The sequence below is a fragment of the Brachybacterium sillae genome (genome assembly GCF_025028335.1).
Classification (GTDB): Bacteria; Actinomycetota; Actinomycetes; order Actinomycetales; family Dermabacteraceae; genus Brachybacterium; species Brachybacterium sillae.
This window is the reverse complement of sequence record NZ_JAFEUW010000001.1, coordinates 229,773-345,115: the sequence shown is the minus strand read 5'-3', so window position 1 is coordinate 345,115 and position 115,343 is coordinate 229,773. Positions and strand designations below refer to the sequence as shown.

The 115,343-nt window shown below is 70.7% G+C and carries 96 protein-coding genes, 4 tRNA genes, 1 other RNA gene and 6 pseudogenes (1 of these 107 only partly in view); 66 read left to right on the top strand and 41 right to left on the bottom strand.

The window, feature by feature from the left end:
* Positions 1-70: 70 nt before the first annotated feature.
* Positions 71-595, bottom strand: coding sequence for a PKD domain-containing protein (locus JSY14_RS01580; RefSeq protein WP_259557006.1), 525 nt, complete (start codon positions 593-595; stop codon positions 71-73).
* A 542-nt stretch (positions 596-1,137) separates the two neighbouring features.
* Positions 1,138-1,896, bottom strand: coding sequence for a DUF6318 family protein (locus JSY14_RS01575; protein ID WP_259557004.1), 759 nt, complete (start codon positions 1,894-1,896; stop codon positions 1,138-1,140).
* Positions 1,897-2,076: 180 nt separating this feature from the next.
* Between JSY14_RS01575 and JSY14_RS01570 the strand changes: the two genes are divergently transcribed.
* The 8 genes from JSY14_RS01570 (at position 2,077) to JSY14_RS01535 (ending at position 10,096) form a co-directional block, all read left to right on the top strand.
* Positions 2,077-2,433 carry a histidine triad nucleotide-binding protein gene (locus tag JSY14_RS01570; protein ID WP_259557003.1) on the top strand — a complete coding sequence of 119 codons (357 nt, stop codon included), beginning with the start codon at positions 2,077-2,079 and terminating at the stop codon, positions 2,431-2,433.
* An 11-nt stretch (positions 2,434-2,444) separates the two neighbouring features.
* Positions 2,445-3,515 carry a PhoH family protein gene (locus JSY14_RS01565; protein WP_259557002.1) on the top strand — a complete coding sequence of 357 codons (1,071 nt, stop codon included), beginning with the start codon at positions 2,445-2,447 and terminating at the stop codon, positions 3,513-3,515.
* The gene (gene ybeY / locus JSY14_RS01560; protein WP_259557001.1) at positions 3,512-3,976 is read left to right on the top strand and encodes an rRNA maturation RNase YbeY; all 465 of its coding nucleotides are present in this window, start codon (positions 3,512-3,514) and stop codon (positions 3,974-3,976) included. The genes JSY14_RS01565 and ybeY overlap by 4 nt, the downstream gene beginning before the upstream one ends.
* 18 nt (positions 3,977-3,994) lie before the next feature.
* Positions 3,995-5,473, top strand: a complete 1,479-nt coding sequence (locus JSY14_RS01555) for a hemolysin family protein (RefSeq protein WP_259557000.1) — start codon at positions 3,995-3,997, stop codon at positions 5,471-5,473.
* Entirely contained in the window at positions 5,470-6,408 is a 939-nt protein-coding gene (gene era / locus JSY14_RS01550) for a GTPase Era (RefSeq protein ID WP_259556999.1), read from the top strand. Before JSY14_RS01555 ends, era begins: the two co-directional genes overlap by 4 nt.
* A gap of 218 nt (positions 6,409-6,626) precedes the next feature.
* Positions 6,627-8,429, top strand: coding sequence for a 2-isopropylmalate synthase (gene leuA, locus JSY14_RS01545; protein ID WP_259556998.1), 1,803 nt, complete (start codon positions 6,627-6,629; stop codon positions 8,427-8,429).
* A 106-nt stretch (positions 8,430-8,535) separates the two neighbouring features.
* Complete coding sequence (recO, locus tag JSY14_RS01540; RefSeq protein WP_259556997.1) at positions 8,536-9,267, top strand: DNA repair protein RecO; 732 nt, start codon at positions 8,536-8,538, stop codon at positions 9,265-9,267.
* A 28-nt stretch (positions 9,268-9,295) separates the two neighbouring features.
* Positions 9,296-10,096, top strand: a complete 801-nt coding sequence (locus tag JSY14_RS01535; RefSeq protein WP_259556996.1) for an isoprenyl transferase — start codon at positions 9,296-9,298, stop codon at positions 10,094-10,096.
* Here JSY14_RS01535 and JSY14_RS01530 read toward each other — a convergent pair.
* From JSY14_RS01530 to JSY14_RS01510, 5 genes are all read right to left on the bottom strand, one after another.
* Positions 10,023-10,532 (bottom strand): DedA family protein, encoded by a 510-nt coding sequence (locus JSY14_RS01530; protein ID WP_259556995.1) that lies wholly within the window; start codon positions 10,530-10,532, stop codon positions 10,023-10,025. The genes JSY14_RS01535 and JSY14_RS01530 overlap by 74 nt on opposite strands.
* Before the next feature lie 10 nt (positions 10,533-10,542).
* Positions 10,543-10,929 carry a Fur family transcriptional regulator gene (locus JSY14_RS01525; protein WP_259556994.1) on the bottom strand — a complete coding sequence of 129 codons (387 nt, stop codon included), beginning with the start codon at positions 10,927-10,929 and terminating at the stop codon, positions 10,543-10,545.
* 125 nt (positions 10,930-11,054) lie between these two features.
* Positions 11,055-11,918: a metal ABC transporter permease gene (locus JSY14_RS01520; RefSeq protein WP_259556993.1), complete on the bottom strand. Its 864-nt coding sequence runs from the start codon at positions 11,916-11,918 to the stop codon at positions 11,055-11,057.
* Positions 11,915-12,730, bottom strand: a complete 816-nt coding sequence (locus JSY14_RS01515) for a metal ABC transporter ATP-binding protein (RefSeq protein WP_259556992.1) — start codon at positions 12,728-12,730, stop codon at positions 11,915-11,917. Before JSY14_RS01515 ends, JSY14_RS01520 begins: the two co-directional genes overlap by 4 nt.
* On the bottom strand, positions 12,727-13,911 hold the full coding sequence (locus JSY14_RS01510; RefSeq protein WP_259556991.1) for a metal ABC transporter substrate-binding protein: 1,185 nt from the start codon (positions 13,909-13,911) through the stop codon (positions 12,727-12,729). The genes JSY14_RS01515 and JSY14_RS01510 overlap by 4 nt, the downstream gene beginning before the upstream one ends.
* A gap of 178 nt (positions 13,912-14,089) precedes the next feature.
* Here JSY14_RS01510 and JSY14_RS01505 point away from each other — a divergent pair, with 178 nt between their 5' ends.
* Positions 14,090-15,481 (top strand): glycine--tRNA ligase, encoded by a 1,392-nt coding sequence (locus JSY14_RS01505; RefSeq protein WP_259556990.1) that lies wholly within the window; start codon positions 14,090-14,092, stop codon positions 15,479-15,481.
* A gap of 329 nt (positions 15,482-15,810) precedes the next feature.
* Here JSY14_RS01505 and JSY14_RS01500 read toward each other — a convergent pair whose 3' ends face one another.
* Positions 15,811-16,938: an LLM class flavin-dependent oxidoreductase gene (locus tag JSY14_RS01500; protein ID WP_259556989.1), complete on the bottom strand. Its 1,128-nt coding sequence runs from the start codon at positions 16,936-16,938 to the stop codon at positions 15,811-15,813.
* 190 nt (positions 16,939-17,128) lie between these two features.
* Between JSY14_RS01500 and dusB the strand changes: the two genes are divergently transcribed.
* The 4 genes from dusB to JSY14_RS01480 all read left to right on the top strand — a co-directional run bounded on the left by dusB (position 17,129) and on the right by JSY14_RS01480 (position 21,919).
* Positions 17,129-18,340 (top strand): tRNA dihydrouridine synthase DusB, encoded by a 1,212-nt coding sequence (gene dusB, locus JSY14_RS01495; RefSeq protein ID WP_259556988.1) that lies wholly within the window; start codon positions 17,129-17,131, stop codon positions 18,338-18,340.
* A 1-nt stretch (position 18,341) separates the two neighbouring features.
* Complete coding sequence (locus JSY14_RS01490; RefSeq protein WP_259556987.1) at positions 18,342-19,697, top strand: deoxyguanosinetriphosphate triphosphohydrolase; 1,356 nt, start codon at positions 18,342-18,344, stop codon at positions 19,695-19,697.
* The gene (gene dnaG, locus JSY14_RS01485) at positions 19,694-21,736 is read left to right on the top strand and encodes a DNA primase (RefSeq protein WP_259556986.1); all 2,043 of its coding nucleotides are present in this window, start codon (positions 19,694-19,696) and stop codon (positions 21,734-21,736) included. The genes JSY14_RS01490 and dnaG overlap by 4 nt, the downstream gene beginning before the upstream one ends.
* A gap of 109 nt (positions 21,737-21,845) precedes the next feature.
* A tRNA-Ile gene (locus tag JSY14_RS01480) sits at positions 21,846-21,919 on the top strand.
* A gap of 143 nt (positions 21,920-22,062) precedes the next feature.
* Here JSY14_RS01480 and JSY14_RS01475 read toward each other — a convergent pair.
* The 3 genes from JSY14_RS01475 to JSY14_RS01465 form a co-directional block, all read right to left on the bottom strand.
* Positions 22,063-24,261 (bottom strand): PTS fructose transporter subunit IIABC, encoded by a 2,199-nt coding sequence (locus tag JSY14_RS01475; protein ID WP_259556985.1) that lies wholly within the window; start codon positions 24,259-24,261, stop codon positions 22,063-22,065.
* A gap of 63 nt (positions 24,262-24,324) precedes the next feature.
* Entirely contained in the window at positions 24,325-25,296 is a 972-nt protein-coding gene (locus JSY14_RS01470) for a 1-phosphofructokinase family hexose kinase (protein ID WP_259556984.1), read from the bottom strand.
* Entirely contained in the window at positions 25,293-26,051 is a 759-nt protein-coding gene (locus tag JSY14_RS01465) for a DeoR/GlpR family DNA-binding transcription regulator (RefSeq protein ID WP_259556983.1), read from the bottom strand. The genes JSY14_RS01470 and JSY14_RS01465 overlap by 4 nt, the downstream gene beginning before the upstream one ends.
* Positions 26,052-26,461: 410 nt before the next feature.
* Here JSY14_RS01465 and JSY14_RS01460 point away from each other — a divergent pair.
* The 4 genes from JSY14_RS01460 to JSY14_RS01445 all read left to right on the top strand — a co-directional run bounded on the left by JSY14_RS01460 (position 26,462) and on the right by JSY14_RS01445 (position 28,238).
* A tRNA-Asn gene (locus tag JSY14_RS01460) sits at positions 26,462-26,534 on the top strand.
* Positions 26,535-26,658: 124 nt separating this feature from the next.
* Entirely contained in the window at positions 26,659-27,150 is a 492-nt protein-coding gene (locus JSY14_RS01455) for an OsmC family protein (protein WP_259556982.1), read from the top strand.
* Positions 27,150-27,638 (top strand): peptide deformylase, encoded by a 489-nt coding sequence (gene def / locus JSY14_RS01450; RefSeq protein WP_259556981.1) that lies wholly within the window; start codon positions 27,150-27,152, stop codon positions 27,636-27,638. Before JSY14_RS01455 ends, def begins: the two co-directional genes overlap by 1 nt.
* A 108-nt stretch (positions 27,639-27,746) precedes the next feature.
* A complete protein-coding gene (locus JSY14_RS01445; RefSeq protein ID WP_259556980.1) occupies positions 27,747-28,238 on the top strand; it encodes a DUF3145 domain-containing protein in 492 nt (163 codons plus the stop codon).
* 57 nt (positions 28,239-28,295) lie between these two features.
* On the opposite strand, the gene JSY14_RS01440 is transcribed toward JSY14_RS01445, so the two are convergent.
* The 6 genes from JSY14_RS01440 to aceE all read right to left on the bottom strand — a co-directional run bounded on the left by JSY14_RS01440 (position 28,296) and on the right by aceE (position 35,231).
* The gene (locus JSY14_RS01440; RefSeq protein WP_259556979.1) at positions 28,296-29,537 is read right to left on the bottom strand and encodes a beta-ketoacyl-[acyl-carrier-protein] synthase family protein; all 1,242 of its coding nucleotides are present in this window, start codon (positions 29,535-29,537) and stop codon (positions 28,296-28,298) included.
* 76 nt (positions 29,538-29,613) lie between these two features.
* Entirely contained in the window at positions 29,614-29,862 is a 249-nt protein-coding gene (locus JSY14_RS01435) for an acyl carrier protein (protein WP_259556978.1), read from the bottom strand.
* Between the two features lie 145 nt (positions 29,863-30,007).
* Entirely contained in the window at positions 30,008-31,009 is a 1,002-nt protein-coding gene (locus JSY14_RS01430) for a beta-ketoacyl-ACP synthase III (protein WP_259556977.1), read from the bottom strand.
* Between the two features lies 1 nt (position 31,010).
* Entirely contained in the window at positions 31,011-31,979 is a 969-nt protein-coding gene (locus JSY14_RS01425; protein WP_259556976.1) for an ACP S-malonyltransferase, read from the bottom strand.
* Positions 31,980-32,070: 91 nt separating this feature from the next.
* Positions 32,071-32,442, bottom strand: a complete 372-nt coding sequence (locus JSY14_RS01420) for a GntR family transcriptional regulator (RefSeq protein WP_259556974.1) — start codon at positions 32,440-32,442, stop codon at positions 32,071-32,073.
* Positions 32,443-32,477: 35 nt separating this feature from the next.
* Positions 32,478-35,231 (bottom strand): pyruvate dehydrogenase (acetyl-transferring), homodimeric type, encoded by a 2,754-nt coding sequence (gene aceE, locus JSY14_RS01415; RefSeq protein WP_259556972.1) that lies wholly within the window; start codon positions 35,229-35,231, stop codon positions 32,478-32,480.
* A 226-nt stretch (positions 35,232-35,457) separates the two neighbouring features.
* On the opposite strand from aceE, the gene JSY14_RS01410 reads away from it, so the two are divergent.
* Positions 35,458-35,874, top strand: coding sequence for a DUF3052 domain-containing protein (locus tag JSY14_RS01410; RefSeq protein ID WP_259556971.1), 417 nt, complete (start codon positions 35,458-35,460; stop codon positions 35,872-35,874).
* 71 nt (positions 35,875-35,945) lie between these two features.
* Positions 35,946-36,019 (top strand) — tRNA-Val (locus tag JSY14_RS01405).
* Positions 36,020-36,107: 88 nt separating this feature from the next.
* Here JSY14_RS01405 and JSY14_RS01400 read toward each other — a convergent pair.
* Positions 36,108-36,332 carry a hypothetical protein gene (locus JSY14_RS01400; protein WP_259556969.1) on the bottom strand — a complete coding sequence of 75 codons (225 nt, stop codon included), beginning with the start codon at positions 36,330-36,332 and terminating at the stop codon, positions 36,108-36,110.
* Between the two features lie 44 nt (positions 36,333-36,376).
* On the opposite strand from JSY14_RS01400, the gene JSY14_RS01395 reads away from it, so the two are divergent.
* A complete protein-coding gene (locus tag JSY14_RS01395; RefSeq protein ID WP_259556968.1) occupies positions 36,377-37,312 on the top strand; it encodes an EamA family transporter in 936 nt (311 codons plus the stop codon).
* Here JSY14_RS01395 and JSY14_RS01390 read toward each other — a convergent pair.
* Complete coding sequence (locus tag JSY14_RS01390; protein ID WP_259556966.1) at positions 37,221-38,387, bottom strand: MFS transporter; 1,167 nt, start codon at positions 38,385-38,387, stop codon at positions 37,221-37,223. The two genes, JSY14_RS01395 and JSY14_RS01390, sit on opposite strands and share 92 nt — an antisense overlap.
* 180 nt (positions 38,388-38,567) lie before the next feature.
* On the opposite strand from JSY14_RS01390, the gene JSY14_RS01385 reads away from it, so the two are divergent.
* The 3 genes from JSY14_RS01385 to JSY14_RS01375 are packed head-to-tail and all read left to right on the top strand — an operon-like array spanning position 38,568 to position 41,154.
* Positions 38,568-39,845, top strand: a complete 1,278-nt coding sequence (locus JSY14_RS01385; protein ID WP_259556965.1) for an aminotransferase class V-fold PLP-dependent enzyme — start codon at positions 38,568-38,570, stop codon at positions 39,843-39,845.
* Entirely contained in the window at positions 39,842-40,306 is a 465-nt protein-coding gene (sufU, locus tag JSY14_RS01380) for a Fe-S cluster assembly sulfur transfer protein SufU (RefSeq protein WP_259556964.1), read from the top strand. Before JSY14_RS01385 ends, sufU begins: the two co-directional genes overlap by 4 nt.
* Complete coding sequence (locus tag JSY14_RS01375; protein WP_259556963.1) at positions 40,303-41,154, top strand: Nif3-like dinuclear metal center hexameric protein; 852 nt, start codon at positions 40,303-40,305, stop codon at positions 41,152-41,154. Before sufU ends, JSY14_RS01375 begins: the two co-directional genes overlap by 4 nt.
* Positions 41,155-41,192: 38 nt before the next feature.
* Here JSY14_RS01375 and yaaA read toward each other — a convergent pair whose 3' ends face one another.
* A complete protein-coding gene (gene yaaA / locus JSY14_RS01370; protein ID WP_259556961.1) occupies positions 41,193-41,678 on the bottom strand; it encodes a peroxide stress protein YaaA in 486 nt (161 codons plus the stop codon).
* Between the two features lie 302 nt (positions 41,679-41,980).
* On the opposite strand from yaaA, the gene rnpB reads away from it, so the two are divergent.
* Positions 41,981-42,328, top strand: an RNA gene (gene rnpB / locus JSY14_RS01365) — RNase P RNA component class A.
* A 62-nt stretch (positions 42,329-42,390) separates the two neighbouring features.
* On the opposite strand, the gene ppgK is transcribed toward rnpB, so the two are convergent.
* Both ppgK and map read right to left on the bottom strand, forming a co-directional pair.
* Positions 42,391-43,326, bottom strand: a complete 936-nt coding sequence (ppgK, locus tag JSY14_RS01360) for a polyphosphate--glucose phosphotransferase (protein WP_349773575.1) — start codon at positions 43,324-43,326, stop codon at positions 42,391-42,393.
* 178 nt (positions 43,327-43,504) lie between these two features.
* Complete coding sequence (gene map / locus JSY14_RS01355) at positions 43,505-44,392, bottom strand: type I methionyl aminopeptidase (protein ID WP_259556960.1); 888 nt, start codon at positions 44,390-44,392, stop codon at positions 43,505-43,507.
* A gap of 38 nt (positions 44,393-44,430) precedes the next feature.
* On the opposite strand from map, the gene JSY14_RS01350 reads away from it, so the two are divergent.
* The gene (locus JSY14_RS01350; protein WP_259556959.1) at positions 44,431-44,616 is read left to right on the top strand and encodes an SPOR domain-containing protein; all 186 of its coding nucleotides are present in this window, start codon (positions 44,431-44,433) and stop codon (positions 44,614-44,616) included.
* Positions 44,617-44,701: 85 nt separating this feature from the next.
* On the opposite strand, the gene panB is transcribed toward JSY14_RS01350, so the two are convergent.
* Entirely contained in the window at positions 44,702-45,529 is an 828-nt protein-coding gene (gene panB / locus JSY14_RS01345) for a 3-methyl-2-oxobutanoate hydroxymethyltransferase (protein WP_259556957.1), read from the bottom strand.
* Positions 45,530-45,745: 216 nt separating this feature from the next.
* On the opposite strand from panB, the gene JSY14_RS01340 reads away from it, so the two are divergent.
* The 4 genes from JSY14_RS01340 to JSY14_RS01325 all read left to right on the top strand — a co-directional run bounded on the left by JSY14_RS01340 (position 45,746) and on the right by JSY14_RS01325 (position 51,967).
* Entirely contained in the window at positions 45,746-46,333 is a 588-nt protein-coding gene (locus JSY14_RS01340) for a hypothetical protein (protein ID WP_259556956.1), read from the top strand.
* A gap of 158 nt (positions 46,334-46,491) precedes the next feature.
* Positions 46,492-47,829, top strand: a complete 1,338-nt coding sequence (locus JSY14_RS01335; protein WP_259556954.1) for a glutamine synthetase family protein — start codon at positions 46,492-46,494, stop codon at positions 47,827-47,829.
* Positions 47,830-47,836: 7 nt separating this feature from the next.
* Positions 47,837-51,001: a bifunctional [glutamine synthetase] adenylyltransferase/[glutamine synthetase]-adenylyl-L-tyrosine phosphorylase gene (locus JSY14_RS01330; protein ID WP_259556952.1), complete on the top strand. Its 3,165-nt coding sequence runs from the start codon at positions 47,837-47,839 to the stop codon at positions 50,999-51,001.
* Between the two features lie 48 nt (positions 51,002-51,049).
* On the top strand, positions 51,050-51,967 hold the full coding sequence (locus JSY14_RS01325; RefSeq protein WP_259556951.1) for a PD-(D/E)XK nuclease family protein: 918 nt from the start codon (positions 51,050-51,052) through the stop codon (positions 51,965-51,967).
* A gap of 44 nt (positions 51,968-52,011) precedes the next feature.
* Here the strand turns inward: JSY14_RS01325 and JSY14_RS01320 are convergent, their stop codons facing one another.
* The 6 genes from JSY14_RS01320 to lipB form a co-directional block, all read right to left on the bottom strand.
* Complete coding sequence (locus tag JSY14_RS01320) at positions 52,012-52,704, bottom strand: response regulator (protein WP_349773574.1); 693 nt, start codon at positions 52,702-52,704, stop codon at positions 52,012-52,014.
* Positions 52,694-53,677: a sensor histidine kinase gene (locus JSY14_RS01315; RefSeq protein WP_259556949.1), complete on the bottom strand. Its 984-nt coding sequence runs from the start codon at positions 53,675-53,677 to the stop codon at positions 52,694-52,696. Before JSY14_RS01315 ends, JSY14_RS01320 begins: the two co-directional genes overlap by 11 nt.
* A gap of 91 nt (positions 53,678-53,768) precedes the next feature.
* Positions 53,769-55,199: a type I glutamate--ammonia ligase gene (glnA, locus tag JSY14_RS01310; RefSeq protein ID WP_259556948.1), complete on the bottom strand. Its 1,431-nt coding sequence runs from the start codon at positions 55,197-55,199 to the stop codon at positions 53,769-53,771.
* 317 nt (positions 55,200-55,516) lie between these two features.
* The gene (locus JSY14_RS01305; protein WP_259556947.1) at positions 55,517-56,365 is read right to left on the bottom strand and encodes a DUF4191 domain-containing protein; all 849 of its coding nucleotides are present in this window, start codon (positions 56,363-56,365) and stop codon (positions 55,517-55,519) included.
* A gap of 120 nt (positions 56,366-56,485) precedes the next feature.
* The gene (gene lipA / locus JSY14_RS01300) at positions 56,486-57,508 is read right to left on the bottom strand and encodes a lipoyl synthase (protein WP_259556945.1); all 1,023 of its coding nucleotides are present in this window, start codon (positions 57,506-57,508) and stop codon (positions 56,486-56,488) included.
* A 60-nt stretch (positions 57,509-57,568) separates the two neighbouring features.
* Complete coding sequence (gene lipB, locus JSY14_RS01295) at positions 57,569-58,303, bottom strand: lipoyl(octanoyl) transferase LipB (protein WP_259556944.1); 735 nt, start codon at positions 58,301-58,303, stop codon at positions 57,569-57,571.
* A 75-nt stretch (positions 58,304-58,378) separates the two neighbouring features.
* Here lipB and JSY14_RS01290 point away from each other — a divergent pair, with 75 nt between their 5' ends.
* A complete protein-coding gene (locus tag JSY14_RS01290; RefSeq protein WP_259556942.1) occupies positions 58,379-59,773 on the top strand; it encodes a hypothetical protein in 1,395 nt (464 codons plus the stop codon).
* Between the two features lie 160 nt (positions 59,774-59,933).
* Here JSY14_RS01290 and sucB read toward each other — a convergent pair whose 3' ends face one another.
* From sucB to JSY14_RS01275, 3 genes are all read right to left on the bottom strand, one after another.
* Positions 59,934-61,823, bottom strand: a complete 1,890-nt coding sequence (sucB, locus tag JSY14_RS01285; protein WP_259556940.1) for a 2-oxoglutarate dehydrogenase, E2 component, dihydrolipoamide succinyltransferase — start codon at positions 61,821-61,823, stop codon at positions 59,934-59,936.
* 26 nt (positions 61,824-61,849) lie between these two features.
* Positions 61,850-63,253 carry a dihydrolipoyl dehydrogenase gene (gene lpdA / locus JSY14_RS01280; protein ID WP_259556938.1) on the bottom strand — a complete coding sequence of 468 codons (1,404 nt, stop codon included), beginning with the start codon at positions 63,251-63,253 and terminating at the stop codon, positions 61,850-61,852.
* Between the two features lie 185 nt (positions 63,254-63,438).
* Positions 63,439-64,902: a leucyl aminopeptidase gene (locus JSY14_RS01275; protein ID WP_259556936.1), complete on the bottom strand. Its 1,464-nt coding sequence runs from the start codon at positions 64,900-64,902 to the stop codon at positions 63,439-63,441.
* Positions 64,903-65,004: 102 nt separating this feature from the next.
* Between JSY14_RS01275 and JSY14_RS01270 the strand changes: the two genes are divergently transcribed.
* From JSY14_RS01270 to JSY14_RS12370, 10 genes are all read left to right on the top strand, one after another.
* Positions 65,005-65,367, top strand: coding sequence for a hypothetical protein (locus JSY14_RS01270; protein ID WP_259556934.1), 363 nt, complete (start codon positions 65,005-65,007; stop codon positions 65,365-65,367).
* Positions 65,364-65,822 carry a hypothetical protein gene (locus tag JSY14_RS01265; RefSeq protein ID WP_259556932.1) on the top strand — a complete coding sequence of 153 codons (459 nt, stop codon included), beginning with the start codon at positions 65,364-65,366 and terminating at the stop codon, positions 65,820-65,822. The genes JSY14_RS01270 and JSY14_RS01265 overlap by 4 nt, the downstream gene beginning before the upstream one ends.
* A gap of 5 nt (positions 65,823-65,827) precedes the next feature.
* Positions 65,828-66,922, top strand: coding sequence for a quinone-dependent dihydroorotate dehydrogenase (locus JSY14_RS01260; RefSeq protein WP_259556930.1), 1,095 nt, complete (start codon positions 65,828-65,830; stop codon positions 66,920-66,922).
* A gap of 9 nt (positions 66,923-66,931) precedes the next feature.
* Positions 66,932-68,305 carry a replication-associated recombination protein A gene (locus JSY14_RS01255; protein WP_259556928.1) on the top strand — a complete coding sequence of 458 codons (1,374 nt, stop codon included), beginning with the start codon at positions 66,932-66,934 and terminating at the stop codon, positions 68,303-68,305.
* A gap of 191 nt (positions 68,306-68,496) precedes the next feature.
* Entirely contained in the window at positions 68,497-69,123 is a 627-nt protein-coding gene (rpsD, locus tag JSY14_RS01250; RefSeq protein ID WP_259556925.1) for a 30S ribosomal protein S4, read from the top strand.
* Between the two features lie 187 nt (positions 69,124-69,310).
* Entirely contained in the window at positions 69,311-71,998 is a 2,688-nt protein-coding gene (alaS, locus tag JSY14_RS01245; protein ID WP_259556923.1) for an alanine--tRNA ligase, read from the top strand.
* A complete protein-coding gene (ruvX, locus tag JSY14_RS01240) occupies positions 71,995-72,531 on the top strand; it encodes a Holliday junction resolvase RuvX (protein ID WP_259556922.1) in 537 nt (178 codons plus the stop codon). Before alaS ends, ruvX begins: the two co-directional genes overlap by 4 nt.
* Positions 72,528-73,715: an endolytic transglycosylase MltG gene (mltG, locus tag JSY14_RS01235; protein WP_259556921.1), complete on the top strand. Its 1,188-nt coding sequence runs from the start codon at positions 72,528-72,530 to the stop codon at positions 73,713-73,715. Before ruvX ends, mltG begins: the two co-directional genes overlap by 4 nt.
* Positions 73,712-74,590 (top strand): shikimate dehydrogenase, encoded by an 879-nt coding sequence (locus tag JSY14_RS01230; RefSeq protein ID WP_259556918.1) that lies wholly within the window; start codon positions 73,712-73,714, stop codon positions 74,588-74,590. The genes mltG and JSY14_RS01230 overlap by 4 nt, the downstream gene beginning before the upstream one ends.
* Positions 74,591-74,892: 302 nt before the next feature.
* Positions 74,893-77,388, top strand: coding sequence for a S8 family serine peptidase (locus JSY14_RS12370; RefSeq protein ID WP_285892238.1), 2,496 nt, complete (start codon positions 74,893-74,895; stop codon positions 77,386-77,388).
* A gap of 95 nt (positions 77,389-77,483) precedes the next feature.
* Here the strand turns inward: JSY14_RS12370 and JSY14_RS01215 are convergent, their stop codons facing one another.
* Positions 77,484-77,969 (bottom strand): tRNA (cytidine(34)-2'-O)-methyltransferase, encoded by a 486-nt coding sequence (locus JSY14_RS01215; protein ID WP_259556916.1) that lies wholly within the window; start codon positions 77,967-77,969, stop codon positions 77,484-77,486.
* Between the two features lie 301 nt (positions 77,970-78,270).
* On the opposite strand from JSY14_RS01215, the gene JSY14_RS01210 reads away from it, so the two are divergent.
* Together JSY14_RS01210 and JSY14_RS01205 are read left to right on the top strand one after the other, a co-directional pair.
* Complete coding sequence (locus JSY14_RS01210; protein WP_259556914.1) at positions 78,271-78,681, top strand: hypothetical protein; 411 nt, start codon at positions 78,271-78,273, stop codon at positions 78,679-78,681.
* 124 nt (positions 78,682-78,805) lie between these two features.
* Positions 78,806-78,894 (top strand) — tRNA-Leu (locus JSY14_RS01205).
* A gap of 41 nt (positions 78,895-78,935) precedes the next feature.
* Here JSY14_RS01205 and JSY14_RS01200 read toward each other — a convergent pair.
* Both JSY14_RS01200 and JSY14_RS01195 read right to left on the bottom strand, forming a co-directional pair.
* Positions 78,936-79,430 (bottom strand): HXXEE domain-containing protein, encoded by a 495-nt coding sequence (locus JSY14_RS01200; RefSeq protein WP_259556912.1) that lies wholly within the window; start codon positions 79,428-79,430, stop codon positions 78,936-78,938.
* A gap of 164 nt (positions 79,431-79,594) precedes the next feature.
* On the bottom strand, positions 79,595-80,881 hold the full coding sequence (locus JSY14_RS01195) for an ISL3 family transposase (protein ID WP_259556910.1): 1,287 nt from the start codon (positions 80,879-80,881) through the stop codon (positions 79,595-79,597).
* 459 nt (positions 80,882-81,340) lie between these two features.
* On the opposite strand from JSY14_RS01195, the gene JSY14_RS01190 reads away from it, so the two are divergent.
* On the top strand, positions 81,341-81,904 hold the full coding sequence (locus tag JSY14_RS01190) for a hypothetical protein (protein WP_259556908.1): 564 nt from the start codon (positions 81,341-81,343) through the stop codon (positions 81,902-81,904).
* 97 nt (positions 81,905-82,001) lie between these two features.
* Here JSY14_RS01190 and JSY14_RS01185 read toward each other — a convergent pair.
* Both JSY14_RS01185 and JSY14_RS01180 read right to left on the bottom strand, forming a co-directional pair.
* Positions 82,002-82,211: pseudogene (locus JSY14_RS01185) on the bottom strand (IS3 family transposase); the annotation flags it as partial.
* Between the two features lie 361 nt (positions 82,212-82,572).
* Positions 82,573-82,935, bottom strand: a complete 363-nt coding sequence (locus JSY14_RS01180; RefSeq protein WP_259556907.1) for a transposase — start codon at positions 82,933-82,935, stop codon at positions 82,573-82,575.
* Positions 82,936-83,057: 122 nt separating this feature from the next.
* Between JSY14_RS01180 and JSY14_RS01175 the strand changes: the two are divergent.
* The 6 genes and pseudogenes from JSY14_RS01175 to JSY14_RS01150 all read left to right on the top strand — a co-directional run.
* Positions 83,058-83,633 (top strand): annotated as a pseudogene (locus tag JSY14_RS01175) (IS3 family transposase); the annotation flags it as partial.
* Between the two features lie 284 nt (positions 83,634-83,917).
* Positions 83,918-85,003: pseudogene (locus JSY14_RS01170) on the top strand (ISL3 family transposase); the annotation flags it as partial.
* Positions 85,004-85,087: 84 nt separating this feature from the next.
* A pseudogene (locus tag JSY14_RS12490) lies at positions 85,088-85,234 on the top strand (transposase); the annotation flags it as partial.
* Positions 85,235-85,565: 331 nt separating this feature from the next.
* Positions 85,566-87,548 (top strand): type I restriction-modification system subunit M, encoded by a 1,983-nt coding sequence (locus tag JSY14_RS01160; RefSeq protein WP_259556906.1) that lies wholly within the window; start codon positions 85,566-85,568, stop codon positions 87,546-87,548.
* Positions 87,545-88,714: a restriction endonuclease subunit S gene (locus JSY14_RS01155; protein WP_259556905.1), complete on the top strand. Its 1,170-nt coding sequence runs from the start codon at positions 87,545-87,547 to the stop codon at positions 88,712-88,714. Before JSY14_RS01160 ends, JSY14_RS01155 begins: the two co-directional genes overlap by 4 nt.
* Positions 88,711-91,893: a type I restriction endonuclease subunit R gene (locus JSY14_RS01150; protein WP_259556904.1), complete on the top strand. Its 3,183-nt coding sequence runs from the start codon at positions 88,711-88,713 to the stop codon at positions 91,891-91,893. Before JSY14_RS01155 ends, JSY14_RS01150 begins: the two co-directional genes overlap by 4 nt.
* A gap of 15 nt (positions 91,894-91,908) precedes the next feature.
* Here the strand turns inward: JSY14_RS01150 and JSY14_RS01145 are convergent, their stop codons facing one another.
* Positions 91,909-92,052 (bottom strand): hypothetical protein, encoded by a 144-nt coding sequence (locus tag JSY14_RS01145; RefSeq protein ID WP_259556903.1) that lies wholly within the window; start codon positions 92,050-92,052, stop codon positions 91,909-91,911.
* Positions 92,053-92,122: 70 nt separating this feature from the next.
* Between JSY14_RS01145 and JSY14_RS01140 the strand changes: the two genes are divergently transcribed.
* The 3 genes and pseudogenes from JSY14_RS01140 (at position 92,123) to JSY14_RS01130 (ending at position 99,224) form a co-directional block, all read left to right on the top strand.
* The gene (locus JSY14_RS01140; protein ID WP_259556902.1) at positions 92,123-95,458 is read left to right on the top strand and encodes an AAA domain-containing protein; all 3,336 of its coding nucleotides are present in this window, start codon (positions 92,123-92,125) and stop codon (positions 95,456-95,458) included.
* A 126-nt stretch (positions 95,459-95,584) separates the two neighbouring features.
* A pseudogene (locus JSY14_RS12625) lies at positions 95,585-96,982 on the top strand (DUF262 domain-containing protein); the annotation flags it as partial.
* Positions 96,983-97,088: 106 nt separating this feature from the next.
* Positions 97,089-99,224 (top strand): DUF262 domain-containing protein, encoded by a 2,136-nt coding sequence (locus JSY14_RS01130; RefSeq protein ID WP_259556900.1) that lies wholly within the window; start codon positions 97,089-97,091, stop codon positions 99,222-99,224.
* Between the two features lie 120 nt (positions 99,225-99,344).
* Here the strand turns inward: JSY14_RS01130 and JSY14_RS01125 are convergent, their stop codons facing one another.
* Positions 99,345-99,842, bottom strand: coding sequence for a prepilin peptidase (locus JSY14_RS01125; RefSeq protein WP_259556899.1), 498 nt, complete (start codon positions 99,840-99,842; stop codon positions 99,345-99,347).
* Positions 99,843-99,933: 91 nt separating this feature from the next.
* Entirely contained in the window at positions 99,934-100,218 is a 285-nt protein-coding gene (locus JSY14_RS01120; RefSeq protein ID WP_259556898.1) for a DUF5703 family protein, read from the bottom strand.
* A gap of 134 nt (positions 100,219-100,352) precedes the next feature.
* Here JSY14_RS01120 and JSY14_RS01115 point away from each other — a divergent pair, with 134 nt between their 5' ends.
* From JSY14_RS01115 to mshC, 3 genes are all read left to right on the top strand, one after another.
* Entirely contained in the window at positions 100,353-100,676 is a 324-nt protein-coding gene (locus JSY14_RS01115) for a DNA primase (RefSeq protein ID WP_259556896.1), read from the top strand.
* 160 nt (positions 100,677-100,836) lie between these two features.
* The gene (locus JSY14_RS01110) at positions 100,837-101,709 is read left to right on the top strand and encodes an undecaprenyl-diphosphate phosphatase (RefSeq protein ID WP_259556894.1); all 873 of its coding nucleotides are present in this window, start codon (positions 100,837-100,839) and stop codon (positions 101,707-101,709) included.
* Between the two features lie 43 nt (positions 101,710-101,752).
* Entirely contained in the window at positions 101,753-103,021 is a 1,269-nt protein-coding gene (gene mshC / locus JSY14_RS01105) for a cysteine--1-D-myo-inosityl 2-amino-2-deoxy-alpha-D-glucopyranoside ligase (RefSeq protein WP_259556892.1), read from the top strand.
* A 53-nt stretch (positions 103,022-103,074) separates the two neighbouring features.
* Here mshC and JSY14_RS01100 read toward each other — a convergent pair whose 3' ends face one another.
* Positions 103,075-103,884, bottom strand: a complete 810-nt coding sequence (locus JSY14_RS01100) for a PAC2 family protein (protein WP_259556890.1) — start codon at positions 103,882-103,884, stop codon at positions 103,075-103,077.
* Between the two features lie 110 nt (positions 103,885-103,994).
* On the opposite strand from JSY14_RS01100, the gene JSY14_RS01095 reads away from it, so the two are divergent.
* From JSY14_RS01095 to fmt, 11 genes and pseudogenes are all read left to right on the top strand, one after another.
* A complete protein-coding gene (locus JSY14_RS01095) occupies positions 103,995-105,221 on the top strand; it encodes a site-2 protease family protein (protein WP_259556888.1) in 1,227 nt (408 codons plus the stop codon).
* A gap of 10 nt (positions 105,222-105,231) precedes the next feature.
* Positions 105,232-106,290: a tRNA (adenine-N1)-methyltransferase gene (locus JSY14_RS01090; protein WP_259556886.1), complete on the top strand. Its 1,059-nt coding sequence runs from the start codon at positions 105,232-105,234 to the stop codon at positions 106,288-106,290.
* A 20-nt stretch (positions 106,291-106,310) separates the two neighbouring features.
* Positions 106,311-108,095 (top strand): proteasome ATPase, encoded by a 1,785-nt coding sequence (arc, locus tag JSY14_RS01085; protein WP_432803644.1) that lies wholly within the window; start codon positions 106,311-106,313, stop codon positions 108,093-108,095.
* Positions 107,983-109,578: pseudogene (dop, locus tag JSY14_RS01080) on the top strand (depupylase/deamidase Dop); the annotation flags it as partial. The gene arc and the pseudogene dop, both read left to right, overlap by 113 nt.
* A gap of 70 nt (positions 109,579-109,648) precedes the next feature.
* Entirely contained in the window at positions 109,649-109,837 is a 189-nt protein-coding gene (locus tag JSY14_RS01075) for a ubiquitin-like protein Pup (RefSeq protein ID WP_259556884.1), read from the top strand.
* Between the two features lie 37 nt (positions 109,838-109,874).
* The gene (pafA, locus tag JSY14_RS01070) at positions 109,875-111,266 is read left to right on the top strand and encodes a Pup--protein ligase (RefSeq protein WP_259556883.1); all 1,392 of its coding nucleotides are present in this window, start codon (positions 109,875-109,877) and stop codon (positions 111,264-111,266) included.
* Positions 111,267-111,404: 138 nt separating this feature from the next.
* Entirely contained in the window at positions 111,405-112,361 is a 957-nt protein-coding gene (locus JSY14_RS01065; protein WP_259556882.1) for an FKBP-type peptidyl-prolyl cis-trans isomerase, read from the top strand.
* A 68-nt stretch (positions 112,362-112,429) separates the two neighbouring features.
* The gene (locus tag JSY14_RS01060; RefSeq protein WP_259556881.1) at positions 112,430-112,810 is read left to right on the top strand and encodes an FKBP-type peptidyl-prolyl cis-trans isomerase; all 381 of its coding nucleotides are present in this window, start codon (positions 112,430-112,432) and stop codon (positions 112,808-112,810) included.
* Between the two features lie 122 nt (positions 112,811-112,932).
* Complete coding sequence (locus JSY14_RS01055) at positions 112,933-113,568, top strand: primosomal protein N' family DNA-binding protein (RefSeq protein ID WP_259556880.1); 636 nt, start codon at positions 112,933-112,935, stop codon at positions 113,566-113,568.
* A complete protein-coding gene (locus JSY14_RS01050) occupies positions 113,469-114,953 on the top strand; it encodes a primosomal protein N' (RefSeq protein WP_259556879.1) in 1,485 nt (494 codons plus the stop codon). The genes JSY14_RS01055 and JSY14_RS01050 overlap by 100 nt, the downstream gene beginning before the upstream one ends.
* Before the next feature lie 39 nt (positions 114,954-114,992).
* Positions 114,993-115,343, top strand: partial view of a methionyl-tRNA formyltransferase gene (fmt, locus tag JSY14_RS01045; RefSeq protein ID WP_259556878.1) — the beginning only. 600 nt of this gene lie beyond the right edge of the window; only the first 351 of its 951 coding nucleotides appear in the window; it begins with the start codon at positions 114,993-114,995; its stop codon lies off the right edge, out of view.

Here is a 115,343-nt window from a genome sequence, read left to right as displayed (position 1 = left end):
CAGGGGGCGGGTCGGAGGTCTCGCGGCGTTGGTGGATGCCCCCCTAGGACTGTGGGTGGGGTCGGTGTGGTTATCGGGTTTCGTGTCCGGCTCGGGGGTTGGGGTGGCCTTCGGTGTCGGGGGTGCGGTCAGGAACGATGGGTTCGGGGGGCTCGGTGGAGTCGGGGTTCACGAGGCGGGATTCGAGGGAGTTGGAGTAGAGGGGGACGGGGGTGGAGTCGATGGTGATGGTGCCGTCGATGTCCTGCCAGGGGCCACCGTTGACGGAGAACTGTCCGGCGAACGTGGTGGTCAGGGTGATGTCATACCAGCCCTCGGTCTCGTAGTAGTAGGCGACCTCTTCAGACGGATACGGCTTGCCGCGTTTGGTGGTGGTGATCGTGCCGCCATCACCCATCGACCAGGTGTAGGAGACGGGGATCGCTCGGACCTGGACGGGGGTGCCCAGCAGCGTGGTGTCGAGAATCTGATCGGTGGGCTCGACATACAGGACGGTGGGGGAGTTGACCGGGATCCACCCGGCCTCCGGGCCCGCATGCGGCACCAACGGTTCGACGGGCAGGCGAGCGAAGTCCTCCCGCGTCACCGTGATCACCACCGGAGCCCCCGCCCCCGCCACACCGCCAGTGCTGCCGGGCTGCCCGGGGGTGACACACCGGAACCCCAGGTCACTGGTCGCACCAGTCGCGACCTCCGTCCGCGTCCCCCTTTGTGAATACGCACCAGCCTCAGCCCCCGAGGCACCAGGCTGCGGGATACCCACGACATCCGACCCGGTCAGCCGCCACCGGGCCTGACCCTGCGCCTCACAACTCCCCACCGCGAACCCACACTCACCCGCCTCCGAACACTCCGGAGTCACCGCCTCCTCACGCTCCCACCACGTCGTAAACGCCGGAGGACGACGCGCGGGAGTATTAGCGGAAGTGTGATCGGGTTGATTTGAGCTGTGGGGTATATTCCTTGTCGCTTTCGAGCTCCAACCCCCTTTTACCCATGCCTGGAACTCATTATTGTCGGCAACCCCACCGAGGTCATTGCCGTCAGCATATGCGAAGGTGGTCGGTGTGATCGTAAGTGCAAGCGCAAATACGCCTGCACGGACAAAATCCCTAGGCGTGAGTAGGCCGTGCGCGATCACCCCTCCTCCCTCCGGGTATCGGTGGCTCCGCCTTCCATTTTCCACTCCCCGTCTTTCCAAGCAATGTTGCTTCCAAGGACGTAGAAGACTACCGACGTCTCTTCGGCGGGGTTGTTCTCGTTGTCATGGAAGGCCACTCGTACCTGGCGTCGAGCGTCATACTCTGCTCCGTCGTACTCACTTGTCCGCGACTCGACTTCTCCGCGCTCAATCTTCGCATTCTGCCAGAGTCCGCCGTTCTGGCGGTAGTCTGCGATTTGAATCGCCAGGGATTGGCAATTCCGGCAATTTTCTGTGGCCATCGCCATGGCCGGTTCAGGGTCGCCGGTCTGGTACCCCCAGAGCACCAGGTCCCAGTAATACGCGAACGCCTGTTCTGCGCCTTCCTGGGTGTGTTGGTCCATGCCCGGGTAGTCCTTGGGGTCGGGCTTGGGGATGTTCGCGACGACGGTTCCGCCGCCGTCGGAGGCGCCACCGTCGGTAGTGCCGCCGGCGTCGCTCGGTGCGCCCGGGGTCGTCTCTCCGCCGCCGTCAGAGGTGGCGGGGAAGTCTGAGACCACCGTCGGGGGAAATGTGGCTGCGTCTCTCGAACTCTCCCCACCACAGGCCGCAACACCCAGCATCACGACCCCCGCCAGCGCAACAGCCCCCAGACGGCGCCCCCCACCGGGCCGACGCCAGTCGGCCCGCGTCGGGAGAGGCGTCTCCTGGGCAGAGACAGCGGCGGTGGTCGTTTCAACGCTCAGCGGGGGCATCACGGAGTCCTCGAGATCGGCGACGGGTCCGCCCAGCACCCTAACCAGACGTGACCCCCGGCACATCGGCCGAAGGTGCCGTGTGGATAACGGTGCCGGCGGGTGCCGACCGTGCTCGACTTCCGCTGCCCACCCGACCACGAGGGTCGTTCGTCGGCGGCCCGCCGTAGGATCGGACGCATGACCACCACCGCCCAGAACGCCGAGCCCGCCGTCGAGCCCGACTGCGTCTTCTGCCGGATCGTCGCCGAGGAGATTCCTGCGGATCGCGTCTACGAGGACGAGTCCGTGATCGCCTTCCGAGACCTCCATCCGCAGGCTCCCGTGCACGTGTTGGTGGTGCCTCGCGTCCACCGCCGTGACGTCACCGCCCTCGCTCTGCACCCCGATCTTCTCGCCCACGTCGTGGAGGTCGCCGGTCGCGTCGCCGAGCAGGAGGCCGACGGGCAGTTCCGCCTGGTGTTCAACACCGGTGAGGCAGCCGGTCAGACCGTCTTCCACGTCCACGCCCACGTCCTGGCGGGAAGCCGCCAGTGAGAAGGAGAGCTGTGACCTCAGCCGAGGCACCCGGCCCTGCCCCCCAGGTGATCGAACGCCGGCTGGCGATCCCCGACCACCTCAGTCCCTTCCAGATCCTCGGAGAGAGCGACCAGGCCCTCGCCGCTCTCGCGGACGTCGTCCCCGAGACCGACGTTCATGTGCGCGGCCACCAGGTGACCCTGCGCGGCCTCGAGCAGGCGGTCTCCCGGGCCGAGCACATCGTCCGGTCGCTGATCGAGATGGCGACCTCCGGGCAGCCGGTCACCGCGGAAGCCGTCGAGCGGGCCGCGGCCCTCTACGGCGATGACCGCCGCGCGGGGGAGCGGATCGATGAGGTCCTCGCCCGCACGGTGCTGTCCGCGCGCGGCCGCACCATCCGGCCGAAGACCCTCGGCCAGAAGCAGTACATCGACGCGATCGAGACCTCCACCATCACCTTCGGCATCGGCCCTGCCGGCACCGGAAAGACCTATCTGGCCGTGGCGATGGCGGTGCGGAAGCTGCTGAACAAGGAGATCAACCGGATCATCCTGACCCGCCCCGCAGTGGAGGCCGGCGAGCGTCTCGGATTCCTCCCCGGAAGTCTGAACGAGAAGATCGACCCGTACCTGCGGCCTCTGTACGACGCGCTGCACGACATGCTCGACCCCGATTCGATCCCGCGATTGATGGGTGCCGGCACCATCGAGGTCGCGCCGCTGGCGTACATGCGCGGGCGCACCCTCAACGACGCGTTCATCATCCTCGACGAGGCGCAGAACACCACCCCGGAACAGATGAAGATGTTCCTCACCCGCCTGGGGTTCAACTCCACGATGGTGGTCACCGGCGACATCACGCAGGTGGATCTGCCCGGTTCCCAGACCAGCGGCCTGCGTGTGGTGGAGAAGGTCCTCGCCGGGATCGACGACATCTCCTTCTGTCGCCTCACCCCGCGGGATGTGCTCCGCCACCGGCTCGTCAGCGACATCGTCGAGGCCTACGGCCGCTGGGAGGTCGGCTCCGGCAACCGCGCCGAGCGCCGCCACGGCGACCCCGCCCGACCCCATACGACCTCCTCGAAGGGAGCCTCCCGATGACCGTCGAGGTCAACAACGAGACCACCACGCGGATCGATGAACAGGAGTTCATCCACCTCGCGGAGTTCGTCATGTCCGCGATGCACCTGCACCCGGCCACCGAGCTGTCCCTGCTGTTCGTGGACGAGACGGCCATGACAGACCTGCACGTGCGGTGGATGGATGAGCCGGGGCCGACCGACGTGCTGAGCTTCCCGATGGACGAGCTGCGCCCCGGATCCGAGGATGACCCCGCGGAAGAGGGACTGCTGGGTGACATCGTCATCTGCCCCAGCGTCGCCGCCCGGCAGGCGAAGGAGTCCGGTCACTCGGCCGTGGAGGAGATGCTGCTTCTCACCACCCACGGCATCCTGCATCTGCTCGGGTTCGATCACGCCGAGGAGGAGGAGCGTCGGGTCATGTTCGACCTGCAGCGCCGTCTGCTGCTCACCTTCCTCGCCGGCCGCGGCCGCCAGAACTGAGCGGGAGTACTCCGACACATGACCCCTCTGATCCCCGTCCTGCTGCCGCTCGCGCTGCTCGGCCTGGTGCTCGGCGCGCTGCTGTCGGCCGCCGATGCCGCCCTGCTGGCCACCAACCGCGCGCGCCTGGACCGCGAGCTCGACGACCGTCCCGAGCGGATCCGCCGCCGCGCCCTGCGCCAGTACGACGATGCACCGCGCACCTTCGCCTCCATCACCCTGGGCCGGATCGCGTCGGAAGTGCTGCTCGTCGTCGGCATCACCGGCATGATCTTCGCGCTCATCGACCGTGATCTGGTCGCGACGCTCGTGGCGCTGCTCGTGTCGGTCACGGTCGCCTTCCTCGGTGTGTCCGTCTCGCCGCGCACCCTCGGCCGCCGCGAACCGGAGAAGGTCGCCGTGCGCCTGTCCGGTCTGATCTCGGTGACCCGGCAGCTGCTGGGCCTCCCGTCGGGTCTGCTGATCCACATCGGTTCCGCCTTCACCCCTGGTGGCAAGGTCCACGGCGGCCCGTACGCGACCGAAGCCGAGCTGCGGCACTTCGTGGACCGCGCCACCGAGAACGACGAGCTCGAGCACGATGAACGCGACATGATCCGCGGTGTGTTCGACCTGGGGGGCACCCACATCCGTGAGCTCATGGTGCCCCGCACCGACATGGTCACCATCAGCGCGGACGCGTCAGCCGAGAAGGCGATCCGCCTGTTCGTCCGCTCCGGTCACTCCCGCATTCCCGTCATCGGTGACAGCGTCGACGACCTGCTCGGCATGCTGTACGTCAAGGACGTCATGCGCGCGGTCCACTCCCCGTGGGATCCACGCCCCGCGATCCCGGTCACCGAGGTGATGCGCCCGGCGCAGTTCGTTCCCGAATTCGTCGGCGCCGACGATGTGCTGCGGATGATGCAGACCAGCCGCGTGCACGTCGCGATCATCGTCGACGAATACGGCGGCGTCAGCGGCATCGTGACCATCGAGGACGTGCTGGAGGAGATCGTCGGGGACATCGCCGACGAGCATGACCGCACCGAACCCGAGATCGAGGACCTGGGGGAGGGCGCGTTCCGGGTCCCCTCGAGGGAGACCGTCAGCACCGTCGGCGAGCTGTTCGGCCTGGAGATCGAGGACGACGACGTCGACACCGTCGGCGGGCTGCTCGCCAAAGCCCTGGGAAAGGTCCCGGTGGTCGGTGCCGAGGCCGACGCCCACGGTCTGCACATGGTCGCGGAGAAGACCTCCGGGCGCCGCAAGCGGGTCTCGACCCTGCTGGTCACCCGGACCCCGCGCACCGAGGAGACCGCGGAGGACGACAGCGGCCGCCACGAGGACCGTCGAGAAGAGCGCCGCGAGGACCGCCGCGAGGAGGTCTCCGGACCCGAGGACCACGAGGACCGTCACGAGTCCCACCGTGACGGGCACACCGAGAGCCGCATCGCACTGCGCGCCGAGGGCAGCCGCCGTGCAGACCGCACCCTGGGGGCGGAGGAGGACGCATGAGCACGCCGCACCGCGCAGGCTTCGTCGCGATCGTCGGACGGCCCAACGTCGGCAAATCCACCCTCACCAACGCGTTGGTGGGGGAGAAGGTCGCCATCACCAGCTCCAAACCCCAGACCACCCGCCGGGCCATCCGTGGCATCCTCACCCGGCCCGACGCCCAGATCGTTCTGGTCGACACCCCCGGGGTGCACCGTCCTCGCACGTTGCTCGGCCAGCGTCTGAACGACCTGGTGCGGGAGACCCTCACCGAGGTCGACGTGGTGGCGTTCTGCCTTCCGGCGGACCAGAAGATCGGCCCCGGGGACCGTTACATCGCCCAGGACCTCGCCGAGATGCGACAGGGCCGCCGCGGCCCCCGCCTGGTGGCCGTGGTGACGAAGACTGATCTGGTGGGCCCCGAACGGGTGGCCGAGCACCTGCTGGCCGTCCACGAGCTGCTGGACCCCGACGAGATCGTGCCGATCAGCGCAGCCACCGGACGCCAGGTCGATGTCCTGGTCGACGTCATCGCCGGACAGCTGCCGGAGGGGCCACAGCTGTACCCCGACGAGGTCCTCACCGAGGAGAGCGACGCCGATCGCATCGCCGAACTGATCCGGGAGGCCGCCCTCGAGGGGGTGCGCGATGAGCTGCCGCACTCGATCGCCGTGGTCGTCGAGGAGATCGTCGAGGAGAGCCCGGACGGTGACGCCTTCGCCGAGGTCGAACCCGGCTCCGGCCGGCTCGTCGTGCGGGCGAGCGTGTTCGTCGAACGCGACAGCCAGAAGGGCATCATCATCGGTCGCGGCGGGTCGCGCCTGAAGGAGGTCGGGTCCCGCGCCCGCGCTGAGATCAACCAGCTGCTGGGCCGCCGCGTGCACCTGGATCTGCGGGTCAAGGTCGCCAAGGACTGGCAGCGCGATCCCAAACAGCTGGGTCGTCTCGGGTTCTGACCACCGGGCGCGGCCCCGGACGCCCGGAGAACCCCCGTCCGTCCATCATGTGACACACGACGCCTCACGGTCCGGACACTGTTAGCGTTCCTGCCATGAGCACGCGACGACGCCGACGACTGCTTCGCCGCCGCGTCGGGGCCTGACCCGCCGGGACCCCGCCGCGGCAGACCTCTCACGCCCGGCGACCCGTGACGTCCCGAAGGAGAGCTCACCCCATGATCCCCAGCGCCGCCCCCGTGGCCGCCACCGCTGACCCCACGCTGCCCGTCGTCGGCTCCGACGGCACCTCCCCGCAGCAGCCGTCCGGCATGCCCACCCACAAATATGTGCCGTTCAGCCAGCAGATCCGCGTGGATCTGCCCGACCGTCAATGGCCCACCCGCGAGATCACCCGGGCACCGCGCTGGTGCGCCGTCGATCTGCGAGACGGCAACCAGGCCCTCATCGACCCCATGAACACCGAGCGCAAGCTGCGGATGTTCGAGCTGCTGGTGAGGATGGGCTACAAAGAGATCGAGGTCGGCTTCCCCTCCGCCAGCCAGACCGACTACGACTTCGTGCGCACCCTCATCGAGGAGGAGCGCATCCCCGAGGACGTCACCATCCAGGTGCTGACCCAGGCTCGCGAACACCTCATCGAGCGCACCTACCAGGCCATCTCCGGCGCCCGGCAGGCGGTGGTGCACCTGTACAACTCCACGAGCATCGTCCAGCGCGACGTCGTCTTCCGCTCTGACGAGGCCGGCATCCTGGACATCGCCGTGCAGGGTGCCCTGTTGTGCCGCAAGTACGAGGAGACGGTTCCCGACACCACCATCACCTACGAGTACTCCCCGGAGTCGTTCACCGGCACCGAGCTGGAGTACGCGGTGCGGGTGTGCAACGCCGTGATCGACGTCTTCCAGCCGACCCCGGAACGGAAGATGATCGTGAACCTCCCCGCGACGGTGGAGATGGCCACCCCCAACGTGTACGCCGACTCCGTGGAGTGGATGCACAGGCACCTGGACCGCCGCGACAGCCTCGTGCTGTCGCTGCACCCGCACAACGATCGCGGCACCGGGGTCGCGGCCGCGGAGCTGGGGTACCTGGCGGGGGCCGACCGCATCGAGGGCTGCCTCTTCGGCAACGGGGAGCGCACCGGCAACGTCGACCTGGTCACCCTCGGGCTGAATCTGTTCAGCCAGGGCATCGACCCGCAGATCGACTTCTCGGACCTCGACGAGATCCGCCGCACCGTCGAGCACTGCAACCAGATGCGCGTGCCCGAGCGGTCCCCGTACGGTGGCGACCTGGTGTTCACCGCCTTCTCCGGCTCCCACCAGGACGCCATCAAGAAGGGCTTCGAGCGGATGGAGTCCGACGCGGCCGCAGCCGGGAAGCAGATCGACGATCTGGTGTGGCGGGTGCCGTACCTGCCGATCGACCCGAAGGACATCGGACGCTCCTACGAGGCCGTGATCCGCGTGAACTCGCAGTCCGGCAAGGGCGGCATGGCCTATCTGCTGCGCACCGAGCACGGGCTGGATCTGCCGCGTCGCCTCCAGATCGAGTTCAGCGGCATCGTGCAGCGCATAACCGACAGCCAGGGCGGGGAGATCTCCCCAGAGGCGCTGTGGGAGGCCTTCACCGACGAATACCTGCCCTCGCCCGATCCGGCTCGGGCCTGGGGCCGCTTCGGATTCGGCGGCGTCAGCATCGAATCGGGGCCTGAGGGGGCCGACGCGATCACGGTGCAGCTGCGTGTCGACGGCGAGGAGCGGACCGTGCAGGGCCTCGGCAACGGGCCGCTGGACGCCTTCGTGAAGGCCCTGGCCTCCCGGGGCGTGCACCTGAGGATCCTGGACTATGCCGAGCATGCGCTCACCGAGGGGGATGATTCGCTGGCGGCGGCCTACGTGGAATGCGAGATCGAGGACGCGATCTTCTGGGGCGTGGGCATCGACGGTTCCATCACCCGCGCCTCCATGCAGGCGATCATCTCGGCCCTGAACCGGGCGCAGCGCGTCGAGCGCTGACCGGCGCCGGCGCGCGGAGCACAGACCCACCACAGTGCTCCGCGTGCGGCCGGGCCGATCACGTCGTCCCTCCGGTGTCGGTGCCAGCGTCTAGAGTGCGGGCATCATGCAGAAGCTGTACCGCGACCACGCCCTGGTGCTGCGAACCCACCCTCTCGGAGAGGCGGACCGCATCATCACGCTGCTCACGCGGCGTCACGGGAAGGTGCGCGCCGTGGCCAAAGGGGTGCGGCGCACCGGGAGCCGGTTCGGCGCGCGACTGGAGCCGTTCACCCTGGTGGATCTGCAGCTGCATGCGGGGCGGTCCCTGCACACGGTGACGCAGGTGGAGACGATCGAGACCTTCGCCCAGCCGATCTGCACCGATTACCCGCGCTTCACCGCCGGCTCAGCGATCCTGGAGACCGCGGACCGACTGACCGACGACGTGGTCGACCCCTCCGCGCGGCAGTTCCTGCTGCTCGTCGGGGCCCTGCGCTCTTTGGCCTCGGGGGCGCACGAATCCTCGCGGGTGCTCGATGCGTTCCTGTTGCGCACCCTGGCGCTGTCCGGGTGGGCGCCGGAGCTGCGGGTGTGCGCCTCCTGCGGGACGCAGGGGCCGCACCATGCCCTCGACGTCTCCGCCGGGGGACTGGTGTGCACGGCCTGCCGTCGGCCCGGGGCGGTGGCGGTGCGGCAGGCCGCGATCGATCACATGATCTTCCTGCTCGCCGGGGACTGGCAGCAGGTCGACGCCGCGGATGCGACCGTCGCCCTCGAGGCGAGCCGTGTCATCGCCGACATCGTCACCTGGCACCTGGAGCGTGGGGTGCGTGCCCTCGCGTACGTCGAGCGGTGAGCTCTCCCGACCTGCGAGAATCGGAGCCATGAGCCGTCCCCCCGCCGTCGTCGAGCCCTTCGAACATCCCAGCGGCGCCCAGCCTCCCCAGCTGCCGTCGGCGGTGATCCCCCGGCATGTGGCGATCGTGATGGACGGCAACGGCCGGTGGGCGAACCAGCGTGGACTGCCCCGCACGGCGGGGCACGAGGCGGGGGAGGCCGCCCTGCTGGATGTGGTGGCGGGCGCGCTGCAGATCGGAGTCACGCACCTGTCGGCGTACGCGTTCTCGACGGAGAACTGGAAACGGTCACCCGATGAGGTCCGTTTCCTCATGGGCTTCTCCCGCCAGGTGCTGCGACGTCAGCGCGACACACTGAACTCGTGGGGGGTGCGGATCGTGTGGATCGGCCGCGAGCAGCGGCTGTGGTCCTCGGTGATCCGCGAGCTGAAGGAGGCCGAGGAACTCACCCGCCACAACACCCGCATGACCCTGTACATGTGCGTGAACCATGGGGGCCGGGCGGAGATCGTCGACGCGGTGCGGGAGATCGCCGAGCAGGCCCGCGCCGGTCGGATCCGTGGCCGCGGCATCACCGAGGCGTCCTTCGCCAGACATCTGGGGGACCCCGACATGCCCGACGTCGACTTGTTCCTGCGCACCAGCGGGGAGCAGCGCACCTCGAACTTCCTGCTCTGGCACGCCGCCTACGCCGAGCTGGTGTTCGTCCCCGAGCTGTGGCCCGATGTGGACCGGACCGTGCTGTGGCGTGCGATCACCGATTACGCGCGGCGGGATCGTCGTTTCGGAGGGGCGATCGATCGCCCTCACGCCGAGGCCGAAGGATGAGCGCGATCAGCAGCGCCACCACTGCCACCAGCACGGCCACTGCGGCCCACGGTGAGCGCAGGAACAGCTCCAGCCACAGCGCCACCGCGCTGATCCCCACCAGCGCGTAGATCAACGCCCACGCGAGGCCGCCGACGGCCAGGGCGGGCAGGTAGTGGCGCAACGGCATGCGGGTGATCCCTGCGGCGGCGTTCGCGGCGGTCTGGAACCCGACGGTGAGGAAACTGAGCGCCACCACCGGCGCTCCGCGCCGGGCGACCAGCTCCATCGCTGCTTCGACCCGGGGGGAGTCGAGCACCTGCGCCATCCGGCCGCGTCGTGCCAGGCGGTGGGCCATGCGCCCCAGGGCGTAGGTCGCGCCGGCGCGGCCCAGGACCACCACGTAGAGAAACGCGACCGCCTCGACGATCGGCAGGGACCGCAGCCAGTCGATCATGACGACCCGGTCACCGGGCGGAGTGCTCCGGGCACAGGCCGAAGACCTCCATCGTGTGGTCGATATCGGTGAACCCGTGCTCGGCGGCGATCTGTTCGGCCCACTGCTCCATCTGCGGGGCCTGGAACTCGACGGTGCGGCCGCACTCGCGGCACACCAGGTGATGATGGTGCGCAGCCTGCTCGCACTGCCGATAGATCGCTTCGCCGTCGTCGGTGGTCAGCACGTCGACGTCCCCGGCGGACGCCAGGGCCTGCAGGTTGCGGTACACCGTGGCGAGCGCGACGGGATCCCCGGCCGCGCGCAGATCCTCATGGATCTGCTGAGCGGTCCGGAAGTCCTCCTGACGGCCGAGGGCGGCCAGGATGGCGGTGCGCTGCTTTGTGGTGCGCTGCACGGCGGGAGCCTCCGGGATCGGGATCGGGTGATGCTCAGGACTGTACGGGATGCGGCACCCTGGGGTGGAGCGGACGTTCCCCGCGTCACCGCCCAGCGGGTCGTCTCAGTGCGCGGCCCGCCGGGTCACTGCGCGGTGCGTCGGCTCGCGGCTCGCGGCAGCGCGGTCCCCGCGATCAGCCCCACGACATAGACCGCGATCGCGAGCAGTACGATCACGCCACCGGGCGGCAGGTCGACGTACGCGGTGATCACCAGGCCCACGATGGCGCACAGCACGCCGATGACGGAGGCCGTGAGCATCGTCCGGGCGAAACCGCTGACGACGGTGCGGGCTGCTGCCACCGGCACGATCATCAGGGCGCTGACCATCAGGGCGCCGACCACCCGCATGGCCAAGGTGACCGTGAGGGCGGCGATCACCGCCAGCAGAATGTTCAGGGCGCGCACCGGAAGCCCGGCGGCGCGCGCGAACTCCTCGTCACTGGTGACCGCGAACAGCATGCGCCGCAACCCCACCCCGACGCCGATCACCACCACCGCGAGCACCAGCGCGGTCCACAGGTCGGCGGAACTGACCGTGGCGATCGATCCGAACAGGTAGGCCATGAGGTTCTGCGAGGTGCCTCCCGCGGCCTGGATCAGCACCACACCGCCGGCGATGCCGCCGTAGAACAGGATGGCGAGGGCGACGTCCCGGCTGGTGTGCCCGACCTCCCGCACCAGTTCGATCGCGATCGCCCCGAGCACGGCGGCGATGAGTGCCCCCGGGATGGCCAGGGTCTGCGGCAGTGCGGCGCCGGTCCAGGCGGCGACCAGCCAGCCCACGGCGATACCGGTGAGGGCCACGTGCCCGAGGCCGTCGCCCAGCAGGGACAGACGCTTCTGCACCAGGTAGGTGCCGACGATCGGGGCGGTGAGGCCGATGAGGATCGCGATGATCAGCGGGAACCGCATGATGTCGCTGGTCAGCAGGTCAAGGGGGCTCACGGGTGCAGCAGCTCCTGTCCCAGACACTGGGCGGCATCGACCGGGTGCTCGTGCCCGGGGTCGAGAAGGGGACGGTCAGCGGGGGCGCCGTCATGCACCACCCGGCCGGCGTCGAGGACGACGACACGACTGAGATCGTCGGCGAGGGGACCGAGGTCATGCAGCACCACCAGGACGGTGGTGCCGCCGGCGACAAGCTCGCGCAGAATGCCGGCGAGGAGCTCCTGCCCCGGGATGTCCACCCCGGTGAAGGGCTCGTCGAGCACCAGCAGGTCGGGGCGCTTGACCAGCGCCCGGGCGAGCATCACCCTCTGACGCTGACCACCGGACATCTCGCTGATCGGCCGCCGCGCCAAGGCGGACAGGCCGACGAGGTCCAGGGCCGCCCGGACCCTCGGATCACGGCTGCGGGCGAACCACGCCGACGGCCCGAGCAGACCCGTGGCGACGGTCTCCGCGGCCGTGGCGGGGATGTTCCCGGCGTCGGCGGTGTGCTGCGGAACATAGCCGAGCACGCGATGCGCGCGTCCGTCCCGCACCGGCGTCCCGATGATCTCCGCCTGCCCGCTGTCGAGAGCCTGCGCACCCACCAGGGCGCGCAACAGAGTCGACTTCCCCGACCCGTTGGCCCCGAGCAGACCCACCATCTCCCCGCGCCGCACCGCGACGGACACACCGTCGAGCACCGTCCGGGGACCGTAGGCCAGATGCGCATCGCGCACCTCGAGGACCACCTCCGCACGGGGCGGCAGGGGCGACGGGGAGGGGACCACGGCCGACACGGCCGGATCCGGGGCGGGCGACGGGGTCATGCCCAGCTCTGGGTGAGGGCGGCGGCGTTCGAGCGCATGACGGCAGGGTAGTCGGCCTCCGGTGACTGCTGGGTCTCCAGGTTGTCGAGCTGCGCAGTGGTGACGCCGACGCGCTCGGCGAGGGTGGTGGCGACCTTCGGACTGGCGGTGGCCTCGAAGAACACGGTGGTCACGTTCTCCTCGGTGATCGTCCGCTCCAGTTCCAGCAGACGCTGCGGGCTGGGTTCGGTCTCCGGGTCGATGCCGCTGATCCCGATCTGGTCAAGACCGTAACGCTCGGCCAGATAGGTGAAGGCGGCGTGGCTGGTGACGAAGGGCTTGGGACCCGCCACCTCGCTGAACGTGCCGGTGAGCTCCTCATCCAGAGCGGTGAGATCGGCGACGACGCGGTCGGTGCGCTCACGGATCGCTGCGGCGGCCTGAGGGGCGACGGATGCGAGCTGCTCCCCGAGGGCACCGGCCAGGGTCGCCATGCGCTGCGGATCATGCCAGAAGTGCGGATCCGTGGAGCCGTGATCGTGGCCGTCGCCCTCGGTGTGGGCCTCTCCCGCGTGCTCGTCCGCGGTCTTCTCCGTGTGGTCCTCAGCCTCCTCATGGTCGTGGTCGGCGTGGTCGTCATCGGAGGGATCGCCCCCTGCATCGGAGGCGGCGCTCTCCTCCCCGTGCGCGTGGTCGCCGTGGTCGTGCTCCTCCGCAGCGGAGGCCGGCAGCAGCTCCACCACCTGGCTCACGTCGAGCACCGGCCCCTCGGTGCGGCGCGTGAGGGCGTCGTCGAGAGCGGGCTGGTACCCCGGGATCACGGTGACCAGGGCAGCCTCCGTGACCTGCGCGACCTTCGCCATCGACAGTTCGAGCCCGTGGGGATCTCCGCCCCCGGCGGCGAGGTCGATCACCTCCACGGCGTCCCCACCGATGGCCTGCACCAGGTAGGTGAGGGCGTAGGTGCCGGTGATGACCTGCGGACGCCCGCCGGCCCCGGCGCCCGCGCCCGTGCTCCCGCAGGCGCTGAGCGCCAGTGCGCCACCGCCGATCAGGCCGGTCGAGACGAGGGCGCGACGGGAGATCCCGCGGGGCGGGATCGCCTCGGCGGCGGGCCGAGCGAGACGGGGGGAGCGGTCGGGGCCCACGGATGCGCCGCGGGTGGGGGAGGGACGGACGTCGGTGAGGCGGGAGAAGTGCATGAGAGTCATTCTCATTGAAGGGCGGGTCAGGGGCAAGTCGGTGCGGGGTCCGGGTGGTCGTGCTCACGTCCTGCCGGGGCGCGTCGATATGCTGGCCTCGCGCGCGGGGACCAGGACAGTCGCCGTGGCGACGGCCCGCAGCGCACCGTCCATCCGCCCCCGTCCGCAGGAGATCTCCGTGGCCAAGCCGCCCGCCAGCACGTTGGACAACGTCATCGCCCTCGCCAAGAAGCGGGGCTTCGTGTTCCCGGCCGGTGAGATCTACGGAGGAACCCGGTCCGCGTGGGACTACGGACCCCTCGGTGTCGAGCTGAAGGAGAACGTCAAGCGGGAGTGGTGGAACACCTTCGTCCGCGGCCGGGAGGACATGGTCGGCCTCGACTCCTCGATCATCCTGCCCTCCAAGGTGTGGGAGGCCTCCGGGCACGTCGCGACGTTCACCGATCCGCTGGTGGAGTGCAAGCAGTGCCACCAGCGTTTCCGTGAGGACCACCTCATCGAGGAGTTCACCGAGCGCAAGGGGCGCGCCCCCGAGGGCGGCCTCGCCGAGGTGCCGTGCCCGAACTGCGGTGCCCGCGGTGAGTTCACCGAGCCGCAGCAGTTCAGCGGTCTGATGAAGACCTACCTCGGCCCGGTGCAGTCCGAGGCCGGGTTGCACTACCTGCGCCCCGAGACCGCGCAGGGCATCTTCGTCAACTTCCTCAACGTCGTGAACGCTTCCCGCATGAAGCCGCCGTTCGGCATCGGTCAGGTGGGCAAGGCGTTCCGCAACGAGATCACCCCGGGCAACTTCATCTTCCGCACCCGCGAGTTCGAACAGATGGAGATCGAGTACTTCACCCGCCCGGAGGACGCCGAGGAGCACTTCCGCGCCTGGGTCGAGGACTGCTGGAACTGGTTCGTCGACCTCGGCATCGACCCCGACAACATGCGCCGATTCGAGGTTCCGGAGGAGGAGCGCGCGCACTACAGCGCAGGCACCATCGACCTCGAGTACCGCTTCGGCTTCCAGGGCTCGGAATGGGGCGAGCTGATGGGCGTGGCGAACCGCACCGACTTCGACCTCTCCAGCCACACCGAGGCCTCCGGCACGAAGATGCAGTACTTCGACCAGGCCGCGAACGAGCGCTACACCCCGTATGTCATCGAGCCGAGCTTCGGTCTCACCCGGTCGATGATGGCCTTCCTCATCGACGCCTACGCCGAGGACGAGGCGCCCAACACCAAGGGCGGGGTGGACGTGCGCACCGTGCTGAAGCTGGACCCGCGCCTGGCGCCGGTGAAGGCCGCGGTGCTGCCGCTGTCCAAGAGCGAGGACCTGGTGCCCCGCGCCCAGGAACTCGCCCGTGAGCTGCGCCGCGAATGGAACGTGGAGGTCGACTCCACCCAGGCGATCGGCCGCCGGTACCGGCGCCAGGACGAGATCGGCACCCCGTTCTGCCTCACCGTCGACTTCGACACCGCGCAGGACCAGGCCGTCACGATCCGCGACCGCGACACCATGCAGCAGGAGCGGGTGGCGCTCACGCAGGTCGCCTCCTACCTGCGGGAGCGGCTGCACGGCGCCTGATCGACGACGGCGCAGCCGCGCCACCGCTGGGCGAGAGCGCCGATCCGCCCCATGACGACGACCCCTTCCCGGGACCAAGCGCCCGAGAAGGGGTCGTGTCAGCACGGGAGACTGGGTGTGCGGCGCACCGCACCGCAGTCATCGTGAGCCACCGGGTAAGGGCTCCCGATCGCGCACCGGTCGGGAAGGACGTGGCCGGGTGCCGTGCCGGTCGGTGTGACAGTCGCCAGCCGGGGCCCGGCCGCTCCGACACGACGGCCCTGCTCGGGTGGAGCAGGGCCGTCGTGCTGCGCGGGCACGGTCGGCCGGCCCCCGGAGCGGGCCGCCGGTCAGCGGGAGCCGGTGGCCTCCCGCAGGATCGGCGCGACGCGCTCGGCGAGCACCCGCACGATGCCGCGTTGCGCGTCCTGGGGGATGCCCGCCGGCAGATGCACGACGAGTTCATCGGCCGCGAGGACTGCCGGGTCCTGCAGCAGGGCCTCCGCCACGGTCTCGGCCACCTCCAGGTGGACGGTGCCGAACACGGCCGCGCGCCCGCCGATCTCCGTGCCGGTGTGCGCCGCCGCGGTCCCGCCCAGCGATGCCGCGCGCTCCCGCGGCGGCAAGGAGGGGAACAGTTCGAGTGTGGCCTCATCGGCCACCGGGATCACCTGGCGACCCACCGAGACGAAGCCGTCCGAGTCGTCGTGTGCCCGGCGGGCCTCCCGGTAGGCGGCGATCACCTCCACCTGCATCTCCTCGAGGGAACGGCCGGAGCCGTCGTCGGGATGCAGAGTCGCCAACTGCAGGCCCAGACCGCGCCGAGCGGCATCCTCCGCCCGCTCGATGCTCGCCGCCCCGTAGGCGAGACGGGAGCGCAGCGTCGGCGACTGCGGTCGGATCCGCAGCGGTGTGCCCGGCTCGACGCCCTCGATGTGCTCATCGGCCATCGCCACCACCTCACCGTCGAGGAAGTTGAGCAGGTCGGTGAGAAGTCGGTCGACGTGGGTGCGCTGATCCTCGGCGAGACTGCCGAAGGCGCGGGCATAGACACCGTCATGGGAGGAATACCCCGGGGCCACACCGATCCGCAGCCGCCCACCGGTGAGGAGATCGGTGGTGGCGAGGTCCTCCGCGAGGCGCGCGGCGTTCTCGAACCGCAGCGGGATGACCTGTGTGCCGAGGTCGATGCGCAGCGCGCGCTGCGCCGCGGCCGCGAGGAAGGGCAGCGGGGCGGACAGCCATTCCTGCAGGTGACGGGTGCGCACGTAGGCGGCGTCGAGGCCGAGTTCGTCAGCGAGATCGATGAGGGTGAGGGCGTCCTCGATGCCCTGGGAGCGGACGGTGCCGCCGCGCTCGGACACCCCGTCGTGACCGGCGGTGGCGAGGATGCCGATCCGCAGCGGCGTGCGCGACGGATCCGGCGTCGCGGCGGGGTGGGGGAGGGCGTCGGGGGTCCGATCATCGCTGCTGGTCATGGCTCCTCCTCGCGGGCTGACAGGGTCGGTGTCGGCCGGAGGCTCCCGGGCGCGCGGCCGTCACGTCCCACTCTGCCAGGACCGGGCCGGGACTGCGAGGTGGTCCGCAGCCGCCGCCGACCCGCAGAACCTGCGAGGTGGTCCACACCCGGTGCCGCCGGGCCGCGGAACCTGGGACAATCGGCGGACGATGACCGCGCTGCCCGCCCCCGCCCCCCGGACCGACGCCGACCGACCGGCCCCTGCCCGGCGGTCGCTCACCATCGGACCGCACACCGTCGACACCCCCGTGGTGCTGGCACCGATGGCGGGCATCACCAACACGGCGTTCCGACTGCTCTGCCGGGAGTTCGGCGCGCTCCACAGCGACGATGATGGCGGGTTCTTCGTCTCCGAGATGGTCACCACCCGCGCCCTGGTCGAGGGCCACCGCGAATCGTGGCGGCTGCTGCGGATGGCGCCACGGGAGACCCCGCGATCGGTCCAGCTGTACGGGGTGGATCCGACGACCGTCCGCCGCGCCGTGGAGATGATCCTCGAACGCGACATGGCCGACCACATCGACCTGAACTTCGGCTGCCCCGTTCCGAAGGTCACCCGGCGCGGTGGCGGGGGCGTGCTGCCATGGAAGACCGAGCTGTTCACGCGGATCGTCCGCGCCGCGGTCGAGGCCGCCGGAGACGTGCCCGTCACGGTGAAGACCCGCATGGGCATCGACGAGGACCACCTCACCTACCGCGACGCCGGGCTGATCGCCCAGGAGGTCGGGGCCGCGGCCATCGCCCTGCACGGCCGCACCGTGGTGCAGCACTACAGCGGGGACGCCCAGTGGGAGGCCATCGCCGACCTGAAACAGCTGATCACCGGCATCCCCGTGCTGGGCAACGGAGACATCTGGTCTGCCGAGGACGCCCTGCGGATGGTCGAGCAGACCGGATGTGACGGAGTCGTCGTCGGCCGCGGATGCCAGGGCCGCCCGTGGCTGTTCGCCGACCTCGCGGCCGGGTTCGCCGGCCGTCCCGATCGTGTGCAGCCGAGCCTCGGCGAGGTGGCGGCCGTCGTGCGGCGCCACGCCGAACTGCTGGTCGACTTCTTCGAGGACGAGGGCCGAGGCGTGCGGGACCTGCGCAAACATGTCGCCTGGTACTTCAAGGGCTACCCGGTCGGCGGTCGCATGCGGCACCGCCTGGCCACCATGGAATCCCTCGCCGATCTGGACACGAAGCTCGCGGAGCTCGACCTCGACTCGCCCTACCCGGGGGAGGCGGTGGAGGGGCCGCGCGGACGTGCCGGGACCCCGAAACGGGCCGTGGTGCCGGAGGGCTGGATGGAGTCCCGGGAGCTCAGTGCGGAGCATCAGCAGCGTCTGCACGAAGCCGAGCTGGACACCTCGGGAGGCTGAGATGCGCACCCCCACCACCGGTCCTGCACCGTCCACCACAGGTGCCATCGCCCTGTCGGCGGCGTACACCGAAGCGGATATCGAACGCTACGCGCCGGAACCGCCGAAGTCCGCGGCCCGCACCCCGTTCCAACGGGATCGAGCCCGGATCCTGCACTCCAGTGCGCTGCGGCGCCTCGGCGCGAAGACCCAGGTGCTCGGCGCCGGCTCCAACGACTTCGTCCGCACCCGCCTGACCCATTCCCTCGAGGTGGCGCAGGTGGGGCGGGACATTGGAGCGGAACTGGGCTGCGACCCGGATGTGGTCGACGCCGCCTGCCTCTCCCACGACCTCGGTCACCCGCCCTTCGGACACAACGGGGAGCGGGTGCTGAACGACCTCGCCACCGGGTTCGGGGGCTTCGAGGGCAATGCCCAGACACTGCGACTGCTCACCCGGCTGGAACCGAAGATCGTCGGTGTCGACCGCCCCTACGGGCTGAACCTCACCCGTGCGGTGCTCGACGCCTGCATCAAATACCCGTGGGCGCGCGGGGAGGGGCCGAACCCCGCCAGTCCGAAGTTCGGCGCCTACGCCGACGATCGACCGATCTTCGACTGGGCCCGGCAGGGTGCACCGGAGCTGCGCAAGTGCCTCGAGGCGCAGGTCATGGACCTCGCCGACGACATCGCCTACTCCGTGCACGACGTGGAGGACGCCGTCACCGGCGGCACCCTGGACCTCGGCCGGCTGTCCGATCCGCTGGAGCGGCATGCCGCCCTGTACGTGGTGCAGGACTGGTACACGCCCGACGACGACCTGGCCGCACTCGACGAGGCGTTGTCGCGGCTCGAGGCCCAGCCATGGTGGGTGCTGTCCTTCACCGGGGATCTTCGCTCCTCCGCCGCGTTGAAGGACATGACCAGCCAGCTCATCGGCCGGTTCACCCACGCCGCGGTCGATGCCACCCGGGAGGCCCACGGGGAGCGCCCCGGCGCCGTCGAAGGCGGCCGACATCGCGCCGAGGTGTTACTGCCCGAGACCACCCGTCTCGAGATCGCGGTGCTGAAGGGCCTCGCCGCCGCCTACGTGATGAGCGCCGAGGCGCAGCAGCCGGTCTACGCCGAACAGGAGCAGATCATCCGCGACCTGTACGCGGCGCTGTGGCGCACCGGTCCCTCGCATCTGACACCGCTGTTCCGCGAGCTGTGGGAGCAGGCCGCCGACGATGACGCCCGACGCCGGGTGGTCATCGACCAGATCGCGTCCTTCACCGATGTCAGCGCCCGCCGTCTGCACGAGGAACTGTATGAGGCCGGGGACAGCCACATGACCGCGGCCGACCGGCCGCTGCCGGGACTGGGGGTGGACCTGTGAACCAGGGCCGCATCCGCCGGGAGGACGTCGACCTGGTGCGCGAACGCGCCCGGCTCGACGAGATCGTCGGCGAGCACGTGACCCTGCGCAGCGCCGGCATCGGCTCCATGAAGGGCCTGTGCCCCTTCCACGACGAGAAGACTCCGTCGTTCCACATCCGCCCGCAGCTGGGGCACTGGCACTGCTTCGGCTGCGGTGAGGGCGGGGATGTCATCTCCTTCGTGCAGAAGATCGACCACCTCAGCTTCGTCGAGGCGGTGGAGATGCTCGCCGGCCGGTACGGCGTGCAGCTGCACTACGAGGAGACTCCCGGAGGCCAGCGGGGGGAGCGCACCGACTTCGGCACCCGGCAGCGGCTGCTCGACGCCCACGCCGTGGCGGAGGAGTTCTTCCGCGAGCAGCTGATGACCGAGGGGGCCGGGGTGGGGCGCCGGTTCCTCGCCGAGCGCGGATTCAGCCGAGCGGACGCGGAGATGTTCGGCGTCGGCTGGGCGCCCGAAGGCTGGGACGGCCTGCTGAAACACCTGCGCGGGCGCGGCTTCACCGAACCCGAGCTGCAGGCCAGTGGGCTCGTCTCGCAGGGGCAGCGCGGCGTCTACGACCGGTTCCGTGGCCGCCTGGTCTGGCCGATCCGCGACATCACCGGCAAGACCATCGGCTTCGGGGCGCGGCGTCTGTTGGAGTCCGACCAGGGCCCGAAGTACCTCAACACCCCGGAGACCCCGATCTATCGCAAGTCGCAGGTGCTGTACGGGCTGGACCTGGCGCGCAAACAGATCGCCGCCGCCCACCGGGTGGTCGTCGTCGAGGGTTACACCGACGTGATGGCTGCGCACCTGGCCGGGGTGCCGCAGGCCGTGGCGACCTGCGGCACCGCCTTCGGCAGCGAGCACGTGCAGATCGTGCGGCGGGTGATGGGGGACACCAACGCCACCGCGGCCCTGCGGCTCGGCTCGGAGAGCAAGGGCCTGTCCGGCGAGGTCATCTTCACCTTCGACGGGGACGCCGCCGGCCAGAAGGCCGCTCTGCGGGCCTTCGCGGAGGACCAGAAGTTCGTGGCGCAGACCTTCGTCGCGGTGGAACCGCACGGCATGGACCCGTGCGAGCTGCGCATCGTCCGCGGAGACGAGGCCGTGCGGGAACTGGTCGAGACCCGACGCCCGCTGTTCGAGTTCGCGATCCGCTCGGTGCTCGACCAGGTGGACCTCGAGACCGTGGAGGGGCAGGTGACGGGTCTGCGGATGGCGGCCCCTGTGGTGGCGGGGATCCGTGACCGCGCCATGCGCCCGGAGTATGCGCGGCGTCTGGCGGGGTGGCTCGGTATGGACGAGCTGACGGTGCGCCGGGCTGTGCAGGACGCCGCCCGCAGCACCACCCAGGTGGGGCGCCATGCGCACCGTCCGGAGGAGGGTGCGCCAGGCGGACCCGGAGATCACGGTGGCCAGGGGACGGCGGCGACCGGCGAAGAGGCTGTCCGCGGGCGTGGCGCGGGCGGCGAGAGGCCCGGCGAGGAGCAGCCCCTGGCTCGCGGACCGCGGCTCCTGGACGTGGTGAGCCCCCGCGACCCCGTCGGGCAGGTGGAGGTCCAGTCCCTGGCGGTGATGCTGCAGGCGCCGCAGATGCTCGACGCGGAGGTGGTTGGGGCCCTGCCCGATGATTCCTTCCACGTGCCCGCTCTGCAGGGGGTGTGGGACGTGATGCTCGCTGCCGGCACGCTGCTGGATGCCGTCGAGGGAACCCTCGCGCCCGCCCGCTACCTCGAGGAGGTGCTGGAGATCGCGGGGGAGACGGTGCGACCGCTGGTGGTGGAGATCGCGACCATGCCGCTGCCGGCGCGGGATGAGGCGGCGCTGGCGCGCCTCGGGGCCTCGCTCATGACCCGTCTCACCGAACTCGCGGTGACCCGCGAGTACTCCGTGCTGAAGCAGCGTCTGCAGCGCACCGACGCCCGTACCGACCCCGAGGCGTACCAGCGTCTGATGGGTCAGCTCGCGGAGCTGCAGGTGCGGCGGCGGGCACTGCGCCGCGACGAGACCTGAGACGGCCGGCCGGGTGGGGCGCGGCGGTGGAGCTCGTGGTCGGCGGCCCGATGCGACCTGAGGCGGGGTGGTGGGTGCTAGTCTCGCCCGGTCGGCGTCTGGCCGACGTGGCCCAGTAGCTCAGCCGGTTAGAGCACCGGACTCATAATCCGTTGGTCGCGGGTTCAAGCCCCGCCTGGGCTACTGGTCGATCCTGGTTCACGGAGCGCGGCGGATCGATTGTTCCGCCCCGGTGGCGACCGATGAGATCGCGGCGCGGACCCGGGGATCGGGTCCGCGCCGCGCCGACAGGATCGGGCGAACGTGTCAGGTGCTCGGGCCGAGCATCAGGCCGTCGCGCCACCCGCGCTGCTGTGGGCGGCCTGGCCCGCCGCCCCATCACCCGCGGTCGCCAGCTGCGCCTGCTGGCGATGTAACCGCAGCTCCTTGAGCACCGTCACCAGCGTCGCCGCGACGAGGGTGCCCACCACGATCGCCACCACGTACCCGAGGATCGGCGAGATCGCGAAAGCCACGAAGATGCCGCCGTGCGGGGCCTGGGAACCGACACCCATCGCCATGCTCAGCGCACCGGTGACGGCGCCACCGGCCATCATCGAGGGGATCACGCGCAGCGGGTCCGCCGCGGCGAAGGGGATCGCACCCTCGGAGATGAACGCGGCGCCGAGCAGCCATGCGGTGGCGCCGTTCTCCCGCTCCACCGGGGTGTACAGGTGCTTGCGCACCACCGTCGAGAGGGCCATCGCCAGCGGCGGCACCATACCCGCCGCCATCACCGCGGCCATGATCTGGAATGACGCCTCCGTGCCCTGGGACAGGCCGGCGGTGGCGAACAGGTACGCCGCCTTGTTCACCGGGCCGCCCAGGTCGAAGCACATCATGAGGCCCAGGATCACGCCCAGCAGGATCGCGCTGGATCCGCTCATGCCCTGCAGACTCTCCTGCAGCCCGGTCATCAGCGCCGCCAGGGGCCGACCCAGCACCATCAGCATCGCCGCGCCCACCACCAGCGTGGTGACCAGCGGGATGATCACCACCGGCATGAGGCCCGCGAGCCACCGCGGCGGCTTCAGCCCCGCGAGAGCCGCGGCGATCAGACCGGCGAGGATACCAGTGACCAGGCCACCGATGAACCCGGCGCCGACCATCACGGAGATGGCGCCGCCGATGAAGCCGGGGGCGATGCCCGGCCGTCCGGCGAGACCGAAGGCGATGTACCCAGAAAGGGCGGCGACCAGGAAGCCCATGCCGGCGCCGCCGAGGGCGACCAGCACCGCCCCCAGGTACAGCGGCAGACCGGACTTCTCCGTCAGCGTCTCCACCCCGTTCGCGTCATAGGCGACCTGCCCCGGCAGCTGCCACAGCGAGTTCTCCAGCGCCACCTGGTTCGCGACGAACGCCACGTCGTAGCCGCCGAGCAGGAATCCGAGGGCGATCAGCAGACCACCAGCCGCGACGAACGGGATCATGTAGCTCACCCCGGTCATCACGGCCGCCTGGATGCGCCGGGGCCACGACGGGCGGGTCTCGGATGCCGACGTCGCCGCGGCCGCATCCGCCGTCCCCGACACCCGGGTGGCCCGCGGATCGTCGATCGCGGCGAGGGCCTCGTCGATCAGCGTGGGGCCGTCGGATATCGGCCGCTTCACGGACGACTCGACGACCGGCAGGCCGGCGAACCGCTCCCGCCCGGTGATGTTCACGTCGGCGGCGATGATCAGGGCATCGGCCTCACGAATCTGCTCCGGCGTGAACGGGGTGAAACCACCCGAGCCCTGCGGCTCCACCAGGACGGTGACACCCTTGGCGCGGCCCGCGTTCTCGAGGGCCTCCGCGGCCATGTAGGTATGGGCGATGCCCGTGGGGCAGGAGGTGATCGCCAGAATGGTGCGGCTGCTGTCCGCGGTCGGCACGGTGGTGTCGGTGCGGTCGGGGGCGGGTGTCGCCTCGGTCGCTCGGGGTGCGGATCCCGTCGGCGCGGGGGCGGTGATCGCTGCCCGGTCGGCCTCCGCTGCAGGAGCTGCGGCCGCAGGGGCGGCGTCGGAGGACGCGGCGACGGAGCCGGAGGCACCGCCCTCCGGCTCGACAGCCTCCATCACCAGCCGCGCGACCTCCTCCCGGGACGCGGCGCCGCGCAGAGCCGCCAGGAACTCCGGGCGCACCAGGGACCGCGCGAGCCGTGCGAGCAGGTCCAGATGGGTGGAGGCGGCGCCGTCGGGTGCACAGATCCCGATGATGATGTCGGCGGGACCGTCCGGGCCGCCGAAATCCACGGGCTCGGCCAGCCGCAGGAAGCCGAGCGACGGCTCCCGCACCGCGTCCGCCTTGCAGTGGGGGATCGCGAAACCCCCGGGCATGCCGGTCGGCATCTGTGCCTCGCGGTCGAGCATCGCGCGCTCCAGCCCGGCGGCATCGGCACGCCCGCTGGCGCCGATCAGCGCGGCCATGGCAGCGATCACCGCCGACGTGTCGCTGCCGGGGGAGACGTCCAGCTCCACGAGCTGGGGGGTGAGAAGGTCCGACATAGGTGTCCTCATTTCTGACGGGGCCGGAGCCCGGTGGGCGGGGTGCTGAACGGGGGTGCCGGCTCAGAACGCCGACGACGGGAGCGGCTGCACCTGCGCGGGATGCGCGGCGGCCTGGTCGGGATCGGGGATGGTCGTGCCCTGCAGGGTCACGGCCGCAGCCCCGTACGAGGTCGCGAGGGCCAGGCGCTCGGAGGGGTCGGACCCCCGGGAGCGCGCCAGCAGATACCCGGCGGTGGCGGAGTCCCCGGCACCGACGGTCGAACGGACGGGGACGTCGGCGGTGCGCGCCCACCAGGCACCCTCAGCGGTCACCAGCACGGCACCGGCGGATCCGAGGGTGACCAGCACCTCCCGCACGCCGAGTGCATGGAGGCGGGTGGCGGCGCGCTGCACGGGTCCGAGATCCCCGGCGGCAGCGCTGCGTTCCAGAGCATCACCGTCAACGCCCAGGATCTGGCCGAGCTCATGGGCATTGGGCTTGAGCATGTCCGGGGCGGTGGTGCCGAGCTGCTCCACCACCCGGGCCAGAGCGGCGTCGGAGGTGTCGATACCGACCCACGCGCCGACGCTCCGAGCCCGGTGCACCAGCCGCGCATACAGGTCCTGCGGCAGACCCGGGGCGAGGGAACCCGACAGCATGAGCAGATCCCCCGCGGACAGCGCACCGGAGACGAGGTCCTCCAGCGCGGCGCCCTCCTCACCACCCAGCTGCGGGCCCGGTTCGTTGATCTTCGTGGTCACCCCGTCGGACCCGACGACGGTGAGGTTGGTGCGCACCCGGCCCGTGAGCGGTGACAGCCGGAACGGCAGCTCGGCCTCGGTGAGCAGGCCCACGAGGGGATCCTCGGGGGAGGCAGGCAGCAGGGCGGTCACCTCCGCGCCCCCGCGATGCACGCCCAGGGCGACGTTCACCCCCTTGCCTCCGGGCTGGGTGACGTCCTGGCTGATGCGGTGCACCTGCCCGGGGACGAGGGCCGACCCGAGCGTGACGGTGCGGTCGAGGGAGGGATTGGCGGTCAGGGTGAGGATCACGGCAGCAGGACCTCCAGGCCGGAGCGGTCGGCGACCTCGGCGAGGTCGCCCGGGAGCGGGTTGTCGGTGACCAGCACGTCCACGGCCGTCCAGCCCGCGAAGGTCACGAGGGAGCGGCGGTGCATCTTCGAGGCGTCGACCAGGACGGCCCCCAGAGCGGCCCGCGCCAGCAGGGCCCGTTTCACCGCGGCCTCCTCCGGATCGGGGGTGCTGAACCCCTCACCGTCCACACCGTTCCCCCCGACCAGGGCGAGGTCGACCCTCAGCGATCCGAGGGCGGCGAGGGTGGCGGAGCCGACGGCCGCGCGGGTGGTGGGACGCAGACGCCCGGGCAGCACGTGGACCTCCTGGGCGCCGGCGGCCGCGAGGTCCTGGGCGATCTCCGGGGAGTGCGTGAACAGCACGAGCCCGCGCTCCGCGAGGGCCGGGACGAGAGCTGCGGTGGTGGTCCCGGCATCGACCAGGACACTGCCCCCGGGGGCGGGCAGCAGGTCGTGGGCGGCTCGGGCGATGGCCTGCTTCGCACTGACGTGTTCCGTCCGGCGGGTGGGCAGGTCCGTCTCGACCGGTCCGGAGTCGACGGCGAGGGCGCCACCGTGCACGCGGGTCAGGGCGCCGTCGGCGGCGAGGGCGTCGAGATCCCGGCGGATCGTCTCCCCGGCCACGGCGAAGCGGGCGGCGAGGTCGGTCACGCTCACGCGGCGCGTCTGCGTGAGCTCGTCGAGGATCACGCGTCGTCGCTCGTCCTGGAACATCACCGTCCACCTCTCGCTCCGGCCCCCCTCACGGGAGACTCGACCCCGGCGGCGGGGATCCCGCCGCGCTCTCCCTCCCGGGTGCCGGGAGCGGGGGCCGCCACTCCACATGTGGGAGTGTGTGGGTATATGTGGGAGCGTAGACCGAGTCGCGCCGCACGTCAAGGGGGCGCATCGCGGCTGTCCGGGCCCGAGGGCACGCTCACGACGGCGCGTGTGGAACTGTGTGGGATTGCGTGAGAGGGGAGGAGTTGATCCGGCCGCCTCCGCCCGGGCGGTGGCCGCGAGCCCGGGTGCGCCGGCCGAATGCGTCGGTGGGGCGTCGCGGCGTGGCATCCGTCATATCTCGCGCGTGGGGCGCCCTGGCGGCCCGAGGTGGGCCGCAGAGCTGGTAACGTATCCGAGGTCGATCCCGCGTAGCTCAATCGGCAGAGCATTCGACTGTTAATCGAACGGTTACTGGTTCAAGTCCAGTCGCGGGAGCCCATACAGCAGATCAGCCCCGGTGCCCACCGGGGCTGATCTGGTTTCCACCCCGATCTGATGTGTCCCTCGGGGGTGCCGCCGCTCCGTGCCGCGCCCCAGGGCTGGCGATGGAGGAGTCCCGATGGCCACGCTTCCCGATGACTCGTTCCCCCTGCCGGACGGCTTCGATGCCGGCTCCGTGTGGGCCGATCGGGTCGGCGAACGGCAATTCGTGGGGCGCAACCAGCGTGGCGTGGAGATCCCCATCGGCAAGGGGGAGGGGCAGATCTCCCCGGGGGAACTGTTGAAGCTCGCCCTGATCGGCTGCGCCGGCATGAGTGCTGATCTGTCGATCGGTCGACGTCTCGGGGAGGACTTCCGCATGCGCCTGTTCGTGCACGGTGAATCCGACCCCGCGACCAACCGCTACCTCGCCCTCGACGAGGAGATGCTGCTGGACCTCGACGGTCTCAGCGCGGAGGACCTCGCACAGCTGCAGACCGTCGTGAACAAGGCCATCGAGCGCGGCTGCACCGTCGAGCGCACCGTCGCCCCGGGCACCCCCGTCAGCCACACCATCGTCGGCATCGGCCGGCTCGGTGGCGGCGCCGCCGACAGCGAGGCGGCCCGCTGATGACCATGCGCGAGATCCGCATCGTCGGCGACCCGGTCCTGCGCACGGTGTGCGACGAGATCACCACGATCACCGACGGGGTGCGCACCCTCGTCCGCGACCTCATGGACACGGTGGACGCCGAGGGCCGCGCCGGTGTCGCGGCCAACCAGATCGGCGTGACGCTGCGGGCGTTCTCCTGGAATCTCGAGGACCACGGCATCGGCTGCATCCTCAACCCCCGCATCGTGGAGCTGTCGGAGGAGACGCAGGACGGCGAGGAGGGTTGCCTCTCCGTGCCCGACCTGTGGTACCCGCGCACCCGCGCCGCCTACGCGCGCTGCGAGGGCATCGACGTCGAGGGCCGGCCGATCGTGTTGGAGGGTGAGGGCCTCACCGCACGCCTCATCCAGCACGAGTGCGCGCACCTCGATGCCGAGCTCTACATCGACGGTCTCGAGCGTAGCGTCCGCAAGCAGGCGTTGCGGGACATCCGACGCACGCTCTAGGCTGACCGCTAGTCCGGCGTCATGCGCCGATGACCCTCGGGGCCCTGCCGCCCCGCACCTGCACCGATCCGTGGGGAAGACGTATCGGACAGGAAGGGACGTCGTTCCATGACGCAGGGAGTGCTGTACATCCACTCCGCCCCGCGAGCCCTCGCACCGCATATCGATTGGGCCGCGAGCGGAGTCCTCGGCGTGCCCTCACACCTGCGCTGGGAGGTCCAGCCGTTGGAGAAGGGCCTGCTGCGCAGTGAGATGACCTGGCGCGGCCGGGAGGACACCGGCGCCCGCCTGGTGAGCGCGCTGCGCGGCATGCCCGAGGTGCGGTTCGAGGTCACCCAGGAGGCCACCGCCCACGCGGACGGCGCCCGCTGGTCGTGCACCCCTGATCTCGGCATCCATCACGCGGTCACCGACCATGCCGGGAACATCGTGCTCACCGAGGACCATCTGCGGGGCTGCATGGAGCGTGCGGGGTCCGACGCCCGCGCCCTGCAGCGGGAGATCGGTATCGCCCTCGGCGAGCCGTGGGATGAGGAACTCGAGCTGTACCGGCACGCCGCCGAGGGAGTGCCGATGCGCTGGCTCCAGCGCGTCGTCTGACGACACGGCCGACGGGGCCGCGGCCCCGTCGGCGCGTCCAGCCGGTGGTGGACCGGGTCAGGCGTTGGTGGCGACCACCGCGACGTCGTGGCCGCCGAACCCGAAGGCGTTGTTCAGCACGGCGATGTCCCCGGCGGGCAGGTCCCGCGGAGCGTTCACAGCGATGTCCAGAGGGACCTCGGGGTCGAGGTTCTCGATGTTGATCGACGGCGGCGCCACCCGGTGGTGGGCCGCGAGGACCGCGAAGACCGACTCCAGGGCCCCGGCGCCACCGAGCAGGTGGCCCGTCATCGATTTGGTGGAGGAGACCACGAGCTGGTCGGTCTGACCGTCCAGGGCCTGCGCGACGGCCTTCAGCTCACCGATGTCCCCGAGCGGAGTGGAGGTGCCGTGGGCGTTGACGTGCACCACGTCGGTGGCGCTCAGACCGGCATCGGTCACGGCCTCGCGGATCGCCCGAGCCTGCCCGTCCTGGGAGGGGGCGGAGATGTGGTGGGCGTCGGACGCCATGCCCCGACCGGAGACATATCCGTAGATACGCGCGCCACGGGCCTTCGCATGCTCCTCGGACTCCAGCACCAGGATGGCCGCACCCTCACCGAGCACGAAACCGTCACGGTCCCGGTCGTACGGGCGCGAGGCGGTCGCGGGATCGTCCACGCGCGTCGACAGCGCGCGGATGTTCGCGAACCCGGCCAGCGGCAGCGGATGCACGCAGGCCTCGGAGCCCCCGGCCACGACCACGTCGGCACGACCCAGGCGGATCATGTCGAAGGCCTGGGCGACGGCCTCGGCGCCGGAGGCGCAGGCGGAGACGGGGGTGTGGGCGCCGGCCTGGGCGCCCAGTTCGAGTTCGATGTGGGCGCTGGAGGAGTTCGCCATCAGCATCGGCACCGTGAAGGGGTTGACGCGCCGGGCGCCCTTCTCCTTGACCAGGTCCCACTGGTCGAGGATCGTCCACACGCCGCCGATGCCGGTGCCGACCACCACGCCGAGGCGGACAGGGTCGACCACGGGGGTACCGGCGTCCTTCCACGCCTCCCGGGCGGCGATCAGCGAGTACTGCCCGACGGGGTCGAGCTTCTTCGCCTCCGGGCGGGAGAGCACCTCATAGGGGTCGATCGGAACGGTGCAGGCGAAGTCGACCGACAGGCCGTACCGCTCCTTCCAGTCATTCTCCAGGGTCCGGGCCGTCGAGGTGCCCTTCAGGGCCGCCTCCCAGGTGCTGGCGACGTCCGCACCGAGCGGGTTCACCGTGCCGAGACCGGTGACGGCGACGCGGGTGGGGTTCAACTTCATGACCGGACCTCCGGGTGGGAACTGGGGGATGAACGAGGAAGCGCCCGGGGACGATGCCCCGGGCGCTCCGACGGACTCAGGCCTGGGCGCCGGAGATGAAGGAGACGGCGTCGCCGACGGTGGTCAGGTTCTTGACCTCCTCGTCGGGGATGCGCACGCCGAACTTCTCCTCGGCGTTCACGACGATGGTCATCATCGAGATGGAGTCGATGTCGAGGTCGTCGGTGAAGGACTTCTCGGGCTGGACGTCCTCGACCGCGACGCCGGTCTCCTCGTTCACGATCTCAGCGAGGCCGGCGAGGATCTCATTGTCGGTGTAGGCCACGGGGGCTCTCCTTCATGTCTCGAAAACGCTGGGCGGGGCAAGCCTACCCGCACCAGCCGGTCACGCCGTGCGGGAGGGCGCGTGTCCATGGATGACCGGTCAGTAGCCGATCAGGGCCGAGGGCTGGGGATCAGGGGTCGGACGCTCAGGGCAGGATGACGATCTGCCCCGCGTAGGCGAGTCCGCCGCCGAAGCCGAACAGCACCGCGACGTCCCCGGACGACGCCTGCCCCTCGGCGACCAGGCGGTGCAGAGCCAGCGGCACCGAGGCGGCGGAGGTGTTGCCGGTCTCCGCGATGTCCCGGGCCACGACGACGTCCTCGGGCAGCTTCAGCTGATTCACCAGCTCGTCGACGATCCGCATGTTCGCCTGGTGCGGCACGAACACGTCGACGTCCTCCGGTGTGAGACCCGACTGCTCGAGCATCTCGCGGATCTTCTCGGCGCTGTGCCACACGGCCCAACGGAACACGGTGCGGCCGTCCTGCTCCAGGGTCGGCCACGGGATACGGCCCTCGCGGAAGTCGATGCTGGATCCGGTCATCCGCACGGCATCCCAGTGGGAGCCGTCACTGCCCCAGACGGTCGGGCCGATGCGCGGCTCGTCGGAGGCGGAGACCACCGCGGCACCGGCGCCGTCTCCGAGCAGGAAGGAGATGGAGCGGTCGGTGGGGGAGACGAAGTCGGAGAGTTTCTCCGCGCCGATGACCAGCACGTTGCGGGCGGAGCCGGAGCGGATCAGTCCGTCGGCCTGTCCGATGCCGTAGCAGAACCCGGCGCAGGCGGCGGAGATGTCGTAGGCGATGACGTCGCCGAGGCCCAGGCGGCCGGCGAGGTGGGCCGCCATCGACGGCTGCTGGTACGGGAAGGTGATGGTGGCGCACAGGATCGCGTCGATGTCCCCGGGCTGGAGTCCGGCGCCGCTGATCGCCTCGTCGGCGGCCTGCTGGGCCATGTCCGCGACGCCGACCTCGGCGCTGGCGCGGCGACGGGTGATGATGCCGGTGCGCTGACGGATCCACTCGTCGGAGGAGTTGATCGGCTCGACCAGGTCGTCGTTGGGCACGGTCAGGTCGCCGCGGGCGGCGCCCAGCGACACGATGCGGGATCCGGCCACCGTCGGCCGGGGCGTGAGCGAGATGGCCATCTCAGATCTCCTGTCCGGACTCGGAGCGCGTCGCCCCGGCGTGCTCCTGCACGAAGGCGCGAGCGGCGTCGAGGTCCTCGGGCGTGTTGAGGTTCATCAGCGCCACACCCTTCAGCTCCCTCTTCGCCAGACCGGTGAGGGTGCCGGCAGGGGCCAGCTCCAGGATGCCGGTGACCTCCTTCTCGGCGAAGACGCGCATGCAGGCCTCCCAGTCGACCGGGGACGCCACCTGGCTCACGATGAGCTCGAGGTACCGGGCGCCGTCGGTGACGATCTCCCCACCGGCGTTGGAGATCAGTGGACGATCCGACGGGGGATCCGAGGGCGTCAGCGAGGGGGCGAACTCGGACAGCGCCGTGCGGGCGGAGGCCATGAAGTCGGTGTGGAAGGCCCCGGCCACCTGCAGCGGCATCACGCGGGCGCGGGTGGGGGGCTCGGCGACGAGGGCCGCGATGCGCTCCGTCGGACCGGCGGCGACGACCTGCCCGGAGGAGTTGATGTTCGCCGGCTGCAGGTCGTTCCGGCGGATCGCCTCCATCACCTCGTCGCGCTGACCACCGACGACGGCCGCCATGCCGGTCGGCGTCGCGGCCGCGGCCTCCGCCATCGCCCGGGATCGCACACCCACCAGCCGCATGGCGTCCTCGGCACTGAGCACTCCGGCCAGGGCCGCCGTGGTGACCTCACCGACGCTGTGCCCGGCCAGCAGATCGGCCCGGCCGTCGCGCGCGAAACCCTCACCGCCGGCGAGGGCGTCGGCCGTGAGGATGCCCGCGGCCACGAGCAGAGGCTGCGCGACGGCGGTGTCCTTGATCGTCTCCGCATCGGAGGCGGTGCCGTGACGGATGAGGTCGACCTCGGCCGCGTCCGAGAGGCGCTGCAGAGACTCCCGCACCCCGGGCAGGTCCAGCCAGGGCGCGAGGAAACCGGGCTTCTGGGCCCCCTGACCGGGGCTGACGATCGCGAGCATGGGACCTCCGGGGGTGAGTGTGGACGGTGGAAGGGTGCTGAGGGGGCGGCTGCTTGCGCCGCCGGGAACCTGGGGCCGGGCTCTCGCCGGCTCAGGCGCGGGAGGCGGTGAGTGCGGCCCGCAGGGCGGCGACCACCGACTCGTCATCGGCCCCGAGGTCCCGGGCGAGGGCCGCGTACCCCCGCGCGGCCTCCTCCAGGCGGGAGGAGACCCGGTCCTGCGGGGCGATGACGGTCCCCGCACGGCCGCGGGTGAGGACGATGTCGGCCTCCCGCAGGGTGCGGTACGCCTTCGCGGCGGTGATCACGGCGATGCCGAGCTCATCGGCCAGTGCACGGACGGTGGGCAGGCGGGTGCCCGGCGGCAGGGTGCCGTCCTGCGCGGCCCGGGCGATCGCCTCGTGGATCTGCCGCACGGGCGGCAGTTCCGCATGCCGGTTGATGGTGACGATGCCCGTGAGCACGGAGCGCGGCGCCTCGGGCGCCGCGGGCTCCGCGCTCAGGACTCACCGCCGAAGGAACCCGACTGGCCGGCGTTGACGTTCAGCAGGTCGTAGCGGCGGATGGCCTTGGCCGGAGCACCGGCGTCGACCTTCCCCTCGCGGGCGAGCAGCTGCAGCGCCTTGACGACCATCGAATGGGCGTCGATCTTCAGGAAGCGGCGGGCGGCCGGGCGGGTGTCGGAGAAACCCCAGCCGTCGGCACCGAGCACCCCGTACTGGCCGGGGATCCACGGGCGGATCATCTCCGGAACCAGGTGGTCGTAGTCGCTTGAGGCGACGAACGGACCGCTGGTGCCGGCCAGGCGCTCGGAGATCCACGGGGTGCGCTGCTCGTCGGGGTGGAGCATGTTGTGGTCCTCCACCGCGACGGCCTCCTTGCGCAGCTCGTTCCAGGAGGTCACGGACCACACGGTGGCGCGCACCCCCCAGTCCTCCTGCAGGATCTCCCGGGCGTGGCGCGCCCACGGCACGCCCACACCGGAGGCCATCAGCTGCACCTCGGGACCCTCACCCTCCGGGGCCTCATCCACCACGTACATGCCCTTGAGCAGACCGTCGACGTCCAGACCCTCCGGTTCGGCGGGCTGCACGATCGGCTCGTTGTAGACGGTGAGGTAGTAGAAGACGTTCTGGTCGCGGCTCTCGTTCTGGCCGTACATCCGCTGCAGACCATCGCGCATGATGTGCCCGATCTCGTACCCGTAGGCCGGGTCGTAGATCACGGCGGCCGGGTTGGTGGCGGCCAGGACGGGGGAGTGCCCGTCCATGTGCTGCAGGCCCTCACCGGCGAGCGTGGTCTTGCCGGCGGTCGCACCGATCACGAAACCGCGGGCGAGCTGGTCACCGGCGGCCCAGAAGAAGTCACCGGTGCGCTGGAACCCGAACATCGAGTAGAAGATGTACAGCGGGATCATCGGCAGGCCGTGGGTGGCGTACGAGGTGCCCGCCGCGGTGAACGCGGAGGTCGAGCTGATCTCGTTGATGCCCATGTGCTTGATCTGCCCCTGCTGCGACTCCTTGTACGCCAGCAGCAGGTCGCGGTCCACCGACAGATAGTTCTGCCCGTCGGGGTTGTAGATCTTCAGCGTCGGGAACAGGGAGTCCATGCCGAAGGTGCGGGCCTCGTCGGGGATGATCGGCACCCAGTGCTTGCCGATGTTCTTGTCCCGCATGAGGTCCTTCAGCAGCCGCACGAGCGCCATGGTGGTGGCGATCTCCTGCTTGCCGGAGCCCTTCTTCGCGATCGCGTAGGCCTTCTCGTCGGGCAGCTCGAGGGCCTGCGCCCGATCCGGGTGGCGGCTGGGCACCGGGCCGCCGAGCTCCTCGCGGCGGGCCCGGAAGTACTTCATCGCCTCGGAGTTCTCATCCGGCACGTACAGCGGCGCGTCGTAGACGCTGTCCAGGCTGTCGAGCTGCTCGTCGGAGATCGGGATCTGCAGCGTGTCGCGCAGGGCCTTGATGTCGTCGAGGGTGAACTTCTTCATCTGGTGGGTCGCGTTGCGACCGGCGAAGTTCTTCCCCAGGCGGTAGCCCTTGATGGTCTGCACCAGGATCACGGTGGGGCGGCCCTTGTGCTCCATCGCCGCCTTGTAGGCCGCGTAGATCTTCCGGGTGTCGTGGCCACCGCGGTTGAGCTTCCACCAGATGTCGTCGTCGGACATGTCTTCGACCATCGCCTTGGTCCGCGGATCACGGCCGAAGAAGTTGTCCCGGATGAAGCCGCCGTCCTCGGCGCGGTAGGTCTGGAAGTCGCCGTCGGGGGTGGCGTTCATGAGGTCGACCAGGGCACCCTCGTCGTCCTTCGCGAACAGCGGATCCCAGCCCCCGCCCCAGATCACCTTGATGACGTTCCAGCCGGCGCCGCGGAACTGCGCCTCCAGCTCCTGGATGATCTTGCCGTTGCCGCGCACCGGGCCGTCCAGACGCTGCAGGTTGCAGTTCACGACGAAGGTGAGGTTGTCCAGGTGCTCCTTCGCGGCGATGTGCAGTGCGCCGCGGGACTCGACCTCGTCCATCTCACCGTCGCCGAGGAACGCCCAGGTGTGCTGCTGGGAGGTGTCCTTCAGGCCACGGTTGAGCAGGTAGCGGTCGAAGCTGGCCTGCTCGATCGCGTTGACCGGGCCGATGCCCATGGACACCGTCGGGAACTCCCAGAAGTCCGGCATGGAGCGCGGATGCGGGTAGGACGGCATGCCGTTCTCGCTGGAGACCTCCTGACGGAAGCCGTCGAGGTCCTCCTGGGTCAGACGCCCCAGCAGGAAGGCGCGGGCGTAGATGCCGGGGGAGGCGTGGCCCTGGAAGAAGACGTGGTCACCGCCGCCGGCGTGGTCGCGGCCGCGGAAGAAGTGGTTGAAGCCGACCTCGTACATCGAGGCGATCGAGGCATAACTGGAGAGGTGCCCGCCGACGCCGACACCGGGACGCTGCGCGCGGTGCACCAGCATCGCGGCGTTCCAGCGGATCGCGTTGCGGATCTCCTTCTCCAGGGCGAGGTCGCCCGGGTACTCGGGCTGGTCCTCCACCGGGATGGTGTTGACGTAATCGGTGGTCAGCGAGTCCGGAAGCTCGAGATGACGGCGGCGGGCCTGCTGCAGCACGCTCTGGACGATCTCGGTCGCGCGTTCCTCACCGCGGTTCTCCAGGAGGGCATCGAACGAATCGAGCCACTCGCGGGTCTCCTCGGGATCGGGATCCTGCGCATAGCTGGGCAGGTTGATGCCGATCGGACGCGGGGTGTCGGAGGCGGTCACGTTGTCCTTCTCTCAGGTGGGAGCTGTCGGACGCCGCGGCACCGCGTGCGCGGGTCGACGAGGCGGCCCGACGGCAGATGCGTGTGCGCGTGGCGCGGCTCAGCCTACCGCCGCCATCCGACACACGAGAGGGGGGTCTCCGGGGTCGTCCCTGTGCGTGTGACACGCCCGACACGGGTGGATAAACTGCCGTCGGACCCACCCCCCACGGAGAAGGAGTGCACGCGTGGCGTCGACCACGGAATCGGTCTCGCAGGGCCCTGCGGATGCGCTGGGCTTCCGAACCGGTCAGACGGTGCTGGAGATCGGCTACGACGACGACGTCGATCTGGACCTGCGGGACGCCATCGAGGATGCGCTCGACGCTGACCTCGAGGACGAGGACTTTCAGGGGATCGTCGACGCCGTGCTGCTGTGGTGGCGCGAGGGTGATGGTGATCTGACCGACGCCCTCGTCGACTCCCTCACCACACTGGTGGAGGGCGGCCAGGTGTGGTTGCTCACCCCGAAGGCCGGCCGTGACGGCCACGTGGATCCTGCGGAGATCCAGGAGGCGGCGAGCCTCGCGGGCATGCGCACCACCACGACGGTGAGCCTGCCGGGCACCTGGTCGGGCACGCGCCTGGCCGCCCGCAACGGCTGAGCGGCATCACGCCCAGTCACCGCACCACCTGCCGCACCGTCCGCCGATCGGACCGTGCCGCGGTGGGCCACGGGTCGTTAGCTCAGTTGGTCAGAGCGCCTGGTTTACACCCAGGAGGTCGGGGGTTCGAGCCCCTCACGACCCACCCTTCGCAGAGGATGTGACCTGCGGCGATGTGCCGTCTGTGCGGATCTCCGGCAGCCGCATCCACGATGCGGGCATGGGCTCCTGGTTCACAGGAACAGCAGACCCAGCCCCAGCACCACGGTCACCAGGATCACTCCGGCGAGCGCCCAGTTCATGGCCATGCGACGGTTGTGGTCGGGCGGCAGCGTCGTACCGTCGGGCGCCAGGCCGTCCTCGCCCCGGTTCCATCCGCCGCGGACCATCATCAGGATCACCATCGCCACCGAGCCGACCAGGGACACGGCGAACAGGGTCATCAGCAGGGTGTTCACGGACGGACTCCTCGCATGGGGGACGGTCCCCCTAGGGTAAGGCCGTGCCCCCGAACGCCTCCTCCGAACTCACCGCGCGCCAGAGTGCTCTCGGGATCTCGCTGGTGACGATCGGAGCGGCGACAGCCCAGCTCGGTGCCTCCTTCGCGGCGCTCGCCCTGCCGGCCCTCGGGATCGCCGCCGTGGTCCTCGTGCGGCAACTGGTCATGGCCGTGATCCATGTTCCGTTGGCTCATCGGTCGCTGCGTGCCGCGGGCACGCGCGACCCGCTGTGGGGTGTGGCCCTCGCGGTGCCGCTGATGGCAATGAACGCCGCGATCTATGCGGCGATCCGGGAGATGGGCGTCGGCCTCGCTGTCACCGTGGAGTTCCTGGGGCCGCTGGCTCTGTCGGTGCTCGCCACCCGCTCCCGGCTCGGCCTCGTATGTGCCCTGATGGGTCTGGTCGGCATGCTGTGCGTCACCGGCCCCTCCGGTTCGGCCACCTGGCTGGGCACCGGCTTCGCGCTGCTCGCCGCGAGCAGCTGGGCCGCCTACCTGGCGCTCTCCCGCGCCGCCGGACGGCGCCTCACCGGGCTGGCCCCGTCGGCGGTGGCGGCCCTGACCTCGGTGCTGGTGCTCACGCCGATCGTGCTGCTCACCCTGGATGCCACCCGCGTGACGGCATCTGCTGTGGGTTTCGCCGTCGCGGCGGGCCTGTTGACCTCCGCCGTGCCGTACGCCCTGGATGTGATCGTGCTGCGCATCCTGCCGCTGGGGCTGGTGTCGCTGCTGATGAGTGTGCACCCGGCGTGCGCGGCTCTGGCGGGAGCGCTGGTGCTGGGGGAGCGGCTCTCGCCGGTGGACGTCGCCGGGCTGCTGCTGATCTCCGGGGCGAACGTGATGGCGGTCAGGGCGTCACTGCGGCGTCCGGCTCCCGGTGCCGCCCCAGCTCCCGCCGACGTAGAAGCAGCAGCAGAGGCACCGCGAGCAGAACACTGAGGGCCATCGCGGCGAAGGTGAGCGCCGGGGAGAGGTCGAACAGTGCTCCCGCCACCGCCGTCATCACTGCGGTCCCGGCGCCGGTGCCGAGCGCCATGTACAGGCCCTGAGCGGGTGCCACCAGCGCCGCCGGCACGTGGCGGTTCAGGGTCTGGATGAACGTCACCTGCATCAGACCGAAGGTGAGGGCGTGCAGCACCTGGGTGCCCAGGAGCACCGCGACCCCCGGGTCGAGCGCCCACACGCCCCAGCGCAGCAGCGCCCCGGCGGTGGAGATCCCCAGCATCGCCGCGAGGCTCGCCCGCTGCGCGATGGGACCGGTGACACGGAACAGCAGCATCTCCGCCAGCGGCGCGATCACCAGGAACGTCGCCACCACCCAGGCCGCCGCCCCCAGGCGCACCAGGTGCAGTGACCCGAAGGCGTAGTACGCCGCGTGGGAGCTCTGCAGCACCACCGTGATCGCCAGTGCCGGCACGAACACCGGTGACCGCAGCAGCGGAGCCCACCCGCCGAAACCGTCGGAGCGCTGCGCCTCGACATGCTCCTCCCCGAGGGGACGGCTCGCCGTCACCGCCAGCGCCAGCAGACCGAGCAGAAACACCCACCACAGCGGCGCATTGCCCACCAGTTGGGCGACCACCCCGTTCACCGCGGCGCCCGCCACGAACCCGATGGAACCCCAGCCGCGAGCGCGCCCGTAGTCGAGCACCTGCCGCTGCACACCGAGAGCCGCGGTCGTCTCGAGCACGGGCATCAGCGTCGGATACAGCAGCCCGAAGATCCCCGAGAGCACCACCAGCCCGGTCACGCCCGTCGACGGCAGGAACAGCAGCGCCACCGCCAGGCTCGCCCACGGCAGGACACGCACCACCCGGCCCAGCGGCCACACCCGGTTCAGCATTGGGAACAGCACCGCGATCGCCACCGCGCGTGTCACCAGCGACACCGTGATCGACAGACCGATCTCGGAGGCCGCGAACCCGCGCTCGTCGAAGATCACACCCCAGTACGCCAGGAACGTGGTCCAGGTGAAGAAGAAGAGGAAGAACTGGATGCTCATCCAGCGGTGCACACGGACCTCCTGCAGGGCACGGCACCGGAGCCGCGCGCCGTGACGCACCCCGGTTCCGGCGGGGGGATCGACCCGACCCTATCCGCAGGTCGCTCCCTATACTCGATGGGTGCCGCGTGCCTCCGGGCTCCGCGCGACCCAACGCACATCCCGGTTCCGTCGTACTCCAGGGAGACCCCCGTGACCACCGCCCCGCGCGCCCTCGACCCGTACGCCGTGCGCGCCGACTTTCCCCTGCTGCAGCGCACCGACGTGGACGGGCGCCCGATGGTGTACCTCGACAGTGGTGCCACCAGTCAGCGGCCGCTGCCGGTGCTCACTGCGGAGCAGGACTTCCTCACCCGCCACAACGCCGCTGTCAAGCGCGGATCGAACACCCTGGCGGAGGAGGCCACCGACGCCTATGAAGGTGCCCGGGAACGCGTGGCGGCGTTCCTCGGCGCCACCGACCCGCGTGAGGTGGTGTTCACGAAGAACGCCACCGAGTCGCTGAACCTCGTCGCCTACGCCCTCGGGCAGGGTGGCACGGAGGTCCCCGACGCCCTGCGGGTGCGCGAGGGGGACGAGGTGCTGGTCACCGAGATGGAGCATCACGCGAACCTGGTGCCGTGGCAGGAACTGTGCCGCCGCACCGGCGCCACCCTCCGGTGGATCCCCCTGGCCGACGACTACACCCTCGATCTCACCGACCTTGACTCCCTGCTCACCGAGCGCACGAAGGTCCTCGCCCTCACCCACCAGTCGAACGTGCTCGGCACCGTCAACGACATCGCCCGGTTGAGCGCCGCCGCCCGCGCCGTCGGAGCCCTGGTGGTGCTGGATGCCTGCCAATCGGTGCCGCATCTGCCGGTGCGGCTGGCCGACCTCGACGTCGACATGCTCGCCTTCTCGGGCCACAAGATGCTCGGCCCCACAGGTATCGGGGTGCTGTGGGGGCGGTACGACCTGCTGACGCAGCTGCCGCCGTTCCTCACCGGTGGGTCGATGATCGAGCTGGTGACGATGGAGATGTCCACGTACGCCGAGCCGCCCGCCCGGTTCGAGGCCGGCACCCCGCCGGTCTCGCAGGCGGTGGGCCTCGCGGCCGCCTGCGACTACCTCGACGGGCTCGGCCGGGAGGCGATCCATGCCCACGAATCCGCTCTCACGGTGCGGGCACTGGAGGGTCTGCAGGGCATCGACGGGGTGCGGATCCTCGGTCCGGGCCCCCAGCCGCAGCGCGCCGGGGCGGTGGCGTTCACCCTCGACGGCATCCACGCCCATGACGTCGGGCAGGTGCTGGACTCCCGCGAAGTGATGGTCCGCACCGGGCATCACTGCGCCTGGCCACTGCACCGCCGGTACGGGCTGGCGGCGAGCACTCGCGCGAGCGTCGGTCCCTACACCACCGCGGAGGACATCGACGCCCTGGTGGAGGGCGTCGCCGCGACCGTCGACTTCTTCGGGAGGTTCGCATGAGCGACCTGTCCAGCCTCTACACCGGGCTGATCATCGAGCATGACCGCCGGCCCCATCGTGCGGGCCTGCGGGAGCCGTACGCCGCACAGGTCCACCACGTGAACCCCACCTGTGGTGATGAGATCACGCTGCGGCTCGATGTCGACCGCCCCGACGACGACGGCACCGTCCGCGACGTCTCCTACGACGCGATCGGCTGCGCCATGTCCCGCGCCTCCGCCTCCATGCTCGCCGACCAGCTGACGGGCCTGAGCGTCGCGCAGGCCGTCGACGTGGTCGACTCCTTCGAGATGTCCATGGCCTCCCGCGGCAAGGACCCCGGCAATGAGGAGCTCCTCGGTGACGCCGTCGCGCTGCTGGGGGCCTCGAAATTCCCCGCCCGCGTGAAATGTGTGCTGCTGCCGTGGAAGGCGTTCCGCGCCGCCCTGCTGGAGGCCCAGGCGAGTGGAGGCCGCGCATGAGCACCACGCCGACGCTCGCGCAGGTACGCACGCTGCTGGAGGAGACCTATCCGCTGCACTGGGCGGAGGACTGGGACCGCGTGGGCCTGATCGTAGGGGAGGCCGACGCGCCCGTGAGGCGCATCGCCCTGGCGGTCGACCCGACGCTCGCGGTGGCCCGCGCCGCCGCCGACGACGACCTGCTCATCACGCACCATCCGCTGCTGCTGCGCGGCGTCCACGCTCTGCCGACCGACACCGGCAAGGGTGCGGTGGTCACCTCGCTGATCCGCTCCGGCACCGCCCTGTGGTGCGGGCACACCAACGCTGACCGGGCGCTCACCGGCACCGGTGTCGCCCTCGCCGACGCCCTCGGCCTGACCGGCCGGGAACCGCTGGAGCCGCCGCGCCAGACCGAGGACGGGTTGTTCGGCGCCGGGGTGATCGGCGTCCTCGAGGCCCCGCTGAGCGTGCGCGAGCTCGCCCGCCGTCTGGCCGCCGCGGTGCCCGCCACCGTGCAGGGGGTGCGGTTCACCGGTGATCCCGACCGCCAGGTGCAGCGCGTGGTCGCGTGCCCGGGCGCCGGGGATTCCTTCCTGGAGGCCGCCACCCGCGCCGGTGCCGACGTGATCGTCACCTCCGACCTGCGGCACCATCCGGCCCTGGAACACATCGAGGCCGCCGCGGATCCGGCCGCCGTGCCCGCGCTGCTGGATCTGCCGCACTACGCCTCGGAGAGCCTGTGGCTCGTCCCGCTGCGCGAGCTGCTCTTGGCGCAGGCGGCGCTGCGCGACTGGGACCTGCAGGTGCGGATCGACGAGCATCGCACCGACGTGTGGACCGGCGCCGAGGGCACCCACCCCGCCTGACCCGGCGCCGGGACGGCCCTGACCGCAGGCCGTCGTGCTCAGTCCCGGCGGTCCACCAGCACCAGGACCTGGCCGTCGAGCTCCGCCTCCAACCCCGGCCCCAGCAGATCCGCCGCGAGCTGCCGCAGCTGTGTGGGCGTGGTCGGTGCCGTCTCCGCGGTGAGCAGGGCGCGCCCCAGCAGCCCCCGGTAGCGCTTGGCGTCGTGGGAGACGACCTGCCGCCGGCCGCCGCGTTCCACCACCGCATCCACCCGGATCGCCCCCGCCACCGGCATCATCGAGCGATAGGCCCCCGAGCGGGCATCGACCACCAGACGTCCCGAGGCGGAGATCTGCGCCCCGAGCGGCGCCAGATGCGGCCGCCACCACGGCCCGACCTGCCCCAGCCGGTGGAGATCCGACCCCGCGGACAGCCGGTAGGCGGGGATGCGGTCGCCGGCCGCGACGACACCCAGCAGCGCCGAGGTGATGAGCACCTGCCGGTCATCGGTGGCGGTCGCCTCACCGAGCGCGTCGAACAGCACCCCGAGTACACCTGCAGAGCAGGCGCCGCGGGTTCGGCCGTGAGCTGACGCATCCGCTCCACGAGGTCCGGGGCGGAGGCGGGCGCCTTGAGCCGCTCGGCGGCGTCCCGTCCGCAGGCGGTGCGCTCCGCCGCCCGCAGCACGGTGCGGCGGGCTGTGGTGAGCTCCGGATGGGTGAGGGTGTCGAGGTCGAGCGGATCGCCTTCGGTTGGCCGGGTCTTCGTCTCGGACGGGGGCAGCAGCAGGAACACGAGTCACCTCGACAGGGGCAGGTGGGACGGGGAGGACGTAGGATACGGGGGCCAGTCGGCCGGGCAGTCGCGTCTTCGCTCAGCGAAGCCGAGGAAAGTCCGGGCTCCATCCGGCACGGTGGTGGGTAACGCCCACCCGGAGTGATCCGCGGGACAGTGCCACAGAGAGCAGACCGCCGGCGTCTCGACGCCGGTAAGGGTGAAAGGGTGGTGTAAGAGACCACCGCGGCCCCGGTGACGGGGTCGGCACGGTAAACCCCACCGGGAGCAAGGTCAGACAGGGGACGTTCGAGGGCGCCGGTCCGAGTCCCCGGGTGGACCGCTGGAGGTCGTCGGCAACGGCGACCCGAGAGGGATGACTGCCGATCACAGAACCCGGCTTACAGGCCGACTGGCCCTCACGCCGGGGCGGGCCGCCATCACGGCGAGCCCGCCCCGGCGCATGACCCGGGTCTGGCGGGTCACTTGCGCTTCGCGGACCCCTTGGACGTCTTCCCGCCCTTCGTGGCACCGCGTGTGCCGCTGTCCTTGCCCGTGCCGGAGCCCTTCGAGGAGGTCTTCACGCCGGAGGTGCGCGCCTCGTCCTCCGCGGACCGGGCCGCCTTCTCCGCGGCCGTCGACTCCTTGCGGGAGGCCGACGCCGCCTGCTCGCCGTTGCGGTGGGCGAGGGCGGCCGCGCCGATGATGCCGGCCTCGTTGCGCAGCTGCGCCGGCACGATCGGGGTGCGCAGGTCGAGCTTCGGCAGGAACTTCTCGTGCTTCTTCGAGACGCCGCCGCCGACGATGAACAGGTCGGGGGAGAGCAGGAACTCCAGCAGGGAGTAGTACTCCTGCAGGCGCTCGGCCCACTCTCCCCAGCCGAGGTCGTCGCGCTCCCGCGCGGAATCGGCCATGTACTTCTCGGCCGCCGCACCGTGCAGCGGGATGTGGCCGAGCTCGGTGTTCGGCACCAGGTGTCCGTCCTGGAACAGGGCGGTCCCGACGCCGGTGCCGAGGGTGGTCACCAGCACCATGCCGGGCACGCCCTTGCCGGCGCCGTAGGTGATCTCCGCGATGCCCGCGGCGTCGGCATCGTTGACCACGAACACGTCATGGCCGGTGCGCTCGGTGAGCAGGGCGTCCACGTCGGTGTCGATCCACGCCTTGTCGACGTTCGAGGCGGTCTTCGCCACCCCGTGCTGGATCACGGCGGGGAAGGTGACGCCGACGGGCAGGCCCTCGGCCACCTGGAAGGCGTCGAGCAGCTCGGCGACGGTGTCCGCGACGGCGTCGGGAATGGACGGCTGCGGGGTGGGGATGCGCAGGCGGTCGTGGGCGAGCTCGCCGCGGTCCAGGTCGACCGGCGCGCCCTTGATGCCGCTGCCGCCGATGTCGATGCCGAAGGCCTCGATGGTCACAGGTTCCTCCTCGGGGGTGGGGCGCTCCGGGGGAGCGCGGGGTCGATGCCGACCTGGGCCGCGGGCGGGTGAGCGCCGGACGCGGCCGGGGCCGTGCTGCCCGTCAGTCTCCCAGAGGTGTCTGACAGGCGGGGAATCACGGGGACGGCGGGCGGCGGGTCCGGGCGTCCCTGAGCTCTCAGAGCTCGGTGAGCAGCTCGAAGCCCTCGTCGGTGACCAGCAGCGTGTGCTCGAACTGAGCGGAGATCGAGCGGTCGCGGGTGACGACCGTCCACCCGTCGTCCCACATCTCCCACGCCTGCGACCCGAGGGTGATCATCGGCTCCACCGTGAAGGTCATGCCGGGCTCGATCACGTCGTCGTACAGCGGCGCCGCGTCGTAGTGGGGGACGATCAGGCCGTTGTGGAAGCCCTCGGCGATGCCGTGGCCGGTGAAGTCCCGCACCGATTCGTAGCCGAAGCGCCCGACGTACTTCTCGATCACCCGGCCGATGACATTGACCTCGCGGCCGGGACGGCCGGCGCGGATCCCGCGCATCATCGCCTCGTGCGTGCGGTCGATCAGCTCCGTGAGACGGGGGTCGACCTCCCCCACGGTGAACGTGGCGTTGGTGTCACCGTGCACCCCGTCCAGGTAGGCGGTGACGTCGATGTTCACGATGTCACCCTCCTGCATCACCGTGGAATCGGGGATGCCGTGGCAGACGACCTCATTGAGGCTGGTGCAGCAGGACTTCGGGAACCCCAGGTACCCGAGGGTCGAGGGGTACGCGCCGTGATCGACGATCACCTCGTGGACGATCGCATCGAGGGCGTCGGTGGTCACGCCGGGCCGCACGGCCTCACCGGCGGCCTGCAGGGCGAGGGCGGCCACGCGAGAGGCCTCCCGCATCCGCTCGATCACGTCGGGGGTCTGCACCAGCGGACCCGAATCCGACACCGCCTCATCGAGGTCCACGTACTCCGGTCGGGCGATGCGCGCCGGAACAGCGCGGCGGGGGGAGAGCTCACCGGGGACGAGAGGGGCGCGGCCGTCGGGACGGATCCACCGCTGGTCTAGAGTCATGCCCGCCAGTGTTCCACCTTTCGTGAAGGAGCCCGACCGTGACCGAGTTCTTCTACAACCTCCGCACCGGCCAGGTGGAGGAGGGGCGTCAGTCCCAGGGCCCCGACCTCATGGGGCCGTATGCCACCCGCGAGGAGGCGCAGCAGGCGCTGGCCACGGCCGAGAAGCGCAATGAGTCCTGGGATGCCGAGGACGCCGCCTGGGAGGGCGATTCCCAGGCCTGAGCCGCGGGCCGCTGCGCGCGGAGCCGACGACCCGCCGCGGGTGGCTGCACACCCCGTGGCGGGTCGAGCGCCACGCGGCGGCCGGTCACTCGAAGGAGTGCTCGGAGGTCGGGTAGACCCGCCCCTCCACCGCTGCACGGTACTCACCCGCGGCCCGCTCCAGCTCGTCACGCAGCTGGGCGAAACGTCGCACGAAGGCGCCCTGGAAGTCCGACAGACCGGCCATGTCCTGCCATACAAGCACCTGACCGTCGCAGTCGGGCCCGGCACCGATGCCGATGGTCGGCACCTGCAGCACCTCGGTGATCCGCGCCGCCACCGACGCCGGCACCAGTTCCAGCACCACGGCGAACACGCCGGCCTCCTGCAGGGCGATGGCATCCTCGGCGAGCCGGTCGGCCGCTGCGTGGTCCCGACCCTGCACCCGGTGGCCCGAGAGCGCATTGACCGACTGCGGGGTGAAGCCGAGGTGCCCCATCACCGGGATGCCGGCCTCGACGATCGCCCGCACCTGCGGGATCATCGCGTGCCCGCCCTCGAGCTTCACAGCTTCCGCGCCCGCCCGCACGAGCTCCGCGGCATGGCGCACCGCGTCCGCGGGCGAGGTCTGATACGTGCCGAAAGCGAGGTCCGCGACGATCAGCGGCCGGGTCACCGAGCGGGCGACCGCCGCGGTGAACGTCAGCATGTCCTGGTGGGTGGTGGACGTCGTGGACGCGTGACCCAGCACAGTGGTGCCCACCGAATCCCCGACCAGCAGCAGGTCGATGCCGGCGGCCTCGAAGGCCTTCGCGGTGAACTGGTCGTACGAGGTGAGCATGGCCAGGCGCCGACCGGACTGCTTGGCCTCCAGCACGTGGCGCAGGCGCACCTTCGAGGGGCGGGCGGAGTCGGCGGGGGAGGAGGTCGGCACGGGGCGGCTCCTTGCAGATCGGGGCGGGAGAGGCTCGATGGCGGGATATCGCGGCGAGGTGGGACCGAGGCGGGATCACCGACAGGGAATCGGTCAGGCCGCGCCGGTCACGGGCGCTCGACGTCCGCCCAGACTACTGGCCCGCTCCGCGTCGGCGGGAGCGGGGTGACATAGTGGCAGCGACCCCGACGATCTGAAGCCCTTGGAGGAAGTCCCATGGTGTTGCCCCTGACCCGCCTGCGCCGCACCGGAGCCGCCGCCCTCGGAACCGTCTCGATCGCCCTTCTGGCCGCCTGCGGCGGGGGTGGAGCTGCCCCTGAGGTGACCCCGATCGGGTCCGCGCAGCCGCAGGAGTCCTCCAGCACCGCCGCCGCCCCCAGCGAGAGCGAGTCCTCGCCTGCTCCCGCCGAGAGCGACTCCTCCTCGACCCCCGCCGAGAGCGACAGCTCCTCCGCCCAGGCCGAGCCCCTCAGCGACCAGGACCTCGAGGCGGCGAAGACCCGCCTGCTGGAGTTCCTGCAGACCGCCGACGACGGGGAGTGGGAGCAGGCCTGCCAGATGATGATGACTCCGGAAGGCAGGACGCTGAGCGACGCAGAACTGGCGGGGTGCGCCGCCGGGGCGAAGGCGGAGGTCGGCTCCGATCTCCAGCCGGGCACCTTCGACTCCCTCGACACCTCGATGATGGACGCCGAGGACAACGGTGACGGCACCGCCACCGTGTCCGTCGGCGGCCAGGAGTTCCCCGTGAAGCTGCGCAAGGGCCCCGACGGGCAGATGTACCTCGACAGCGGCTCCATGTGACCCCGCCCCCTGACGGCGGATCGCTGACGCGAGGGCGGTGAGCCGACCTCCCCGCCGGACTCGTCTGTCGCTCAGGGCACGACACTGAGGCTCGACCCCCCGGCACCTCCCCGAGGTGCCGGGGGTCGTTCGTCGGGGATCTCCGGCACACTGATGCCATGGAACGTCCCCAAGATGCCGTCCTGCGCACCGTCGAGGAGCGCGACATCCGCTTCGTCCGCCTGTGGTTCTCCGACATCCTCGGCACGCTGAAGTCGGTGGCCATCTCCCCGGCGGACCTCGAGATCGCCTTCTCCGAGGGCATCGGGATCGACGGCTCCGCGATCGAGGGCCTCACCCGCGCGTACGAATCCGACATGCTTCTGCGGCCGGACCCTGCGACCTTCCAGATCATGCCGTGGCGTGGCGAAGCCGACGGCACCGCCCGCATGATGTGCGACATCCTCACCCCCGACGGCGAACCCGCCGCCTCCGATCCGCGCCGCGTGCTCAAAGACGCCCTCGCCCGGGCGGAGGCCCAGGGGCTGGAGTTCTTCACCCACCCCGAGATCGAGTTCTACCTGATGCAGCAGCCGCCCGCTCCGGGGGAACCGCTGCGGCCCGTCGACCAGGCCGGGTACTTCGATCATGTGCATCGCGCCGCCGGTCAGGACTTCCGCCGCACCGTGATCCAGCACCTGGAGTCGATGAACATCCTGGTGGAGTACTCCCACCACGAGAACGGGCCGGGGCAGAACGAGATCGATCTGCGGTACGCCGACGCCCTCACCACGGCCGACAACATCCTCACCTTCCGTACGGTGGTGAAGGAGGTGGCGCTGTCGATGGGCCAGGTCGCCACGTTCATGCCGAAGCCGATGATCGAGCACCCCGGCAGCGGCATGCACACCCATCTGTCGCTGTTCCAGGGCGGCCGCAATGCGTTCCACGAACCCGGTGCGGAGTACGGGCTCTCCCGTATGGGCCGACAGTTCATCGCCGGGCTGTTGCGCCACGCGCCGGAGTACTGCGCTGTGACGAACCAGTTCGTGAACTCCTACAAGCGGTTGTGGGGGGCACAGGAGGCCCCGAGCTACGTCACCTGGGGTCACAACAACCGCTCCGCCCTCGTGCGGGTCCCGTACCACAAGCCCACCAAGGGCACGAGTTCCCGCATCGAGTTCCGCGGCGCGGATTCCGCCGCCAACCCCTACCTCGCGTTCGCGGCGCTGCTGGCCGCGGGCCTGGCCGGCGTGGAGGGCGAATACGACCTGCCCGAGGGGGCTGAGGACACCGTGTGGGAGCTGACGGAGCGGGAGCGCCAGGCCCTCGGTTACGAGCCGCTGCCCAGTGACCTGTTCCGGGCGCTGGAGCGCTTCGAGGAGTCGGAGCTGATGGCCGCGACCCTCGGGGAGCAGGTGTTCGAGTTCTTCCTGCGGGACAAGCGCGCCGAATGGCACCGTTATCGCGAGCAGGTCACCGAGGTGGAGATCGCCTCGACGTTCTCGCGGATCTGAGGCCGTCGTGAACACCGCACCCAGCCCCTCCGATCTGGCGCGAGCCGGCTTCGCCCGCACCGAGCGTGCGGCCGGGTTCCTCGCCGATGCCGCCCTGAAGGGTCTGCCCGCCGAGGCTCCCACCGCACTCGGCCGCACCGCCGATCCCGATGAGGCCCTGCTGGCGCTGCTGCGTCTGGCGGAGGCAGCGCGGGCCGCGGGCCAGGGCCGCGTACTCGACCGCCTGCTCGCAGAGGTCACCGTGCCCGGCAGCACCGGGCACCGGTTGATCCGGTTGCTCGGTGTGTCGGTGGCACTGGGGGATGTGCTCACCCGGCACCCCGAGTTGCTGGCGGATCTGCCGTCCGGGCCGGATGCCCTGGAGGTGCCCGCCGACCAGGTGCGGCAGCGGCTGCTGCGGTCCGTCGGGGCCGACCCCGAGGCCGAGGTGCCGGTGGCGACGCTGGACGGGCGCACCGCCCGCGATGGTCTGCGCATCGCCTACCACGAGCGTCTGGTGCACATCGCCCTCGCGGACGTCGCGGCCGATCATCCGGAGGAGCTGCAGCCGCGGGTGTCGCTGGCGCTGTCGGACCTCGCCGGTGCCGCCCTGGACGCCGCCCTCGCCGTCGCGCGGGCAGCGGTGGACGGCCACGAGCATGTGCGGCTCGCGGTGATCGCCATGGGCAAGACCGGGGCCCAGGAGCTCAACTACATCTCGGATGTCGACGTCGTCTATGTGGTCGAGCCCGCTGAGGGCGGCGTGGCCGTGACGCAGGAGGAGGCGCAGGACGACGGCGCCGGGGGCACCGGCGGTTCGGGACGGGAGGGCGAGCGTCGCGCGGACGACGATCCTCCGGAGCTCATCGGCATCGGCTCGGCGCTGTGCCGGGAACTGGCGCGCGTGTGCTCCGACCGCACCTCGGAGGGCTCCCTGTGGCAGGTCGACCCGAACCTCCGCCCCGAGGGCAAGGATGGCCCCCTGGTGCGGTCCCTCGCATCGTTCCGCCGCTACTACACCACCTGGGCGCACTCCTGGGAGTTCCAGGCGCTGCTGAAGGCCCGCGCCGTCGCCGGTGATCGCGCCCTCGGCGAGGATTTCGAACGCCTGGTCAAGCCGTGGATCTGGCAGGCCTCCACGCGGGACGGATTCGTGGAGGACACCCAGTCGATGCGTCGCCGCGTCGTCGCCCACATCCCCCGGGGTGAGGCCGAGCGCAACCTCAAACTCGGCCCCGGCGGGCTGCGCGACGTCGAGTTCACCGTGCAGCTGCTGCAGATGGTCCACGGCCGCACCGACGACACCCTGCACGTGCGCGGCACCCTGCCCGCACTGGAGCGGCTCAGCGCCGGCGGATACATCTCCCGCGACCATCTCGCCGAGCTCGACGCCGCCTATCGTCTGCTGCGCACTGTCGAGCACCGCCTGCAGCTGCACCGTATGCGCCGCACCCAGGTGATGCCGACCGCGGAGAAGGACCTGCGCCGCCTCGCCCGCAGCGTCGGCCAGGACCCGGAGACCTTCCCCCGCACCATCGAGCGCACACGCCGCCGTGTGCGTCAGCTGCACGAGGAGATCTTCTACCGGCCGTTGTTGGTGACCGCCTCCCGGCTCAGCGACGGCGAGGTGCGGCTGTCACCCGAGGCCGCCCAGTCGCGGCTGGCCGCGATTGGTTACCGCGACCCCCGCCGTGCGCTCGCGCACATCGAGGCCCTCACCGACGGCGTCTCCCGCAGCGCCGCGATCCAGCGTCAGTTGCTGCCCGCCCTGTTGGAGTGGTTCGCGCAGGGCATCGACCCCGACCTCGCCCTGCTGTCGTTCCGTCGCCTGTCGGAGACCGCCGGTCGCTTCCACTGGTACCTGGCGATGCTGCGGGACAGCGGCGTCGCCGCGCAGCGCCTGGCCCGGGTCCTCTCCAGCTCCCGCTTCGTCGGCGAACAGTTGGAGCAGATCCCCGAGGCGGTGCGCTGGCTCAGCGATGACCGGGCGCTGCAGCCGCTGGGCCGGGACGCCCTGCACGATGAGTTCGCGGCGGTGATCCGCCGCGTGTGGACCGTCGACGAGGCCCAGCAGGTGCTGCGCCGCACCCGCCGTCGTGAACTGCTGCGGATCGCCCTGGCGCACCTCACCGGAGTGGTGGATGCCCCCACCGTCGCGCGCGGCCTCACAGAACTCGCCGAGGCCGTCGTCGAGGGGGGTCTGCTCGTCGCCTATCACCAGGTGGCGCGGGACCGGGAGGTCGTCGCCGAGGACGCCGTCACCGTGGAGGAGGTCAGCCGCGAGCAGATGCGCCGTGAGCGCACCGATCCGGCCCGCGCCCTCGGCGTGGAGATGGCGGTGCTGGCCCTCGGCAGCTTCGGGGCGGGGGAGATGGGGTACTCCTCCGACGCCGACGTCCAGTTCGTGGTGGCCGACCGCGGCGCCGGGGAGGCCACCGGGGAGATCGGCGTGGCCCTCGCGACCGTCCTGCAGAAGATCCTCAACGCCCCCTCGGCCGGTGCCGACATGCGTCTGAACTCCGACCTGCGCCCCGAGGGACGGCAGGGTCTGCTCGCCCGCAGCCTCGACGGTTGGCGTGACTACTACCGCCGCGACGCCCAGCTGTGGGAGAAACAGGCCCTCACCCGCGCCCGTGTCGTCTCCGCCTCCCCCGAGCTCGCCGAGGAGATCACCGCCGAGCTCGACCGCCACCGCTACCCGAGCGGCGGACTCGCCCCCGCCCAGCGGCGGGAGATCGCCCGGATGAAGGCCCGCGTCGAGTCGGAGCGTCTGCCGCGCGGCGCCGACCCCACCCGCCACCTGAAACTGGGCCGCGGCGGCATGACCGACGTCGAATGGGTGGCGCAGCTGCTCACCCTGGACCACGCTCACGACCACCCGGCGCTGCAGCGCACCACCACTCTGGCGGTGTTGGAGGCCGCCTCCGAGGAGCAGCTGCTCGGCGCCTCCGCCGCCCGGGAGCTCGCCGAGGCGTGGCGCCTGGCCTGGGCGCTGCGCCGCGCCCTGTTCCTGTGGAAGGGGAAGGAGGGGGCGGTGCTGCCCTCGGACCGAGGAGAACTGCGGGCCGTGGCGCGGTTGCTCGACGGTGACGACGGCACCGCGGCCGAGCTGGAGGAGCGGTGGCTGCGCCTGAGCCGCCGTGCCCGCTCTCACGCCGAGGAGATCCTCTTCCCGGCCCGCCCCGGCGCGTAGGGTGGGTCCGGCCCATCGGGCCGCCACCCCTGCAGACCCCGAGGAACGATGACCACACCGCGTCTGAGCGCCGACACCCCGCGTGGGCGGATGTACCGCCTGGAACCCGACGGGCCGTTGGTGTACCCGTCGATCACCACCGTCGCGGGCATGCGTGCGAAGGACCACCTGCAGGGCTGGTACGCGACCATGGCGTCCAAGCGGGCCCTGGAGATGTACGACTGGCTCGACCGCAACCCGCAGCGCGCCCCCGCGGAGATCTCCCGCGTCACCCGCAACCGCTGGCAGACGCAGAAGCGCATCGCCGCCGCCGCCGAGGAGCACACCCGCGCCGCCGCCGACCTCGGAACCCTGGTGCATGCCCTGTGCGAGCAGTGGGCGCGCAGCGGCAGCCGGCCCACCGCCGCCGACGCGGAGGAGACGATGCAGGCGCAGCGCGAGCGCGACGGGTCGTTCGCGGCGGACCGCGACCCCGCCGCCCTGCTGCGACGCGTCGGGCTGCGGCTCGATGGCTATGGTGCGTTCCTCGACGACTTCCAGCCGGAGTTCCTGGAGGTCGAACAGACCGTGGTGAACCACGAGGTGGGGTATGCCGGCACCACGGATGCGATCGTGCGGGTCGGCGGGACGATCCTCTCGGCCGACATCAAGACCAGCAAGAAGGTGCGCGGGGACTACGCCCTGCAGGGTGTGGCGGTGGTCCGGGCGGAGGAACTGCTCGACGACGACGGCACCACCCGGCCCGCCCCCGAGATGACCGGCGCGTTCATCGTGCATCTGCCGGAGGACGGCGGGTATGCGGCGGTGCCGCTGCGCACGGGCGACGCCGAGTTCGCCACCTTCCGGGCGCTGAAGCAGGCCTGGATGTTCCAGCCCGAGGACTGCGCGCTCGACCCCGCCGGCACCCCGAAGGACCTGCTGCTCACGGTGCTGCGCGCCAAGGGCGGCCTCGACGCGCTGCGCTGAGACCAGCCACCGGGGATGACGAGCAGCGGCGCCGCGCGCCCGGTTCAGGAGTCCGGCCGCAGGATCCCCAGTTCCCGCGCCCGCGCCACCGCACTCGTGCGCGAGGTGACCCCGAGCTTCCCGAAGATGTGAACCAGGTGGGTCTTCACGGTGGCCTGGGAGAGGAACAGCTCGGCGGCGATCTGCGCATTGGTGCGCCCGGCCGCCACCTGGGCGAGCACCTCCCGTTCCCGCTCCGACAGGGCGATGGCGGCCTGGCTGCGCTCCAGCCGTCGCGCCACCCTCTGATCGACGCTCCGGCCGCCACCGGCGAGGCGACGCACCGCCGCGGCGATCTGCCCCGGCGGGGTGTCCTTCAGCAGGTACCCCTGGGCACCGGCCTCGATCGCCTGGGTGACGTCCTGATCGTTGTCGTAGGTGGTGAGCACGAGCACCGCGGGGGAGCCGGGCGCCTCCCGCAGCTGCGCCACCACGTCGGTGCCGCGCAGGGTGCTGGTGGTGTACTGCAGATCCAGGAGCACCACGTCGACATCGCCGGAGCGGGTCCGCAGCACAGCATCCTCCGGCCGGGCGACCTCACCGACCACCTCGAGCCCCGGTTCGGCGGCGAGCACCGCCGCGAGCCCGCGCCGGACGATCTCGTGGTCGTCGCTGAGCAGGACCCGCACCGGCGGCGACACCGGGACGGCACCATCGTCAGACGAGATGACCCGGGGATCCTCGACCTCATCGACCAACGGGGGTCTCCTCTCGTTCCGTCTCATCCTGGGCAGGCAGAGGCAGCTCGACGTGGATGGCGGTGCCGCTGCCGGGCGTGCTCTCCACTTCGAGTCGGCCGCCCTGCGCCAGGGCGCGGGCCCGGGCGGCACGCAGACCGAACCCCTCCGCGGTGCCGGGGCTGAACCCGACACCGTCATCGACCACATCGAGGATCAGCTCCTCCTCGGCGGCCTCCACGGAGACGACGATGCGGGAGGCGTCCGCGTGTTGCACCGCGTTCGCGAGCAGCGACTGCGCCAGACGCAGCACGGTGCGGGCCACCCGCTCGGGCACCCGCGCCGCCGCGGGGTCATCGCGCTCGAGGGCGCTGGCGGAGGCCTCCAGCAGCATCTGGATCGACAGCGCCGACTGAGCCACCGTGTCGTGCAGTTCCCGGGCGATGCGCTCGCGTTCCTGCGCCGCTGCGGCCTCGCGCTCCTGGGCTCGGATCCGGGCCTGCGCGGCCAGCAGCTCCCGCGCCAGGCGGGTGCGTTCGGCGACCTCCCGCTGCAGCGCCCGCACGGCCTGCACCACCGCCAGAGCCACGAGAGCGCCGATCACCGGGCCCAGCACCTCCGCGACTCCGGCCTGGGGTGTGCCACCGGCATACCCGACGATCGCGATCACCGTCACCATGGCCAGGGCCACCACCCCGCCGGGCAGCGGCAGCGCCTGGAGCACCGCGAAATCCAGACCGAAGGCCACCCACACGGCGTCCGGCCCGAGCAGGAACGTTCCGGCCCACAGCGCCACGGTGACCGCCAGGTGGGGCAGAGCCGACCAGGTGCCGTCCGGGCCCTGACGGCGGGCGGTGCGGCGGGCACCCACCGAGTACACGCTCACCGCGACGGCGAGCAGTCCGATCACCGACCCCGCGCGCAGCGGCGGACCCGCCAGGAGCGTGCGCACGGCGGTCAGCGCGACCAGGGCGTACAGCAGCCCGTGCACCATCCACCGCAGGGACGCCTCCAGCCGCGCCGGATCATCCGGCGCGGCTGGATCGGCGAAACCGCTGGTCAGAGCCGCGTGTGAACGCTGAATCTCAGATGTCGTAGTACAGCTCGAACTCGTGCGGGTGGGGGCGGAAGCGGAACGGATCGATCTCGTGCTTGCGCTTGTAGTCGATCCAGGTCTGGATCAGGTCCTCGGGGAACACGTCACCCTCGGTGAGGTAGTCGTGATCGGCCTCGAGGGCGTCCAGGGCGGCGCCGAGGGACTCCGGTAGCTGCTTGATGAGCGCGTGCTCCTCCGGCGGCAGCTCGTAGAGGTCCTTGTCGATCGGCTCGGGCGGCTCGATGCGGTTGCGGATACCGTCGATGCCGGCCATCAGCTGGGCGGCGAAGGCCAGGTACGGGTTCGCCGACGGGTCCGGCGCACGGAACTCGATGCGCTTGGCCTTGGGGGAGGTGCCCGTCACCGGGATGCGGATGCAGGCGGAGCGGTTGCGGGCCGAGTACACCATGTTCACCGGGGCCTCGAAGCCCGGCACCAGGCGCTTGTAGGAGTTCACCGTCGGGTTGGTGAACGCCACCAGCGAGGCGGAGTGCTCGATGATGCCGCCGATGTACCAGCGGGCGATGTCCGACAGGCCGCCGTAGCCGCGCTCGTCGTAGAACAGCGGTTCGCCGTCCTTCCACAGCGACTGGTGGGTGTGCATGCCCGAACCGTTGTCACCGAACAGCGGCTTCGGCATGAAGGTGACGGTCTTGCCGGCCTGCCACACCGCGTTCTTGACGACGTACTTGAACTTCATGACGTCGTCGCTGGCCTGCAGCAGCGTGGAGAAGCGGTAGTTGATCTCCTGCTGACCGGCGGTGCCGACCTCGTGGTGGGCGCGCTCGACCTCGAGGCCCACCTGGTCGAGGTAGGCGCAGATGTCGTCGCGCAGATCGGCCATCTGGTCGTTGGGGGAGACGGGGAAGTAACCGCCCTTGAGGCGGGTCTTGTAGCCCTGGTTGCCGCCGTACTCGCTCTCGTCGCGGTCGCTGTTCCACACGGCCTCGTCGGAATCGATCCGGTAGAAGCTGGAGTTGACGTCCGTCTTGAAGCGGATGTCGTCGAAGATGTAGAACTCGGCCTCCGCGGCGAAGAACGCGGTGTCGGCGATGCCGGTGGACTTCAGGTATTCCTCGGCCTTCGCGGCGACGGTGCGCGGATCGCGGGAGTAGGGCTCGTCGGTGAACGGGTCGACGATGGAGAAGTTGATGACCAGCGTCTTGCGCTCGCGGAACGGATCCAGGTAGGCGGTGTGCAGGTCCGGCACCAGCTTCATATCGGACTCGTGGATCGCCTGGAAGCCGCGGATCGAGGACCCGTCGAAGAGCTGCCCCTCGGCGATCGCCTCCTCCGTGAAGGTTCTCGCCGGGATGTTGAAGTGCTGCATCACGCCGGGAAGATCGCAGAAGCGGATGTCGACGAACTCGACGTCCTCCTCCTCGATGTACTTCACGACCTCACTGGGGCTGCTGAACACGAGTCCTCCTCCGAGCGCTGGTGCGCGTCGTGGTCGGTGGGTGGCTGGGGGTGCGACCCGTCCAGCTCATGGGCCGCGGCACCAGTCTAGAAAGCCGCTGCCGGGCCCGGGCTGAGGGCTCGCCCGGGGTGTCCGTCCGAGAGAGGAGGGCGGGGCTGACCTGCACACCCCTCGAAGGTCACGAAAAGGTCACGATGGTCACGGAATGATCACGGCCGGGATGGGGGACCATGACACGGGCCGCCCTCCCGGGGGAGGACGGCCCGTGGGGTGTGCCGTGGGGGTGGCGCGATGGATCAGCCGCGGGCGGTGGCTGATCAGCGGCCGCGCAGGGCCCGGCGGCTCGGACGGGCCCGCTGCGGGTCGATGCCCTTGGGGATCGCCTGACGGATCGGGTTGGGCATGGCCTGCAGACGCCGCGCCACCTCCCCGGCCTCATGCTTGGTCAGGGTCGGCTTCATACGTGTCATGTAGCCGGCCAGCTTGTGCACGGGGATCTCATCGGGGCCGTCGCCCACCAGGATCTGGTGGATCGGCACGTTCGGCAGCAGCCGTGCGACGCGGGAGCGCTCCTTGTCGAGCAGCTTGAGAGTGCGGGCGGAACTGCCCTCACCGACCAGGGCCACACCCGCCCGGCCGGAGGCACGGAAGATCATGTCCTGGCTGCGCGGATCGATCTGTGCGGGCTCTTGCTCCACGTTCCAGCCACGGCGGATGGACTGCATGGCCGCGAGGGCGGCGCCCTTCTGGCCGGCGATCCGGGAGTACGCCGCGCGTTCCGCGCGCCGGGCCAGCGCCGTGAGGGCCGCGAGCAGACCGATCATGATGCCGACCAGCAACCCGTACCAGAGGCTGTCGAAGATCAGCAGTGTCAGCAGGGTCAGGACGATCACCGGGATCAGGAACGCGCCGACCATCCACGGCAGGGTGGACGGTTCGGTGGCCTGGGTGAACTTGTACACCTCGATCATCTTACGGATGCGGCCCTTGGGGGCGACGGTCGGCGCGGCGGTGCTGCCGGCGCGGGAGCGACCCGTCCGATCGGTGGGGCGGGCGGCGCGGCCGGTCCGATCGGTGGGGCGGGCGGCGCGGCCGGTCCGATCGGTGGGGCGGGCGGCGCGGCCGGTCCGATCGGTGGGGCGGGCAGAGGAGTCCTTGCGGGCCATGTCTCTTCTTCGTTGCGGGGGAGGGTGGTCGGGTGGTGCGCGAACGGTCGGGCCCGGCGAGGGGCCCGACCGGGACGCGGATCGGGGTGGGCCGTGACGCCGCAGGGCGCCGCGGCCGGGTCAGGAGGCTGCGGCGGCGGCGCGGCGTGCCACGACGCTGGCGGCCTCCTGGTGGGCGGGCTGATCCTGATCGAGATGGCGCAGGTTCTCGGGGATCTCCCGCCCCAGCTTCTTCATCGCCTGCGCCCACAGGCGCCCGGCACGGTACGAGGAGCGCACCATCGGGCCGGCCATGACCCCGAGGAAGCCGATCTCCTCGGCGGCGTGGGAGAACTCGAGGAACTGCTCGGGCTTGACCCAGCGGTCGATCGGATGGTGCAGCTTCGAGGGCCGCAGGTACTGGGTGATGGTGATGATGTCGCAGCCGGCATCGTGCAGGGCTTGCAGCGACTCCAGCACCTCGTCGTCGCGCTCGCCCATGCCCAGGATCAGGTTCGACTTGGTGATCATGCCGGCGTCCTTGGCCATGCGGATCACGTCGAGAGACCGCTCGTACCGGAAGGCCGGGCGGATCTGCTTGAAGATCCGCGGCACGGTCTCGAGGTTGTGGGCGAACACCTCGGGCTGGGCCTCGAACACCTGCTGCAGGGCGTTGGCGTTGCCCTTGATGTCATCGATCAGCAGCTCCACCCCGGTGCCGGGGTTCACCGCGTGGATCTGGCGGCAGGTCTCCGCGAACAACCAGGCGGCGCCGTCGGGAAGGTCGTCACGGGCCACACCGGTCACGGTGGAGTAGCGCAGACCCATCTCCTGCACGTTCTTGGCGACCTTCATCGGCTCCAGCGGGTCCAGCGGCATGGGCTTGCCGGTGGCGATGTCGCAGAAGTCGCAGCGCCGGGTGCAGGTGTTACCGCCGATGAGGAAGGTGGCCTCGCGGTCCTCCCAACACTCGTAGATGTTGGGACAGCCCGCCTCCTCGCACACGGTGTGCAGGCCCTGGGAGTGCACGCGCTTCTTCATCGCGGTGTACTCACTGCCCATGACGGCGCGCGTGCGGATCCAGTCCGGCTTGCGCTCGATCGGGGTCTCGGCGTTGCGCGCCTCCACGCGCAGCATCCGGCGTCCCTCCGGGGCGATCGTCACGCCTCCAGCCTCCTTGCGTCGGGGTCGGGGGTCAGTCTATCGACGGACCCGTCGGATCGGTCAGGCGGCGTGACCGGCGCCGCGTGCTGCGGCATCCTGCTCATCACGCCCGGCAGTGCGGTCGGCCACCAGCCGGCGCAGCGGCTCGTCGATCACCTCGAGCACATCGGCCACGCGGATGTCGCGGCCGGTCTCAGAACTGAGGCTCGTCACACCGGCGTCGTCGATGCCGCAGGGGATCACGTTCTGCGCCCACGAGAGGTCGTTGGCGCAGTTCAGAGCGAAACCGTGCATCGTCGTGCGCTTGGAGACCCGCATGCCGATCGCGGCGATCTTGCGGTCCTCCTCACCGGGTCGTCGCACCCACACCCCGCTGCGGCCCTCCACCGGCTCGCTCGGCACACCGAACCGGGCGCACACCTCGATCAGGGTCCGCTCGAGAGCGCGCACGAACCCGACCACGTTCACCGGCGCGGGCAGCCGCACGATGGGGTAGCCGACCAGCTGCTGCGGGCCGTGCCAGGTGATCTTCCCGCCACGGTCGACGTCCACCACCGGGGCGTGGTCCCGGGGTCGCTCGTGGTCCTTCGTCATCTTCCCCGCCGTGTACACCGCCTGATGTTCCAGCAGCAGGAAGGTGTCGGGCCGGCGACCGGCGAGGACGTCCGCATGGATCTCACGCTGGAGATCCCAGCCGCGGCGGTACTCGACAGGGCCCGGAGGCAGCCCGAACTCCTCATGCCGATCGCCGCCGGGAACGGGCTCCGAGAAGCCGAGTCGGATGATGTCGAGCATGCCGTCAGTGTAGGCCGACCTGCGGATTGTGGATGGGCGGAGGGTGGCGCCGCGCACACGGTGTTCAGTGGTGTCATGACCCCAGATACGACCGCTCCCACCGGCCACCGTCCCTCGTGGGACGCGCCGGAGCGGACGGTGCTGCCGGACGGCACCCCGGTGGTGACACTGCGGGCGCACTCCGCGACCGACGTGGAACGTTTGGCAGCGCTGGGCGCGCTGGTGCAGCGGCTGCGGGGACGCGGCTGCGCGGTGGCGCCGCAGGTGCTCGCGGAGGGTGACGGCTGGCTGCGGGTGGAGGCCGGGCGTCCGACACCGCCGTCACGGCCCGGAGCCGGGCGGCGCCGTGCCGAGCCCGCGGATGGAGGGATGGCAGATCCCGCGACGGCCGAGCGCCTGGCGATCCGCGATCTGCGCGAGGAACTCACCACACTGATCGATGCCCTGCACGCCGAGGGCTGGGTGCTCGGCCAGCCCTCGGGCAGCGGATTGGCGGCGCGGCCCGACGGCACGGCGATCCTGGCGGATCTGGCGGGGCTGCGCCGCACGGACGACCCCTCCGCTCAGGCCGCCGATCACCGCTGGATCGATCAGACCTGCGGGGACCCCGGGCACACCCTGCGCCGACGAATGCTGCAGCCGCTCGACGAGGCACCGTCGAGTGGGGGGACCGACCCGCTCGACGAACTCTTCCAGGAGACGGCGACCCGCAGGCGCGACCTCGCAGGTTCGGAGGGGTTCTCTCGTGCGGGTGCGGGTGCGGGTGCTGGCGTGCCCCTTGTCGGTGGGTCCGCCTCCCCGCTGTGGCCCCCGGTGGAGACGACCGCAGCGGTGCAGCCCGCGGGGGAGCGCGCGGCAGCGTCGGAGGAGCTGCAGGACGCGCTGCCGCGCGCGGCGCGGCCAGGCGAGGATCCGCGTCGACGTGCGGTGGCCCGGGCGCGTCGGGCCGGGGCGGCCCTCGCCGCACTGGGGGCGGTGGTGATGGCCGCCGCCGTGGTGGTGCCGGGACTGCGGGAAGCTCCGGTGGAGGCCATGACCGCCGCACCCTCCGCGACCGCCTCCCCCGCGGCCCAGGAGTCACAGGCCACGACCGGCCCGCAGCTCACCCAGGAGGAGGCACCCGCTGTCGTCAGCGGGTTGGTGGCGGACCGGAAGCGGTACCTCCTCGGGGAGTCGGAGACCGGTGCCGCCCTGCCGGGCAGTGAGGCCGAGGCGGAGGACCGCACCCTCCGGGAGGTGTATCGCGACGCTCAGGTCGAGGGGTGGCGCACGGACGTGGAGTCGGTGCGGGTCCTCACAGCACAGCCGGGCCGGGCGGAGGTTGCGGCAGTGCTCACGGAGACCGCTCACACGGTGACAATCGGGGAGCGTCGGGAGCGGCGCGAGGCGGTTCCCGCGCACGAGGTGCGCCTGCTGCTGGTGCATGACGGGGCGCAGTGGCGAGTGAGCCAGGTGCGCCCCGGGGACTGAGCACCCGCCCGACGGGTCGGGCGTCCCTCACGCCGCCGGTGCCGTCCCGCAGACGCGGCCGGGGCCGTCCCGCCAGTGGCGGGACGGCCCCGGTGCGTGACCTCTGAGGCCCGGGGCCTCAGAGGCGCTGGACCTCAGAGACGATGGACCTCAGGGGTCATCAGAGCCCGAGCTCGCTCTCGAAGGCCGCCTCCTCGAGCCGCTTCTTCATGAAGGTGAGGAAGCGAGCCGCGTCGGCGCCGTCGACCAGGCGATGGTCGTAGGAGAGGAACAGGTTCATGATCGAGCGGATCGCGATGACCTCGTCACCCTGCTCGGTCGTGATCACGGCGGGGCGCTTCACGATCGTGCCGGTGCCGAGGATGGCGACCTGCGGGTTCGGGACGATGGGGGTGTCCCACAGGGCCCCGCCCGAGCCGGTGTTGGTGATCGTGAAGGTGGCGCCCTGCAGGTCGTCCGGACCCAGCTTGTTCGCCTTGGCGCGCTGCCCCAGGTCGCCGATCTGCCGGGCCAGGCCCGCCAGGTTCAGGTCGCCGGCGTTCTTGATCACCGGCACGACCAGACCACGCTCGGTGTCGGCAGCCATACCGATGTTCTCCACGCCGTGGTACTTGACCACGTCACCGTCGATCTCGGCGTTGATGACCGGGTAGGTCTTCAGGCCCTCGACGGCCGCCTGCATGATGAACGGCAGGAAGGTCAGCTTCGCGCCCTCGCGCTGGGCGAAGGAGTCCTTGGCGGCGGCGCGGAGCTTGGCGATGCGGGTCATGTCGACCTCGACCGCGGTGGTGAGCTGGGCCTGCGTCTGCAGGGACTCCACCATCCGCTGGGCGACGATCTTGCGCAGACGCGACATCTTCTGCTCGGTGCCGCGCAGCGGGGAGACCTCGACCTTCGCCGGGGACGTCGCCGCGGCCGGGGTGGACGCCGACGGGGCAGCGGCCGGCTGGGCCGACTGCTGCGCCTGGGCGGCCTTCGCCTCCTCGGCGGCCTTCTCCACGTCCTGCTTGCGGATGCGCCCGCCCAGGCCGGAGCCGGTGACGGTCGACAGATCCACCTCGAGCTCCGCGGCGAGACGACGGATGATCGGCGTGACGTAACCGCTGCCGCCCTGCGAACCGGAGACCGACTGCGAGGCCGACGGGGCCGGAGCCGACGCGGGCTTCGCGTCCGCCTTCGTCTCCGTCGTCTCGGCTGGCTTCGACTCGGCCTTCTCCTCAGCCTTCTCGTCCGAGGCCTCAGCGGGCTTCTCGGCCGGCGTCGCAGCGGGCTCGTCCTGGGACGTCTCCTCAGCCTTCTCGGCCGAACCCTCGGAGTCGCCACCGGCGGACCCGGCCGCCGCGGCGTCGCCGACGATCGCCAGGACGGAGCCGACTGCGGCCTCCTCGTCCTCCTGCACCCGGATCTCGAGCAGGGTACCCGCGACCGGGGAGGGGATCTCGGTGTCCACCTTGTCGGTGGAGACCTCCAGCAGCGGCTCGTCGACCTCGACGGTGTCCCCGACGGACTTCAGCCAGCGGGTGACGGTGCCCTCGGTGACGGACTCCCCGAGCTCGGGCAGCGTCACCTCCTGGCCGGAAGCGGAGCCGCCCGACGAACCCTCGGACGAGGACGCCTCGGAGATCGACTCCTTCTCGGAACCGCCGTCGGCCGGCTGCTCCTGCGGCTCCTTCTCGGTGGACGGGGCGGTGGTGGGATCGTCGGCAAGGTTCTCGCCCTCACCGGGGGCGGGGGCCGGATCCTCGGAGGCACCGGACGAGTCGGCGGCGGACTGCTCACCCGCGCCCTCGTCGGAACCGCCCTCGGCGCCGGAGCCGTCGCCGATCACGGCGAGGTCAGCACCCACCTCGGCATCCTCGTCCTCCTGCACCAGGATCTTCTCCAGGGTGCCGGCGACGGGGGAGGGGATCTCGGTGTCGACCTTGTCGGTGGAGACCTCCAGCAGCGGCTCGTCGACCTCGACGGTGTCCCCCACGGACTTCAGCCAGCGGGTGACGGTGCCTTCGGTGACGGACTCACCGAGGGCCGGCATCTTCACAGTCTCGGACATGTTCTCTTCTCCTCCAGCGGGGGATGTCAGGCGTGCGAGTGCAGCGGCTTGCCGGCCAGAGCGAGGTGCGCCTCGCCCATGGCCTCGTTCTGGGTCGGGTGCGCGTGGATCAGCGCGGCGACGTCCTCCGGGTGGGCCTCCCAGTTGACGATCAGCTGGGCCTCACCGATCTGCTCGGACATGCGCGAGCCGATCATGTGGATGCCGACGACCGGGCCGTCCTTCTCGCGGATCAGCTTCACGAAGCCGCTGGTGCCCAGCACCTGGGACTTGCCGTTGCCCCCGAGGTTGTACTCGTAGGTGGAGTAGCCGTCCTCACCGAACTGCTCGGCGGCCTGCTTCTCGGTCAGGCCCACGGAGCCGATGTTCGGCTCGCAGTAGGTGACGCGCGGGATCCCGGACTCGACGATCGGACGCGGGTTGAGGCCGGCGATCTGCTCGGCGACGAAGATGCCCTGCTGGAACCCGCGGTGGGCCAGCTGCAGACCGGGGACGATGTCACCGGCGGCGTAGACGCCCTTGACGTTGGTCTCCAGGGTCTCCTTGTTGACGATCACGAAACCGCGATCCATCTCGATGCCCTGCTCCTCGTACCCGAGGCCCTGGGTGTTCGGGCCACGGCCGACGGCCACGAGCAGGTAGTCACCCTCGAACTCCTTGCCGTCAGCCAGGGTGACCTTGACACCGGAGTCGGTCTGCTCGGCCTTCTCGAAGAAGGTGCCGAGGGAGAAGGCGATCTTGCGCTTCTTGAAGGCGCGCTCGAGGGCCTTGGAGAGGGACTCGTCCTCGTTGGCGACCAGGTGGGGCAGGCCCTCGATGATGGTGACGGACTCGGCGCCGAAGGACTTCCACAGCGAGGCGAACTCGACGCCGATGACGCCGCCGCCGAGGATGATCGGGTTCTTCGGGATCTCCGGGAGCTGCAGGGCGGCCTCGGAATCCAGGATCCGGCCGCCGAGCTCCAGGCCCGGAAGGGTCTTGGAGTAGGAGCCGGAGGCCAGCAGCACGTTCTTGCCGGTGACCTCGCGGGAGCCCTCGGAGGTCTCCACGGTGACGGTGTGGGTGCCGGTGAGCTTGCCGTAGCCCTCGATGTAGTCGATGGCGGAGGCCTTCACCAGGCCCTGCAGGCCCTTGTAGAGACGGCCGATGATCTTCTCCTTGAAGGAGGCGACCTTCTCCGTGTCGATGGAGTTGAGGCTGAGGTCCACGCCGAAGCTGGAGGCCTCATGCGGGGCATCGGCCATCTCGGCCACGTGCAGCAGCGTCTTGGTGGGGACGCATCCGCGGTGGAGGCAGGTGCCGCCGAGCTTATCCTTCTCGATGAGGGCGACCTTCATGTCCAGCTGCGCGGCGCGGAGAGCGGCGGCGTACCCACCGCTGCCACCGCCCAGGATCACGAGGTCGTAGGACTGGTCAGACGTATCGGACACCGCGGTTCTCCTTCGGAAGGTGTGTGGTCTGGGGAGGCGCGGCCGGGCGGTGCCCGACCGCGCCGCATGTGCGTCCAGCTTAGGTCACGGGGCTGGGCCGGGGCTCAGCGCCCGGCCCAGGATCCGCGCCGGTGCGACACCGCCGCGACGGCGCCGGGGCGGGCGGCCGGTGCGGCAGGGGCGTCTCAGGCGGCGCGCTTCTCGATGATCTCCAGCAGCGTGCGCACGCTCATCCCGGTGCCACCGGCGGGCAGGTAGCCGTGGGCGGAGGTGGAGAACGCGGGGCCGGCGATGTCGAGGTGCGCCCAGGGGGTGTCACCGACGAACTCGCGCAGGAACAGGCCCGCGGTGAGCGCGCCACCCCAGCGTTCGCCCACGTTCTTCAGGTCCGCGATGCGACCCTTGATCTCCTTCTCGAGGTCCTGCGGGAGCGGCATCGGCCAGAACGGCTCACCGGTGGCCTCGGCGGCGGCGACGACCTCGGCGCGGGGCTCGTCGTGTCCCATCACGGCGGCCACCCGCTTGCCGAGCGCCACGGTGGCCGCGCCGGTGAGAGTGGCGACGTCGAGCAGCAGATCGGGCTCGAGCGCCGCGGCGTCCACCAGGGCATCGGCCATCACCAGGCGCCCCTCGGCGTCGGTGTTGAGCACCTCCACGGTGCGGCCGTTGCGCATGGTGACCACGTCCCCGGGTCGCTGCGCACCCCCGCCGGGCATGTTCTCGGCCAGCGCCAGGAGGGCCGTCACGCGGATCGGCAGTTTCATGCGGGCGGCACCGATGACTGCGGCGAGCACCGTCGCGGCGCCGGTCATGTCGGAGGTCATCTCGTCCATCCCGGCCGGCGGCTTGAGGGAGATGCCGCCGGTGTCGAAGGTGATGCCCTTGCCGACCAGCGCCACGTGGCCGCGGGCCTTCTTCGGGGTGTAGTCGACGGTCACCAGACGCGGCGGGCGCGCGGAGCCCTGCCCCACGCCGACGATGCCTCCGTACCCGCCGGCCTGCAGCTGCTTCTCGTCCAGCACCGTGACGGAGAGCGCACGGCCGGTGGCGAGTTCCTGGGCGCGGCGGGCGAACTCCGCCGGGTACAGCAGGTTCGGCGGGGTGTTCACCAGGTCGCGGGTGATGTTCACGGTGTCTGCGAGGATGCGGGCCCGCTCGATGGAGGCGGCCGCGGCCTTCTTGTCCTGACCCTTGGAGAGCACGAGCTGGATGCGCTCGACGGCCGGCTTCGCACCGGTGGTGCGGTGGGCGGTGACGGCGTACGCACCGAGGGCGGCCCCCTCGGCCGCAGCGGCGAGCTGCAGGGCGGTGCCACCGGGCAGGACCACGGCGACATCCGGACGGCCGGCGGCGGTCCGCGCGGCACCACCGACGGCGTGGCGGATGTCCTCCAGCTCGACGGAGGCGAGGTCCGAGGCGCCCAGGCCCACCAATGCGATCGCCCGGGCGCGGACCTCCGACCCACCGGGGATCAGCTGCTGCTCACCGCGGGCACCGGTCACACCGACGGCCGCGGCAGCGGCGGAGAGCGACTCGACGCCGAGCACCACCGGGTCGGCGCCCTCGGCGGCACCGGTGAGGACGGGCAGGATGAGCAGGTCGACGTCGACCTCGGACACAGCGGACGTGGTGAGGGTCATATCAGGCATGCCCCGTATCGTAGGCGAGTCGTCCGACGACCGGACGGCCGGAGGTCGTCGGCGCAGGTCCGACGCCTCACCGAGGGGCGTGGAGTCGAGGAGGCGGCGACAGTGGGAGCGCTGGTGATCGCGGTGTATGCGGTCAGCACCATGGTCGCCGTGCTCGGCCTGTACGCCGTGATCCGCAACCTCTCCGCCGACCTCGTCCTCCTCGGAGGCTGCGCCCTCCTCGGCGTGGTGTGGACCCTCGAGGGCCTGGTGCTCCTCGGCCGTGATCTCGGTGGCGGTGTCGACCCCGATCCCGTCACCCTCTACGGCTACCTCCTCACCGGCGTGATGCTCGCCGTGGCCGGGGTCTGGGTGGGCCTGTGGGAGCGCAGCCGCTTCGGCAGCGCGGCGGTGCTGATCGTCGCGGTGACGATGGCGGTGCTGCAGATGCGTCTGCCGCAGATCTGGGCCGGAGGCTTCGCATGAACACACCCCGCGCCACCCGGTCCCGCGGGTTCGTCACCGTGCTGGTGGTGGTCTACGGGATCTTCGCCCTGTCGGCGACCGCCCGCTCCCTGGTGCAGATCCTGCGGGACTTCTCCGCTGCCCCCGTCGCGTACCTGCTGTCACTGGTCGCGGCACTCACCTACATCGCGGCAGCGGTCCTTTTGGCCCGCCGCGGCGGGGAGGATTCCCCGGCGGCGCTGGTGCTGTGCAGCGTCGAACTCGCCGGAGTGGTGGGCGTCGGTCTGCTCACGGTGCTGGATCCGGCGCTGTTCCCCGATGACACCGTCTGGTCGCGCTTCGGCAGTGGGTACGGGTACGTGCCGCTGGTGCTGCCGATGGTGGCGATCGCGTATCTGCTGCACCGGCGCCGTCGTCGCACGCAGGGATCGCGCCCCGAGGTGGACCGTGCGACCGCACCCCATGACGTAGCGTGAGGCCCGTGCTGTACCGGCTCCTGTTCTCCACCGTGCTGCGCCACCTCGACCCCGAGAAGGCGCATGTACTGGCCCTCGACGGCCTCGCTCTCGCGCACCGACTTCCCGGCGTCCCCACCCTGCTGCGCCGCCTGACCGGCACGCCGGCGCCTGTCACCACCGAGCCCGCGAACCGCGGTCCGCTGGGGCTCACGCCCGCCTCCCCGGTGGGCCTCGCCGCGGGGATGGACAAGCACGCTCACCTGCCTCTCGCGCTACTGGACCTCGGCTTCGGACATGTGGAGGTCGGTACCCTCACCGCCCGCGGCCAGCAGGGCAACCCCCGGCCCCGCGCCTTCCGTCTGGTGGCGGACCGCGCCCTCATCAACCGCATGGGTTTCAACAACCGTGGAGCCGAGGCCGCCGCCCGCGAGCTCGCCCGCGTGCGCGCCACCGACCGTGGCCGGTACGCCAACATCGGCGTGAACATCGGCAAGACGAAGACCACCCCGCTGGAGGACGCCGCCGCGGACTACCGCACCAGCGCGCGCCTGCTCGCCCCCTACGCGAGCTACCTCGCCGTCAACGTGTCCTCACCGAACACGCCCGGTCTGCGGGACCTGCAGAGCGTCGACTCCCTGCGCCCCATCCTCGAGGCCGTCAGCGCCGAGGCCCGCGAGGCGCAGCGGCACACCGGCCGCTGCGTCCCGGTGCTGGTGAAGATCGCGCCCGATCTGCATGACGAGGATGTGCTCGCCGTCGCCGACCTGGTGCTCGACCTGGGACTCGCCGGCGTGATCGCCACCAACACCACCATCGCCCGCCCGGAGAATCTGCGCACCCCGCGCGCCGAGGTCGAGGCGATCGGAGCGGGCGGCCTGTCGGGGCCGATCCTCGCCGAACGCTCGCGCCAGGTGCTGTTGCTGCTGCGTGAGCGCCTCGGCCCGACACCGGTGATCATCAGCGCCGGCGGGATCGACTCAGCCGAGGAGGCCGCTGCCCGTCTGCGAGACGGCGCCGACCTGGTGCAGGTCTACACCTCTTTCATCTACGAGGGCCCGGGCTGGCCCGGCCGCCTGGCGCGCGCCCTGCGCCACTCGCGTGTCGGGACCGCGGCGTAGCCTGCCCCGGTGGACGACGACCTCTTCTCCCGCGGGGGTGATGCCCCGACCCCGCGCACGCTCTCCGAGGACAACCGGGACCATCGCGCGCCGCTGGCGGTGCGGATGCGGCCGCGTTCCCTGGAGGAGGTCGTCGGGCAGTCCGCCGCCCTCGCGCCCGGCAGCCCGCTGCGGCGTCTGGTCGCGGCCGACGACTCCCGCACCGCCCCCGCCTCGGTGATCCTGTGGGGACCGCCCGGCACCGGCAAGACCACCCTGGCCTATGCGGTCGCGACCAGCGGTGACCGGGAGTTCGTGGAGCTCAGCGCGGTGCTCGCCGGGGTGAAGGATGTGCGCGATGTGGTCGATGCCGCCCGCCGGCGTCTCCGGACCACCGGCCGGGAGACCGTGCTGTTCGTCGATGAGGTGCACCGTTTCTCGAAGTCGCAGCAGGATGCACTGTTGCCGAGCGTGGAGAACCGCTGGGTCACGCTGATCGCCGCCACCACCGAGAACCCGCATTTCTCGGTGATCTCGCCGTTGCTGTCGCGCTCCATCCTGGTGACCCTCGAGCCGCTGTCGCGGGAGGACCTCGGCACCCTCGTGGATCGCGCCCTCACCGAGGAGCGCGGGCTCGGCGGCGCGGTGCAGCTGGAGGACGACGCCCGCGAGGCCCTACTGCGGCTGGGAGGCGGGGATGCCCGCCGAATCCTCACCTCCCTGGAGGCGGCGGCCGCGGCGGCCCTGCAGAAGGGCACCGACCGGATCGACGCCGACACCGTCGCCCAGGCCGTCAACCGCGCGGCCCTGCGCTACGACCGCGACGGAGACCAGCACTATGACGTCACCAGCGCCTTCATCAAGTCGATGCGCGGCAGTGACGTCGACGCCTCCCTGCACTATCTGGCGCGGATGATCGAGGCGGGGGAGGACCCACGGTTCATCGCCCGCCGGGTGGTGATCGCCGCCAGTGAGGAGGTCGGCATGGCGGACCCCTCGGCCCTGCAGGTGGCGGTGGCCGCCGCCCAGGCGGTGCAGCAGCTGGGCATGCCGGAGGGCCGGATCCCGCTGGCGCAGGCCGTGGTGCACATCGCCACCGCCCCCAAGTCGAATGCGTCGTACCTCGCGATCAACGCCGCCATCGCGGATGTGAAGGCCGGGCGCGGGGGACCGGTGCCGCCGGCCCTGCGGGACTCCCACTACTCCGGGGCGAAGGGGCTCGGCCACGGCGAGGGCTACCAGTACGCCCACGATGCACCCCACGCCGTCGCCGCCCAGCAGTACGCCCCCGATGACCTGAAGGGCGTCACCTATTACCACCCGACCTCCCACGGGGCGGAGGGACCGCTCGCCAGGCGCGTAGAGGTGCTGCGGCGCCTGCTGCGCGGTGACCGGCCTACCTGACACGCCTCCGGCGACGACCCCTCGGTGGGTGCTGCCCCACCGCCGCCCCCGCGCCGTGACCGACACCACAGCGACAGGCGCATGACCTGCGGCATCGTTCATTGCCCGGGCGCGGCGCCCTCCGGTAATCTGATCGGCCGAATCCGCGGCTGCCTTTCTGGATTCGCACCACTGATCAAGAGGTATCTTCCGTGACCAACGTCACCCGTGCGCGCCGTCAGGCGCGTCTGTCTCGAGCCCTCGGGCTCCCGCTCACCCCGAAGTCGGTCAAGTACTTCGAGAAGCGCCCCTACGCGCCGGGCCAGCACGGCCGCGCGCGTCGCCGCACCGAGTCCGACTACGCGGTGCGTCTGCGCGAGAAGCAGCGTCTGCGCGCCCAGTACGCGCTGCGCGAGAAGCAGCTCCACCGGATCTACCTGGACGCCCGCAAGGAGTCCGGTCTGACCGGTGAGAGCATGGTCGAGCTGCTGGAGATGCGTCTGGACGCCCTGGTCCTGCGCTCCGGTTTCGCCCGCACCATCCTGCAGGCCCGCCAGGTCGTGGTGCACCGCCACGTGCTGGTCGACGGCAAGCTGGTGGACCGCCCCTCCTTCCGTGTGAAGCCGGGCCAGACCATCCAGATCAAGCCGAAGAGCCAGGCCCTGGAGCCCTTCCAGCTCGCCGCCGAGGGTGCCCACGCCGATGTGCAGGCCTCCGTCCCCTCGTACCTGTCGGTCGAGCTGTCCGAGCTGAAGTCGAAGCTGGTCTCCCGTCCGAAGCGGGCCGACGTGCCCGTCTCCTGCGAGGTCCAGCTGGTCGTCGAGTACTACGCTCGCTGATCTCTTTGCCTCTCGCTCTCGCCGCGTCCGGTTCCACCGGGCGCGGCGAGTGTCGTTATGGGGGTGGTGTGCTGTGCAGGCGCCGCCCTCGCGTACCCTGACCAGGTCGCTCCGGCCCTGTGGCCGGCGCCCTGCCCCGTGATCACCGAACCGTCGCCCCGTGACGGTCCAGGAAGGACTCCCGCCCATGCGCACCTCCGAGATCCGCAGCCGCTGGCTCGACTTCTTCGCGAAGAAGGGGCACGAGATCGTCCCCAGCGCCTCGCTCGTCTCCTCGGATCCGTCGATCCTGTTCACGGTGGCCGGCATGGTGCCCTTCATCCCGTACATCGTCGGCACCGAGAAGGCGCCATGGCCGCGCGCCGCGAGCGTGCAGAAGTGCATCCGCACCAACGACATCGAGAACGTCGGCCGCACCACCCGGCACGGCACCTTCTTCCAGATGGCGGGGAACTTCTCCTTCGGGGACTACTTCAAGGAGGGTGCGATCGACCTCGCCTGGGAGCTGCTGACCAGCTCGCAGGCCGATGGCGGCTTCGGGCTGGACGGGGACCGCCTCTGGGTGACGCTGTGGGAGCAGGACGACGTCTCCTACGACCACCTCACCCGCGTGATCGGCCTGGATCCCGGGCACATCGTGAAGCTGCCCAAGGAGGAGAACTTCTGGTCCACCGGTCAGCCCGGCCCCGCCGGCGGCTGCGGGGAGTGGCACTACGACCGCGGCCCTGAGTTCGGGCCGGAGGCCGTGGGCGGCACCGTCGATCCGGGCGGCGACCGCTACCTCGAGATCTGGAACCTGGTGTTCGACGAGTTCCTGCGCGGTGAGGGAGAGGGCAAGGACTACCCGCTGCTGGGCACCCTGGACCAGACGGCCATCGACACCGGCCTGGGCGTGGAGCGTCTCGCCTACCTGCTGCAGGGCAAGCAGAACATGTACGAGACCGATCAGGTCTTCCCCGTGATCCAGCGGGCGGAGGAACTGACCGGCAGGCGCTACGGCGCGGCGGGGGAGGACGATGTGCGTCTGCGCGTGGTCGCCGACCACGTCCGCAGTGCGCTGATGCTCGCCGGTGACGGCGTGCGCCCCGGCAACGAGGGGCGCGGCTACGTGATGCGCCGTCTGATCCGCCGCGCGGTGCGGTCCATGCGTCTGCTCGGTTTCGCTGATCCGGCGATGGAGCAGCTGCTTCCGGTCTCCCGGGACCTCATGGCGGAGTCCTACCCGGAGATCGCCGAGCGCTACGAGCGCATCGCCGACATCGTGCTGACCGAGGAGGACGCCTTCCGGCGCACCCTCGAATCCGGCACCACCATCTTCGACCAGGTCGTGGGCACCGCCCGCGCGGAGGGCCGCCGCAGCGTCTCCGGCGCCGATGCCTTCCGACTGCACGACACCTACGGTTTCCCCATCGACCTGACTCTGGAGATGGCGCAGGAGGTCGGCCTCGGCGTCGACGAGCAGGGTTTCCGCGCGGCCATGCAGGAGCAGCGCGAACGCGCCCGTGCCGATGCCGCCGCGAAGAAGACCGGCCACACCGACACCGCCGTGTACAACCGGTTGCTGGGGGAGCGCGGCGGCGCGGTGCCGTTCCTCGGGTACGACGAGTCGACCACCGCCACCACCGTCGAATCGGTGCTGGTGGACGGGGCCCTGGTGGACAGCGTCACCGCCCCGGCCGACGTCGAGGTGGTGCTCGCCGCCACCCCGTTCTACGCCGAGATGGGCGGCCAGCTCGCCGACCAGGGCACCATCACCACCGCCTCCGGTGCCGTGATGCAGGTCGATGACGTGCAGACCCCGGTGAAGGGCCTGATCGTGCACCGCGGCCGCCTGGTCGAGGGGGAGCTCGCGCCGCACACCAGCGCCGTCGCGGCGATCGACCTGGAGCGTCGTGGTGCCATCGCCCGCGCCCACACCGCCACCCACATGGTCCACCAGGCACTGCGGGAGGAGCTCGGCGAACAGGCCACCCAGGCCGGATCGGAGAACTCACCGGGCCGGATGCGCTTCGACTTCCGCTACGGGCAGGCTGTCCCGAAGTCCTCCCTGGAGCAGGTCGAGGGCCGGGTGAACTCGCTGCTGCAGGAGGGCCTGGACGTCACCGATCAGCAGATGAGCCTGGAGGACGCGAAGGCCCTCGGCGCGATGGCGCTGTTCGGTGAGAAGTACGGCGACGTAGTGCGCGTGGTGTCGATCGGTGGGGACTGGTCGCGGGAGCTGTGCGGCGGCACCCACGTGCCGACCACCGGCCTGATCGGTTCCGTGCAGCTGATGGGTGAATCGTCCATCGGCTCCGGGGTGCGGCGCGTCGACGCCCTGGTGGGCCTGTCCGCGTACCGGCAGCAGGCGAAGGATCACGCGGTGGTCTCGCAGCTGGCGGAGATCCTCCGCACCACCGCCGATGACGTGCCCGGTCGCGTGCAGGCCCTCGCCGCCCGCGTCAAGGACATGGAGAAGCAGATCGCGACCCTGCGGGCCGCGCAGATGCACGCGCAGGCCGGGAGCCTGCTGGAGTCCGCCACCACTGTCGGCGGGGTGCGGCTGGTGGCCCACGACGCCGGTGACGGCATCGACGGCGGGGACCTGCGCACCCTCGCCCAGGACCTCCGCGGCCGCCTGGGGGAGGACACCCCCGCGGTGGTCGCGCTCACCGGGTCGGTCGACGGCCGTGCCACGCTGATCGTCGCCACCAACGCCGCGGCCCGGGAGAAGGGTCTGCGCGCCGGCGTCCTGCTGAAGGCAGGCGCGGAGGCGATGGGCGGCCGCGGCGGCGGCAAGGACGATATGGCGCAGGGCGGCGGCGGTGACGCCGCCCGCACCGGAGCCGCCCTCGAGGCCGTCGCCACCGGTCTGCGCCAGACCACGGGCGCATGAGCAGCGACCCCGACGGCCCGCAGCTCCCCGCCCGTCACACCCGGTTGGGGGTGGACGTCGGTGACGTCCGCGTGGGCCTGGCGCGCAGTGACCTCGATGGTCTGCTCGCCACCCCGGTGGAGACCCTGCCGCGCGACACCGCCGCTCAGTCGGTCGCCAGGGTGGCGGCGGACGAGGACGTGCATGTCATCATGGTCGGGCTGCCGCGCTCGATGAACGGAACGGAAGGTGCGGCGGCGCAGAAGGCACGCGCGTTCTGCACGGAGCTTCTCGGGCATCTGCGCGGGGTCGGCTCCGCGGCCCAGGTCCGGCTCGTCGATGAGCGCCTGACCACGGTGTCGGCCCATCGGGCCCTGCATGGCGCGGGCCGGGCGGGCCGCAAGCACCGTTCGGTCGTGGATCAGGTGGCCGCGGTGATGATCCTTCAGCAGGCCCTCGACCAGGAGCGATCCACCGGACGACCGACCGGGGAGCTCGTGGACGGGACCGGGACGCTCGAGGCCCCCGGCGCATCCGAACAGGAGACCTCATGACCGACCCCCACCACGACGGCCCGAGCGCCTTCGACGAGCTGGCCGCCGACCAGGAGGATCGTCGCCGTGACGCCGACCGCTCCGGCCGGGGCCGACGACGCGGTGAACGCCGTCGCAGCAACCCCCTGCGCACCCTGCTCCCGGCGCTGCTGGTGCTGGCCGTGGTGGGGGCACTGCTGGCCGGTGGCCTGTACGGCTACCGCTGGGTGACGGGCAACGTGCAGGTGGCGGAGCAGACCCCCACCGACTATCCGGGCCCCGGCACCGGGGAGGTCGTGGTGACGGTGGAGCCGGGCGACACCGGTGCCGACATCGCCTCCACCCTGAAGGAGAACGACGTCATCCTCAGCACCGGCCCGTTCGTGACCCTCTTCGCGAACACGCCGGAGGCCGGCGGCATCTCCCCGGGCGCCTACCGCCTGAAGAAGCAGATGAGTTCCCAGGACGCGCTCGACGCCCTCATGGACCCCGCGAGTGTCGCGGGGGTGCGGGTGGCCGTCCCGGAGGGCATGCGTCTGACCGAGCTGTTGCCGTTCCTGGCCAAGGAGACGGGTATCCCCGTCGAGGACTTCGAGACCGCGGTGGAGGACTACCGCTCCCTGGGCATCCCGGAGAACCCGGCGAACAGCGCCGAGGGTTACCTGTGGCCCGGCCGCTACGACTTCCCGGAGGACGCCACCGCGCAGGACGTGCTGACCACCATGGCCGCGCAGATGCAGGCCCAGATGGAGAATCGCGGCGTCACGGCGGAGGACCAGCACCGGGTGCTCACCATCGCCTCGATCGCCGAGAAGGAGGCCCGCACCCCGGAGGACTACGGCCGGGTGGCGCGCACCATCGAGAACCGCCTGGAGGGTGTCGGGGAGGCCGGCGGTCATCCCATGCGTCTCCAGCTGGACTCCACCGTCGCGTACATGACGGGCAAGAAGGAGGTCAGCACCACCCCGGCCGATCGCGCCCGCCAGTCGCCGTATAACACGTACCAGGTCGACGGTCTGCCGATCGGCCCGATCTCCAACCCGGGAGCCGCCACCATCGACGCGGTGCTGGATCCGCCGGAGGGCAACTGGCTGTACTGGGTCACCGTGGACACGCAGACCGGGGAGACGAAGTTCGCCGCGACGAAGTCGGAGCACGACAAGAACGTCGCCGAGTGGCGCCGCCGGGCCTCCGAACGCGGATGAAGCCCGCCCTGCGCTGCGCGGTGGTCGGAGACCCGATCGCGCATTCGCTGTCCCCCGTGATGCACCGCGCCGCATACCGGCAGCTCGGTGTCGAGGGACGGTACGACGCGCTGCGCGTCCCGGCCGGTGCTCTCGCGGAGGCTCTTGCTCCCGGCGGGCCGGGGGCGGAACTCACCGGGGTCAGTGTCACCATGCCGCTGAAGGCGGAGGCACTGGCGCTGGCGGCCGAGGCCGATGAGCTCTCACGCCGCCTGGGCGTGGCGAACACCCTGCTGCGGCCGGCGCCGGGAGAGCCGTGGCGGGCGGAGAACCATGATGTGGCGGGGATCGTCACGGCCCTCACCGAGGGCGGGGTCACGACGCCGCGCAGCGCCCTGCTGTGGGGTTCCGGGGCCACCGCCCACAGCGCCGTCGCCGCGCTGCTCGAGCTGGGGGTGACGCAGCTGTGGGTGGGGGCTCGCTCCCCCGAACGCGCCGCGGAGGTCATCGCCGGGGCTCAGCGAGACGGTGTCGACGCCCGCGGCGTGCCGTGGTCGGCCCCCCTGCCGCCGGGTGAGGTCGACGTGGTGGTCAGCGCCCTGGCCGCCCCCGGGGCGCAGGCCCTGCTGGGGATCCTCGACGGGGTGCCGGGGGGGTGGCTGCTTCCTGCGCCTGTGCTGTTCGACGTGCTGTACCACCCGTGGCCCACCCCGCTGGCCGCCCATGCGGCGCATCAGGGGGTGCAGGTGATCAGCGGCCTGGAGATGCTGCTGCACCAGGCTGGCCGCCAGGTGGAGCGGATGACCGGCCACGGACCGGCACCACTCACGGCCATGCGGGCGGCCGCGCTGGCGGAACTGCAGGCGCGCGCCGGACACGCCGCCGGAACGACGTGACGCACGGCACAGAGTGTGTGGTGGAATAGGCCCACCCTCGCCGCGGACGCCGGCGTCCCGCGAGGCCGTCCCGTCCCTGACCCTGAGGAGAAGCAGACGATGTCGTCCACTCCCCGTCGTTCCCGATCCGTCCTGGCCCGCCGTCTCGGCGCCGGGGGAGCGGCCGCGGTGCTCGCCGCGGCCATGCTCACCTCTGCGCCGGCCCTCGCCGAGGGCCCGGGGGATGCGCTGGGCTCGGCCTCCGAGCTCGGTGCCCCGGTGCACCAGCCCGCCCTCCGAAGGGCGTCACCGCCCAGGACCAGGTGGCGGGCAAGTGGCTGGTGAAGGTCGCCGGTCCGTCCACGATGCGCGGCGGCAAGGCCGCCACCATCCAGCGTGACCACAAGCGCGTGGAGGATGCCGCCCGCACCCAGGGCATCGACGTCTCCGTCACCGCCCGCCATTCGACGGCGTGGAACGGTCTCAGCGTCCGCGCCGATGCCCGCTCCGCCGCGGCCCTGCGCGCCCTGCCGGGGGTGGAGGCCGTGTACCCGGTGTACCGCGTGGACGCGCCGACGCCCACCGGTGGTGCCCAGCCGCAGGACGAGTACCAGAACGCCCTGACCGGCGTCGACACCGTGCAGCGGGTCGACGGCCTCACCGGCAAGGGTGTGAAGGTCGCGGTGATCGACTCCGGTACCGACTACAACAACCCGGACCTCGGTGGTAGCGGCGTGAACGACGAGCGCCGCGACTTCCCCAACAGCCGCGTGGTCGGCGGCTACGACTTCGTGGGTGACGACTACAACTCGGAGTTCCCCGATCCGCAGTTCGCCGCGACGCCCGACGCCTTCCCCGATGACCGCGGCGGCCACGGCACCCACGTGGCCGGCATCATCGGCGCCGACGGGGAGGTGACCGGCGCCGCCCCGGACGCCCAGCTGCTGTCGTACCGCATCTTCGGCTGCGAGGGCACCAGCGACACCGACGTGATCCTGCAGGCGATGGAACGGGCCGCCGCCGACGGCGCCGACGTGATCAACATGTCCCTCGGCGTCCCGCTGCTGACGTGGTCGGACTACCCGACCGCGCAGCTGGCGAACGAGCTGACTGGGCGCGGCGTGGTGATGGTGGTCTCCGCCGGCAACGAAGGGGCCGTCGGCACCTTCTCCGGGGGTGCCCCCGGTGTCGCGCACGACGTGATCACGGTGGCGTCGGTGGAGAACACCCACGCCCGCACCGCCTACGCCACGATCGGCGGGGTCGATGCCCCGATCGCCCCGGCCGAGGGTGCCGCGGAGCCACCGACCAGCGGCAGCCTCGCCCTCGTCTCCGCCGGTGCCCCCGGCACACCGGCCGCGCAGGCCTGCGACCCGTCGGCGCTGGCCCCCGCCCCGGCCGAGGCCACCGCCCTGCTGATCGAACGCGGCTCCTGCACCTTCCGGGAGAAGGCCCTGGCGGCGCAGCAGGCCGGCTATGACGCGGTGGTGCTGTACAACAACAGCCCCGGCATGCTCTCGCCGACCGTCGCCGGGGACCCGGCGATCTCGATCCCGGTGGTGATGATCTCCCAGGCCGACGGTCTGGCCGCGCAGGAGCGGCTGGCGGCGGGTGAGGCCCTGACCCTGCAGTGGCAGGAGGGCACCACGATCGTGGAGAACCAGGGCGCCGGGCTGGTGTCGGATTTCTCCTCCTACGGTCTGGCGGCGGATCTGGCGCTGAAGCCGGATCTCGCGGCGCCCGGTGGGCAGATCTGGTCCACCTACCCGCTGGAGAGGGGCGGGCACGCGAACCTCTCGGGTACGTCCATGGCCGCCCCGCATGTGGCGGGCGCGGCGGCGCTGCTGCTGCAGGCCCACCCGGACCGCACCCCGGCGCAGGTGAAGGCGGCGTTCATGAACACCGCCGATCCGCTGGATTTCTCGCTGCTGCCGGGCCAGGGTCTCCTGGAGCCGGTGCACCGCCAGGGTGCCGGCCTGCTGGATGCGGTTGAGGCGGTGCACACCACCTCCCGGATCGAGCCGGTGAGCATCTCGCTGGGGGAGGGTGAGCAGGGTCTGCGCACGGTCACCGTGACGGTCCAGAACACCTCCGATGCGCCCGTCACCTACGCGGTGGGGGTGCGCCATGGGGTGGCGACCGGTGAGCCGACCTACGACCCGGAGTTCTCCACCGCGCAGGGCATCGCCCGCCCGTCGGCCGAGACGATCACCGTGCCCGCACGCGGCACCGCGAGCGTGGATGTCACGCTGGGGGAGGAGCTGGGCGTCGACGGCGTCATCTACGGCGGCTGGCTGACCTTCACCAATGACACCGAGGACCTGGTGGTGCCGTTCGGTGGCCTCTCGGGCGACTACCAGGCGCTGACGGCACTGGCGGACGCCGGGATGGGGCTGCCGTCGCTGGCGGCGGTGACGCCCGACGGTCAGCTGGAGCTGATCGGCGAGGACGGCCACACCTACACCCTGCGCGACGGTGATGTGCCGACGATCACCTACTACCTGGCGTATCCGGTGCAGCGCCTGGAGGTGCGGGCCTACCGGGTGATGCCGAACGGTCGCCTGAAGGCGGTGCACCCGCGGGCCGAGGTGATTGACGGCGCCGCGAGCCTGGGCCGCAACGGGGACGTCGCCGTCTACCAGTGGGACGGCGGGGTGACCAAGCCCAACGGCACCGTCAACGCCGCCGGCGACGGCACCTATGTGCTGCAGCTGCGGGCGCTGAAGGCGCAGGGTGACGAGTCCAACCCGGAACATTGGGAGACCTGGACCTCGCCGCAGTTCACGGTGCAGACAGGCAAGACCGGCCGGGTGAAGTGAGCCCCGCCCCGGTGAGGTGATCGGGCACGACGGGCGCTCCTCCTGCGGGAGGGGCGCCCGTCGTCATGTCCAGGAGCAGGCGCGGGGGAGGACGCTCAGACGGGCAGGTCTTCACCGAGGGCGGAGTGGGCGAAGCCGTTCTGCCGCCACGCCTCATACACGGCGATCGAGGCGGCGTTGGCGAGGTTCAGGGAGCGCCGCGCCGGGAGCATCGGGATCCGCACCCGGGCGGTGACGCGCTCGTGGTGCAGCACCTCGTCGGGCAGCCCGGTGGGTTCGGCGCCGAACAGCAGCACGTCCCCGGGACGGTAGGCGATGTCCTGGAAGTCGACGCTGGTGTGGGCGGTGAAGGCGAACACCCGCTGGGTGGGCAGTTCCTGCCACAGGTGCGTGAGGTCGGGGTGCACGGTGGTGGTGGCGAGGTCGTGGTAGTCGAGGCCGGCGCGACGCAGCTTCGCGTCCTCGAAGTCGAAACCGAGGGGCTCGACGAGGTGCAGCCGCACGCCGGTGACCGCGGCCAGGCGGATGGCGTTGCCGGTGTTGCCGGCGATGCGCGGCTCGTGCAGGACGAGATGGAACATGCCTGGCATCCTCCCACCCCCGGGGCGGTGGCCGGGCGGGGCGTGCGAGGTGGCCCGGCAGCCGGAGTGCGGGGCGGAGGGTCCTGGCGCCGACCGCTCGGGATCGTAGGCGCGTCTTACTGGCCCTCACGGCAAAGAAAACGTAAAATCAGGGGGACGCTTCGAGGTGGCCACCGGAGGTGATGGTGCGGTGCATCGGAGGGGCGCAGGAGGAGAGATGTCCACGGTTCAGACCCCGCGTCCGGGAGGATCGACGACGATGTCGACACCGGGTGCGATGCGAGACCAGGGGTGGGGTGCGGTGACGCGCCTGAACGGCGCGGCGGGGGAGCTGCGCCTGGTGGGTCCGGCGGACCCACAGCTGCGGGAGGAGCTGCGCCGGTGCACGGCACTGGCGCAGGCCGCCCGGGCGGAACTGCTGCTGCGCACCCCGCGGCGGCGCCCGGCGGAGCGGGACCTCAGCGAGGTGCTGACGCGGCTCGCGACGGTGCCGAGCGGTCAGCTGGCCGGTGTGGACCCGGCGCTGCGGGGCCTGGCCGCCGCCTGCCTGCAGGATCTGGAGGCGAGCCTGCCGCGGGCCGCTTCGGTCGGGAAGGGTGACGAGATGCCGGTGGTGGGGTTGCGTCAGCAGATCCTCTCGGTGCTCCATCTGCTGGCGGCCGCCGATGCCCGCCGCCCGCGGCTGGTCTCCCGGCGCCGCAGGCCGCGGTGACCGGTGCCGCCCGCGGGCGGCGCCGCGGGTGATGGTGCTCACGAAGCCCGCGGATGTCCTGCGGAAACGTCCCGGCGGCGGCCGGGCCGTGCTAGGGTCTATCCGTCGCATCACGCGGCCACTCGTCCGGGTGGCGGAATTGGCAGACGCGCTAGCTTGAGGTGCTAGTGCCCGTATTAGGGCGTGGGGGTTCAAGTCCCCCCTCGGACACCACAGACACTCATGGCGCCCCCGTTCAGACGAACGGGGGCGTTTTATGCATTCATGCGTGTCAGAACGCGCCCGGCGAGGAGGGCGCCGATGATTGCGGGGACGGCCGCCAGATTTGCCGCGATGAAAGTGCACCTATGAGCGGACGGGCCGATCGAGCGCGTTCCTGAGGCAAAGACCCTCCCGGCGAGCAGAGCCATCGCCGGCGCCGTCGCAAGACCACCGTTGTAGTGGCGCTGTAGGAGTGCCCGCGCCATGTGCGAGGCGGCATTCCCCAGCAGTGCCGCGGAGGGTCCTCCCAGGAGGACGCCGCGGCGAAGGCCGTGCGCTCGGATCCCGGCGATGGATGCGGCACTGACTGCCACTGTTAAGAGCCCGGTGGCCACCGCGTAGGAGGGTGTGTCCGCCCACGGGCCGCGCCGTACGGCCCAGACGGGCAGTGGGGCGCGGTCCCGCGGCAGGTGGATGATCTCTTCCACGTTATGCAGGGCGAAGATGCCCAGCAGGGCCAGCACCTGACCTCGTTCGTGGGACACCATGGGGAGGTCCTTTCACATTGCGCCGACGTACCGCGGGGCTGGGCACAGGGGGGCTTGACCCCGGTTCTTGGACACGCTGAATCCAGCACCTGCTGGGGAAGCGAGATGATCCAGGAATCAGGCTCTTCGTGGTTCGTGGTGAATGGGTCTGCTGTGGCGGGTATTCACGCTGCGGTTCTCGCGGCGCTGGTCAGCAGGATACGCATCCGGTAGTTCTCGGCGTTGCGGAAGCCGCGGCCGGTGCGTTTGATGTTCTTGATGCCCGTGTTCGCTGCCTCGACCCGGGCGGTGGTCTTGCCGGTGAGGATGAGGACCTCGATCGCGTCCCACCAGGTCACGATGGTGTCGTAGAGCTTGGTCGCCTCGGGAATGTTCGCGATCTGGACGAAGTAGCCCATCCGCATCCGTTCGTTCCAGGCCTGGGCCAGGGTGTCGGTGGCCAGCAGGCGGCGGAGCTGCTCCTTGATGCCCCAGGCGGCGGAGAGCTCGTCGGTGGGGTCATCGGTGCCAAACACGTCCTCGAGCCGCTCCCAGGCGTGCGGGGTGAGGGTGTCAGCGCCTCGCAGCAGCAGCATCCGGTGCGCCCAGGCCGGATCGTCCTTGCGACCGCGACGATCGTGGTGGGTGCGGGCCAGGCGCTGCCTGACAGTGGTGACCGTGTCGTTTCCCAGCTTGACGAGGTGGAACTTGTCGACCGATACCGCAGCGCGGGGCAGGTAGGTCCGCAGTGCTTTGCGGAACGCCGCTGAGGGATCGATGGCGACGACCTCGATCCGCTCCCGCCAGAGCTCGGAGCGTTGGGCGAGCCAGGTACCGACGGCGGTGGAGTCCCGGCCGTCGACGATACCGAGGACCTGCCCAGTGGTCAGGTCGACCAGGGTCGTCATCCAGGGCTCGAACCGTCTCCAGACACCGTCGTCGGTGCGGAACCAGCGCACCGACCGGTAGCGGTGCTCATCGATGCCCAGGCGCGTCACCGGCACCTCGTCAACGGCAGGCAGGGCCACGGCGGCAGCCGCCAGCGCGGCCTGGACCAGCCACCACGAGACGCCATGGGCCTGAGCGACTTCCGAGGCCGCCCGGCCCGAGGTGATCACCGCAGAGACGACCTGATCGCGCAGCCGGGTGGTCGAGCGTGCGTATCGGGGGACCTGGTCGGTGGCTTCCCAGAACGTGCGCCGGGCGCAGGCCGGCTCGAGGCAGAACCAGCGCCGCTTGGCCCACACCACCTGAACCGTCCCGGCCACGGGGACGTCCCGGACGTGCTGGGACCGGCGGGAGTGGACCTTCGTCGCGATCACCCCGCACGACGGGCACCCGGGTGGGACGCTCGAGGCGATCACCACTTGACGCCCTCCGTCGGACAGGTCGATCGCGTCAACGACGCGGTAGTCGGGCAGGTTGAAGATCGTGCTCGCAGCATCACGCTGCGGACCAGTACTCTCATACACAGGCTCGTGGTCCTCTGAGATATGGATGTCTTGACAACACCCATCACAGCAGGACCACGAGCCGCTCTACGCCAGCGACGCGACGCTCTCCATCACCACGAACCGTGAAGAGCCGCGAAAGTAGGGTGGAGCACGTCGAGGTCTTTCGGGATGGCGAGCGTGAAGAACTTCCATCATCCGGGAGACCTCGACACCTACCCGGCCACCGACGCGCTCAACCGACTACACCCTCGTTCGTGAAGAGCCGGTTAAGTACTTGGTGTGGTGGAACTCGACTAAGGGACGTAAGAACAACCACCAGAGCATGGCCAGGCAGTACAACAAAGACTGGGAGAACTGGCTCAAAGCCAACCGGAATCCAAGTAAAGTCAAGATTCGAGCTAAACAGAAGCAGATGCATAACAAGTACAAGAATTTCTACGGCTGCTAGATGCAGCTTTGGTATAATCTAGGATAATTATGTCAAAGAAGCTAGCAGCAGACATCAAGTGGTTTGAGGTACAGGCTTATTCCGGTTCCTCCAATCTCTGGGCATTGCTGGAGTGGCAAGGTTATGGCTCCCGGGACTGGGAGGGCATCGATCCAGACTCACCGAGAGGCAGACAGTCTCCGTGGCATGACGGTGGGATCAACGACCTGATCGCTGACGGCAGATTCGAAGAAGTCGATGTCCAGTTCTGGTACAAGCAAAGCGGCAGCGGTATGAAACTTCGTGATCTGGTCTGGACGACCGGCCCATCAATCGTGGCTTCGACTGGGTTTATCGAAACGCTGCGATCAATCAGGGCGACAGGTTGGGTAGCAAAAGAAACCGAACTTCGGCTCAAGAACGGTGATGTCTTGACCGGCTGGTGGAGTTTTGCTGCCACCTCAACCAGCGACACCGACGACATCCGCTGCCTGCTCAATCAACCTAATTTTGCTTTTCGGATGAAGCCCCATGTCCTAGAGGCGCTGAGAGCAGCAGGACACGCAGACTTCGAATCTAGAGTCTTTAACTCGTCTGTTTACGAAGAGCTTTAGGGAGAGGTGCCAGCTCGGCGACGGTGCGGCCGTCGTTGTAATTTCTACCCTCCACATTTGCTCACGGGACTGCTGCACGGGTAAGTGACAGGTTGGGTCAGGCCGCCTGGGGGGCGACTGTGGCCATGGTGGCCTCGTACTCGATGGGCGTCAACCGACCGAGGCGGTCCTGGCGCCGGCGGCGGTGGTAGGTGCGCTCGAGCCAGGTGACGATGCTGATGCGCAGGTCCTGCCTGATGGCCCGTCGGCGACGGTCCAGGACGTTCTTCTGCAGGAGGGCGAAGAAGGACTCCATGGCGGCGCCGTCGCGACGAGCTCGGGCCGGGTCCGGGGCGGGTGGCTCGCCTGCCGGCGCCGTTCCCCGGCCATGTCGTGCTCGCGCAGGATCCGGTGCATCGTGGACATCGAGCACAGGTAGGTGCCCTCGTCCAGCAGCGTGGCCCAGACCTGGGCGACCGACTTGTCCGCGAACCGCTGGCTGGTCAACACGGCCAGCACGTGGGTTCGCTCGGCGGCGGACAGCTTGTTCGCCGGTGCCGGCCGCGGTGTCCGTGGACGTGGCGGTGGCGGGTTCTTGGCCCGGTAGTGACTGGCGCGGGAGCGACCCAGCAGCGCGCACGCAGCCGCGGTGCCGACGTGCTCGGCCAGCCCGTCGACGGCCGGGTTGATCACCGCGGCGACCGCGGCGGCTTGTCCGCGCTCTCGGAGAGCGTCTCCAAGAGCGCGTGTGCTTTTCCCATCAGGTCCAGCGCCGCCCTGGTCTTGGCCAGCTCGGCCTCGGCCTTCTCCACCCGGGCCCGTAGCGCCTGCAGCTCCCGCTCGCGCCGGTCCCGCGGCTTGCTGCCCAGCCCGGACAGCGAGCCGGCGGCCGCGGCCTTGCGCCACTCGATGATGTGGGAGGTGTACAGGCCCTCCCGGCGCAGGATCTCCCCACGCCCAGAGCGGTCCGCGGCGTCGTACTCGGCCAGGATCGCCGCTTTGAACTCGGCGGTGAACGTCCGCCTCTTGGGCCGGTCAGCACGAGGAGCCATAGCCCCATCATCGGTGCCGACGTCAGCAACCGTCATCGTCATCTCAGTATTGGTCCGTTCTCGCCCCGTGCAGTGCGAAGGTCAGCAGTGCTGGTGTCTCACCCCATCCTGACGCACAGGGGACCACGATCCCCGAACCGTCTGGCCAGAAGTACCCCGACCTGCTCAAGCGCGACTTCACCGCCCCGGCGCCAGGGCTGCGCTACGTCGGCGAGATCACCTACCTGCCGATCGCCGACGGCACGAACCTCTACCTGGCGACCGTGATCGACTGCTACAGCCGTCGGCTTGTCGGGTGGGCCATCGCTGACCACATGCGTACCGAGCTCGTCGAGGACGCGTTGAAGGCCGCCGCCGCAACCCGGGGCACCCTCAAGGGCAGCGTATTTCACAGCGACCACGGGTCGGTCTACTGCTCGAAGGACTACGCCAAGCTCTGCCGCAAGCTCGGCGTCACCCAGTCCATGGGCGCCGTCGGGTCCAGCGCGGACAACGCGTTGGCCGAGTCGTTCAACGCCACCATGAAGCGCGAGGTTCTCCAAGACGCCGCCTGCTGGAGCAACGAACTGGTCTGCCGCGGGCAGGTCTTCAGGTGGCCCGTCCGCTACAACACCAAGCGACGCCATTCGTGGTGCCGCTACGTCCCGCCGGTCCTCTACGAGACCGGCAACACCGCTACGCTGCCGACGGCTGCGTAATCACACCCTGAAGCATCCCGGGTTTGGTGGAGGCTCTGATCTAACGGAAGGATGCAGAGCATGCCAGCGCCACGGAAGTATCCCTACGGGCTCCGCGAACGCGCGACGAGGCTGACTTTGGAGGCTCGTCAAGACCCCGCCACGAGGGTTGAAGCGTTTCGCGGCTCTTCCCAGATGAGGGTGTAGCGCACGTCGTGCGGCGGGCCGGCGCGTCGGTGGCCGGATAGAGGTCGAGGTCTCCCGAGGATGAGAGCTCCTACACACTCAGCCCGAAAGACCTCGACGTGCACGACGCTACCGTCGGCGGGCGCGCTGATGCGTTCGCCAGCCCCGACCTGACTGCCTTCTGCCGCCTCGACGAACTCGGCCTCGTTGTCACCGGGCAGCGACTCGAGCCGGATCGTGCCGTATTGGCCTGCCAGGTGGTCGAGCCCGACCAGTGGTGCCGGCGCTGCGGCTGCGAAGGGAGACCACGTGACACCGTGGTCCGACGGCTTGCCCACGAACCACTGGGCTGGCGGCCCACGACGCTGGAGGTCGTCGTGCGCCGTTACCGCTGCAGCGGCTGCGGGTATGTGTGGCGCCAGGACACCACCGCCGCGGCCGAGCCCCGGGCCACGTTGTCTCGGCGCGCTCTGCGGTGGGCGCTGGAAGGGATCGTGGTCCAGCACCTGACCGTGGCTCGGGTCGCCGAGGGGCTCGGGGTGGCCTGGGACACCGCCAACGACGCCGTTCTGGCCGAGGGCAAGCGGGTGCTGATCGACGAGGAGCACCGCTTCGAGGGGGTGAAGGCCGTCGGGGTCGATGAGCACGTGTGGAGGCACACCCGTCGCGGCGACAGGTACGTCACCGTGATCATCGACCTCACCCCAGTGCGAGATGGCACCGGCCCGGCACGGCGGCTGGACATGGTCGAAGGACGCTCCAAGCAGGCGTTCAAGACCTGGCTGGCCGACCGCCCGCAGGAGTGGCGCGACGGCGTGGAGGTGGTCGCGATGGACGGCTTCACCGGGTTCAAGACCGCCGCCGTCGAGGAACTGCCCGACGTGGTGACCGTGCTAGATCCCTTCCACGTCACGCGCCTCGCTGGCGAGGCGCTCGATGAGTGCCGACGGCGAGTTCAGCAGGCCATCTGTGTGCACCGCGGCCGCAAGGGCGACCCGCTCTATGCCGCCCGCCGGACCCTGTCCACCGGCGTCGACCTGCTCAACGACAAGCAGAAGGACCGACTGGACACCCTGTTCGCCGACGACGCCCACGTCGAGGTCGAGGTCACCTGGAGCGTCTACCAGCGCATGATCGCCGTCTACCGCCACGAGAACCGGCGCCACGGCCGCGAGCTGATGGCCCGGCTCATCGACTCGATCACCATCCCCGACCGGCAAGACCAGGCCGCGCACCGGCGCCGACGCGGCTCAGCCGGCGGACGCCCGCCCGCTTTCGACCCCGAGGTCTACCGTGGACGCAACGTGATCGAGCGGTGCTTCGCCAAGCTCAAGCAATGGCGCGGCATCGCGATGCGCACCTGCAAGACCGCCCGCAGCTACGCCGCGGCCATCTCGCTCGCCGCGACCCTCCACTGGCTGACCAGCAAAGTTTGACAACACGCCCTAGATAGACAAGAAGGTGGACGTGTGTGCATGAGGGGCTAAGGGTCTGAGGACGCCGACCGTTCACACAGCGCATCCTCACCGCTTAGCCATGAGGCGCGCTCTGGGCGGCAGCACGCGGGGGTGCGGCTGCCGTGCCGAGCCCGTTGCACATCAGGCAGTCCAGCGAGCCCCAGCCGACGAGATGTGCTCGCGCATCACCGCCCCCATGTCCACGGCCGACCCCAGCCGGCACTGCATGCGTCGCCTCCTCCCGCCACCCCGTGCGTGCGCCTGCGACAATGCTCTTCGTCACGCTCCGCACGACATCCCGGGAGGCCGCATGTCCACCCCTGATCGCACCACACCGCAGGCCCTGGCCTCGTTCATCTGGGGGATCGCGGATCAGTTGCGCGGGGTGTACAAGCCCAACCAGTACGGCATGGTCGTGCTCCCGCTGACCATCCTGCGGCGCATGGAGCAGCTCATGGCCCCGCACCGGCAGACCATGCGGGACCTCGCGACGTCGACGCCGCCGGCGATCCTGCCGAGCCTCGTCCGGGACCGCACGGGCCTGATGTTCCACAACACCTCGCCCTATGACCTGCAGGGCATCCTCGAGGACCCGGACGCCGCCGCCCAGAACCTGCGCGCGTACGTCACCGGGTTCTCCCGCAACGTCGCGGACCTGTTCCAGCACTACGAGTTCGAGAAGACCGTGGACAAGCTGGAGGACCACGGCCGCCTGCTGCTCGTGCTCCAGGCCTTCGCGGCCATGGACCTCGGGCCTGAGGCCCTGTCCAACGCGGACATGGGCACCATGTTCGAGGACCTGATCCGCCAATTCGCCGCCGCCTCCAACGAGACCGCCGGCGAGCACTTCACCCCGCGGGACGCGGTCGCCCTGCTGGTGGATCTGCTGCTGGCCGAGCGCACGGAGGAGCTCGACGCCGGCCGCCACGCCATCCGGCACGTCTACGACCCCACGGCCGGCACCGGCGGCATGCTCTCCATCCTGGAGGACCGCCTCACCTCGCGCTTCCCGAACGCCCGCACCGAGTTGTACGGCCAGGAGCTGAATGACCAGTCCTACGCCATCTGCAAGTCGGACCTGATCGGCCGCGGGAAGAACGCGGAGAACATCGCCCGCGGGGACACCCTCAAGGACGACCACCACGCCGGCCACCGCTTCGACTACGTGCTCTCCAACCCGCCCTACGGCGGCGACTGGAAGGCCTCGCAGAAGGCGGTGATGGAGGAGATCGCCCGCGGCGGGGCCGCCAACCGTTTCCCGGGCGGGGCACCGGCCATCAGCGACGGGCAGATGCTGTTCCTGCAGCTGGTGGCCTCGAAGCTGCGCCTGCCCTCGCAGGGCGGGGGACGGGCGGGCATCGTGCTCAATGGCTCCCCGCTGTTCACGGGTGGGGCGGGTTCGGGCCCCTCGGAGATCCGCCGCTGGCTGCTGGAGTCGGACCTGGTGGAGGCGATCGTCGCGCTGCCCACGGACATGTTCATGAATACGGGCATCGCCACGTACATGTGGATCCTGGACAACAACAAGGCCGCCCGCCGCCGCGGGAAGGTCCAGCTGATCGACGCGCGGACGTTCTTCACGAAGCTGCGCCGCAACGTGGGCTCCAAGAACAAGGAGGTCTCGGACGCGGACCGGGAGCGGATCCTGCGCATCCACGCCGCATTCGACCAGCAGACCGAGGAGGACGCCCCGTTCTCCAAGGTCCTCACCCCGGACGCGTTCGGGTACCAGGAGATCACCGTGGAGCGGCCGCTGCAGCTGCGCTTCGAGGTGGACGAGGCCACGGAGGCGGCAGCCCTGGCGACCAAGGCAGCGCAGAAGCTGGACGACGACGCACGGGCGGCACTCACCGACGCCCTCGCGTCCCTGCGAGGCCAGGTCTGGGACCGACAGGCCACGTTCTCCCTGGACCTGAAAAAGGCCCTGCGCGAGCATGATGCCCCGGCCGGAGCGCCGCTGGTGAAAGCACTGATCGGAGCGATCGGCGTGCATGATCCCGAGGCCGTGGTGGTGACGGACGCCAAGGGCCGCCCGATGCCGGACCCGGCCCTGCGGGACACCGAGCTGGTGCCGTTCGAGCGGAGCGTCGACGAGTACTTCCAGACCGAGGTGGCCCCGCACGTGCCGGGCGCGTGGATCGACGAGTCCAAGACGAAGATCGGCTACGAGATCCCGTTCACCCGACTGTTCTACACGTACGAGCCCCCGCGCCCGCTCGAGGAGATCGACGCCGAGCTCAAACAGCTGACCGCCGAGATCATGGAGCTGCTGCAGGAGGTGTCGGAGCGGTGAGCGTGCCACTGAAACGTCTGGCAACGGTCATTGCGGGGCAGTCTCCGGCTTCGGATGACGTCAGTGAGCTTGGTGAGGGGCTGCCGTTCATTCAAGGCAATGCCGAGTTCGGGGCGCGGACCCCGACTCCGAAGTGGCAGTGTGATGTTGCACCGAAGGTGGCGCTTCCGGGGGATGTCCTCGTTTCCGTCCGGGCCCCGGTCGGCGCAACGAACATGGCTACGATGCCATTGGGAATCGGTCGCGGCGTGGCGGCGATTCGGGCGTGGCGTGCGGATCCTGATTACCTATACTGGTTCGTCTCTTCCAGTTCGGACCTTCTTAATGCTAAGGCGACCGGATCGACTTTCACTGCAGTGACGGCGGCCGATCTTGCTTCCCTGGAGGTGCCTGTCACTGATCCCGAGGAGCAGCAGCGCATCGCGGACTACCTTGACCGCGAGACCGCCACGATCGACGCCCTGATCGAGAAGCAGCTGGGGCTGGTTCAGGGGCTGACGGAGCGTCGGATTGCGATGGTCCGTCGAGCAGTCCGGGATGACAACCCTTCCCCCGGGATTGCCATGCGTCGCCTCTTTAAAACCCGAGGGGGAACGGGTTTCCCACCAGCGCTCCAGGGAATTAAGGATGAAGAGATTGCATTCTATAAGGTAAAGGCGCTAGGGAGGGCCGGATCCGATGGCGTTCTGACGGAGCCCGAAGACACGGTGAGCGCTGAGACGGCGAACGATCTTGGGGCCGCAGTACTTCCCGGGGGGACCCTTGTTATGGCAAAAATCGGGGCGGCTCTTCTGCTGGGGCGGATCCGCATTGTTGATCGCCCCTCCCTTGTTGATAACAATATGCTCGCGCTCACGCCCAGTGGGAAACTCTGGCCGCGTTACGCTTTCTACGCACTTCAAGGGCTGTCCCTCGAGGCTCTGGTGCAACCGGGAGCGGTCCCGTCTCTGAACGAAAGAGCTCTGCGCCAGACTTTGATTCCCGTCCCACCCCTCAACGAACAGCGCGCCATCGCGGACCGCCTGGACCGCGAGACCGCGAAGATCGACACCCTCATCGCCAAGGCCGAGCGGTTCATCGAGCTCGCGCAGGAGCGCCGGGCCGCGCTCATCACCGCCGCCGTCACCGGCCAGTTGGAGATCCCCGCAGAGGAGTCCGCCGCATGAGCACGCAGCACCTGCCCCCGGAAGCCGCCTTCGAACGGACCATCTGCGAGCACCTCGCCGACCACGGCTGGCTCCACTCGCCCCATGACGAGGGCTATGACAGGGTCCGCGCCCTCTACCCGCCGGACCTGTTCGACTTCCTCGCCGAGTCCCAGCCCGAGGTGTGGGCCCAGCTGGTGGACGCGACGGCGTCGTCGGCCACCCAGCAGAACCAGCGCGAGCGCCTGCTGCGCACCCTCACCACGCAGCTGGACAACCCGAACCCGAAGGTCGGGGGCTCCATCACCACCCTGCGTCGGGGTCTGACGGACCCGGTGCGCGGCACCGTGCGCCTGGCCTACCCGAAGCCGGTCACGGCCAAGAACCCGGAGGCTGCCCGCCAGTACGCGGCCATGCGGGTGCGCGTCATGCAGCAGGTGCACTTCCACCCCACCTCCGGCGAGTCCGTGGACCTGGTGCTGTTCGTCAACGGCATCCCCGTCGCCACCCTCGAGCTCAAGACGGACCTGACCCAGACCGTCCAGGACGCGGTGAAGCAGTACCGGGACCGCAACCACCGGGCCACGCCGTTGTTCGGGCACGGCACCCGGGCCGTGGTGCACTTCGCCGTCTCGGACCGCGAGGTCATGATGACCACCCAGTTGAACGGGCAGGCCACCGCGTTCTTGCCCTTCAACCTGGGCCACGACGGCGGCGCCGGCAACCCGCCGAACCCGGACGGCTCGGACACCGCCTACCTGTGGCAGCGCGTTCTGGACAAGGACGCCTGGCTCGGCATCCTCCAGAAGTTCGTGTTCGCCGAGGAGAAGACCCGCACGGACGCGACCACCGGCAAGCGCACCGTGAGCCGCCGGATCATCTTCCCCCGCTACCACCAGTGGGAGGCCGTGACGGCCGTGCTCGAGGACGCCGCCGAGCACGGGGCCGGGCAGAAGTACCTGATCGAGCACTCCGCTGGCTCCGGGAAGACCAACACCATCGCCTGGACCGCCCACCAGCTGCTGCGCCTGCACCGGGACGGGGTCAAGGAGTTCGACTCGGTCATCGTCGTCACCGACCGCACCGTCCTGGACGACCAGCTCCAGCGCGCCATCCTGGCCATCGAGACCACGCCGGGCACCGTCGTCGCCGTCAACGACCGCACCGTCCACGCCGCCGGCCACACCTCCAAGTCCCAGCTGGTGACGGACACCCTGCAGCGCGGCAACCGCATCCTGGTGGTCACCTTGCAGACGTTCCCGTCCGTGCTGCAGGCGTTGCAGGACGAGCCCGCGTTGGCCGGGCGCCGTTACGCCGTCGTGGCCGACGAGGCCCACTCCTCCCAGACCGGCACTGCTGCCGCGAAGCTGCGCCGCGTCCTCAGCCCCGCCGAGCAGGCCGACCTGGACGACGGCGGTGAGGTGGGCGTGGAGGCTGTGCTCTCCGCCGAGGTGGAGGCCACCGGCCCGACCCCGAACATCAGCTACCTGGCTTTCACCGCCACCCCGAAACCCAAGACGCTGGAGCTGTTCGGGCGGCCGGGAGAGCAGCGGGACGAGAACGGGGAGCTGATCCCCGTCTCCTTCCACCGCTACCCCATGAAGCAGGCCATCCAGGAGGGCTTCATCCTGGACGTGCTGCAGAACTACACCACCTACCAGACCGCCTTCCAGCTCGCCCGGCTCAGCGAGACCGGGCGACTCGATGAGTTCGACGCCCGCGGCCGTCTCCCCGAGGGCATGGCCGGTGAGGAAGTGGATCAGGAGGCCGCCGCCAGCCAGCTGCGCCGCTGGGTGAAGCTGCACCCGGAGACGATCGCGCAGAAGGTCGAGATCATCGTGGAGCACTTCCACGCGAACGTCGCCCACCTGCTCGGTGGGCAGGCCAAGGCGATGGTGGTCACCGACTCCCGCCTGGCCGCCCTGCGGTACAAGACCGCCATGGACACCTACCTGGCCGGCCGGCCCGAGCTGGGTTACGGCACCCTGGTGGCGTTCTCTGGTGAGGTGCAGGACCCGGAGATGCCCGGGGCCGACCCCGTCACCGAGGCCCGCGCCAACCCCGGCGCGCCCGCGGACCTGGCCGCCGCCCTGGACACGGATGACTACGCCGTGATGATCGTGGCGAACAAGTATCAGACCGGCTTCGACCAGCCCAAGCTGTCCGCCCTCTATGTGGACAAGAAGCTCGACGGCGTCCTGGCGGTGCAGACCCTCAGCCGGCTCAACCGCACCATGCCGGGCAAGCACAAGACCTTCGTGCTGGACTTCGTCAACAACGAGGAGGACATCCTCGCCGCGTTCCGCCCGTACTACGAGGGCGCCGAACTGGAGAAGGTGACCGACCCGGCCCGGCTGGCCGAGGTGATGGTCAAGCTGGACGGCTCCGGGCTGTACACGCCCGAGGAGATGGACGCGTTCGTGTCGGCGATGGTGGCCGGCGAGGGGGAGCAGCGGCTCAAGGGGCTGCTGAACCCGGTGGTCGCCCGGTTCCTGGCCGAGGTCGCTGATGCGCAGCAGCGTGAGGACGGCCCGCGTCTGGAGGAATTGCGCATCCAGCGCAAGGACGTGCGCACCTACCTGAAGCTCTACGACTTCCTCTCCCAGGTGTACCGGTTCCACGGGACGCAGTACCTGCGGCACGCGTACTACCTGCGGGCCCTGGACCGCTACCTGCCCTCCGTGGGGGAGCGGGCCGAGGTGGTGGACATCTCCGACGTGCGCCTGGTGGGCATCCGGCAGGACGAGATCGGGACCGCGGACCTGCGGATCGACCGCACCGAGACGCTGAAGCCCAGCGAGGGGGCAGGCAGCGCGATGGTCCGCCAGAAGAAGATGGGGCCCCTGGATGAGGTGATCCAACGGCTCAACGAGGCGTGGGCCGGGGCCGGATTCGACCTGGCCGACGCCGACTCCCTCAGCCGCCGCACCGTCGAACGAGTCATCGCCCGCGAGGACATCCGGCAGCAGGCCCTCGACAACACGCAGGCGCAGTTCGTCGGTGCCGGGGACGTGGGCTCGGCGATCACCCTGGCGCTGTGGGACCTGGTGAAGTCCCACGAGGAGATGGGGGAGTTCCTCAGCCGCGACGGCGAACAGCAGCGGGCGATGCTCGCCGATTTCGCGCGGGCGGTGTGGTTGGCGGCGCGGGGCGAGGTGGCCGGCGCTCCCGTGGCGGATTCGGAAGGTGCGGTGCGCTGAGCCGGCGCGCCGCCGTCAGCTGAGGAGACGCACGAACCCGGCCATCGATCCGTCCGCCACGGCGTCCCGGACGGCGTTGGGGTCGAGCTGCCGCTTCGTCACCATGACGCCGGTGATGAGGGCTGCTGCCTGCTGCGGTGCGGAGGTCCGACCGTTCACCTTCGGGGAGTGGCCTAGAATAATCAGGGCGTCTCCACTATGAGACGCGCCACCTGCCGAACGGATTGCCATGGACGCCGCCAGCCAGACTCTCACCCACTATTTCCGCGCGATCCAGACCCAGGTGAACCTCGAGGACCGGCGCTTCGATGCCAAAAGCCCTCACCTGATCATCCCGTTCGCTGTGATCGAGCGCGGGATTCTGGACGAATCGGCCACGGAAGAACTGTTCACGGCCGCACGGCAGCCCCGTTCCAAACCTCTGGACGTGATCATCTCCGTCGTCACCGGGAGCGGACGAGGTGCATCGGACGGTCTCGTTCTGCTGCCCGCATCTCTGGATGCAGAGGGCACGCTCTCGGCGGATCTGGCCAGTCAGCTTCCCTGGATACCGGCGAGCCGACTCCGCGGCCCCGGCATCCGGGACCGCGAGGTCATGGTGGGCACCCTCCGAGACTTCTGGAAGTGGCGGCTTTCCGAGGGGGAGGCGCGGGTGTCCCGGGCGGAGGACTGGGACGACGTTGTGGAGTATGTGCGGGCGATGATCGAAGGGGTCTGCGACCTCTCCGAACTGCACAGCGCAGCCGACGGGGTCGGTGCTGTCATCCACCGACCGGGGACCGAGCATCAGGACTGTTGGATCACCCCGGGCAAGGTCATCACCGCGAATGGCGCCATTCTGGACCTCTACAGGCACCTCGCCGAGCAGAACCCTGCCGCACCTCTCTACGATGCCCTGCTCCGTCTGGGAGAGCAGTCCCAGCGAAGCGAGGATGGGATCGACGAGGACCTGGACCTCCTGCTCGCCAGTGCTCTGAAGGCCACGGGCAGCATGAGCGACGGTTTTCCCCTCACGCCGTCCCAGCGGCGTGCCGTGCACGCGTTCCTGCACGACGGGGAGGGTGACGTGACGGCGGTGAGCGGCCCGCCCGGGACGGGCAAGACGACCATGCTGCAGGCTGTCGTCGCCACTTTGCTGGTGACCCATGCCCTCGAGGACCGCTCGGCACCGCTGATCGTCGGCACATCGACGAATAACCAGGCCGTCACCAACGTCATCGATTCCTTCAGCTCGGTGGCCAAAGACGATGCCGGCCCCCTCGCCTGCCGCTGGCTGCCCATTGCGGTCGAGTCAGGTGCCGGGGAAGGCCTCCTGCGCGGTCTCGCCGCCTACGCCCCCTCGGGGGCCAAGACAGCGGAGGCTCGAGCCAAGGGGTATCTGCTGGCCGACAACAGGAAGGGCGGCGTCTACACGGACTACTCCACCCCTGACTACGTGGTCGCCGCAACAGCGAGATTCCTCGACGCTGTCCGCGTCTACGCCGGCGCCCTCGGCCTGCCGGAGCCGAAGGACCTTCCCGCGGCGAAGAAGCTGCTGGCCAAAGTCCTCCGGATGAGTGAGGACCGGCGGCAGATTCTCCTGCGGCAGCGCCACGCCACGGACCGTCGCCACCGGATCGACGAAGGCTCCGCCCAGGCTGAGGAGCAGGCCCGCCTGACCGGTGAGCTGGACCGCCACGCCGAACGCCTCGCCGTCTGGCGCCACCTGGGGGAGACAGGACCGGGCAGTGCTCTGCAGGCCTCTCTGGCCTACGACGAGGACGAGCCGGCCGAAGACCTCGGTGATGTGGCGGCGTTCGTGGAGTTCTACTCTCGCCGGGTTGTGGAGCTGGCAGCCCTGGTGGAGCGCGCCGCGCGGGACCGTGCCGCCCGAGAGGAAGCGAGGGTACGTGCCACCAGCGAGTACACCGCCGCCGTCACCGGCGCCGTGGACGAGCTGCGGCAGCTCTGCCTGCTCGATGAGGACCGGGCAGCGCGGCTCTCTGGTGCCTCCAGTCTGCTCGCCCTGGACCAGGCCCTCGACGTGACCGTGCGTCACGCCCAGTTCTGGCTGGCCGTACACCTGTATGAGGCTCAGTGGCTGATCACCGCCGGGAGTGAGGACCTCATTCCGCCTGCCGAGCGCAACCGCACGTCGGTGCGCTACATGGAGCGGTACTGGTCTCAGCTGACCTCTCTCACGCCCTGCCTCGTGATGACGGCGTTCCAGGTGCCCAAGCATTTCGCGCTGTGGGCGCGGGACGGTGAACCGGTGTCATACGACCTCGGGCGCATCGATCTGTTGATCGTCGATGAGGCCGGCCAGGTGGACATCTCCCTGGCCGCCTCCGTGTTCAGCCTGGCCCGTCGCGCCCTGGTGGTGGGCGATGTCCAACAGCTGGCGCCCGTGTGGAGCATCGATCCGGAGAGCGACCGGGAGATGGGCCTTGCTCAGGGGCTCGAGGCAGAGTGGCCCGTCATGGAGAGTCGGGGACTGACAGCCTCCCAGCCGTCGTCCGTGATGCGCGCGGCCGCCGGTGCGAGCCGATGGTGTTATGGGCCGGACAACGACGAGGGCCTCTTCCTGGCCGAGCACTTCCGGTGTCACGCGGAGATCATCGAGTACTGCAACGAGCTCCTCTACAAGGGTCAGCTCATCCCGTCGCGACCGACGACGGGGTACCGACTTGAGGGTCACGTGCCCGCGCCGTTCCTGTTCCGCGAGGTGCCCGGTGCCGAAGACCAGCGGCGGGGCTCCAGCCGGGTGAACCCGATGGAAGCAGAAGCCATCGCCACCTGGCTCGATGAGCACTTCGACCACTTCACGACGATCTATGACGCAGGGGGGAACCCGGAGAAGGAGAAGGCTGTCTTCGGCGTCGTCACGCCGTTCGCTGCGCAGGCACGGTTGATCCAGAACGAGCTGCGCACGACCATGGGGCCCCGAGCCTCGCTCGTGACCGTGGGCACGGCTCACACCCTCCAGGGGGCAGAGCGAAGCATTGTGCTGTTCTCCTCCGTGTATGGAGAGAACTCCGGCAAGGCGAGCTTCATCGACGGCACCCTGGAGCTCATGAACGTGGCGGTGTCCCGCGCAAAGGACCTCTTCATCGTGTTCGGGGCCTCCGCACGGTGGAAGGACTCCGGGCCCGTGTTCTCCCTGGTCCGCAAGAGGGCTGCAAAGTATTCGGGCGTCCTCGTGAGCGGTTCACCGACAGACATCCCAGAACCGGCGGACCCGCCCGTGACGGCACCGGCGTCGCCGGCTGACGGGGATCCTGCAGAAACTGAGGGTGCTGACGAAGCGGTGGTCGCCTCCGTCATGATCCGAGCCTGGCAGGAACAGGGGATGCTGCCGGAAGGCGTGACGGTGGCTGCGAAGACGCTCAACCCGGCGTTGCGTGATGCAGGGCTGCTGCAGAAGGTGCCGGAGGGATGGGAGCCATCTCCGGAAGGCGCCCATGTGGGGATCGTGCGTTATGAGGGCCAGAGCAACAGCGGCCCCTACGTCAACGTGAAGTACACGGCCGCGGCTCAGGCCGAGGTGCTTCGTCGGATCCAGGCGGGGGAACTGCCCTTGGCGTGACGGCCCGGCCATCGATCCGTCCGCCACGGCGTCGCGGACGGCGTCCGGGTCGAGCTGCCGCATGGTCACGATCGAGGGGCTCGTGCCGCAATCACTTCCCGCCCGGCCTCGCCTAAAGTGCCCACCATGGACCCCGTGCCTCCAGCACCGAACACCGGCGACGACCCCGGTCATCAGGGGCTCACCGCCTCCGTGGTCACCGTCGGCACGCTGCTCAAGGACGGGAGACTCCGGATCCCGGCGTATCAGCGGCCCTACTCCTGGGGAGCGGTCCAGGTCAGTCAGCTGGTCGACGATATCGAGACATTCCGTCCATCCGGCGCCTACCGGCTGGGGTCGATCATCGTGCACCGGGATGGCGACACCCTAGACATCGTCGACGGGCAGCAGCGTTACCTCACCTTCGGGCTGGTCGCAGCCGCTCTGGCGACCGCACTGCCGAAGGAATCGGAGCAGAGCGAGGTCGTCACGAGTCTGGTCTCCGGCATCCTCCTGCCCGAACGGTGGGACGGACGGACCGATCAGAGGCTGCGGGAGAACAAACGGCGGCTCGACGGCATCTTCAGCGCGTGGACCGTCGCGCGTCTGGAGGCGTTCGCGAAGTTCTTCCTCCACCGCTGCTCCGTGATCCAGCTGGAGGTCCCCACGCTCGACGAGGCCTTCCAAATGTTCGACTCCCAGAACACTCGCGGCCGCGCCCTGGACCCCACCGACCTTCTCAAGGCCTACCATCTGCGGGAGTTCGCGAGCACCCGGACATCCACCGAGGATCTCCTCGCGGCGGTCACCCGGTGGGAGGCCATCCCGCCGGCGGAGATCAGCCACCTCTTCGGCGATCTGCTCTTCCCGACGCTGCGCTGGACCTCCGGAGAAACCCTGCCGCCGGGCGGATTCGCGGCCGCGGACATCGGTGCCTTCAAGGGCGTCCGCCCCTCCGCGCCGGAGCGCGCCCGGCGGTGGGCTCATCCGGTGCTCATGGCGCAGGCCTACGTCGAGGAGTTCGAGACCCGCCACCGGCGGCTGATCGACCAGGGCCTGATCCCCGCCCTGCCCTACCCCTTCCAGCTCACCCTGCCGGTCATCGACGGGGAGATGTTCTTCCGGATGGTGGAGCACTACGTCCGTCTCACCCGGCGCCTCGGTGTGGCGGAGGCGGAGCCGGCGGTGCGTGAGACGGAGGACCGTCAGCGCGCCGAACGAGACCCGGAGGAGCACGCGGTGCTGGACGCCGTCCGCCGGGCGGACACCGGCACCGGTGCCCACTACGTACGTCTGCTGTTCGGCTGTCTCCTGCTCGCCTACGCCGATCGCTTCGGGGAGGACGACCTCGCAGAGGCCTCAGACGTGTTGGCACGCCACGCCTTCCTGCTGCGGGCGAGTCTGCGGCGCGTGCAGCGCAGCTCGGTCGAGAAGCACGCCCTCGGCAAGCACACGTCGATCCCCGAACGGCACCGCCAGAACCTCTTCGCCCTGCTCGCACAGGCCCACGACCCGGTAGAGCTGCTGCGCCGGGACCGGGCGACGATCGATGACGTGAAGGGCCCGGACCACCTCAAACCGGATGCTCCTGTCAGGGAGATCCTGTCCCCCCCACCCGCACCGCGACCGCCACGGACCAGGAGGTGCGCCCATGACCGCGTCGCCCGCGCCGGAGGTGCTCACCATCGTCGAGATCTTCGACGGCGAGCGGTACGTCGTCCCCCTCTACCAGCGGGCCTACGCCTGGACCGAGGCGGAGATCGACACCCTGCTCGCGGACGTCCGTCTCTCCCGTCTGACCCCGGACACGGACTATTACATCGGCTCGCTGGTCGTGGACACCGGCGGTGACGCCGACGACCGGATCCACGAGGTGGTGGATGGTCAGCAGCGGCTCACCACCCTGACGATCCTCTTCGCGGTGGCCCGGGCGGCGCTACGGGAGGTGGGGCCGTCCGCCGGCATGTCCGTCTCAGACCTGCCCGTTCCCCGTCTGCGGTTCGAGGGGCGGCCGCAGGCGGAGGAAGATCTCCGCGCCCTCCTGGCGGCAGGAGACGACGGCGTCGGTCTCGCCCGCAGTCGGCTCACCGATGTGATCGAGGGACTCTCCGTGGCCGGCATTCGGAGCGCCGCCACGCGCATGCACGCCGCGCTCGTGCGCGGGCTCGGAGCGAACCCGAAGGAGAAGGGGCCGAACCCTGAGGAGCAAGGGGAGGTCGTCTTCGAGACGGAGGACCTGCGCCACCTGCTCACCCGTGTCCGGTTGCTGCGCACGGCCCTGCCGCCAAGGACGGACCTCAACCACTACTTCGAGATCATGAACACCCGCGGCGAACAGCTCGCCAAGCATGAGGTGCTCAAGGCGCAGCTGATGGCGGAGCTGCCCCGGGAGGAGCACTCGACCTTCGCCCGGGTGTGGGACGCCAGTGCCGTCCTGGACCGCCACCTGCAGCTGCAGTTCACCACGCGTGAACGAGATCGGCTTTTCGGGCGTGACTGGTGCGAGCTGCAGTGCGAGGACTTCGCTGGCCTCCACACCCTGTTGACCCACGGGACGGAAGAAGGGGACGGCGGCGGCACGGGAGGTTCGCGTGCGAGGACCTTGGCGGACGTGCTGGCCGGCGATGTCCGTGCCGAGTCCGCGGCTGTGCAGACCAGCACGGACGAGGACGACGACGGCACCTACGGCAGCATCATCGACTTCCCGAACTTCCTGCTGCACGTCCTCAAGGTCATGTCCGTCAACGACCAGGACGAGCGTCCCCGCCAGCGGTGGGGCGAGGACACCGATCCCGTCCGGCTGGACGACAAGGACCTGCTGCGGCAGTTCGCCGAGGCCCGAAAACGCGCCGAGTGCGGCGGATGCGACGCTGCAGAGTTCTCTCGGCGCTTCGCCTTCCGGCTCCTCAAGCTCCGGCTGCTGTTCGACACCTACGTGATCCGGACACGGGCCACGCTGGCCGGCACCCCGGACGAGGAGAACTGGGTGCTGGAGCAGGCGTACCGCCAGGGCAACGGGAGGGGTCGCACCCGTCGACTCTCCACGCGCGCCAGCTTCGCCCGGGACGACGCGGACCGGGTCCGCGCCCTGCAGGCGATGTTCCAGGTCACGGACACACGGCGCACTTTCAAGTACTTCCTGTTCCGGATCCTGCGGTGGCTGGACGAGCAAGGGGGTGACCCGGAAGAGATGTCTGACATGCTCGAATCCCTTGGCGCGGAACGTCTCTCCCAGTACGACTTCGACGCCGTGGCCCACGCGGGCACGAGCGTGCCGAACTTCCTGTTCAACGTTCTCGACTACATCCTGTGGAGTGCGCACCTGGAGTCCGCCATCCAGTGGAGTGCGCACCGGAAGTCCGCCGCCGACCGGATCCTGAATCTGCTGGCCCAGGAGGAGCGGACGGCGCTCGACCAAGGCGCGCCGAAATTCCGGTTCCGGTACCGAACGTCGGTGGAGCACTTCTACCCGGTGCAGCCGTCCCCGGGCCACGAGAGACTGCCCATCGAGCAGGCCGACCACTTCGGGAACCTGTGCGTGATGACCCGCACGGAGAACTCCCGGCGAAACAACCTCATGCCCCTCCCCAAGGTCGGGCAGTTCACGGCTGAGGACCAAAGCCTGAAGTTCTCCCTCATGGCAGCGCTGGCCAAGGCCTCCAAGACGCTGGATGTCGAGGTCGGAGGCTGGACACGCAAGCGGATGCACGACCATGGGGAGCGCATGCTGAACGTTCTGCGGACCTGGGAGAAGGAGATCGAACGGAGACGGACAGATCGATCCTGAGGACGGACTCCGGCCAGCGCTCACCCGAGGTCCCGTCTGCATCGCAAGCGCCGATACGGCCGCAGGGTCAAGGTAGTGCTGAGAGGGTGCGCCGGATTCCCTGACCGATCCGGAGCAGCCTCACCCGACCCCGAGCGCCCCCACCAGCAACCCGCCGTACGGCGCCACGAGGATCGCCGGCCCGGCCGGGAAGCGGGTGCGCAGCGTGCCGGCGCGGAGCGCGGCAGCGATGGCCCAGCAGCACGCCACCACCAGCCCGACCACCATGCTGCCCAGCAGCGCCACCGGCCCGGCGGCCACGGCCACCACCGCGACGGGACCGAGGAGTTTCGCATCGCCCATGCCGAGCAGGGCGGGGGAGAGGAGCGCCAGCACGACCGCCGCGGCACCCACGGCCAGGCCGATGCCGACGCTCCACGCCAGCACCTCCCGGTCGCCCGGCAGCGCCAGCCAGCACAGGGCGGCGGTGCCGAACACCGCGAGGGTAGCCCCCGCGACCAGGGGGTTCGGCAGGCGGTGGCTGCGCACGTCGTGCAGGGTCAGCAGGATCGCCCACGGCAGCAGCGCACAGGCCAGCACACTTCCCGACCACAGCACCGTCGTCCCGTCCGCTCCCATGCGGTCATCCCACCACCTTGGGCCGCTCGATAGCGGCGCGGGCGCAGGGAATGTGGACAACCGGTGCGGCCGCGACCCTCGGGGGCGCCCCTCAGTACGTCTCGCCGAGCGTGGAGCGCACGCGGATGATCCGCCGCCGCAGCCAGACCTTCTTCTCCCCACCCAGATACAGGCGGGTGCGCGCCAGCTCCCAGCGGCCGTACTCCGCCTGCTCCGTGAGGGCGGTGCGCAGCGCCTTCAGGGAGGTGCGCCGCGGCACCACCGCCACCCGGAACTCGTAATCGAGGGCGGTGCGGCCATCCTCAATGGGCAGGTCCGCATCGGCGCGACGGGGATCCAGCGCCATGAACGTGATGTGCGGGGCGGGGGCGGGCATGGGGCTCCTTCCGTCACGGATCACGGCTCGTCGGCGGCGCAGGACCGCGCCACATCGAAGCGCCAGGGTAGCGCTGCCGGACCGGGCTCGTGGTGCGCTGTTCAGGAGTGGCCCCGCCGGGGTAAGTTCGTCGCATGAGCACGGATCCGCGCACGGCCCTCACCGCCCTCATCTCCGCCCTGGAGCGTCACTACGAGGCCAGCGCCTCCTCGCGGGGCGAGGATGACCCCGCCCTGGACGCCGCCACCGACGCGCTCACCTCCGCCTTCGACGACTACGACGAGGCCCTGTTCGAGGCCTTCGACGTGGCCACCCCGTTCGTGGTGTTCGACGGCGACGACGAGGACCTCGACGAAGACGACGACGAGGACTTCGACGACTTCGAGGACTACGACGACGAGGATGACGACCTCGACGAGGACTTCGAGGACGACGACGAGGACGACGACCGCGACTGACCGTCGCCGCTCACCTCGCCGCTGAGCCTGCGCGGATGTGGAGAGGTTGTGCTGTCACCTGCCCCACATCGGCGCAGACGCGGCCGGGATGCCGCCCGCTGAGCGCGCCCCGATCGTAGGGTGAGGCGTCCCCGCCAGTCCCCACCGCCCAGGAGCCCCCGTGAACCTGCTCGACGCGATCATCCTCGGCATCGTCCAGGGCCTCACCGAGTTCCTGCCGATCTCCTCCAGCGCCCACCTGCGCATCATCGGTGAGCTGCTGATGCCGGGGAAGGAACCGGGCGCCGCCTTCACCGCCGTCGTGCAGTTGGGCACCGAGACCGCGGTGCTCATCTACTTCTGGCGGGACATCACCCGCATCATCGGCAAGTGGTTCCGGGCCCTCGCCGGGAAGGGGCCGCAGTCCGACCCCGACGTGCGCATGGGCTGGTTGGTGATCATCGGCTCCATCCCGATCGGTGTGCTCGGTCTGCTGTTCGAGAACGCCATCGACTCCACCCTGCGGAACCTGTACATCACCGCGGCGATGCTGATCCTCTTCGGTCTGCTGCTCGGGGTGGCCGACCGGTTCGCTCCGCAGCGCAAGTCGCTGGAGAAGCTCACCTTCCGCGACGGCATCATCTTTGGCCTCGCCCAGGCCCTCGCACTGATCCCCGGGGTCTCCCGCTCCGGCGGCACCATCACCGCCGGGCTGCTCATGGGGTACACCCGTCAGGCCGCCGCCCGCTACGCCTTCCTGCTGGCCGTCCCCGCCGTGTTCGCCTCCGGCCTGTACAAGGCGCTGGAGGCGGTGCCGCCGCTGCTGACCGCCGAGAATCGCCAGACCGCTGCGGCCGCCGGTGAGCCGACCCTCGCCGCGATCATCGTCGCCACCCTCATCGCGTTCGTGATCGGCTACGCGGTGATCGTGTGGTTCATGAAGCTCATCGAGCACCGCTCGTACCTGGTGTTCGTGGTGTACCGCGTGGTGATCGGCGTGCTGCTGCTGGTGCTGCTGGCCCTCGGTGTGATCGATCCCCTCGCCGGCAGCTGACGGCGGGGCCCGCCGCCGCGCCACGCCGCCCTACCATGGGGCAATGCGTTCCTGGAACCCCCCGCGCCCGGCGGCCCTTGCGCCCTCGGGTGTCCTGCCCTCGCTGCACGACTCCCGCACCGGCCGCATCCGGCCCGTGACGCTCGCGCAGCCCGGGAGGGCGCGGATCTACGTCTGCGGGATCACCCCGTACGACTCCACCCACCTCGGCCACGCTGCCACCTACCATGCGGCGGATCTCATGCGCCGCATCCTGCTCGACGCCGGTGTGGAGGTCGAGGTGGCGCAGAACATCACCGACGTCGACGACCCGCTGCTGGAGCGCGCCGAGCGCGATGGTGTCGGCTGGCAGGACCTCGCCGCCGATCAGGCCGCCCTGTTCGCCTCCGACATGGAGGCCCTGCGAGTGATCCCCCCGCAGACGTACCGCAGCGTCAGCGAGGCCATGGACGGCATCATCGATTTCATCGAGCGGCTGCGCGCGGCCGGCCGCACCTACCAGGTGCCGACCCCCGACGCCCCGGGTGACGGACAGGACTGGTACCTCGACCTCTCGCAAGACGGTGCCCTCGGTGCGGTGTGCGGCTGGACCGAGGACGAGATGATGGACGTGTTCGCCGAGCGCGGCGGCGACCCCGAGCGGCCCGGGAAACGCGGCCGCTTCGACCCGCTGCTGTGGCGCGCGGCCCGCGAGGGCGAGCCCTCCTGGCCCGGAGGGTCCCTCGGGCCGGGACGCCCCGGCTGGCATGTGGAGTGCCTGCACGTCGCCGAGGACGCCCTCGGTCTGCCGGTGGACATCCAGACCGGAGGCCGTGACCTCGTCTTCCCCCACCACGACCTCGGCAACGCCCACGCCGTCGCCCTCGGCACCGCCCAGGCCAGCCACTACCCGCATGTCGGGCTCGTGGCCTACGAGGGCACGAAGATGAGCAAGTCGCTGGGGAACCTGGTGTTCGTCTCCCGGCTGCTGCAGGGCGGGGCCGAACCCGCCGCGATCCGTCTGGCGCTGCTGGCTCACCACTACCGCAGCGACTGGGAGTGGACCGACGCCGAGCTCGAGCGCGGCACCGAACGTCTGGCGGCCTACCGGGCCGCGGCCGGGCGCCGTGACGCCGCCGTGGTGGAGCAGCTGCGCTCCGCCCTACGCGATGACCTCGACACCCCCCGGGCTCTCGAGATCCTCGATGGGTGGGCGGCCGCCTCCGATGCCGACGCCTCTGTCGACCCGGCGCACGACGGCGATCGACCGGACGACGTCGCCCTGGCTCTCGACGCCCTCCTCGGTATCGACCTGGGGGTCGGCAGCCGCTGACGCCCGCACGGGTCACTCACTCGCGTGGCCACCCGCAGGGTCGGTCGTCGGTGTCACTCATCCCGGCGGCGACGCAGGAACTGCTCGAACTCCCGGGCGATGGCGTCACCGCTGGCCTCCGGCAGATCCGCGGCGTCCTGGCTGCGCTCCAACCGGGCCACATAGTCGGCGACGTCCGGATCGGTGCGGGCCAGCTCATCGACCCCACGCTCCCACGCCGCGGCGTCCTCCTCGACCTCCGCCAGGGGGATCGTGCGGCGGATCTCCTTCTCGATCGCCCGCAACAGCGCCAGCTGGGCCTTCGGGGAGGGGTTCTGCGCCACGTAGTGCGGCACCTGCACCCACAGGGAGACCGTGTCCAGGTCGGCATCCGTCGCCGCCTCGACCAGCACCGCCGGGATCCCGATCGGCCCTTCGTAGTGGTCCTGCTTCGGGTCGACGGGGTGGTCGGCGGCACTCCCGGAGCGGCGGGTGACCCGCAACGGACGCGTGTGGGGGACGTCCGCGAGCAGCGCCCCGAGGACGAGCACAGTGGTGACGTCATGGCGGTGGAAGAGCGACACGAGCCGCGCACAGTAGGACCGCCAGTGCACCGACGGCTCCGGTCCGTACACCAGCACCAGTTCCTGGCCGTCCGGGGGCGTCGCCAGGCGCACCGCTGTATCCGGCCAAATGATCTCCCGGTACCCGGCATCGGAGATGATCACCTGGGGGCGGTGCACCTGGAGGTCGACGAAGTCCTCAGCGGGGACCTCCGCGAGGAGCTCATCGCCCCACAGGTCTCGCAGGTGCTGCACTGCTGCGGTGGCGGCCTCACCGGCGTCGTTCCAGCCCCCGAAGGCGCAGATCGCGATGCGTCCCATCCGCTCATCATAGGCGGCGGCGACCTGCACGGATCGGCAGGAGGGCCGTGCGGAACGGATCCGTGACCCCGCCCCGGGGCACCCCTGCCGCTCATGGGACGATGACGCCCATGCCCGTGGACCGCGCCACCCGCCCGACACGCCACCGCCCCCGCCTGCGCCTGGAGGCCGGGACGCTGCTGACGGTGCTGCTGCTGGCGGTGGTGGTGCATCCGGCTCTGTCCGCAGTGCCCGGACGCACCCCCGCCGTCGCGATCGGGCTCAGCGTGATCACGGGGCTCGGTCTCCTGCTGATCGTGCTGCTGCATGAACTCGGGCATGCGCTCACCGCCCGTGCCTTCGGTGCTCGCGACCTGCAGATCACCCTCACCGTGCTGGGCGGTCACACCCAGTACCGGGCCGGGCACCTCGGTCCCGGACGTTCCGCCCTGGTGTCCCTCGCCGGCCCGGCGGTGAACCTCGCCCTGATCCCCGTGCTCGCTCTCGCCCCGTCACTGCTCCTCACACTCACCGGCCCGAGTGGCGGGTCCGCGCCCTTGGAGGTGCTGCGCCTGCTGGCCCTGCTGAACGTGGGGCTCGCCGTGTTCAACCTGCTGCCCGGTCTGCCGCTCGACGGCGGACGTGCCCTCGAGGGTCTGCTGGGCAGCCTGCTGCGCGATCCCACCCGCGGCACCGTCGTCGCCGGATGGTGCGGCCGGGCCCTCGCCGTCGCCTGCGTGGCCGCGGGCCTGTGGTGGGGGAGGGTCGGTGGCCCCGCCTCACTGGTCACGGCGCTATGCATGATGCTCGTGGCACTCAGCGTGTGGCAGGGATCCTCACGCGCACTGCGGGAGGCCCGCCAGTGGCAGGGACTACGCGATATCACCCTGCAGGAGGTGGCCCGCCCGGTGCGGATGCACCGGCCCGAGGAGACCCTGGAATCCAGCGCCGACACCAACCCCGACGCCGCCGGGTCGGGCAACAGCACCGCCTCCGCCCCCGTCGACCTGGTGATCGCCGGCCCCGGGACAATCCGCCTGGTGGATGCGCAGGCGGTGGCGTCTGTCCCGCCGGCACACCGCGACCGCGTGCCGTGGGACGCTGTCGCGCATCCGGCGGTGCCCGCCCTGGTGTTATCCGGCGCCCTCACCCCCGCGCAAGGCCTCACAGCTCTCGCCGATCAGCCAGGGGCGATCGGGCTCATCACTGCCGCGGGCCCGCACGAGCGGCCGGCGCTCAGACCCGCCACCTCCCAGCCGGCCGCTCCGCACATCATCGGTCTCCTCACCCCCGCGGACTGGGAGGCCCTGCTCACCCGGCCCCGGACCGGCACCGGCCGCCGCCGGTCCGGCGCCTAGACTGGAACGTATGTCATCGGCCGACACCCCCTCCGTCGACGGGGTCCCCCCGCAGCTCCCGCCGTCCCCGGGTCTCGACCGCACCGGTCCGTTCGTCGCCGGCGACAAGGTCCAGCTGTCCGACACCCGCGGGCGCCTGCACACCATCACCCTCCGCCCCGGTGGCGAGTTCCACTCCCACCGCGGCGTGCTGCGGCACGACCTGCTGATCGGTGCCGACGACGGCACCGTCGTCCAGGACTCCCAGGGCACCCAGTACCAGGCCCTGCGTCCGCTGTACTCCGACTTCATGCTCTCCATGCCGCGCGGCGCCGCCATCGTCTACCCGAAGGACTCCGCGCAGATCCTCATGTGGGGCGACATCTTCCCCGGCGCCCGGGTGCTCGAGGCCGGCGTCGGCTCCGGCGGACTGACCACCGCCCTGCTGCGCGCCGTCGGCCCCGAGGGCAGCGTCCACTCCATCGAGCGCCGCGAGGACTTCGCGCAGGTGGCGCGGGAGAACGTCGCCACCTACTTCGGCGGGGAGCACCCGGCGTGGTCCCTCACCCTGGGGGACTTCCAGGACGTCGCGCTGGAGCTCGCCGCCGACGGCCCCGTCGCCGACCGCGTGGTGCTGGACATGCTCGCCCCGTGGGAGTGCATCGACGCGGCCGCCCGCGCCCTCGTCCCCGGTGGTGTCTTCCTCGCCTACGTAGCGACCGTCACGCAGCTGTCCCGCACCGTCGAGGCCCTGCGCGACCACGGCGAGTTCTCCGAGCCCTACGCCTGGGAGTCCTTCGTGCGGCCCTGGCATCTGGAGGGACTGGCGGTGCGTCCCGAGCACCGCATGAACGCCCACACCGGGTTCCTGCTGACCAGCCGCCGCATGGCCCACGGCACGCAGGCGCTCTCACGGGTGCGTCGGCCCGCCCCCGGCTCCCACGACGCCGCCGAACTCGAGCACCCCGACAACGACGGTTTCGGTGGCAGCACCAGCGAGTGGACCGCCCAGGACCTGGGGGAGCGCGGCGTGGCGCCGCGGAAGATCAAGCGGGCACTGCGGGACATCCGCCAGGGCCGCGACCGCTGAGAGGAGGCACCATGAGCGGACTGCGCACCTACCAGGAGCTCACCACCGATCTGGAGCGGTACGCCAAGCAGAACGAGAGGCTCGCGGCGGCGCTGAAGCAGGCCCGCGAGCAGATCCTCGACCTCAAGGCCGACCTCGAGCGCGTCGGCGACCCGCCGAACTCCTACGCGACCTTCCTGCGCCGCACCGAGGGCACCACCGTGGACGTGCTGCACAACGGCCGCCGCATGCGCATCGCCACCAGCGCCGACCTCGACCTCGACGCCCTGGTGCCCGGCACCGAACTGCGGTTGAACGAGGCCCTCGCAGCCGTCGAGGCGGTGCCCGTGCAGGACTCCGGCACCGTCGTCACCGTGCTGGAGCAGATGCCCGACGGGCGTGTGCTGGTGCAGGTGGCCCCCGATGATGTGCGGGTGCTGCGCCGCGGCGCCGACGTGCGCGAGGACGTGCTGCACCCCGGCGATCATGTGCTGGTGGATCTCAAGGCGCAGCTGGCGCTGGAGACCATCGAACGGGCGGAGATCACCAGCCTGGTGCTGGAACAGGTGCCGGAGACCTCCTTCGAGGAGATCGGCGGCTTGGCCGACCAGATCGAGGCGATCCGCGACGCCGTGGAACTGCCGTTCCTGCAGCAGGACCTGTTCCGCGAGTACGGGCTGCGGCCCCCACAGGGTGTGCTGCTGTACGGCCCTCCCGGTTGCGGCAAGACGATGATCGCGAAGGCCGTGGCCCATGAGCTCGCGGTGCGCAGCGCCCAGCGGCGCGGGGTCAGCGTCGACGAGGCGCTGTCCAGCTCCAGCTTCCTCAACGTCAAGGGGCCGGAGCTGCTGAACAAGTACGTCGGCGAAACCGAACGCTCCATCCGCCTGGTGTTCGAGAAGGCCCGGGAACGTGCCGGCTCCGGCAACCCGGTGGTGGTGTTCTTCGACGAGATGGAATCGCTGTTCCGCACCCGCGGCACCGGTGTCTCCTCCGACATGGAGAACACCGTGGTGCCGCAGCTGCTGGCGGAGATCGACGGCGTGGAGGCGCTGGAGAACGTCATCGTCATCGGCGCCACCAACCGGGAGGACATGATCGACCCGGCGATCCTGCGGCCCGGCCGCCTGGACGTGAAGATCCGGGTGCAACGGCCCGACCGGGCCGGGGCCCGAGAGATCCTGGCCCTGAACCTCGAGGCCGGGGTGCCGCTGCGGGAGGATCGCGACCTGCTGCTGGACCGCACCGTCGACGCCGTCTACGCCACCGGGGACGCCACCGCCTTCGTCCGCCTGGTCTACAGCGACGGCGCCGAGGAGACCCTGCACTTCCGGGATTTCGTCTCCGGGGCGATGCTGCGCAACATCGCCGACCGGGCCAAGAAGGCCGCGGTGAAGGAGCAGATCGCCACCGGCGCCGCCGGGATCTCCCTCGAGCATCTGCTGCAGGCGGTGCGTGACGAGTTCGCCGAGAACGAGGATCTGCCCTCCGGCGCCCATGCCGACGACTGGGCCCGCATCTCCGGTCGCCGCGGACGGCGGGTCGACCGGGTGATCCCGCTGCAGCGCCGCTCCGAGAGCGACGACAGCGCGGAGTCGGCCGCCGACCCGGGGAAGGGAGCTCGCGATGACCGCCCGGCTGCGCACCCGCCGCCCCATGGGCATCGAGACCGAGTTCGGGGTGCTCCACCGCGACACCGAGGAGCGCGCTCGCTCCGGGGCGAGCAGCGCCATCCAGCTGTCCCACCTGATCGTGGACGCGTACGCCCTGCTGGCCCCCGAGGAAGGGGAACGCGGCCGCCGCGTGCGCTGGGACTACGGCGATGAGACCCCGCTGCGGGACGCCCGCGGTTTCGAGCTGCAGCGGGCCGCGGCCCATCCCACGCAGCTCACCGACGCCGTGGCCGATGCCGCCCCGAGCATCGACCTCGACCAGCCGCTGCAGGCGCCGGAGGTGCCGCCCGTCGGCCCGGACGGTCAGCCCGCCGCGGACGCCGAGATCCTCGCCTGGGCGCTGCAGCGCTCGATCTCCAACGCGGTGCTGGTCAACGGCGCCCGCCTGTACGTCGACCACGCCCACCCGGAGTACTCCTCCCCGGAGGTCATGACCGCCCGGGAGGGTCTGCTGTTCGACCGCGCCGGGGAGATCATCGCTCAGCGCGCCATGGAGATCCTCGACCGGGTGCCGGGCGCCCCCGGCGTGACGCTGTACAAGAACAACACCGACGGCAAGGGCGCCTCGTACGGCACCCACGAGAACTACCTGCTGGACCGCGACATCCCCTTCGAGCGGGTGGTGGAGGCCCTCACCCCGTTCTTCGCCACCCGGGCGGTGCTCACCGGCGCCGGCCGCGTGGGACTCGGCACCCGGGGCATGACTCCCGGTTTCCAGATCAGCTCCCGCGCCGATTTCTTCGAGGCGATCGTCGGCCTGGAGACCACCCTGAACCGGCCGATCGTGAACTCCCGCGACGAGCCGCACGCCGACCGGTCCCGGCACCGCCGCCTGCACGTCATCATCGGCGACGCCACCCAGGTGGAGACCGCCACCTACCTCAAACTCGGGATGACCAGCCTGGTGCTGGCGGCCCTGGAGGCGGAGCAGCGAGAGCAGCGGTCGATCCTGCCGCGCATCACCCTGGCCGATCCGGTCGCCGCCGTCCACGCCTTCAGCCACGACCCGCAGCTGCAGGTGGCCCAGCCGACCGTCGACGGCGGGGACGTCACCGCCCTGCAGGTGCAGCGCGCCTACGCCGAGGCCCTGCAGGCGGAGGCCGACCTCGACGATGCGGAGACCGCGGACGTCCTCACCCAGTGGCTGGAGCTGCTGGACCTGCTGGAGACCGATCGTGACCGCGCCGCCGACCGCGTGGAGTGGGTGGCGAAGCTGCAGCTGCTCGAGGGCTACCGGGCCCGCCACGGCCTCACCTGGGACGACCCGCGGCTGCTCGCCATCGACCTGCAGTTCCACGACCTGCGGCCCGGCAAGGGCCTGTACCAGTCGCTGCGCTCCCGCGGCGCCGTGCGCACCCTCGTCGAGGAGGCGGAAGCACGTCAGGCGGTGACCACACCTCCCGCGAGCACCCGCGCCCACCTGCGCGGACGCCTCATCGCGGAGCACCGCAGCGACGTCGTCTCCGCCGGCTGGGACGTGATCACCCTCGCCGACGGTGACGCCTCGGCGGTGCGGATCCGCACCGTGGACCCGGAGGTCGGCTCGGCCGCCTGGTGCGCGCACAATGGGGTGGACCCCTCGGCCCCGACCGCCGCGATCCACACCGCCCTGCGGTCGGCCCTCACCGGCCCCTGACCGGCCCGAGCCCTCGACCGTCCACATCACGACCTCACACATCTCGACCTCTCGCCTCCGAGGAGGAGACATGACCCAGCAGTCCCTGAACGGTCCCGGCCACGGCGACGACGACACCCCCGGCGGCGAGGCCATCGGCGGCGGTCAGACCTTCGCGTCCGTGAGCGCCAGCGAGGACATCCTGGACGAGATCGACGCTGTGCTGGAGTCGAACGCCGAGACCTTCGTGCGGTCCTTCGTGCAGAAGGGCGGTCAGTGAGCCCCCAGCTCGGCGCGCCGAGCACGGGAGGTGCCCGGTGAAGCGGCGCGTCGGCGGGCTCGAGACCGAATACGGCCTGGTGGCGGTGCGGGCCGACGGCACCCGCGCCCTCGAACCGGAGGCCGCCGCCCGGGAGCTGTTCCGGCCGGTTGTGGCGATGGGCCGCTCCAGCAACGTCTTCCTCGACAACGGCAGCCGCCTGTACCTCGACGTCGGCAGCCACCCCGAGGTCGCCACCGCCGAATGCGACGACTGGTGGGACCTGGTCGCGCAGGACAAGGCGGGGGAGGCGACCCTCGCCGAGCTGGTGGGCACCGCCGATGCCGCTTTCGCCGAGCGTGACGAGGACGTGCAGCTGCACCTGTTCAAGAACAACGTCGACTCCGCCGGGAACTCCTTCGGCAGCCACGAGAACTACCTGGTGGACCGGCGCGGGGAGTTCACCCGCCTGCCGCAGCACCTGGTGCCGTTCCTGGTGACCCGGCAGATCGTCACCGGCGCCGGGGGAGTGGTGCGTGAGGAGGACGGCACCGCCCGGTACGTGTTCTCCCGCCGCAGTGACCACATGTGGGAGGCGGTGTCCTCGGCCACCACCCGTACCCGCCCCATCATCAACACCCGTGACGAGCCCCACGGGGACGCCTCCCGGTTCCGCCGCCTGCACGTCATCTCCGGTGACTCCACCATGTCGGAGGTGTCCACCTGGCTGCGGTTCGCCACCACCGACCTGGTGCTGCGGCTCATCGAGAGCGGCCGCTCCCTGCCGGATCTGTCCCTGGCTGATGACATCACCGCCATCCGGGTGGTCGCCCGCGATCTGCGCGGCTCCGAGCAACTGCCGCTGGCCGACGGGGGCACTGCGAGTGCCCTGGACCTGCAGCAGCGGTACCTCGACGCCGTCACCTCCGTGGGCGAGGACGGTGACCGTGAGGTGCTGGAGACCTGGCAGAGGGCCCTCGACGCCCTGCGCAGCGGGGACCTCAGCTGGGCCGAACGCACCCTCGACTGGGCGATCAAGCAGAAGCTGCTGATGGGCACCGCCGAGCGGCGCGGCCTGACCGATCTGGGTGATCCGATGCTGGAGCGGCTGGATCTCGCCTACCACGACATCGCCCCCGGTCGCGGGTTGTTCCCGCGACTGCAGCAGCGTGGACTGGCGCCCAGCGTGCTGCCCGCCGAGCGACTCGAAAGGGCCCGTCATGTGGCGCCCGCCACCACCCGGGCGCACCTGCGCGGGCAGGTCGTGACCGCGGCCCGAGCCGGCGGGGTCGATGTGGCGGTGGACTGGACCACCATGCGTCTGGGCCGGCCCGGGGAGCTGCCGGTGACTCTGATGGATCCGTTCACCACGCAGTCCGATGAGGTCGACGCCCTGCTGCAGAGGATCGAGCAGGTCGGCGGCGCCGCCGCCACCCCGCCCGCTCTCTAACCCCGCCGCTCTTCCCGTGGGGTGGCCGCGGGTGTCGGGTCGCCGGGCTGCTCCCCGTCGTCTGTCGGGCGTCCCCGATACCCTGGGGCGCAGGCCGGGCCGAGCGCCACGGCCGTCGTCGAGACCGAGGAGTGACCTGTGATCCGTCGCCGCAGTGTGCTGACCGCCGCCCTGGGGGGCGCCGGGGCCCTGGCCCTCGCCGCCTGCCAGGGGCAGGACGATGCCGGCGGGGGTGGCGGCGGCTCCGGTGCCTCCGATGCGGGTGGCAGTGATGCGAGCGCCCTGGCCGGTGTGACGATCGGCGGTCCTGCCGACGGTGAACCGACGGTGAGCTTCAGCGCGCCGCTGTCGATCACCCGGCCGGAGGGGAAGGTCGTGACGACGGGCAGCGGGGAACCGCTGACTGCGGGGCAGTCGGTGATCACCCGCTCCGTGTATGTCAACGCCGCCGACGGCACGGTGCTGCAGTCGTACTGGAAGGGGGCGCCCGAGTCGGTGCTCTCGGTGGTGCCGGAGATGATCGGGGAGCCGGCCGCGCAGTTCCTCACCGGGGTTCCGCTCGGCTCCCGCGTGGCGATGACCGGGTGGCAGCGCAGCCAGGACGGCAGCACCTTCGCGCTGGTGCAGGTCGCCGACCTGGTGGAGGCCATCGCGGCTCGGGCCAGCGGCACCCCGCAGACCCCGGACCCGGCCCTGCCGGCGGTGACGCTGGCCGACAACGGCGCCCCGAGCCTCGAGGCCCCGCCGACGGGGAACCCACCCACCGAGACACAGCGCTCCGTGCTGATCCAGGGCACGGGCCGACCGACCGCCGCCGGTGACACCCTGTACATGCACTACACCGGGTGGAAGTGGTCCGACGGCAGCACCTTCGACTCCTCCTGGGAGCGCGGTGCCCCGTTCAGCTTCGTGCTCGGCCAGCAGCAGGTCATCACCGGCTGGGATGCGCAGCTGGTGGGGCTGCCGGTGGGCAGCCAGGTGGAGCTCGTGATCCCCCCGAAGGACGCCTACGCCGGGTCCGGCAACGAACTGGAGAACGAGACGCTGGTGTTCGTCGCCGACATCCTCCACGCCTCCGCGCCGCGCACCTCCTGACCCAGACCATCCCTGTCCAACCCGCGCCCGGGAATCCTCCCGGGCATCCGACCCACGGAGCAGAACCCATGGATCGCACCAAGCCCGAGATCGATTTCCCCGGCACCGAGCCGCCCACCGAGCTCGTCATCAGCGACGAGATCGTCGGCGACGGGGACGAGGCCCGCGCCGGTGACGTGGTGGATGTCCACTACGTCGGCGTCTCCCACTCCACCGGTGAGGAGTTCGACGCCTCCTGGAACCGCGGCGAGCCGCTGAGCTTCCAGCTGGGGGTCGGCCAGGTCATCCGCGGCTGGGACGAAGGCGTGCAGGGGATGAAGGTCGGCGGTCGTCGCCGCCTGGAGATCCCACCGCACCTCGGCTACGGCGACCAGGGCGCCCCGCCCGTCATCGCCCCGGGGGAGACCCTGATCTTCGTGTGCGACCTCGTCGCGGTGCATCGACGCTGAGCACCAGCACACCGGCGGCGGGGCCCGAACAGCACGGACTGTTCGCGGCCCCGCAGCCGTCCCCGCAGACCGCGCCTCAGGCGGAGGTCGGGCCGCACGGTGCCTCGTCGTCGGCTCGCGCCGTGCGCACCACCGCCGGGTTCGACCTCGCGCCCACCGACCCGGTGGCGCGGGTGCAGCTGATCGGTGCCCTCCCGCACCTGGATCGGCCCTTCGACTACGCCGTCACCGCCGACACCGCGGCGGCCGCGCCCGGGATGCGGGTGAAGGTGCGCCTGGCCGGGCGGGAGACCGACGGGATCGTGCTGGAGCGTTGTGCCACCCCCAGCACCGACCGGCCCCTCGCCCCGCTGCACCGTCTGGTCTCCGAACAGGTGGTCATCACCCCGCAGATGCTGCGGGTCTGCGCGGAGGTTGCCGAGCGCTGCGCCGGGACCGTGGGCGACGTGCTGCGGTTGGCACTGCCGCCGCGCCACGCCCGCGCCGAACGTGCCGACCAGGAGAAGGCCGCTGCGGAGGCGGCAGCTGTCGGGGCAGCAGGCGGGGACGCGCACTCGGCAGAGGCAGGAGCCGCGGACGCGGCCGCCGAGCCCCCGTCCATCTGGACCGGTACCCGGGTCTGCCGGCCCTGGTCGAGCGGGCCGGGGGAGAGGGCCCGGTGCCGCGTGCCGCCGTGGTGCTCGACCCGGTCGACCCGTGGACAGCCGTGTCCGCCGAGGCCATCAGCGGTCTCGCCCCGGATCGCGGCGCCCTGGTGATCGCCCCGGATCAGCGGGACGTGGAACGGCTCGGCCGCGAGTTGACCTCCCGTGGCATCGACCATGAGGTGCTGCTCGCCGCCGACGGACCGGAGAAGCGCTACCGGGCGTTCCTCCGAATCCTGAGGGGCGCCTCCCGGGTGGTGATCGGCACCCGCTCCGCCTGCTTCGCCCCCGTGCAGAACCTCGCCCTGATCGTGCTGTGGGACGAGGCCGACGACCTCCACGAGGAACCCCGCGCCCCCTACCCGCACTCCCGCACCGTCCTGCAGTGCCGCTCCTGGGAGGAACGCGCCGCACTGCTGCTACTGTCGGCCTCCCGCAGCACCACCGTCGAGACCCTCGCCGCCCAGGGGTATCTGCGCCTGCTGGAGCCGGTGCCCGCCCCGTCGGCGCAGGTGCGCCCCCTGGTGGAGGCGATGGACGAGCACCTGCGCGAACGCGAAGGGCCCTCGGGCCGCTCCCGCCTTCCCGGCCACGCCCTGCGGGTGATCCGCGACGGGGTGACCCGCGGCCCGGTGCTGGTGCAGGTGCCGCGCACCGGATACGTGCCGGCGCTGGTGTGCACCTTCTGCGGCACCCGCTGCCGCTGCCCCGAATGCGCCTCGGCCCTCACCGTCCCGCGCGGCGGCTCCGCCCTGCAATGCCCCGTGTGCGGGCGCCGGGAGGACGCCTACCGCTGCCCCGAATGCGACCGCACCGGCGTGCGGGCCGTGGTGATCGGCTCCACCCGCACCGCCGAGGAACTGCGCCGGGCGTTCCCGCAGGTCCCGCTGCTGGTCGCCGGGGGAGCCCAGGGGCCCGTCGCCGACGACGACGTGCCCGGCGAGGCGATCGTCGTCTCCACCCCCGGTGCCGAGCCCGCCCCCGCCGGCGGGTACGCCGCAGCGGTGCTCCTCGACGCCGAAGGGCTGCTGGGCCGGGCCGCCTTCGATGCCGACATGGAGGCCGTGCGGCGCTGGCGCAACGCCATCGCCCTGGTCCGCACCCAGGAGCACGGCGGCCGGGTGCTCGTCGTCGGCGACGCGCGGCTGCCGGCGATCCGAGACCTGGTGATGCACCGCTCCCGGGTGCTCATCGATCACGTGCTCGCCGACCGCCGCGCCCTGGACCTGCCGCCGTTCACCCGAGCCGCCGACCTGACCGGGCCGCGCGGCGCCGTGCAGGAGATGCTCGGGGAGCTGCAGCTTCCGCCCGCCACCCATGTGTACGGACCGGTGGAGGTGCCCGGCGAGGACGCTGACCTGGTCCGGGCCGTGCTGCGCGTCGCACCCGAGCAGGCCCGCGACCTCGCGCGCACCCTGCGCGGCGCCACCGCCACCCGCACCGCCCGCAAACGCCCCGGCAGTGTGCGCGTGAGGATCGACCCCTCGGGGGTGCTCTGACGGGCCGCGGGACCGCGCCCCCGCCTAGAATCGGTCACCATGCGCGTGATCTTCGCCGGCACCCCCGACACCGCCGTCCCCTCCCTGCGCGCCCTCCATGCGGGCGGCCACGACATCGTCGGCGTCCTCACCCGCCCCGACGCCCCCACCGGCCGCGGCCGCCGCCTCACGCCGAGCCCCGTGCGCGTCGTCGCCGAGGAGCTCGGCCTGCCAATGCTGACCCCCACCAGCCTGCGCGACGAGCAGACCGTCGAGTGGATCCGCGAGCGCGACGCCCAGGTCGCCGTCGTGGTCGCCTACGGGGCGCTGGTGCCGGCGCCGCTGCTGACCGCCCTGCCGCTGGGCTGGGTGAACCTGCACTTCTCGCTGCTGCCGCAGTGGCGTGGGGCC

Coding starts and splice junctions, on each gene's coding strand:
- JSY14_RS01575 (WP_259557004.1), bottom strand. CDS start 1,896: ATGCCCCCGCTGAGCGTTGAAACGACCACCGCCGCTGTCTCTGCCCAG.
- JSY14_RS01570 (WP_259557003.1), top strand. CDS start 2,077: ATGACCACCACCGCCCAGAACGCCGAGCCCGCCGTCGAGCCCGACTGC.
- ybeY (WP_259557001.1), top strand. CDS start 3,512: ATGACCGTCGAGGTCAACAACGAGACCACCACGCGGATCGATGAACAG.
- JSY14_RS01555 (WP_259557000.1), top strand. CDS start 3,995: ATGACCCCTCTGATCCCCGTCCTGCTGCCGCTCGCGCTGCTCGGCCTG.
- era (WP_259556999.1), top strand. CDS start 5,470: ATGAGCACGCCGCACCGCGCAGGCTTCGTCGCGATCGTCGGACGGCCC.
- leuA (WP_259556998.1), top strand. CDS start 6,627: ATGATCCCCAGCGCCGCCCCCGTGGCCGCCACCGCTGACCCCACGCTG.
- recO (WP_259556997.1), top strand. CDS start 8,536: ATGCAGAAGCTGTACCGCGACCACGCCCTGGTGCTGCGAACCCACCCT.
- JSY14_RS01535 (WP_259556996.1), top strand. CDS start 9,296: ATGAGCCGTCCCCCCGCCGTCGTCGAGCCCTTCGAACATCCCAGCGGC.
- JSY14_RS01530 (WP_259556995.1), bottom strand. CDS start 10,532: ATGATCGACTGGCTGCGGTCCCTGCCGATCGTCGAGGCGGTCGCGTTT.
- JSY14_RS01515 (WP_259556992.1), bottom strand. CDS start 12,730: ATGACCCCGTCGCCCGCCCCGGATCCGGCCGTGTCGGCCGTGGTCCCC.
- JSY14_RS01510 (WP_259556991.1), bottom strand. CDS start 13,911: ATGCACTTCTCCCGCCTCACCGACGTCCGTCCCTCCCCCACCCGCGGC.
- JSY14_RS01500 (WP_259556989.1), bottom strand. CDS start 16,938: ATGACCAGCAGCGATGATCGGACCCCCGACGCCCTCCCCCACCCCGCC.
- dusB (WP_259556988.1), top strand. CDS start 17,129: ATGACCGCGCTGCCCGCCCCCGCCCCCCGGACCGACGCCGACCGACCG.
- JSY14_RS01490 (WP_259556987.1), top strand. CDS start 18,342: ATGCGCACCCCCACCACCGGTCCTGCACCGTCCACCACAGGTGCCATC.
- JSY14_RS01475 (WP_259556985.1), bottom strand. CDS start 24,261: ATGTCGGACCTTCTCACCCCCCAGCTCGTGGAGCTGGACGTCTCCCCC.
- JSY14_RS01465 (WP_259556983.1), bottom strand. CDS start 26,051: ATGTTCCAGGACGAGCGACGACGCGTGATCCTCGACGAGCTCACGCAG.
- JSY14_RS01455 (WP_259556982.1), top strand. CDS start 26,659: ATGGCCACGCTTCCCGATGACTCGTTCCCCCTGCCGGACGGCTTCGAT.
- def (WP_259556981.1), top strand. CDS start 27,150: ATGACCATGCGCGAGATCCGCATCGTCGGCGACCCGGTCCTGCGCACG.
- JSY14_RS01445 (WP_259556980.1), top strand. CDS start 27,747: ATGACGCAGGGAGTGCTGTACATCCACTCCGCCCCGCGAGCCCTCGCA.
- JSY14_RS01440 (WP_259556979.1), bottom strand. CDS start 29,537: ATGAAGTTGAACCCCACCCGCGTCGCCGTCACCGGTCTCGGCACGGTG.
- JSY14_RS01430 (WP_259556977.1), bottom strand. CDS start 31,009: ATGGCCATCTCGCTCACGCCCCGGCCGACGGTGGCCGGATCCCGCATC.
- JSY14_RS01425 (WP_259556976.1), bottom strand. CDS start 31,979: ATGCTCGCGATCGTCAGCCCCGGTCAGGGGGCCCAGAAGCCCGGTTTC.
- sufU (WP_259556964.1), top strand. CDS start 39,842: ATGAGCGACCTGTCCAGCCTCTACACCGGGCTGATCATCGAGCATGAC.
- JSY14_RS01375 (WP_259556963.1), top strand. CDS start 40,303: ATGAGCACCACGCCGACGCTCGCGCAGGTACGCACGCTGCTGGAGGAG.
- map (WP_259556960.1), bottom strand. CDS start 44,392: ATGACTCTAGACCAGCGGTGGATCCGTCCCGACGGCCGCGCCCCTCTC.
- JSY14_RS01340 (WP_259556956.1), top strand. CDS start 45,746: ATGGTGTTGCCCCTGACCCGCCTGCGCCGCACCGGAGCCGCCGCCCTC.
- JSY14_RS01335 (WP_259556954.1), top strand. CDS start 46,492: ATGGAACGTCCCCAAGATGCCGTCCTGCGCACCGTCGAGGAGCGCGAC.
- JSY14_RS01325 (WP_259556951.1), top strand. CDS start 51,050: ATGACCACACCGCGTCTGAGCGCCGACACCCCGCGTGGGCGGATGTAC.
- JSY14_RS01315 (WP_259556949.1), bottom strand. CDS start 53,677: ATGGTGCACGGGCTGCTGTACGCCCTGGTCGCGCTGACCGCCGTGCGC.
- JSY14_RS01305 (WP_259556947.1), bottom strand. CDS start 56,365: ATGGCCCGCAAGGACTCCTCTGCCCGCCCCACCGATCGGACCGGCCGC.
- lipB (WP_259556944.1), bottom strand. CDS start 58,303: ATGCTCGACATCATCCGACTCGGCTTCTCGGAGCCCGTTCCCGGCGGC.
- JSY14_RS01290 (WP_259556942.1), top strand. CDS start 58,379: ATGACCCCAGATACGACCGCTCCCACCGGCCACCGTCCCTCGTGGGAC.
- sucB (WP_259556940.1), bottom strand. CDS start 61,823: ATGTCCGAGACTGTGAAGATGCCGGCCCTCGGTGAGTCCGTCACCGAA.
- JSY14_RS01275 (WP_259556936.1), bottom strand. CDS start 64,902: ATGCCTGATATGACCCTCACCACGTCCGCTGTGTCCGAGGTCGACGTC.
- JSY14_RS01265 (WP_259556932.1), top strand. CDS start 65,364: ATGAACACACCCCGCGCCACCCGGTCCCGCGGGTTCGTCACCGTGCTG.
- alaS (WP_259556923.1), top strand. CDS start 69,311: ATGCGCACCTCCGAGATCCGCAGCCGCTGGCTCGACTTCTTCGCGAAG.
- ruvX (WP_259556922.1), top strand. CDS start 71,995: ATGAGCAGCGACCCCGACGGCCCGCAGCTCCCCGCCCGTCACACCCGG.
- mltG (WP_259556921.1), top strand. CDS start 72,528: ATGACCGACCCCCACCACGACGGCCCGAGCGCCTTCGACGAGCTGGCC.
- JSY14_RS01230 (WP_259556918.1), top strand. CDS start 73,712: ATGAAGCCCGCCCTGCGCTGCGCGGTGGTCGGAGACCCGATCGCGCAT.
- JSY14_RS01215 (WP_259556916.1), bottom strand. CDS start 77,969: ATGTTCCATCTCGTCCTGCACGAGCCGCGCATCGCCGGCAACACCGGC.
- JSY14_RS01200 (WP_259556912.1), bottom strand. CDS start 79,430: ATGGTGTCCCACGAACGAGGTCAGGTGCTGGCCCTGCTGGGCATCTTC.
- JSY14_RS01190 (WP_259556908.1), top strand. CDS start 81,341: ATGTCAAAGAAGCTAGCAGCAGACATCAAGTGGTTTGAGGTACAGGCT.
- JSY14_RS01180 (WP_259556907.1), bottom strand. CDS start 82,935: ATGGCTCCTCGTGCTGACCGGCCCAAGAGGCGGACGTTCACCGCCGAG.
- JSY14_RS01160 (WP_259556906.1), top strand. CDS start 85,566: ATGTCCACCCCTGATCGCACCACACCGCAGGCCCTGGCCTCGTTCATC.
- JSY14_RS01150 (WP_259556904.1), top strand. CDS start 88,711: ATGAGCACGCAGCACCTGCCCCCGGAAGCCGCCTTCGAACGGACCATC.
- JSY14_RS01140 (WP_259556902.1), top strand. CDS start 92,123: ATGGACGCCGCCAGCCAGACTCTCACCCACTATTTCCGCGCGATCCAG.
- JSY14_RS01130 (WP_259556900.1), top strand. CDS start 97,089: ATGACCGCGTCGCCCGCGCCGGAGGTGCTCACCATCGTCGAGATCTTC.
- JSY14_RS01125 (WP_259556899.1), bottom strand. CDS start 99,842: ATGGGAGCGGACGGGACGACGGTGCTGTGGTCGGGAAGTGTGCTGGCC.
- JSY14_RS01120 (WP_259556898.1), bottom strand. CDS start 100,218: ATGCCCGCCCCCGCCCCGCACATCACGTTCATGGCGCTGGATCCCCGT.
- JSY14_RS01115 (WP_259556896.1), top strand. CDS start 100,353: ATGAGCACGGATCCGCGCACGGCCCTCACCGCCCTCATCTCCGCCCTG.
- mshC (WP_259556892.1), top strand. CDS start 101,753: ATGCGTTCCTGGAACCCCCCGCGCCCGGCGGCCCTTGCGCCCTCGGGT.
- JSY14_RS01100 (WP_259556890.1), bottom strand. CDS start 103,884: ATGGGACGCATCGCGATCTGCGCCTTCGGGGGCTGGAACGACGCCGGT.
- JSY14_RS01095 (WP_259556888.1), top strand. CDS start 103,995: ATGCCCGTGGACCGCGCCACCCGCCCGACACGCCACCGCCCCCGCCTG.
- JSY14_RS01090 (WP_259556886.1), top strand. CDS start 105,232: ATGTCATCGGCCGACACCCCCTCCGTCGACGGGGTCCCCCCGCAGCTC.
- JSY14_RS01075 (WP_259556884.1), top strand. CDS start 109,649: ATGACCCAGCAGTCCCTGAACGGTCCCGGCCACGGCGACGACGACACC.
- JSY14_RS01060 (WP_259556881.1), top strand. CDS start 112,430: ATGGATCGCACCAAGCCCGAGATCGATTTCCCCGGCACCGAGCCGCCC.